The organism is Streptomyces sp. NPDC051555 (genome assembly GCF_044454405.1).
In the GTDB taxonomy this organism is placed as follows: domain Bacteria; phylum Actinomycetota; class Actinomycetes; order Streptomycetales; family Streptomycetaceae; genus Streptomyces.
In genome coordinates this window covers 112,938-228,280 of the sequence record NZ_JBITDP010000001.1, presented here as the reverse complement: position 1 = coordinate 228,280, position 115,343 = coordinate 112,938, and the positions used below count along the sequence as shown (strand labels likewise).

General features: G+C 73.5%; 85 protein-coding genes, 2 tRNA genes and 1 riboswitch (2 of these 88 cut by a window edge). Of the genes, 35 read left to right on the top strand and 52 right to left on the bottom strand.

Annotated elements, in window-relative coordinates:
- The 18 genes from ACIBEA_RS00940 to ACIBEA_RS00855 all read right to left on the bottom strand — a co-directional run.
- Positions 1-8,002: the 5' portion of an amino acid adenylation domain-containing protein gene (locus ACIBEA_RS00940; protein WP_399256501.1), read on the bottom strand. It extends 2,537 nt beyond the left edge of the window; the window shows 8,002 of its 10,539 coding nt (coding positions 1-8,002); its start codon is at positions 8,000-8,002; its stop codon lies beyond the left edge, outside the window.
- Between the two features lie 98 nt (positions 8,003-8,100).
- Positions 8,101-9,132, bottom strand: a complete 1,032-nt coding sequence (gene gntD / locus ACIBEA_RS00935) for a guanitoxin biosynthesis L-enduracididine beta-hydroxylase GntD (protein WP_399256499.1) — start codon at positions 9,130-9,132, stop codon at positions 8,101-8,103.
- Between the two features lie 64 nt (positions 9,133-9,196).
- Positions 9,197-10,306 (bottom strand): capreomycidine synthase, encoded by a 1,110-nt coding sequence (gene vioD, locus ACIBEA_RS00930; protein ID WP_399256497.1) that lies wholly within the window; start codon positions 10,304-10,306, stop codon positions 9,197-9,199.
- Positions 10,307-10,432: 126 nt separating this feature from the next.
- Positions 10,433-16,843 carry an amino acid adenylation domain-containing protein gene (locus ACIBEA_RS00925; RefSeq protein ID WP_399256495.1) on the bottom strand — a complete coding sequence of 2,137 codons (6,411 nt, stop codon included), beginning with the start codon at positions 16,841-16,843 and terminating at the stop codon, positions 10,433-10,435.
- An 89-nt stretch (positions 16,844-16,932) separates the two neighbouring features.
- Positions 16,933-21,546, bottom strand: coding sequence for an amino acid adenylation domain-containing protein (locus tag ACIBEA_RS00920; protein ID WP_399256493.1), 4,614 nt, complete (start codon positions 21,544-21,546; stop codon positions 16,933-16,935).
- Between the two features lie 35 nt (positions 21,547-21,581).
- A complete protein-coding gene (gene glyA, locus ACIBEA_RS00915) occupies positions 21,582-22,946 on the bottom strand; it encodes a serine hydroxymethyltransferase (RefSeq protein ID WP_399256491.1) in 1,365 nt (454 codons plus the stop codon).
- Positions 22,943-26,338, bottom strand: coding sequence for an amino acid adenylation domain-containing protein (locus ACIBEA_RS00910; protein ID WP_399256489.1), 3,396 nt, complete (start codon positions 26,336-26,338; stop codon positions 22,943-22,945). The genes glyA and ACIBEA_RS00910 overlap by 4 nt, the downstream gene beginning before the upstream one ends.
- The gene (locus ACIBEA_RS00905; protein ID WP_399256487.1) at positions 26,335-27,699 is read right to left on the bottom strand and encodes a cysteate synthase; all 1,365 of its coding nucleotides are present in this window, start codon (positions 27,697-27,699) and stop codon (positions 26,335-26,337) included. Before ACIBEA_RS00905 ends, ACIBEA_RS00910 begins: the two co-directional genes overlap by 4 nt.
- Complete coding sequence (locus ACIBEA_RS00900; RefSeq protein ID WP_399256486.1) at positions 27,696-33,128, bottom strand: amino acid adenylation domain-containing protein; 5,433 nt, start codon at positions 33,126-33,128, stop codon at positions 27,696-27,698. The genes ACIBEA_RS00905 and ACIBEA_RS00900 overlap by 4 nt, the downstream gene beginning before the upstream one ends.
- Positions 33,129-33,222: 94 nt before the next feature.
- Positions 33,223-33,459 carry an MbtH family protein gene (locus ACIBEA_RS00895; protein ID WP_399256485.1) on the bottom strand — a complete coding sequence of 79 codons (237 nt, stop codon included), beginning with the start codon at positions 33,457-33,459 and terminating at the stop codon, positions 33,223-33,225.
- A 241-nt stretch (positions 33,460-33,700) separates the two neighbouring features.
- Positions 33,701-34,990, bottom strand: coding sequence for a hypothetical protein (locus ACIBEA_RS00890; RefSeq protein ID WP_399256483.1), 1,290 nt, complete (start codon positions 34,988-34,990; stop codon positions 33,701-33,703).
- Positions 34,991-35,289: 299 nt separating this feature from the next.
- The gene (locus tag ACIBEA_RS00885) at positions 35,290-36,315 is read right to left on the bottom strand and encodes a TauD/TfdA family dioxygenase (protein WP_399257879.1); all 1,026 of its coding nucleotides are present in this window, start codon (positions 36,313-36,315) and stop codon (positions 35,290-35,292) included.
- 30 nt (positions 36,316-36,345) lie between these two features.
- Complete coding sequence (locus ACIBEA_RS00880; protein ID WP_399256481.1) at positions 36,346-36,615, bottom strand: phosphopantetheine-binding protein; 270 nt, start codon at positions 36,613-36,615, stop codon at positions 36,346-36,348.
- 5 nt (positions 36,616-36,620) lie between these two features.
- Complete coding sequence (locus ACIBEA_RS00875; protein ID WP_399256479.1) at positions 36,621-38,078, bottom strand: type III PLP-dependent enzyme; 1,458 nt, start codon at positions 38,076-38,078, stop codon at positions 36,621-36,623.
- The gene (locus ACIBEA_RS00870; protein WP_399256477.1) at positions 38,068-39,663 is read right to left on the bottom strand and encodes a class I adenylate-forming enzyme family protein; all 1,596 of its coding nucleotides are present in this window, start codon (positions 39,661-39,663) and stop codon (positions 38,068-38,070) included. Before ACIBEA_RS00870 ends, ACIBEA_RS00875 begins: the two co-directional genes overlap by 11 nt.
- Positions 39,660-40,718, bottom strand: coding sequence for a ketoacyl-ACP synthase III family protein (locus ACIBEA_RS00865; RefSeq protein ID WP_399256475.1), 1,059 nt, complete (start codon positions 40,716-40,718; stop codon positions 39,660-39,662). Before ACIBEA_RS00865 ends, ACIBEA_RS00870 begins: the two co-directional genes overlap by 4 nt.
- 383 nt (positions 40,719-41,101) lie before the next feature.
- Entirely contained in the window at positions 41,102-43,885 is a 2,784-nt protein-coding gene (locus tag ACIBEA_RS00860) for a penicillin acylase family protein (RefSeq protein ID WP_399256473.1), read from the bottom strand.
- A 203-nt stretch (positions 43,886-44,088) separates the two neighbouring features.
- Positions 44,089-45,078, bottom strand: a complete 990-nt coding sequence (locus ACIBEA_RS00855; RefSeq protein WP_399256471.1) for a BTAD domain-containing putative transcriptional regulator — start codon at positions 45,076-45,078, stop codon at positions 44,089-44,091.
- 355 nt (positions 45,079-45,433) lie between these two features.
- Between ACIBEA_RS00855 and ACIBEA_RS00850 the strand changes: the two genes are divergently transcribed.
- Entirely contained in the window at positions 45,434-45,613 is a 180-nt protein-coding gene (locus ACIBEA_RS00850; protein WP_354380976.1) for a hypothetical protein, read from the top strand.
- A 160-nt stretch (positions 45,614-45,773) separates the two neighbouring features.
- Here the strand turns inward: ACIBEA_RS00850 and ACIBEA_RS00845 are convergent, their stop codons facing one another.
- On the bottom strand, positions 45,774-48,782 hold the full coding sequence (locus ACIBEA_RS00845; protein ID WP_399256469.1) for an AfsR/SARP family transcriptional regulator: 3,009 nt from the start codon (positions 48,780-48,782) through the stop codon (positions 45,774-45,776).
- 322 nt (positions 48,783-49,104) lie between these two features.
- A tRNA-Pro gene (locus ACIBEA_RS00840) sits at positions 49,105-49,178 on the bottom strand.
- 39 nt (positions 49,179-49,217) lie between these two features.
- On the opposite strand from ACIBEA_RS00840, the gene ACIBEA_RS00835 reads away from it, so the two are divergent.
- Positions 49,218-49,784 carry a DUF309 domain-containing protein gene (locus ACIBEA_RS00835; protein ID WP_399256467.1) on the top strand — a complete coding sequence of 189 codons (567 nt, stop codon included), beginning with the start codon at positions 49,218-49,220 and terminating at the stop codon, positions 49,782-49,784.
- Here the strand turns inward: ACIBEA_RS00835 and ACIBEA_RS00830 are convergent.
- The 4 genes from ACIBEA_RS00830 to ACIBEA_RS00815 are packed head-to-tail and all read right to left on the bottom strand — an operon-like array spanning position 49,761 to position 53,114.
- Positions 49,761-50,156 carry a VOC family protein gene (locus ACIBEA_RS00830; protein ID WP_399256465.1) on the bottom strand — a complete coding sequence of 132 codons (396 nt, stop codon included), beginning with the start codon at positions 50,154-50,156 and terminating at the stop codon, positions 49,761-49,763. The two genes, ACIBEA_RS00835 and ACIBEA_RS00830, sit on opposite strands and share 24 nt — an antisense overlap.
- Positions 50,157-50,161: 5 nt before the next feature.
- Positions 50,162-50,794 (bottom strand): lactate utilization protein C, encoded by a 633-nt coding sequence (locus ACIBEA_RS00825; RefSeq protein WP_399256463.1) that lies wholly within the window; start codon positions 50,792-50,794, stop codon positions 50,162-50,164.
- Positions 50,791-52,323 carry a lactate utilization protein B gene (locus ACIBEA_RS00820; protein ID WP_399257877.1) on the bottom strand — a complete coding sequence of 511 codons (1,533 nt, stop codon included), beginning with the start codon at positions 52,321-52,323 and terminating at the stop codon, positions 50,791-50,793. The genes ACIBEA_RS00825 and ACIBEA_RS00820 overlap by 4 nt, the downstream gene beginning before the upstream one ends.
- Positions 52,324-52,358: 35 nt before the next feature.
- Complete coding sequence (locus ACIBEA_RS00815) at positions 52,359-53,114, bottom strand: (Fe-S)-binding protein (protein WP_399256461.1); 756 nt, start codon at positions 53,112-53,114, stop codon at positions 52,359-52,361.
- A gap of 32 nt (positions 53,115-53,146) precedes the next feature.
- On the opposite strand from ACIBEA_RS00815, the gene cobF reads away from it, so the two are divergent.
- Complete coding sequence (gene cobF, locus ACIBEA_RS00810) at positions 53,147-53,899, top strand: precorrin-6A synthase (deacetylating) (RefSeq protein WP_399256459.1); 753 nt, start codon at positions 53,147-53,149, stop codon at positions 53,897-53,899.
- 49 nt (positions 53,900-53,948) lie between these two features.
- On the opposite strand, the gene ACIBEA_RS00805 is transcribed toward cobF, so the two are convergent.
- The 4 genes from ACIBEA_RS00805 to ACIBEA_RS00790 form a co-directional block, all read right to left on the bottom strand.
- Positions 53,949-55,100 (bottom strand): aminotransferase class V-fold PLP-dependent enzyme, encoded by a 1,152-nt coding sequence (locus ACIBEA_RS00805; RefSeq protein WP_399256457.1) that lies wholly within the window; start codon positions 55,098-55,100, stop codon positions 53,949-53,951.
- Between the two features lie 93 nt (positions 55,101-55,193).
- Complete coding sequence (locus ACIBEA_RS00800) at positions 55,194-55,793, bottom strand: anaerobic ribonucleoside-triphosphate reductase activating protein (RefSeq protein ID WP_399256455.1); 600 nt, start codon at positions 55,791-55,793, stop codon at positions 55,194-55,196.
- Positions 55,790-57,637, bottom strand: coding sequence for a ribonucleoside triphosphate reductase (locus ACIBEA_RS00795; protein WP_399256453.1), 1,848 nt, complete (start codon positions 57,635-57,637; stop codon positions 55,790-55,792). Before ACIBEA_RS00795 ends, ACIBEA_RS00800 begins: the two co-directional genes overlap by 4 nt.
- Positions 57,638-57,665: 28 nt before the next feature.
- Positions 57,666-57,849, bottom strand: a riboswitch (cobalamin riboswitch).
- Between the two features lie 108 nt (positions 57,850-57,957).
- The gene (locus ACIBEA_RS00790; RefSeq protein WP_399256451.1) at positions 57,958-59,646 is read right to left on the bottom strand and encodes a glycoside hydrolase family 71 protein; all 1,689 of its coding nucleotides are present in this window, start codon (positions 59,644-59,646) and stop codon (positions 57,958-57,960) included.
- 438 nt (positions 59,647-60,084) lie between these two features.
- Between ACIBEA_RS00790 and ACIBEA_RS00785 the strand changes: the two genes are divergently transcribed.
- Positions 60,085-60,408, top strand: a complete 324-nt coding sequence (locus ACIBEA_RS00785; RefSeq protein ID WP_399256450.1) for a hypothetical protein — start codon at positions 60,085-60,087, stop codon at positions 60,406-60,408.
- 180 nt (positions 60,409-60,588) lie between these two features.
- On the top strand, positions 60,589-61,290 hold the full coding sequence (locus ACIBEA_RS00780; protein ID WP_399256448.1) for a DUF6585 family protein: 702 nt from the start codon (positions 60,589-60,591) through the stop codon (positions 61,288-61,290).
- Here ACIBEA_RS00780 and ACIBEA_RS00775 read toward each other — a convergent pair.
- From ACIBEA_RS00775 to ACIBEA_RS00765, 3 genes are all read right to left on the bottom strand, one after another.
- Positions 61,253-61,819, bottom strand: a complete 567-nt coding sequence (locus ACIBEA_RS00775; protein WP_399256446.1) for a GNAT family N-acetyltransferase — start codon at positions 61,817-61,819, stop codon at positions 61,253-61,255. The two genes, ACIBEA_RS00780 and ACIBEA_RS00775, sit on opposite strands and share 38 nt — an antisense overlap.
- 125 nt (positions 61,820-61,944) lie before the next feature.
- Entirely contained in the window at positions 61,945-64,164 is a 2,220-nt protein-coding gene (locus tag ACIBEA_RS00770) for an NADP-dependent isocitrate dehydrogenase (RefSeq protein ID WP_399256444.1), read from the bottom strand.
- Positions 64,165-64,391: 227 nt separating this feature from the next.
- Positions 64,392-64,742 (bottom strand): DUF805 domain-containing protein, encoded by a 351-nt coding sequence (locus ACIBEA_RS00765; RefSeq protein ID WP_399256442.1) that lies wholly within the window; start codon positions 64,740-64,742, stop codon positions 64,392-64,394.
- 169 nt (positions 64,743-64,911) lie between these two features.
- Here ACIBEA_RS00765 and ACIBEA_RS00760 point away from each other — a divergent pair, with 169 nt between their 5' ends.
- Positions 64,912-66,036, top strand: coding sequence for an NAD-dependent epimerase/dehydratase family protein (locus ACIBEA_RS00760; protein WP_399256440.1), 1,125 nt, complete (start codon positions 64,912-64,914; stop codon positions 66,034-66,036).
- Between the two features lie 73 nt (positions 66,037-66,109).
- Here ACIBEA_RS00760 and ACIBEA_RS00755 read toward each other — a convergent pair whose 3' ends face one another.
- Positions 66,110-67,240 (bottom strand): sensor histidine kinase, encoded by a 1,131-nt coding sequence (locus tag ACIBEA_RS00755; RefSeq protein ID WP_399256438.1) that lies wholly within the window; start codon positions 67,238-67,240, stop codon positions 66,110-66,112.
- Entirely contained in the window at positions 67,237-67,977 is a 741-nt protein-coding gene (locus ACIBEA_RS00750) for a response regulator transcription factor (protein ID WP_399256436.1), read from the bottom strand. The genes ACIBEA_RS00755 and ACIBEA_RS00750 overlap by 4 nt, the downstream gene beginning before the upstream one ends.
- A gap of 114 nt (positions 67,978-68,091) precedes the next feature.
- Here ACIBEA_RS00750 and ACIBEA_RS00745 point away from each other — a divergent pair, with 114 nt between their 5' ends.
- From ACIBEA_RS00745 to ACIBEA_RS00730, 4 genes are all read left to right on the top strand, one after another.
- Positions 68,092-68,838: a glycosyltransferase family 2 protein gene (locus ACIBEA_RS00745; protein ID WP_399256434.1), complete on the top strand. Its 747-nt coding sequence runs from the start codon at positions 68,092-68,094 to the stop codon at positions 68,836-68,838.
- On the top strand, positions 68,835-69,497 hold the full coding sequence (locus tag ACIBEA_RS00740) for a DUF2064 domain-containing protein (protein WP_399256432.1): 663 nt from the start codon (positions 68,835-68,837) through the stop codon (positions 69,495-69,497). Before ACIBEA_RS00745 ends, ACIBEA_RS00740 begins: the two co-directional genes overlap by 4 nt.
- Entirely contained in the window at positions 69,494-70,216 is a 723-nt protein-coding gene (locus tag ACIBEA_RS00735) for a class I SAM-dependent DNA methyltransferase (protein WP_399256430.1), read from the top strand. Before ACIBEA_RS00740 ends, ACIBEA_RS00735 begins: the two co-directional genes overlap by 4 nt.
- An 87-nt stretch (positions 70,217-70,303) precedes the next feature.
- Positions 70,304-71,956 carry a GMC oxidoreductase gene (locus tag ACIBEA_RS00730; protein WP_399257874.1) on the top strand — a complete coding sequence of 551 codons (1,653 nt, stop codon included), beginning with the start codon at positions 70,304-70,306 and terminating at the stop codon, positions 71,954-71,956.
- Between the two features lie 114 nt (positions 71,957-72,070).
- Here ACIBEA_RS00730 and ACIBEA_RS00725 read toward each other — a convergent pair whose 3' ends face one another.
- From ACIBEA_RS00725 to ACIBEA_RS00710, 4 genes are all read right to left on the bottom strand, one after another.
- A complete protein-coding gene (locus tag ACIBEA_RS00725; RefSeq protein WP_354380993.1) occupies positions 72,071-72,550 on the bottom strand; it encodes a carboxymuconolactone decarboxylase family protein in 480 nt (159 codons plus the stop codon).
- Between the two features lie 95 nt (positions 72,551-72,645).
- Positions 72,646-73,725 (bottom strand): dihydrodipicolinate reductase, encoded by a 1,080-nt coding sequence (locus ACIBEA_RS00720; protein WP_399256428.1) that lies wholly within the window; start codon positions 73,723-73,725, stop codon positions 72,646-72,648.
- Positions 73,726-73,790: 65 nt separating this feature from the next.
- The gene (locus ACIBEA_RS00715) at positions 73,791-74,300 is read right to left on the bottom strand and encodes a hypothetical protein (protein ID WP_399256426.1); all 510 of its coding nucleotides are present in this window, start codon (positions 74,298-74,300) and stop codon (positions 73,791-73,793) included.
- Positions 74,300-75,460, bottom strand: coding sequence for a molybdopterin-dependent oxidoreductase (locus ACIBEA_RS00710; protein WP_399256424.1), 1,161 nt, complete (start codon positions 75,458-75,460; stop codon positions 74,300-74,302). The genes ACIBEA_RS00715 and ACIBEA_RS00710 overlap by 1 nt, the downstream gene beginning before the upstream one ends.
- Positions 75,461-75,573: 113 nt before the next feature.
- Between ACIBEA_RS00710 and ACIBEA_RS00705 the strand changes: the two genes are divergently transcribed.
- A complete protein-coding gene (locus ACIBEA_RS00705; protein ID WP_399256422.1) occupies positions 75,574-77,085 on the top strand; it encodes a glycosyltransferase 87 family protein in 1,512 nt (503 codons plus the stop codon).
- Here ACIBEA_RS00705 and ACIBEA_RS00700 read toward each other — a convergent pair.
- Entirely contained in the window at positions 77,007-78,089 is a 1,083-nt protein-coding gene (locus ACIBEA_RS00700) for a magnesium and cobalt transport protein CorA (RefSeq protein WP_399257872.1), read from the bottom strand. The two genes, ACIBEA_RS00705 and ACIBEA_RS00700, sit on opposite strands and share 79 nt — an antisense overlap.
- Positions 78,090-78,287: 198 nt before the next feature.
- Between ACIBEA_RS00700 and ACIBEA_RS00695 the strand changes: the two genes are divergently transcribed.
- Both ACIBEA_RS00695 and ACIBEA_RS00690 read left to right on the top strand, forming a co-directional pair.
- Positions 78,288-78,767 carry a peroxiredoxin gene (locus ACIBEA_RS00695; RefSeq protein ID WP_399256420.1) on the top strand — a complete coding sequence of 160 codons (480 nt, stop codon included), beginning with the start codon at positions 78,288-78,290 and terminating at the stop codon, positions 78,765-78,767.
- 147 nt (positions 78,768-78,914) lie between these two features.
- Positions 78,915-80,759 (top strand): protein kinase, encoded by a 1,845-nt coding sequence (locus ACIBEA_RS00690; RefSeq protein ID WP_399256418.1) that lies wholly within the window; start codon positions 78,915-78,917, stop codon positions 80,757-80,759.
- A gap of 39 nt (positions 80,760-80,798) precedes the next feature.
- Here ACIBEA_RS00690 and ACIBEA_RS00685 read toward each other — a convergent pair whose 3' ends face one another.
- Complete coding sequence (locus tag ACIBEA_RS00685; RefSeq protein WP_399256416.1) at positions 80,799-82,322, bottom strand: MFS transporter; 1,524 nt, start codon at positions 82,320-82,322, stop codon at positions 80,799-80,801.
- A gap of 264 nt (positions 82,323-82,586) precedes the next feature.
- On the opposite strand from ACIBEA_RS00685, the gene ACIBEA_RS00680 reads away from it, so the two are divergent.
- Entirely contained in the window at positions 82,587-83,786 is a 1,200-nt protein-coding gene (locus ACIBEA_RS00680; protein ID WP_399256414.1) for a copper resistance D family protein, read from the top strand.
- Between the two features lie 177 nt (positions 83,787-83,963).
- On the top strand, positions 83,964-84,380 hold the full coding sequence (locus tag ACIBEA_RS00675; RefSeq protein WP_399256412.1) for a molybdopterin-binding protein: 417 nt from the start codon (positions 83,964-83,966) through the stop codon (positions 84,378-84,380).
- A 54-nt stretch (positions 84,381-84,434) separates the two neighbouring features.
- Here the strand turns inward: ACIBEA_RS00675 and ACIBEA_RS00670 are convergent, their stop codons facing one another.
- Complete coding sequence (locus tag ACIBEA_RS00670; RefSeq protein WP_399256410.1) at positions 84,435-87,047, bottom strand: discoidin domain-containing protein; 2,613 nt, start codon at positions 87,045-87,047, stop codon at positions 84,435-84,437.
- A 369-nt stretch (positions 87,048-87,416) separates the two neighbouring features.
- Between ACIBEA_RS00670 and ACIBEA_RS00665 the strand changes: the two genes are divergently transcribed.
- Positions 87,417-87,725 (top strand): hypothetical protein, encoded by a 309-nt coding sequence (locus ACIBEA_RS00665; RefSeq protein WP_399256408.1) that lies wholly within the window; start codon positions 87,417-87,419, stop codon positions 87,723-87,725.
- Here the strand turns inward: ACIBEA_RS00665 and ACIBEA_RS00660 are convergent.
- On the bottom strand, positions 87,722-88,402 hold the full coding sequence (locus ACIBEA_RS00660) for a TetR/AcrR family transcriptional regulator (protein WP_399256406.1): 681 nt from the start codon (positions 88,400-88,402) through the stop codon (positions 87,722-87,724). The genes ACIBEA_RS00665 and ACIBEA_RS00660 overlap by 4 nt on opposite strands.
- A gap of 95 nt (positions 88,403-88,497) precedes the next feature.
- Here ACIBEA_RS00660 and ACIBEA_RS00655 point away from each other — a divergent pair, with 95 nt between their 5' ends.
- The 6 genes from ACIBEA_RS00655 to ACIBEA_RS00630 all read left to right on the top strand — a co-directional run bounded on the left by ACIBEA_RS00655 (position 88,498) and on the right by ACIBEA_RS00630 (position 95,327).
- Positions 88,498-90,222 carry an amidase gene (locus ACIBEA_RS00655; RefSeq protein ID WP_399256404.1) on the top strand — a complete coding sequence of 575 codons (1,725 nt, stop codon included), beginning with the start codon at positions 88,498-88,500 and terminating at the stop codon, positions 90,220-90,222.
- A 281-nt stretch (positions 90,223-90,503) separates the two neighbouring features.
- On the top strand, positions 90,504-90,779 hold the full coding sequence (locus ACIBEA_RS00650) for a hypothetical protein (RefSeq protein WP_399256402.1): 276 nt from the start codon (positions 90,504-90,506) through the stop codon (positions 90,777-90,779).
- A 435-nt stretch (positions 90,780-91,214) separates the two neighbouring features.
- Complete coding sequence (locus tag ACIBEA_RS00645) at positions 91,215-92,453, top strand: hypothetical protein (RefSeq protein WP_399256400.1); 1,239 nt, start codon at positions 91,215-91,217, stop codon at positions 92,451-92,453.
- Between the two features lie 186 nt (positions 92,454-92,639).
- A complete protein-coding gene (locus ACIBEA_RS00640; RefSeq protein WP_399256398.1) occupies positions 92,640-93,431 on the top strand; it encodes a hypothetical protein in 792 nt (263 codons plus the stop codon).
- Positions 93,421-94,581, top strand: a complete 1,161-nt coding sequence (locus tag ACIBEA_RS00635) for a helix-turn-helix domain-containing protein (protein WP_399256397.1) — start codon at positions 93,421-93,423, stop codon at positions 94,579-94,581. Before ACIBEA_RS00640 ends, ACIBEA_RS00635 begins: the two co-directional genes overlap by 11 nt.
- A gap of 95 nt (positions 94,582-94,676) precedes the next feature.
- Positions 94,677-95,327: a hypothetical protein gene (locus tag ACIBEA_RS00630; RefSeq protein WP_399256395.1), complete on the top strand. Its 651-nt coding sequence runs from the start codon at positions 94,677-94,679 to the stop codon at positions 95,325-95,327.
- A gap of 21 nt (positions 95,328-95,348) precedes the next feature.
- Here the strand turns inward: ACIBEA_RS00630 and ACIBEA_RS00625 are convergent, their stop codons facing one another.
- Complete coding sequence (locus ACIBEA_RS00625; RefSeq protein ID WP_399256392.1) at positions 95,349-95,957, bottom strand: DUF5753 domain-containing protein; 609 nt, start codon at positions 95,955-95,957, stop codon at positions 95,349-95,351.
- Positions 95,958-96,173: 216 nt separating this feature from the next.
- Positions 96,174-96,365, bottom strand: a complete 192-nt coding sequence (locus tag ACIBEA_RS00620; protein WP_399256391.1) for a hypothetical protein — start codon at positions 96,363-96,365, stop codon at positions 96,174-96,176.
- 191 nt (positions 96,366-96,556) lie between these two features.
- Here ACIBEA_RS00620 and ACIBEA_RS00615 point away from each other — a divergent pair, with 191 nt between their 5' ends.
- Positions 96,557-98,824: a hypothetical protein gene (locus tag ACIBEA_RS00615; protein ID WP_399256389.1), complete on the top strand. Its 2,268-nt coding sequence runs from the start codon at positions 96,557-96,559 to the stop codon at positions 98,822-98,824.
- A gap of 106 nt (positions 98,825-98,930) precedes the next feature.
- Here the strand turns inward: ACIBEA_RS00615 and ACIBEA_RS00610 are convergent, their stop codons facing one another.
- A complete protein-coding gene (locus tag ACIBEA_RS00610; RefSeq protein ID WP_399256387.1) occupies positions 98,931-100,181 on the bottom strand; it encodes an MFS transporter in 1,251 nt (416 codons plus the stop codon).
- A gap of 5 nt (positions 100,182-100,186) precedes the next feature.
- Complete coding sequence (locus ACIBEA_RS00605; RefSeq protein ID WP_399256385.1) at positions 100,187-101,551, bottom strand: FAD-dependent oxidoreductase; 1,365 nt, start codon at positions 101,549-101,551, stop codon at positions 100,187-100,189.
- Positions 101,552-101,657: 106 nt separating this feature from the next.
- On the opposite strand from ACIBEA_RS00605, the gene ACIBEA_RS00600 reads away from it, so the two are divergent.
- The 4 genes from ACIBEA_RS00600 to ACIBEA_RS00585 all read left to right on the top strand — a co-directional run bounded on the left by ACIBEA_RS00600 (position 101,658) and on the right by ACIBEA_RS00585 (position 104,599).
- Positions 101,658-102,716: a flavin-containing monooxygenase gene (locus ACIBEA_RS00600; protein ID WP_399256383.1), complete on the top strand. Its 1,059-nt coding sequence runs from the start codon at positions 101,658-101,660 to the stop codon at positions 102,714-102,716.
- A 41-nt stretch (positions 102,717-102,757) separates the two neighbouring features.
- On the top strand, positions 102,758-103,126 hold the full coding sequence (locus ACIBEA_RS00595; protein ID WP_362009032.1) for a metalloregulator ArsR/SmtB family transcription factor: 369 nt from the start codon (positions 102,758-102,760) through the stop codon (positions 103,124-103,126).
- A complete protein-coding gene (locus ACIBEA_RS00590) occupies positions 103,123-103,623 on the top strand; it encodes a GNAT family N-acetyltransferase (RefSeq protein WP_399256381.1) in 501 nt (166 codons plus the stop codon). The genes ACIBEA_RS00595 and ACIBEA_RS00590 overlap by 4 nt, the downstream gene beginning before the upstream one ends.
- 358 nt (positions 103,624-103,981) lie before the next feature.
- A complete protein-coding gene (locus ACIBEA_RS00585; RefSeq protein WP_399256379.1) occupies positions 103,982-104,599 on the top strand; it encodes a TSUP family transporter in 618 nt (205 codons plus the stop codon).
- Between the two features lie 55 nt (positions 104,600-104,654).
- Here ACIBEA_RS00585 and ACIBEA_RS00580 read toward each other — a convergent pair whose 3' ends face one another.
- Genes ACIBEA_RS00580 through ACIBEA_RS00570 form a run of 3 tightly spaced genes read right to left on the bottom strand, consistent with a single transcriptional unit; the run spans position 104,655 to position 106,839 of the window.
- Positions 104,655-105,710, bottom strand: a complete 1,056-nt coding sequence (locus tag ACIBEA_RS00580; protein WP_399256377.1) for an ArsO family NAD(P)H-dependent flavin-containing monooxygenase — start codon at positions 105,708-105,710, stop codon at positions 104,655-104,657.
- Positions 105,707-106,489 carry an aquaporin gene (locus ACIBEA_RS00575; RefSeq protein WP_399256375.1) on the bottom strand — a complete coding sequence of 261 codons (783 nt, stop codon included), beginning with the start codon at positions 106,487-106,489 and terminating at the stop codon, positions 105,707-105,709. Before ACIBEA_RS00575 ends, ACIBEA_RS00580 begins: the two co-directional genes overlap by 4 nt.
- 35 nt (positions 106,490-106,524) lie before the next feature.
- Positions 106,525-106,839, bottom strand: a complete 315-nt coding sequence (locus ACIBEA_RS00570) for an ArsR/SmtB family transcription factor (protein WP_399256373.1) — start codon at positions 106,837-106,839, stop codon at positions 106,525-106,527.
- Between the two features lie 103 nt (positions 106,840-106,942).
- Here ACIBEA_RS00570 and ACIBEA_RS00565 point away from each other — a divergent pair, with 103 nt between their 5' ends.
- From ACIBEA_RS00565 to ACIBEA_RS00540, 6 genes are all read left to right on the top strand, one after another.
- Positions 106,943-107,362, top strand: a complete 420-nt coding sequence (locus tag ACIBEA_RS00565; RefSeq protein WP_399256371.1) for an arsenate reductase ArsC — start codon at positions 106,943-106,945, stop codon at positions 107,360-107,362.
- Between the two features lie 10 nt (positions 107,363-107,372).
- Positions 107,373-108,362 carry a thioredoxin-disulfide reductase gene (gene trxB / locus ACIBEA_RS00560; RefSeq protein WP_399256369.1) on the top strand — a complete coding sequence of 330 codons (990 nt, stop codon included), beginning with the start codon at positions 107,373-107,375 and terminating at the stop codon, positions 108,360-108,362.
- Between the two features lie 263 nt (positions 108,363-108,625).
- Positions 108,626-109,030, top strand: a complete 405-nt coding sequence (locus tag ACIBEA_RS00555) for a hypothetical protein (RefSeq protein WP_399256367.1) — start codon at positions 108,626-108,628, stop codon at positions 109,028-109,030.
- 118 nt (positions 109,031-109,148) lie between these two features.
- A complete protein-coding gene (locus ACIBEA_RS00550) occupies positions 109,149-110,330 on the top strand; it encodes a sulfite exporter TauE/SafE family protein (protein ID WP_399256365.1) in 1,182 nt (393 codons plus the stop codon).
- A gap of 37 nt (positions 110,331-110,367) precedes the next feature.
- Entirely contained in the window at positions 110,368-110,634 is a 267-nt protein-coding gene (locus ACIBEA_RS00545; protein WP_399256364.1) for a cation transporter, read from the top strand.
- Between the two features lie 211 nt (positions 110,635-110,845).
- Positions 110,846-112,282: a tyrosine-type recombinase/integrase gene (locus ACIBEA_RS00540; protein ID WP_399256362.1), complete on the top strand. Its 1,437-nt coding sequence runs from the start codon at positions 110,846-110,848 to the stop codon at positions 112,280-112,282.
- A 28-nt stretch (positions 112,283-112,310) separates the two neighbouring features.
- On the opposite strand, the gene ACIBEA_RS00535 is transcribed toward ACIBEA_RS00540, so the two are convergent.
- Positions 112,311-112,387 (bottom strand) — tRNA-Pro (locus tag ACIBEA_RS00535).
- Between the two features lie 157 nt (positions 112,388-112,544).
- On the opposite strand from ACIBEA_RS00535, the gene ACIBEA_RS00530 reads away from it, so the two are divergent.
- The gene (locus tag ACIBEA_RS00530) at positions 112,545-113,246 is read left to right on the top strand and encodes a transketolase (protein WP_399256360.1); all 702 of its coding nucleotides are present in this window, start codon (positions 112,545-112,547) and stop codon (positions 113,244-113,246) included.
- 7 nt (positions 113,247-113,253) lie between these two features.
- Positions 113,254-114,168 carry a transketolase family protein gene (locus ACIBEA_RS00525; RefSeq protein WP_399256358.1) on the top strand — a complete coding sequence of 305 codons (915 nt, stop codon included), beginning with the start codon at positions 113,254-113,256 and terminating at the stop codon, positions 114,166-114,168.
- Here the strand turns inward: ACIBEA_RS00525 and ACIBEA_RS00520 are convergent.
- The 3 genes from ACIBEA_RS00520 to ACIBEA_RS00510 form a co-directional block, all read right to left on the bottom strand.
- A complete protein-coding gene (locus tag ACIBEA_RS00520; protein ID WP_399256356.1) occupies positions 114,165-114,545 on the bottom strand; it encodes an MmcQ/YjbR family DNA-binding protein in 381 nt (126 codons plus the stop codon). The genes ACIBEA_RS00525 and ACIBEA_RS00520 overlap by 4 nt on opposite strands.
- Positions 114,546-114,691: 146 nt before the next feature.
- The gene (locus ACIBEA_RS00515; protein ID WP_399256354.1) at positions 114,692-115,243 is read right to left on the bottom strand and encodes a GAF domain-containing protein; all 552 of its coding nucleotides are present in this window, start codon (positions 115,241-115,243) and stop codon (positions 114,692-114,694) included.
- Positions 115,240-115,343 carry the final stretch of a GTP-binding protein gene (locus ACIBEA_RS00510; RefSeq protein ID WP_399256352.1) on the bottom strand. The gene runs 538 nt beyond the window's last position, so 104 of the gene's 642 nt are visible here — the last part of the coding sequence; its start codon lies beyond the right edge, outside the window — the gene reads right to left on this strand; it ends in the stop codon at positions 115,240-115,242. The genes ACIBEA_RS00515 and ACIBEA_RS00510 overlap by 4 nt, the downstream gene beginning before the upstream one ends.

Here is a 115,343-nt window from a genome sequence, read left to right as displayed (position 1 = left end):
AGCTGAGGGTGCCGCTCTCGCAGACGACGGCGGTGGCGTCGGGGGTGCGGGCGACCTGGGCGGCGAACAGCTCCGGCAGGGTGCGGCCGGGAAGGGCGCGCGCCGGGCCGTTCCAGTCGGTGAAGAGGGCCCGGCGCTCGTGCTCGGCGAGCAGGTCGATGTCGTGGAGGCGGGTGTCGGGGTGTTCGGCGGCGGCGCGCAGGATGCGCTGGAACTGCTCCGCCAGCCGGGCGATGGTGGTGGGCTCGAAGAGGTCGGTCGCGTACTCGATGGTCACCGTCAGACCGGCCGCGGCGCCCTCGGCGTCGTGGTGCTCGGTCACGGTGAACGACAGGTCGAACTTGGCCGCGCCCTCGGACGCGACGTCGCTCTCGCCCTGGTCGTCGGCGGTCCCGGTGGCGCTGTTGAAGGTGAGGACGGTCTGGAAAAGGGGGTGCCGGTGCGGGGCACGGCCCGGGTTCAGGGCCTCGACCAGCCGCTCGAAGGGCAGGTCCTGGTGCGAGAGCGCCGCGAGGTTCACCTCACGCGTGCGCCCCACCAACTCGGTGTGCGTCGGATTGCCGCTCGTGTCCGTGCGCAACACCAGCGTGTTCACGAAGAACCCGATCAGACCGTCCAGATCACGGTGTCCGCGTCCCGCCGTCGGCGTACCGATCGGCACGTCCACACCCGCGCCATTGCGCGTCAACAACACCGCCAGAGCCGCGTGCACCGCGTGGAACACGGTCGCCCGCTCGCCCCGCGCGTGCGCCGCCAGCCTCTCGTGCACCGCGCGATCCGTGAAACCGGTGTGCACCCGTGCCCGGAGCGAGGGACGCGCCGGCCGCGAACGATCCACCGGAAGCGCGATCTCCTCCGGCAGCCCCGCCAACTCACCGCTCCAGAAGGCCAACTGCTCGTTCAGTACCGTACCCGGCACCTGCGGATCCCCCAGGTGGCGGTGCTGCCACAGCGCGAAGTCCGCGTACTGCACCGGCAACGGCGACCACCCCGGCGCCTCACCCCGCACCCGGGCCCGATACGCGTCCGTCACGTCCCGGGTCAACGGACCCATCGACAACCCGTCACCCGCGATGTGGTGCAGCACCACCACCAACACGTGCTCCCGCGCACCCAGCACGAACAACGCCGCACGCATCGGGAGCTCGCTCGACAGGTCGAACGGCCGCGCCGAAAGCTCCGCGATCCGCCCCTGAGCACCCGCCTCGTCCGTCACCACCACGTCCAACGGCACCAGGCCCGCACCCGCCGGCAACACCACCTGGCACGGCTCGCCACCCGACTCCGGGAACACCGTCCGCAGGGTCTCGTGGCGCTCCACCACGTCGTCCAGCGCGGCCTGCAACGCCACCGCGTCCACCGCCTGCGCCAACCGCAGCACCACCGGGATGTTGTACGAGGCCCGCTCGGTCTCCTCCATCCGGTTGAGGAACCAGAGCCGGGCCTGTGCGTAGGAGAGCGGGACGGTTTCCGGGCGGGGCTCGACGCGTGCCAGCGGCGGCAGCGCGGTGGCGGCGTCGGCGTCACCGATCAGCTCGGCCAGCCGGGCCACCGTCGGCGCCTCGAACACGTCGCGGACACCCACCTCGGCCCCGAACTCGCCCCGCACCGCCGCCACCAACCGCATCGCCAGCAGGGAGTGGCCTCCGAGGTCGAAGAAGTTGTCGTCGATGCCGACGTGGTCGACGGCGAGGGTGGTGGCGAAGAGGCCGCAGAGGACTTCCTCTTGCGGGGTGCGCGGAGCCCTGGTGGTGGTGTTGGTGGTCGTGGTGGGGGCGGGCAGGGCGCGGCGGTCGAGCTTGCCGTTGGGAGTGAGCGGAAGCGTGTCCAGCAGGACCACGGCGGAGGGCACCAGGTAGGCCGGCAGGTGTGCGGCGGCGTACGCGCGCAGCTCGGCCGGATCCGGCACCGCACCCGAATCGGTGGCGGGGACGGCGGTGGGGACGAGGTAGGCGACCAGGCGCTGATCGCCCGGGTTGTCCTCGCGCAGCAGCACCGCCGCCTGCGCGATGTCGCCCCGGCCCGTGAAGTGGGCCTCGATCTCCGCCGGTTCGATCCGGAAACCGCGCAGCTTGATCTGGTCGTCGGTACGGCCCAGGAACTCCAGCCGCCCCTCGCCCCGCTCGTCGGCCTGCCAACGCCCCAGGTCACCCGTGCGGTACATGCGCGCACCCGGCTCGCCGAAGGGGTCCGGCAGGAACCGCTCCGCCGTCAACCCCGGACGCCCCAGATAGCCGCGGGCGAGTCCGGCGCCGGCGATGTACAGCTCGCCCGGCGCGCCGGGCGGTGCCTGCCGCAGGGTCGGGTCCAGCACCTGGACCCGCATGTTGTCCAGCGGTCGGCCGATCGGCACGGTGGCGCCGAGCGGGTCCCCGGCGGTGATGGAGTGCCGGGTGGCGAAGACGGTGGTCTCGGTCGGGCCGTAGCCGTCGACCACCCGCAGCCCCGGGTGGACGGCGAGCACGCGGCGCACGGCGGCGGCCGGGACCACGTCGCCTCCGGTCATCACCTCGCGCACGCCGGCCAGACTCTGCGGTGCGTCCTCGGCGAGCAGCCGGAAGAGGCCCGCGGTGAGCCAGAGCGCCGTGACCCGGTGCTCGGCGACCAGTCGCCCGATCCGCTCGGCGTCCAGTTCACCGGCGGGCGCGACCACGACCTGCCCGCCGCTCAGCAGCGGCACCCACATCTCGTAGGTGGAGGCGTCGAAGGCCTGCGGGGAGTGGAACAGCACCCGCTCGTGGTGGCCGTGCCGCTGCCACCAGCGGTCGGCGGCCAGCGCGGCGACGTCCGCGTGGGTGACGGCGACGCCCTTGGGGGTGCCGGTGGATCCGGAGGTGTACATGACGTAGGCGAGGCGCTCGGGCTGGACGGCGGGGACGGGACGGGCGGGGGCGTCCGGCAGCGGGGCACTGACGTCCACGACCCGCATCCCGGCCGCTGCCAGGGCGCGTACGAAGGGCAGCTCGCGGGTGGCCGCGTCCACGAGCAGCAGGTCGGCGCCGGTGTCCGCGAGCACGAAGGCCATCCGCTCGTCGGGCCAGCTCTCGGACAGCGGTACGTACGCGCTGCCCGCCCGCACCACGGCGAGCGTGCTGACCACGAGCTCCGCCGAGCGCTCCAGGAGCAGGGCGACCCGGCGCTCCGCTCCCGCCCCGAGGGCGGTCAGGTGGCGGGCCAGCCGGTCGGCGGCGGCGTCGAGCCGGGCGTAGCTGAGGGTGCCGCTCGCGCTGACGACGGCGGTGGCGTCGGGGGTCCGGGCGACCTGGGCGGCGAACAGCTCCGGCAGGGCGGCGGCGGACAGCGGGTGCACGTCTCCGGTGGCCAGGGCGGACAGTTCGGCGCGGCCCTCCTCGCCCAGCAGGTCGACGTCGTGGAGGCGGGTGTCGGGGTGCTCGGCGGCGGCGCGCAGGATGCGCTGGAACTGCTCCGCCAGCCGGGCGATGGTGGTCGGCTCGAAGAGGTCGGTCGCGTACTCGATGGCCACCGTCAGACCGGCCGCAGCGCCCTCGGCGTCGTGGTGCTCGGTCACGGTGAACGACAGGTCGAACTTCGCCGCGCTCTCGAACCCGGCCTGCTCGACGGAGTCCGCGACCGTGTCGTCCGTCGCGCTGTTGAAGGTGAGGACGGTTTGGAAGAGGGGGTGCCGGTGCGGGGCGCGCGCCGGGTTCAGGGCCTCGACCAGCCGCTCGAAGGGCAGGTCCTGGTGCGAGAGCGCCCCGAGGTTCACCTCGCGCGCCCGCCCCACCAGCTCGCCCAGTGACGGATTGCCGCTCGTGTCCGTGCGCAGCACCAGCGTGTTCACGAAGAACCCGATCAGACCGTCCACCTCGCGGTGTCCGCGCCCGGCCGTCGGCGTACCGATCGGCAGGTCCGTCCCCGCGCCGTTGCGCGTCAGCAACACCGCCAGAGCCGCGTGCACCGCGTGGAACACGGTCGCCCGCTCGCCCCGCGCACGCGCCGCCAGCCGCCCGTGCACCACACCGTCCACGAATCCGGAGTGCACCCGCGCCCGATGCGAGGGACGCACCGGCCGCGAACGGTCCACCGGAAGCGCGATCTCCTCCGGCAGCCCCGCCAACTCCGCCTCCCAGTACGCCAACTGCTCGTGCAGCACCGTGCCCGGGACATCCGGATCCCCCAGCTGGTGGTGCTGCCACAGCGCGAAGTCCGCGTACTGCACCGGCAACGGCGACCACCCCGGCACCTCGCCCCGCACCCGGGCCGCGTACGCGAAGGTCAGGTCCTGCGTCAGCGGACGCATCGACAGCCCGTCACCCGCGATGTGGTGCAGGACCACCGCCAACAGGTGCTCCTGCGGAGCCAGCACGAACAGCGCCGCACGCACGGGGAGTTCGGACGACAGGTCGAAGGGCCGCGCCGACAGCTGGGCGATCCGCTCCCGCGCGCCCGCCTCGTCCGTCGCCACCACTTCCAAGGGCACCAGAGCGGCGGCCGCCGGCAACACCACCTGGCACGGCTCACCACCCGACTCCGGGAACACCGTCCGCAAGGTCTCGTGCCGCTCCACCACATCGTCCAGGGCGGCCTGCAACGCCACCGCGTCCACCGCCTGCGCCAACCGCAACACCACCGGCATCGCGTAGGCGCTGGTGTCGCCCTCCATGGTGTTGAGGAAGCGGAGTCGACGCTGGGCGAAGGAGAGCGGCAGGACCTCCGGGCGCTCCGCCCGGACGAGGGGCGCCAGGGCGGTGGCGGGGCCGGTCCCGGCGATCAGCTCGGCCAGCAGGGCCACCGTCGGCGCCTCGAACACGTCACGGACACCCACCTCCGCGCCCAACTCGCTCCGCACCGAGGCCACCAGCCGCATCGCCAGCAGCGAGTGCCCGCCGATGTCGAAGAAGCTCTCGTCGATGCCCGGCTCGCGCTCGGTGCCCAGCACCTCGGCGAAGATCCGGCACAGGGCGGCCTCGCGCTCGTCGCGCGGGGGACGCCCGGCGGCGGCCTCCTGGTGTGCGGGGGCGGGCAGGGCGCGGCGGTCCAGCTTGTTGTGCGCGGTGAGCGGCAGTGCGTCGAGGACGACCAACGCGGACGGCACCATGTAGCCGGGCAGCGCCTTCGACAACTCGCTGCGCAGGGACGCCGGTTCGAGGTCGACGCCGGGCTGCGGGACGACGTATCCGACGAGCTGGCGGTCCCCCGGTCGGTCCTCGCGGACCACCGCGGCCGACGCGGCCACCGGCGCCAGGGCGGCCAGCGCCGCCTCCACCTCGCCCAGCTCGATCCGGAAGCCGCGGATCTTGACCTGGTCGTCCAGGCGGCCCAGGAACTCGATCTCGCCTTCCGGCAGTCGGCGGGTCAGGTCGCCGGTGCGGTACATCCGGGCGCCGGGGGCGCCGGCCGGATCGGGCACGAACCGCTCGGCGGTCAGGCCCGGGCGGCCCAGGTAGCCGCGGGTGACCTGGGCGCCGCCGATGAAGAGCTCGCCGGGCACGCCGACCGGGACCGGCTCGCCCCGCTCGTCCAGTACGTACGCCCGGACGTTGCCCAGCGGCCGGCCGATCGGCACGGTCGGGGTGCCGACGAGTTCGGCGGCGCGCGGGCGGTGGGTGGTCACGCCGACCGTGGTCTCGGTGGGCCCGTAGTGGTTGAGGACCGCGCACTCGGCCCGCTCCAGCAGGTCGCCGACGAAGGCGCTGGTCGAGCCCTCGCCGCCGAGGATCAGGCCGCGGCGGGGCAGGACCCGGTGGGCGCCGCCCGGACCCTCCAGGGCCGCGAGGTGGGAGGGGCTGATCTTGAGGTAGTCGATCGCGTGCTCGGCGAAGTAGGCGGCCAGCAGCCGGCCGTCCGAGGCAGTGTCGGCGTCCACCATGTGCAGCGTGCCGCCGCCCAGGAGCGCGGAGGCCAGGACCGTGACGCAGGAGTCGAAGGTGAAGGGCTGGACCATCGCGTATCCGGCGGGCTCCAGGCCCAGCGCGGACCCGACCGCGGTGTGGTAGTTGAGCACCTGGCGGTGCTCGACCACCACGCCCTTGGGCCGTCCGGTGGAGCCGGAGGTGAAGAGCACGTAGGCGGCCTGGCCGGGGTCGACGGCCACCGCGGGGGCGGTGTCGGGGGCCGCGTCGAGGGCCAGTTCCTCCACCGCGACCGCGCGCACGCCCTTCGGGAGCCGGTCGGCGAGGGCGCGCCGGGTGATCACCACGGGTGCGGCGGTGTCGGCGAGCATCATCGCCATCCGCTCCTGCGGCTGGGCCGGGTCGACCGGGACGTAGCAGCCGCCCGCCTTGAGCACGGCGAGCAGGGCGACGACCGTCCAGGCGCCGCGTTCGAGGCAGATGCCGACGGGGGTCTCTGCGCTGACGCCGAGGCCGCTCAGGTGGTGGGCGAGGCGGTTGGCCAGCCGGTCCAGTTCGCGGTAGGTGTGGGTGGCGTCGGCGCCGACCACCGCGACGGCGTGCGGGGTGCGGGCGGCCTGTTCGGCGAAGCGTCCGTGGAAGGTCCCGGCGGGCACGTCGAGGGCGGTGGCGTTCCAGGTGTCGAGCAGCAGCGTGCGCTCGTCCTCGGCCAGCAGCGGGAGGTGGGCGACCGGGCGGTGCGGGTCGGCGCAGACCTCGCGCAGCAGGGTGGCGTAGTGGGCCAGCAGCCGCCGGGCGGAGCGCTCCTCGTAGCGGTCGGCGCGGTGGACGAGGGTCAGCGTCAGGGTGTCGCCGGTCTCCGAGACGGTGAAGGTCAGGTCCCGCTTGGCGTCGGCGGGGCCGGTCCCGTCCAGCGGGCGCAGGACCAGTTCACCGGCGTGGGCGGTGTCCGGGGCGGCCTGCGGGGCGCCCTGGTCGAGTACGAGCATGGTGCGCGCCAGTCCGTCCGGCGAGCCGGCGCGCAGCTCGGCGGCCAGCTGCTCGAAGGGCACTTCCTGGTGCTGGAAGTCGCGTCGGGTGGCTTCGGTGGCCCGGTCCAGCACCGCGGCGAAGGTCGGCCGGCCGGAGAGGTCGCCGCGCAGCAGCAGGGTGTTGACGAAGCAGCCGATCAGACCTTCCAGTTCGCTGCGCCCGCGCCCGCCGACCGGAGTGGCGATCACCGGGTCGGCGCCGCCGCCGTACCGGTGCAGGAGGACCTGGAGGGCCGCCAGGGACACCGTGAAGAGGGTGGTGCGGTGCCGGGCGGCCAGGTCGCGCAGGCCGGTCGCGATCTCGGCGGGCAGCTCCAGGGTGTGCGTGCCGGCCGCGGCGGCGCCCTCGGGGCGGCCGGTGGTGGTGGCGCGCGGCGGGGTGTCCGTCAGGCCGGCGAGCCGCTGCCGCCAGTAGCCGAGGCTCTCCTGGTGGGCGGCTCCGTCGAGGCGGCCTCGCTGCCAGGTGGCGAAGTCGGCGTACTGCACGGGCAGCGGGGGCAGCGCCGCGGCGGCCGCGTCCGCCAGCCGGTAGGCCGCCCCGGCCTCGGCGAGGAGCACGTCCACCGACCAGGCGTCCGCTGCGATGTGGTGGATCGTCAGGAGGAGGACGTGCTCCTGCTCGCCGGTGCGCAGCAGTGCGGCCCGCAGCAGCGGTCCGGCCGCCAGGTCGAAGGGGGTGTTCGCCTCCTCGGTGAGCCGGGCGCGCACCCGCGCCGCCCGCTCGTCCGCCGCCAGGGCCCGCAGGTCCGTCACCGGGAGTACGAACCCGGCCTCCCGGTGCACGTGTTGGACGGGCAGGCCGTCGGCGCCGGGGGCGAAGGTGGTGCGCAGCACCTCGTGCCGGTCGATCACCGTGCGGAAGGCGCGGGCGAGGCGTTCGACGTCGAGGAGGCCGGTGCAGGTCAGCGCCATCGGCACGTTGTACGCGGCCGATCGCGGGGCGAGCTGCTGGGCCAGCCAGATCTGCTCCTGGGTGAGGGAGAGCGGCGCCGGCGCCCCTTCGGGGCGGCGCGGCACACCGGTGGGTGCGGCCGCGCGGCCGGCCGACCGCTCGCGCAGACGGGCCTCCAGCCGGGCCCGCAGCTCGGGCGACAGCTCGGCGATGCGGCGGGCGGTGTCGGCGGTGGTGGCGTCGGCGGCGATCTGGGTGGTGCTCACGGTTCTCTCCCCGGAGAAGGTCTGTTGGGCCCTGAGGCCCTAGGGCCGTGGGTGTGTGCGCGGTGCTGTCGGCGGCGGACGGGGCCGGCGGGTCCCGGTCAGAACAGGACGCGGGAGGCGGCGGTGGCCCGCGCGTCGCGGGACCTGCGCAGGTCGCGGGCGACGTTGACCCGCTTGAGCCAGCGGTCGGTGCCGTCGAAGCGGGCCGCGAAGGAGCTGCGTCCGTGCACCGCGCGGTAGTTGTCGACGAAGACGATCTCGCCGGTGGCGAGCGCCGCGCCGCCGAGGCGGCGGTCGATCTCGTCGGAGAGCCGCTGGAGGGCGCCGCGGGCCTGCGGGTCCAGCCGGTCCAGGTCCATGAAGTACGGGTCCAGGCACAGGTACGGGTCGGTCTCCGAGCCGAACAGCACGGGGACCGGCGCCGCGTCGTCGCGCATCTGCTTCAGGCGCTCGTAGGCCGCGTCCAGCAGCCGCGTGCCGCCCTCCAGGGGGCGACCGGGGCCGGCGTCGAGCATCTGCAGGTGCGAGTTGTCGGGCAGCATGTAGAAGCGCGGTTCGGCCAGCACCCGCCGGTCCTCGGCGGAGATCTCCAGGTCCTGGACCCCGACGAAGGTGGTCGGCACCCGGTCCGGGTTGCGCAGGCAGAGCAGGCCCACGTAGTCGCCCCGGTAGGGGTGGAAGGCGTCCTCGACGTGCCAGAAGATGGTCTGGTTGCTGCCGGTGCCGATCTGCTCGTCCTCGTGGCCCTTGACCGGCAGGACGTCGTGCACCAGGTAGCCGTCCTGCTGGGTGGCCCAGGCGACCGGCTCGCCGAGCAGCGCCCCGCACAGCAGCAGGAAGATCTCCTCGCGCAGCGCCGGGGAGACCCCGGTGCGGTGCTGCCAGTGCGCGGGGGTGGCGCCGATGCGGTCCTGGTCGACGCGGTAGCCGGAGACCACGCAGGCTCCGGCCGGCTCGTGCAGTCGGAAGTCGGTCAGGAAGCGGCGCAGTGCGAGCGGCAACCGGTGTGACTGGAGGGTCAGTTCGTCCTGGAGCGCCTGGTCCTCGACGCTGTCGTGCCGCTCGGCGAGTTCGTCGAGCAGGACGCTGATCGCGTCGGCGTCGACGGGGTCGAGTGTGAGGGCGTGCATGGGGTGGATCACCTCGGGAATCGGGTCTGCGGAGTGCGGGGCGCGGGGGCGGGGCGCGGGGTGCTCAGCGCGGGTCGGGCAGCAGCGCGGCGAGCCGGTCGAGCCCGGCCGTCAGCTCGTCGGCGGGTCCGCCGAAGCCGAGTCGGATGTGCCGCGGTGCGCCGAAACAGGCGCCGGGTACGACCAGCACGCCGTGCTCACGGTCGAGCCGGTCGGCGAAGGCGCTCACGTCGGCCACGGTGGTCAGCTCGGGGAAGGCGGTGACCCCGCCGGCCGGGAGGTCGGCGGACACCCGGTCGCGGTGCACCGCCAGCCAGTCGGCCAGCACGGCCCGGTTGGCGGTGGCCTGGGCGAGGCGGGGGCGCATCAGTGCGTCGGCGTGCCGGACGGCGTGCGTGGCCACGGCTTCGACGAGCGGCGACAGGGCCAGGCTGGTGTAGTCGCGACGGCGCACACAGCCCGCCAGGACCTCGGGCGCGGCCAGGGCCCAGCCGACCCGCAGGCCCGGGAGTCCGTACGCCTTGGAGAGGGTGCCGAAGGAGATCGCCCGGGGGTAGCGGGCGGTCGGGTCGGGCAGCGGCCGGCGGTCGTACACCAGGTGCTGGAAGGCGTTGTCCCAGGCGAGCCAGGTGTCGTGGCGGGCGCAGGTCTCGATGATCGCGGCCTGCTGGTCCTCGGTGACGGTGGCGCCGGTCGGGTTGTGCGGGAAGTTGACCACGACCATGGCGGTGTCCGGGGTGATCAGGGAGAGGAGTTCGTCCTCGTTGGTCACCACGCCGTCCTCGGTGCGCATCGCCCAGGGCACGAGCCGGCAGCCCAGCGAGGCGGCCACCTCGACCAGTGCGTGGTAGGCGGGGGTCTGCACCACGACCTCGTCGCCGGCCTTCAGCAGGGCGTGCATGACCAGGTAGATGGCCTCGCTGGAGCCCTGCGTGGCGATCACCGAGCCGGGGTCGGTGTCGTACCGCTCGGCGAGGGCCGCGCGCAGCGGCTCCCCGCCCAGCGAGTGGCTGTCGCGGAACATGATCCCGCCGAGGGAGGCGGCGGTGGTCCCGGCCAGGGCGAGCACCTGGTCGACGGTGTAGTTCTCGACGCCGCTGCTGCTGATGTCGTAGGTGGTGGTGAAGTACCGCTCGCGGAGCCAGTCCTCCAGCAGGGCCGGGGCGATGGGCATGGGTTCCTCCAGTGGCCGGAGCAGCCGGGGTTCCGGGGGCTCCGGGGTGGGTGGGGCGGGGCGGGGCCGCCCGGCGGGCGGGCGGCCCCGGACGGGGCGGGTGGGGCGGGTGCTGCTGCTGGGGGCTCAGGCGGTGGTGAGGTCCTCCTCGGCCTCCAGCTCGGCGAGCAGCCGCAGCAGCTCCTCCGGGTCGCTCTCCTCGGCCTGGAGCTGGACGACCCGCAGGGCCAGCTCGGCCACGGTGGGGGCCTCGTAGAAGACCCGCAGGGGCACCTCGACCCGGCAGGTCTCGCGCACCCGGGCGGCGAACCGGGCGGCCAGCAGCGAGTGCAGGCCCAGGTCGAAGAGGTCGTCGTGGACGCCGACGGCCGGCAGGCCGAGCAGTTCCCCGGCCAGCTCCGCGATCTCCGTCTCCATGGGGGTGCGCGGGGCCACCGCCGCGGCGCCGGTCAGCTCGTCCCGGCCGGGCCGGGGCAGCGCGCCGCGGTCGAGCTTGCCGTTGCCGTTCAGCGGCAGCTCGGGCAGCAGCACGATCGAGGCCGGCACCAGGTACTCGGGCAGCCGCTCGCGCAGGGCGGCGCGCAGTGCGAAGACGTCCGGTGCGGTGTCGGGGGCGGCCACCACGTAGCCGACCAGGCGCTTCTCGCCCGGCTCGTCCTCGCGGACCACCACCGCGGCGGCGCCGACCTCGGGCCGTTCGGCGAGCCGCGCCTCCACCTCGCCGGGCTCGATCCGGTGTCCGCGGATCTTCACCTGCTGGTCCGCGCGGCCGATGAACTCCACGGCTCCGTCGGCCCGGTGGCGCGCCAGGTCGCCGGTGCGGTAGAGCCGGGATCCGGGCTCGCCGTACGGGTCCGGGACGAAGCGTTCGGCGGTCAGGCCGGGGCGGCCCAGGTAGCCGCGGGCCAGGCCGGCGCCGCCCAGGTGGAGTTCGCCCGGTGAGCCGATCGGTACGGGCCCCGCGGTCGCGTCGAGCAGGTAGACGGTGGTGTTGGGCAGTGGGTGCCCGATCGGGAGTCCGTCGCCGTCCACCGCTTCGGCGCCGACGTGCAGGGTGGTCGAGGTGCAGGTGACCTCGGTCAGCCCGTACACGTGCACCAGTTCCACCCCGAGCCGCTGCCAGGCGGCGAGCCGGTCCCGGCGCACCCGCTCGCCGCCCATCGCGACGAACCGCAGGTCGGCGGGGAGCCCGGCGCCGGTGCGCTCCAGCTCGGCGGCCCAGTCGTGCCAGTAGGCGGTGGTCAGTTCCAGGCCGGTGATCCGGTGCTCGGCCAGGTAGCCGGTCAGGTCCACGCCGGCGGCCAGCAGCCGGGCACCGGGCAGCACCACGGTGGCACCGGCGGCCAGCGCCGGGAACAGCTCCTCCAGCAGCACGTCGAAGCCGGTGGAGGCCAGTTGCAGGAAGCGGTCGCCGGGGGCCAGGCGGAACTCCTCGGCCATGGCGAGGGTGAAGTTGACCAGGCCCTCGTGGGTGAACATCGAGCCCTTGGGGGAACCGGTGGTGCCTGAGGTGAAGAAGACGCAGGCCAGCGCGGAGGGTTCGGTCACGGCGCCGGTCGTCGGCGCGCTCCCGCCCGGCGCGGCCGGCGCCTCGATCGGTGCCACCGGGACGGTGTCCAGGAGAGCGCCGGACGCGCCGCCGTCGGTGAGCACGAGCTGGGCGCCGGACAGTTCCAGCAGCAGCCGCAGCCGCTCCTCGGGCAGCGCCGGGTCGAGCGTGGTGAACGCCGCGCCCGCCTTCAGCACTCCGAGCAGGGCGGTGACCAGCCGGGGCGTCGGGGCCGCGTGGACGGCGACGACGCTCTCCGCTCCGATGCCCAGGTCGCGCAGCCGGGCGGCGCACCGCTCGGCGTCGGCCTCCAGCTCGGCGTAGCTGGTCGTACGGCCCTCGTGCTCCAGTGCCGGGGCGCCGGGGGTCCGGGCGGCGGCGGCCGCCACCAGGTCGTGCAGGCCGCCGGTGGGCAGCGGGCGCGCGGTGGCGTTCCAAACGGTGAGCGCGGTGCGGCGCTCCTCGGCGTCCAGCAGCGGGAGTCGGGACAGGGCGGTGCCGGGGGCAGCAGCGGCGGCCTCCAGCAGCAGGCCGAAGCGGTGTGCCAGGCGGGCGATGCTCGGGGCGTCGAACAGGTCCGTCGCGTACTCCACCGTGAAGGCGGTGGCCCCGTCGCGCTCCGCGGCGGTGAACATCAGGTCCATCAGGCAGGAGCCGGTCTGCGCCTCCACGGGCTCGACGCGCAGGCCCTCGAACCCGGCCCGCGGCGGGCGGGCGCTCTGCAGGGTCAGCATGGTCTGGAACACCGGGTGCCGGGCGGGGTCGCGCTCGGCGCCGACGGTGTCCAGCACCTGCTCGAAGGGGACGTCCTGGCCGTCGAAGTCGGCGAGGACGCGGTCGCGGGTGCGCTCCAGCAGCTCGGCGAAGGCCGGGTCGCCGGACAGGTCGCCGCGCAGCGCGAGACTGTTGACGAAGCAGCCGACCAGGCCGTCCAGTTCGCGCTGGCCGCGGCCCGCGACGGGGGTGCCGACGACCACGTCGTCGGCGCCGGAGAGCCGCCCCAGCAGGGTCTGGTAGCCGGCGAGCAGCACCATGAACAGGGTGGCGCCGTGCCGGGCGCCGAGGGCGCGCAGCCGTTCGGTCAACTCGGCCGAGAGGTGGAACTCGTGGACCGCGCCGGCCAGGCTCGGGGTGGCCGGGCGGGGCCGGTCGGTGGGCAGTTCCAGGACCGGCAGGGGTCCGGCGAGCCGGCCGCGCCAGTGCTCCAGCTGCGCGTCCCAGCGGCCCTCGGCCGCCCGGTCGGCCTGCCAGCGGGCGTAGTCGGCGTACTGGACGGGCAGCGGCGCCGGCGCGTGGCCGTCGTAGAGCGCGGCCAGGTCCTCGACCAGGACGCCCATCGACCAGCCGTCGAGCGCGATGTGGTGGATCACCAGGACCAGCAGGTGCTCGGTCGGGCCGGTGCGCAGCAGCAGGGCGCGCAGCGGTGCCTCGGCCGCCAGGTCGAAGGGTCGGGTGACGAACGCGTCGACCAGGTCCGTCACCCGCTCGTCGGCGGCGATGTCGCGGACGGTCAGCGGGGCCTCGCCGAGCGGCAGGACCCGCTGGACCGGGGCGCCGTCGGTCTCCGCCACCACCGTGCGCAGCACCTCGTGCCGGGCCATCAGGGCGCGCAGGGCGGCGGCCAGGGCCACCGGGTCCAGCGGGCCGTCGATCCGTACCGCGGTGGGCACGTGGTAGGCCGGGTTGCCGGGGGCGAAGCGGTCGAAGAGCCACATCCGCTGCTGGGCGAAGGAGAGCGGCAGCGGGCGGGAGCGGTCCGCGGGGGTGACCGGCGGCAGCGGGGCCGGGGCGGGGTCGCCCTCGGCGGAGCGCAGCCGTCCGATCAGCGCGGCCTGCGCGGCCACCGTGGGGGCGGCGAAGACCTCGCGCAGCCGCACCTCGACGGCGAACTCGGCGCGCAGCCCGCTGACCAGCCGGTTGGCCAGCAGCGAGTGGCCGCCGAGGGCGAAGAAGTCGTCCAGCACGCCGACCTCGGGCAGCTCCAGCAGCCGCTGCCAGATCGCGGCGACGGCGGCCTCGTCGGGGGTGCGGGGGGCGAGGCGGTCCACGGTGTCGGGCGCCGCCGCCGGTTCGGGCAGCGCGGTCCGGTCCACCTTGCCGTTGGGCGAGAGCGGCAGGACCGCCAGCTCGGTCCACAGCGCGGGGACCAGGTGGGCCGGGAGCCGCTCGCGCAGCCAGGCGGCCAGCTCGGCCCCGCTCGCGGGGGCGGCGTCCGGGCGGGCCGCGGGCACCCAGTAGGCGGCCAGGCGGCGCTCGCCCGGGCCGCTGCCGCGGGCCACCACGACCGCGTCGGCCACGGCGGGGTGCCCGAGCAGCACTGCGGTCACCTCGCCCGGCTCGACCCGGAAGCCGCGGATCTTGACCTGGTTGTCGGAGCGGCCGAGCAGTTCCAGCTCTCCGTCGGCCCGGCGTCGGGCGAGGTCGCCGGTGCGGTAGAGGCGCTCGCCCGGCGCCCGGCCGTGCGGGTGCGGCACGAAGCGCTCGGCGGTCAGGCCGGGGCGGCCCAGGTAGCCACGGGCCAGGCCCTCGCCGGCCACGCACAGCTCGCCGGGGACGCCGACCGGGACGGGCCGCAGCAGGGTGTCCAGCACCAGCAGCCGCTGGTTGAGCAGCGGGCGGCCGTAGTGCACCGGCCCGGCCCCGGCGTCCTCGGGGACCAGGTACTCGTTGTTGCAGAAGGCGGCTTCGGCCACACCGGCCGAGTTGACCACCCGGCAGCCGGGGGCGGCGGCGCGCAGGCGCGGCGGCAGCGCGGGCGGCAGGACGTCGCCGCCGATCATTGCGGTGCGCAGGCTCTCCAGGGCCAGGCCGTGCTCCTCGGCGGCGGCCAGCATCGCCTCGGTGCCGGCGGGACCCATCGACCACACGGTCACCCGGTGCCGGGCGACCAGCTCGGCCCAGTGCCGCGGGTCGCGGTTCGCGCCCTGTGCGGGGAAGACGGCGGTGGCTCCGACGACGAGGGGGGCCAGGCAGTCGTGCACGGCCGGGTCGAAGCTCGGCGAGTGCAGCGCGATCATCCGGTCCCCGGGGCCGAAGCCGTGCGAACGGGCCAGTCCGGCGAAGGTGTTGGCGATGGCGCGGTGCGTGACGGCGACGCCCTTGGGGCGTCCGGTGGAGCCGGAGGTGTACACGAGGTAGGCGAGGTTGGTCTCGCCCGCCGTCGTCGACTCCCCCGCGGGTGCGCCGGGTTCGTTCGCGCTGCGGCCGAACTCGGCTGCGTCGTCGGCGATGTCGTCCAGGAGCAGCACCGGGGTGCCGGGCGGCAGCACGCCGGCGGTGGACCGGTGGGCCAGCACCACGGCCGGGGCCGCGTCGGCGAGCATGTAGGCCAGCCGGTCGGCCGGGTAGGAGGGGTCGAGCCCGAGGAAGGCGCCGCCCGCGCGCAGGGTGCCCAGCATGGCGGCGCTGAGTCCCGCCCCGCGCTCCAGGCAGAGCGCCACCGGCACGTCGGGGCCGACGCCGGCCGACCGCAGCCGGTGGGCGATCCGCGCGGCCCACGCGTCCAGGGCCCGGTAGGACAGGGCGCCGGCCGCGTCGATGACCGCGGCCGCGTCGGGGGTGCGGGCCGCCTGGCGGGCGAACAGCTGGTCCACGCGCAGTCCGGCGGGCAGCTCGCCGTCGGTGTCGTTCCAGGTGTGCAGTTCCCGCTCCAGCTCGGCCGCGGTGAGCATCGGGAGTTCGGACAGCCGGGTGCCGGGCGCACGGACGGCGGCGCCGAGCAGGGTGGTCCAGTGGCCGAGCAGTCGGGCCACCGACGGGGCGTCGAACAGGTCGAGGGCGAACTCCGCGAACCCGGTGAAGCAGCCGTCCTCTTCGGCGAGTTGGAGGTCGAGGTCCATGTGCGCGCTGTCCCGGGTCACGGGCACCGTCTCGACGGCCAGGCCGGTGAGCTCGGGGGTGGTGGCGGGGGCGTTCTGGAGCACGAAGCCGACCTGGGCCAGCGGGTTGCGCGACAGGTCGCGGCTGGGCGCCAGCTCCTCGACGAGCCGGTCGAAGGGCAGCTCCTGGTGGTCGAAGGCGTCCAGCGCGGTGCCGCGCACCCGCTCGACGAGCTCGGCGTAGGTGGGGTCCCCGGCCAGCGAGGTGCGCAGCAGGACCGTGTTGACCAGCGAGCCGACGAGCAGTTCGGCGCCCGGCGCCCGGGTGGCGGGCCCGGTCGCCACGACCACCTCGGCGGAGCCCGCGTGCCGGGCCAGTACGGCCTGGAAGGCGGCGAGCAGCACCATGAACGGGGTGGCGCCCGCGCTCTTGGCCAGGTCGCGCACGGCCCGGGAGGCGGCCGCGTCCAGCCGCACCGGCACGCTCGCACCGCGGAAGCTGCGCACCGGCGGCCGGGGCCGGTCGGTGGGGAGCTCCAACGCTTCGGGGGCCCCCGCGAGTTGACCGCGCCAGTAGCCGAGCAGCCGGTCGCCGAGGTCGCCGTCGAGCAGGGCCTGGCGGCCCGCGACGTGGTCGGCGTAGCGCACCGGCAGCTCGGGCAGCCGCGGCTCCCGCCGCTCGGCCCGGGCGGCGTAGGCCTCGGAGAGTTCGGACATCAGCAGGCCGAAGGACCAGCGGTCCACCACGATGTGGTGCAGGACCACGACGAGCAGGTGCTCCGTGGGCCCGAGGGAGATCAGTTCGGCCCGCATCAGCGGGCCCTTGGCCAGGTCGAAGGGTTGCTCGGCGAGCCGGCCGGCCAGCGCGCGGACCTCGTCCTCGCCCGCCCCGGTGGCCTCCGTCAGGCCCAGCTCGAAGGCGCGGCGCGGCAGGACCAGCTGGACGGGGGCGCCGTCGCGGGCGGGGAACACCGTGCGCAGGGCCTCGTGCCGGTCGACGAGGAGCTGGAAGGCCTGGCGCAGGTGCTCGGTGTCCAGCGGTCCGCGCAGCCGCAGGGCGGCGGCGGTGTTGTAGACGCCGCTGGGCCCTTCCAGGCGGTCGACCAGCCAGAACCGGCGCTGGGCGGCGGAGGTCGCGAGCACCTCGACGGTGCGGGGGGTGGTGGCCACGGGGTGCTCCTTCACGGGGGTGGGGTCGGGGGTGGGGTCGGGGGTCCGGGCGGACGTGGGGTCCGGGGCGTGGGTCCGGTCGGGGGCGCTCACAGCTCCCCGCCCATCAGCGCGGCCAGGTCCTCGGCGGAGAGGTCGTCGAAGCCGGCGTCGACGGTCGGTACGGCCTCGCGCACCGGTGCGACCGGCTCGGCGAGGACTTCGGCGACCGGGGCGCGGCGCACCGCCTCGGCGTACTCGCCCAGGACCGGCGCCTCGAACAGCGCCCGTACGGTCAGCTCGCGGCCCAGCGCCTCACGGACGGCGGCGGTCACCTGGACGGCGAGCAGCGAGTGGCCGCCGAGGTCGAAGAAGTCGTCGGCGAGACCGATCCGGGCCACGCCGAGGACGGCGCTCCAGATCTCGGCGAGGGCCCGTTCGGTGTCGTCGCGCGGGGCGAGCAGGGCGGAGGAGCCGGTGGACCAGTCCGGTGCGGGGAGCGCGGCCCGGTCGAGCTTGCCGTTGGCGGTCAGCGGGAGCGCGTCCAGGGTGACGAAGGCCTCCGGAACCATGTACTCCGGCAGGCGTTCGCGCAGGTGGGTGCGGAGCCGGGGCACCAGGCCGCGGGCGGCGCGGCCGCGGTGCGGGTCGTTGGCCCAGTGCGGCCACGGCAGGCCCGCGCTGTCCCCGGCGGGCGCCGCGGCGGACTCCGGGGCGGCCCCGGCCGGGCGGAAGGCGGCGTCGAAGCGGCCGAGCGGGTCGCCGCCCGCCCAGCTCAGGTCGACGGCGAGACCGAGCTCATCGGCCAGTTCACGCAGCTCCTGCGGGTCGAGGGCGGTGGCGGTGGCGGTGGCGGTGGCGGTGGGGTCCTCGACCTCGCCCGTGGCCGTGCCCGTGGCGGTGAGGCGGGCGGCGGTACGGGCGTCCGCGTGCACCCGGCCGTTGGGGATGCCGGTGACCACGAGCGGGGAGCCGTCCAGCAGGGTCCGGAGGTCGCCGCCGGTCCACGCCACCGTGCGGGCCGGGGCGGTGGGCTCGGGCGCGGTGTCCAGGTGCAGCACCACGTCGTAGCGGTAGCGGGTCATCTCGTTGGGGTCGCGGCCGGGCTTGAGCGTCACCTCGACGCGGCCGATCCGCGGGATCTCCCGGCGCAGCGCCTCGAAGAAGCGCGGGTCCAGCAGCAGTTCGTCCTCCTGCCGCACGGCGAGGCGCACCTGGCGGGCCAGCTCCGACTCGGCCGCCCCGGCGGGCAGGCCCGGCCGCAGGACCGAGACCTGGAAGGCGTCGAGGAGGGCCAGGTGGCGCACGTCGCCGACCACGATGCGCCCGCCCGGGGCGAGCACGGCGGCGGCCTTGGTGAGCACCTCGACCAGGTAGCCGGCGCTCGGCAGGTACTGCGCCACCGAGTTGACGATCACGGTGTCGAACTCCTCGGCCGCGAGGTCGTCCACCTCGTGCCCGGCCCGGCGCAGCAGCCGTACGTGCTCCCAGCCCGCGGGCAGGTGCCGGCGGACGTGGGCGACCGCGGTCTCGGAGAGGTCCAGGCCCGTGTACCGCTCGCACGCGCCCGCCAGCCGGAAGAGGAGCAGGCCGGTACCGCTGCCGATCTCCAGGACCCGGCGCGGGCCGGTGCGGCGGACCAGCTCGACGGTGTCCTCGACCCAGCGCCGCATCTCCTCGGCGGGGATCGGCTCGCCGGTGTAACTGCTGCTCCAACCCCGGATGTTGAAGGTGGGATCGGCGCCGCCGACCTGCTCGTACTGGTCGTAGGCGGTGTCGAAGACGGTGCGCCACTGGGCGACCTGGGCGGTGTCGGCCGCGCGGACCTCCTCGCGCTCCGGCCGCGCTCCGACCTCCTGGTCGGGGACCAGGTAGGCGACGAGTCCGGTGGCGCCGTCCGGGGCCCGGCTGGGCAGCACGGCGACGTGCCGTACGCCCGGGGCGGCGCCCAACTCGGCTTCGATTTCTCCGAGTTCGACCCGGTGGCCGCGGACCTTGACCTGCTGGTCGATGCGGCCCAGGTATTCCAGCGTGCCGTCGGGCAGCCGTCGGGCCAGGTCGCCGCTGCGGTACAGGCGCGCGCCGTCGCCGAGCGGGGAGGGGACGAAGCGTTCGGCGGTCAGGCCGGGGCGGCCGAGGTAGCCGCGGGCCAGGCCCGGACCACCGACGCACAGTTCGCCGGGGACCCCGGGCGGCACGGGCTCGCCGCGCCGGTCCAGCAGGTGCACCGCGAGGTCGGCGAGCGGGTGGCCGATCACGCTGGCGGGGGCGGCCAGGTCGGCCGCGCCGAGGGTGTGCGCGGTGACGTGCACGGTGGTCTCGGTGATGCCGTACATGTTCACCAGGCGCGGTCCGTCGGGGTGCCGGGCGGCCCAGTCGCGCAGCGTGCCCGGTTCCAGGGCCTCGCCACCGAACACCACGTGCCGCAGCGCGAGCGGGCCGGTGTCGCGGGCGCCGGCCGCGGCGTCCGCGTCCGCATCCGCGAACTGGCGGAACGCGGTGGGCGTCTGGCTGAGCACGGTGACGCCCTCGGCGCGCACCAGCGCGTGGCATGCGGCGGGGGTGCGGCGGGCCTCCTGCGGCACCACGGCGATCCGGCCGCCGTGCAGCAGTGCGCCCCAGATCTCCCAGACCGAGAAGTCGAAGGCGGCCGAGTGGTAGAGGGACCAGACGTCGTCCGGGCCGAAGGACACGTCCCCGGCGGCCGCGTCGAAGAGCCGCAGCACGTTGGCGTGGGTGAGCAGCGCGCCCTTGGGCCGGCCGGTGGTGCCGGAGGTGTAGATCACGTACGCGAGGTGGTCCGGACCCAGCGGGGCCGGCTCCAGCGGCTGCGCGGACAGCGGCTGGTCGACGTCCAGGGCGGGGATGCCGGCGGCGCCGTCGACGCCGTCTGCGAGTGCGGCGTGCTCCGGGTCGGCGACCAGGGCCGTGGCGCCGCAATCGCCGAGGGTGAAGGCCAGTCGGTCGGCCGGGTGGCGCGGGTCGAGCGGGACGTAGGCGCCGCCGCTCTTGAGGATGCCGAGGATCCCGGTGACCAGGCGCACCGAGGGTTCGACGCAGATCGCCACGCGGCTCTCCGGACCCACCCCCAGCTCGCGCAGCCGTCGGGCCAGCGCGTCCGAGCGGCGGTCCAGCTCGGCGTAGGTCAGCCGCTCCTCGCCGCAGCCGACCGCGATCGCGTCGGGCCGCAGCCGGGCCTGGGCGGCGAAGGCCGCAGGCAGGTTGGCGGGCTGCGGCGCGGCGGTCCGCCGGGCCGCCCCCGCGCCGAGTTCGGCGCGGCGCTCGGCGCCGGTCAGCAGCGGCAGCGCGTCCAGGCGGGTGTCCGGGGCGTCGACCGCGGCCGCCAGCAGGCACAGCCACTGGTCGATGAACCGGCGCACGGTGCGCTCGTCGTACAGCTCGGTGCTGTAGTCGGCCAGGCCGGTCAGACCCTGCGGGGTCTCGGTGACCTGGAGGTGCAGGTCGAACTTGGCGGTGCCGGTGTCCACCGCGGCCACGTCCATCCGCAGCCCGGGCAGCTCGATCCGGGTCTCCGGGGTGTTCTGGAGGACCAGCAGCAGGTTGGCGAAGGGGGTGCGGCCGCCCGCGTCGCGGTCCGGGCGGGTCTCCTCCACGATCCGCTCGAAGGGCACGTCCTGGTGGGCGTAGGCGGCGAGCGCCGACTCCCGCACCCGGGAGGTCAGTTCGCGGAAGGTCGGGTTTCCGGACAGGTCCGCGCGCAGCGGCAGCATGTTGACGAAGAAGCCGATCAGGCCCTCGGTCTGGAGGTGGTTGCGGTTGGCGATCGGCGAGCCGATGACCAGGTCCTCCTGCCCGCTCCAGCGGTGCGCCACGGCCGTGAAGCCGGCGAGCAGGACCATGTAGAGGGTGGCGTCGTGCTCGCGGGCGAGTGCGGTCAGTCGGGTGGCCAGGTCACCGTCCAGCCGCCAGGGGAAGCAGGCTCCCGCGAAGCCCTGGCGGGCGGTGCGCGGCCGGTCGGTGGGCAGGTCCACGGTGCTGGGCGCGCCCGCCAGCCGTTCGCGCCAGTGCGCCAGTTGGCCCTCCAGCGTCTCGCCGCAGACCCGCTCGTGCTGCCAGAGCGCGAAGTCGGCGTACTGCACGGGCAGTTCGGGGAGCTCGGCGGCGTCCGCCCGGTAGTGGTGGGCCAGCTCGCGCACCAGGACGTCGAGCGACCAGCCGTCCGCCACGATGTGGTGGACGGTGAGCACCAGTACGTGCTCCTCCTCGGCCAGCCGGACCAGCACGGCGCGCAGGAGCGGTCCGGTGGCGAGGTCGAAGGGTCGGCGGCTCTCCCGCTCGGTCAGCTCGGCGAGCGCGTCCCGCCGCGCGTCCCCGCTCAGGTCCGACAGGTCGGTGAGCGGCAGCGCGATCCCGGCCGGGGCGAGGACGACCTGCTCGGGGCGGCCGTCCTCGACGCGGAAGGTGGTGCGCAGCGCCTCGTGCCGGGCCACCACCCGGCCCAGGGCCCCCTCGAAGGCGGCGGCGTCCAGCCGTCCGGTCAGCCGGACGGTGCAGGCGATGCTGTAGAGCGGGCTCGGACCGGCGAACTGCTCGACGAACCAGAGGCGCTGCTGGGCGAAGGACAGCGGCAGCCGGACCCCTTCGGGGCGCCGGGCGATCAGGTCGGCGGCGCCGGCGCGGGCGATGCCCTGCTGCTGGAGCAGCTTGGCGAGCAGCCGGCGCTTGTCGGAGGAGAGCGCGGTGCGCTGGGGTGACTGGCTCATTGGGTGGTCCCGGGAGGGTCGGTGGCGGGAGGTGGTCAGGCCGGCAGGTGGTGCGGCATCGGGAACTCCCGGCAGAGCCGGGTGACTTCGCTCCGCACCTCGGCGCGCACGGCATCGTCGAGGGTGAACTCGCGCTCGCCGCGGGGCACCACGGCGGTGAGCACCCGGTCGATCAGCGCGGCACAGCGGCGCATCTCGACGGGGCCCATGGCGCGCAGCGCGAGGGTGTTGGTGCCGAAGCGGATGCCGCTGGTGACCCGGGGGCCGTGGGGGTCGTCCGGGATCCGGTTGCGGTTGACGACGATCCCGCACTCGGCCAGCGCGGATTCCGCGATCGCACCGGTCAGGCCGCGGGGGCCGAGATTGAGCAGCACCATGTGGTTGTCGGTGCCGCCGGTGACCAGGGTGTGGCCGAGTCCGGTGAAGGCGTCCGCGAGTTCGCGGGCGTCGGACACCACGCGCTCGGCGAGGGAGCGGAACTCCGGCTGGGCGGCGATGTCGAAGGCGCGGGCCTTGGCCGCGACCGCGCCCAGGTCCGGGGTGCCCTGGAGGAAGGGGAAGGTGCCGTGCGACATCGCCTGGGCCAGCGTGCGCCGGGTGCCGGGCACGGGCAGGTCGGCGTCGCGGCCGAGCAGGATCAGGCCGCCGCGGGGCCCGTACAGCTGCTTGTAGGTGCTGGTGGTGGTGGCGTGCGCGTGGTCCACCGGGCTGGGGTGCAGTCCGGCCGCGACCAGGCCGGCTATGTGTGAGATGTCGGCGAGCAGGAAGGCGCCCACCTCGTCGGCGATCTGCCGGAACCGGGGGAAGTCCACGGTGCGCGGGTAGGCGCTGGCGCCGCAGACGATCACCTTGGGGCGGTGCTCCCGGGCCAGTGCGGCGACCTGCTCGTAGTCGAGCATGCCGTCGGCGTCGGTGCCGTAGCCGACCGCGTGGAAGAAGCGGCCGGAGACCGAGGCCGGGGAGCCGTGGGTGAGGTGCCCGCCGGCGCTGAGCTCCATGCCGAGCAGGGTGTCGCCCGGCTTCATCAGGGTGCACAGGACGATCTGGTTGGCGGTGCTGCCCGAGTGCGGCTGTACGTTGGCGTACCGGGCGCCGAACAGCGAGCGGGCCCGGGCCACCGCCAACCGCTCGACCTCGTCGACCAGTTCGCATCCGGCGTGGTAGCGGGCGCCGGGGTAGCCCTCGGTGGTGACGTTGGAGATGCTCGCTCCGGCGCAGGCCAGGACCGAGGGGTCCGCGCTGCTGGAGGCGGCCACCATGGCCAGGGTGTCGTTCTGCCGGGCGTGTTCGCGCTCCAGCAGGTCGCTGAGCAGCGGGTCGGCGGCGGCCAGGCGCTGGGCGCCGTAGCCCGCGTAGTCGGCGAGGACCCCGGTGCCCGCGGTCGTGGTGGTGGTGCTCATGCCATGCTCTCCTCGTGTTCGGCGAGCAGCCCGAGGGCCTCCTCGTCGGTCATCTCCAGCAGTCCGGCCGCGATGTGGGCCACGGCCGCGACGTCCGTTCCGCCCTCGTGGCCCCGGGCGACGAGGCGCTGCGCCTGCTCGGCGAGGGTGGACGCCTCGAAGAGGTCGCGCAGGGGCAGTTCGACGCCGAAGGTCTCCAGCAGCGCCGAGGCGAGCCGGGTGGCGAGCAGGGAGTGGCCGCCGAGCGCGAAGAAGTCGTCCTCGGCGCCGACCCGGTCGGTCTCCAGCAACTCGGCCCAGAGCGCGGCGAGCACCAGTTCGACGTCGTCACGGGGGGCCACGTACGCGGCGCTCGCGCGCTCGGCCAGGCCGTCGGGCTCGGGCAGCGCCCCGCGGTCCACCTTGCCGTTGGGCGACAGGGGCAGCGCGTCCAGCGTGACGAAGGCCGTCGGGACCATGTGCTCGGGCAGCTCCGCGCCCAGCAGTGCGCGCAGTTCGGCGGCCGACGGGACCGCGGCGGCGTCCCCGGTGGGCACCAGGTAGCCGATCAGGCGCCGGTCGTCGCCGCTGCCGTGGGCGCTGACCACGGCCCGGTCGATGTCGGGGTGGCGGCGCAACACGGCCTCGATCTCGCCGAGTTCGATGCGCAGGCCGCGCAGTTTGACCTGGTGGTCGAGGCGCCCGATGAGCTCGATCACCCCGTCGGCGCGGGTGCGGGCGAGGTCGCCGGTGCGGTACAGCCGCGCTCCGCTCGGCACCGGGCCGGTGCCGGCGCCCGGGTGCGGGCGGTAGCGGTCCGCGGTCAGAGCGGGTCGGTGCAGGTAGCCGCGGGTCAATCCGGTGCCGGCCAGGCAGAGTTCGCCCGGCACGCCGATCGGGGCCGGTGCCAGACCGGGGGTCAGGACGACGGCCTGCTGGTTCACCATGGGGCGGCCGTAGGGGATGCTCGTCCACGCCGGGTCGGTTTCGATCACGGGGTAGGTGATCGAGTGGATGGACGCCTCGGTGGCGCCGCCGAGCGCGATGAAGGCCAGGTCCGGTGCGAGGCGGCGCAGCCGCGCGGGCAGCCCCACCGGGATCCAGTCGCCGCCGAAGAAGGCCGCCTTGAGCCGGGGCAGTCGGACCCCCCGCTCCTCCCCCGCCCGGACGAAGGCGTCGGCCAGGGCCGGCGCCGAGTTCCACACCGTCACCTTGTACCGGCGCACCAGGTCCACCCAGTGGTGCGGGTCGCGGGCCCGGTCCGGGTGCGGCATGACCACCGCGCCGCCCGCCGCCAGGATGCCGAGCGTCTCGTAGACGAACATGTCGAAGCTGGGGGACGACAGGCCGAGCACCCGGTCACCGGCCTCGATGCCGTAGGTGTCGTTGAGGTCGAGCAGGTTGTTGACCACGCCGCGGTGCGGGACGGCGATCCCCTTGGGGGTGCCGGTGGAGCCCGAGGTGTAGATGACGTAGGCGAGGTGGTCCGGGACCAGCGCGGCCGGCCGCCGCCGGGTGTCGGGCCACTGCTCGGCGTCCTCCACCTCCAGCACCTCGGCCCCGACGGCCGGCAGCAGGTCGGCCAGGGCCCGCTCGGTGAGGACCACCGGCGGGGCCGCGTCCCGGAGCATGAAGGCCAGGCGCTGCGCGGGGTAGGCCGGGTCCAGCGGCAGGTAGGCGCCGCCCGCCTTCAGCACGCCGAGCACGGCCGCCACCAGCGCCGGGCCCTTCGACAGGCAGAGCCCGACGGTGGTGTCCGGGCCCACGCCCAGCTCGGTCAGGCGTCCGGCGATCCGCTCGGCCAGCGCGTCGAGCCCGGCGTAGGTCAGCTCGCCGGCGGGGCCGACGACGGCCGGTGCCTGGGGGTCCGCGGCCGACCGCTGCTCGAAGAGCTCGTGCAGCAGGGCTCCGCCCTGCGGGTAGGCGTGGGCCGTGTCGTTCCACTCCACCAGGGCCTGGTGCCGCTCGGCCGGGGTGAGGACCGCCAGCGCCGTCAGCCGGGTACCGGGCTCGGCGACCGCGGCGGCCAGCAGGGTCTGCCAGTGGCCGATCAGGCGCTGGACCGTGGCCGCGTCGAACAGGTCGCTCGCGAACTCGACGGTACCGGTGAAGGCGCCGTCCACCTCGCGCAGTTGGAGGTTGAGGTCGGTCTGCGCGCCGCCGCGCGGCACTTCCCGCACGGTGACCGAGAGGCCGGGCAGCTCGGGTGCGGCCAGCGGCGCGTTCTGTACGAGCAGCAGTGACTGCACCAGCGGGTTGTGACTGAGCGCCGGGGCCGTCGGCCGCTCCGGGAGCATCCGCTCGAAGGGCAGCTCCTGGTGCTCGAAGGCGGCCAGCGCGGCCGCACGGACGCGGCCCAGCAGCTCCTCGAAGGTCGGGTCGCCGGCCAGCGAGGTGCGCAGCGGCAGGATGTTGATGAAGCAGCCGATCAGTGTCTCGGCCTCGGGCGGGCGCACGGCCGCGCCGGTGCCGACCACGATGTCCTCGCTGCCGCTGTGCAGGGCCAGTACCGCTTGGAAGGCGGCCAGCAGCGCCATGAACGGGGTGACCCCGGCCCGCCGGCACAGGGCCCGGACCCCGGCGGACAGCTCTGCCGGGAGCTCCACCGCGAGCGTGTCCCCGCGCAGCGACTGCACGGCCGGGCGCGGCCGGTCGCCGGGCAGTTCCAGCAGTTCGGGGGCGCCGGCGAGCGCCCGGTGCCAGTGGGCCTGGCCCGCCTCGTCGACGGCGGCCCGGGCCTCGGCCTCCCAGACGGCGAAGTCGCCGTACTGGATGGGCAGTTCGGGCAGATCGTCGGCGTGTCCGGCATAGCCCTGGGCCAGTTCGGCCAGCAGGATGCCGATCGACCACATGTCGGCCACGAGGTGGTGCACGGTGATCGCCAGCACGTGGCGCTCCGGCGCCAGCCGGTGCAGGGCCGCGCGCAGCAGCGGGCCGCGGGTCAGGTCGAAGGGGCGTGCGGCGTCGGCCGCCAGTACGCGCTCCAGCTCGGCGTCCGCGGTCTCCCGCCGCTCCAGGGCGAACGTCGCCCGCTCGTCGACCAGTTGGACCAGCTCGCCGTCCGCCTGCTCGAAGCAGGTGCGCAGCGACTCGTGCCGGTGGACCAGCCCGGTCAGCGCGCCCTCCAGGGCTGCGGTGTCGAGCGGGCCGTCCAGGTGCAGGGCGAACGGCAGGTGGTAGGCGCTGGTGCCGGGGATCAGCCGCTCCACCAGCCAGATCCGGCGCTGGGCCGAGGTGGCGGGAAAGGCGAACTGCTGCATGGTCTGCTCTGCTTTCTGCCGACCGGATGGGACGGGGACGACGTCAGGGGCGGTGTGGGGAGCGGTGTCGGGAGCGACATCGGGCGCGGGAAGGTGCGCGGGGGTGACGCCGGGGGCGACGCCGTGGGTGGCGCCGTGGGGCGGGGTCGTCATGCGCCGGTCACCAGGTAGGCGGCGGCCTCGGCGCCCAGCCCGGCCGGTATCCGCAGGTCGGGGTGGACCGGGACGGGCGGGTGGGTGCGCGCGCGGCGGGCCCGGCCGCCGCCCGTCACGTGCAGCAGTACGGTCTCCTCGGGCCGGATCCGGCCGGCGGCGACCGCCTGGCGCAGCCCGGCCGCGGCGACCGCCGCGGCGGGTTCGATGTCGATGCCCTCGGCCGCCGCGAACAGCCGCCCGGCGGCCACCGCTTCGGCGTTGTCCACCGCACGCAGCTCGCCGCCGCTCTCGGTGACGATCTCGCGCACCCCGCCCGCCACCGCGTACGGCGGCTTGCGCGTGGTCAGTTCCGGGGCGTGTACGGCGGCCACCGCCGCCCGCACCTCGGGGCCGCAGCCGATGACCGGCGCGTCCAGGCCCTCTTGCCACGCACGGACCATCGGCGCGAAGGGCGCGTTCTGGCAGAGCGTCAGCCGCGGCAGCCCGCCCGCCGCGGCGCCCGGGCGCTGGGCCGCCGGGAAGCCGGCCGCCAGCAGCCGCCGGGCCGCCTGGTGCGCGGCGATCGCGCCGGCCCCGCTGCCCACCGCCTGCACGTAGTGGTCCGGCAGGCGACCGATGGTCTCGGCCGCGGCGAGCAGCGCGGTCCCCAGGCCGTCGCGGCGGGCCACGTTGCGGGTGCCGCCCTCGGCCTGGAATCCGGGCCGGGCGCAGATCGCGTCGGCCAGGTCGATCGCGTCGGTGTAGTCGCCGGCGACGGTCACCAGGCGCACACAGTCGGCGCGTTCGCCCGCGGCGCCGAGCGCGGGCAGCGCCGCCTCCGGCACCACGAGCACGCAGTCCACGCGCTGGCGCGAACAGGCCCGCAGGAAGGCCGCGGCGGTGTTCCCGGCCGAGGCGACGACCAGGACCGGCGGGCGCTCGGGCAGCCGGGCCAGCACCGCCTGCGCCTCCAGCTCCTTGAAGCTGCCGGTCTCCAGCGCCGCGCCGCGCTCGGGCCAGTAGCCGCTGAAGGCGACCCACAGCTCGGGCAGTCCCAGCTCGCGGCCCAGGGCCTCGGCCCGGTAGGTGGCGCCGATGGCGCCCTCGGGCAGCTCCCGGCCGGCGGTCGGCAGCCAGCAGGCGTAGCGGAACGGGCCGGTGCCGGGCCCGGGGGTGAAGGGGCGGGCGTACTCGGTGGTGAGCAGGCCGGGCCGGTGCGCCTCGGCGCAGTCCAGCCGCAGGCCGTCGTCCTCGTGGCTCTCGCGGCAGACCGGACATCGCAGCAGGTACGAACGGTCCACCGGGGAGCCACCGGGGCCGGCGTGCGGCCGCTCGGCCCGCTCGGCCCGCTCGGCCGGGAGGTAGGGGACGGAGGTCATCGTGCTTCCCCCTCGGCGACCGCGCCGGTGAGCACCGGGCGCAGCGCGCCGTCGGACCCGCGGCTGACGGCGTAGCGGCCGCGGTCCACCCGGACCGGGGCCGGCCGCGCAGCCGGGACGGACCCGGGGCCGCGGTCCGCGGCCTCGACCAGGGTGGCCACGGCGGCAACCGTGGGCCGGTCGAAGAGCAGGTGCAGGGCCGGTGCGGCGCCGAACTCGGCCCGCAGGCGCTCGGCGAAGCGGGCCAGCAGCAGCGAGTGCGCACCGCGGTCGAAGAGGTCCTCGTGGCGTCCGATCCGCTCGGCTCCGAGCAGCTCGGCGAGCATGGCGGCGATCCGCTGCTCGGTCGGCCCGACCGGCTCCTCCACGACGCCCGACGGACGGGTGGTCTCCGGCTCGGGCAGGGCCCGCCGGTCCACCTTGGCGTTCGCGGTCAGCGGGAGTTCGTCCAGCGTCACCAGCAGCGAGGGGACCGCGTAGCCGGGCAGGGTGCGCCGCAGTTCCTCGCGCAGCGCGGCGGGGGTCGCGGGGGTGCCGTGCTGTTCCAGGTAGCCGACCAGCCGGGCCCGCGCGCCCTCGCCGTCCACGACGACCGCGGCGCGGCGCACCGCGGGCAGCCGCTCCAACGCGGTCTCGATCTCGCCGAGTTCGATGCGGTGCCCGTGCAGTTTGACCTGGGTGTCGGAGCGGCCGACGAAGAGCAGCTCACCACCGGGGCCGCGCCGCACGAGGTCTCCGGTGCGGTAGAGCCGGGCGCCCGGGACCGCGCCGAAGGCGTCGGGGACGAAGCGTTCCGCGGTCAGGCCGGGCCGGTCCAGGTAGCCGTGGGCCAGGCCGTCGCCGCCGATCAACAGCTCGCCGGTGACCCCGTCCGGGACCGGCTGGAGGAGCGGATCGACCAGGTAGAGCCGGGTGTTGGCGACCGGGGTGCCCAGGGGCAGTTCCCCGTCGGCCGTGGTCAGTTCGCCGCGCGCCGACCACACCGTGGTCTCGGTCGGCCCGTAGACCTGCCAGAGCCGTGCGCCGCGGGCCAGCAGTTCCGCGGCCTGCTCCACGGGCAGCCGCTCGCCGCCGCACAGCGCGGTCAGCCCGGGGGTGCCCGCCCAGCCGGCGTCCAGCAGCAGCTGCCAGGTGACCGGGGTGGCCTGGAGGTGGCTGATCCCACCGGTCTCCAGGCAGGCCCTCAGTCGGGAGCCGTCGCCCGCCGTGGCCGCGTCGGCCAGGTGCACGGTCGCGCCGTGGACCAACGGCAGGAAGTACTCCAGCGCGGCGATGTCGAAGGCCGGGGTGGTGACGGAGAGCCAGCCCGCGCCGGGGGCGAGCCCTAGGTCGCGCTGGAAGGAGGCCAGCAGGTTGGCCAGGGCCCGGTGCGGGACCACCACGCCCTTGGGGCGACCGGTCGAGCCGGAGGTGTGCAGGACGTACGCCGGCGATTGCGGCGCGATCGTGGTGTCGGCGTCGCGCTCCGCCTCGGCGATGGTGTCGAGCGCCAGCACGGTCCAGTCCCCGGCGGGCACCCGGTCGGCGGGCAGGTCGCTCAGCACCGCCGCGGCGGCGCCGTCGGCGAGCACCAGGGCCAGCCGGTCGGCCGGGTGGCCCGGGTCGAGCGGCAGGTAGGCGGCGCCGGACTTGAGCACGCCGAGCAGGGCGGCGAGCAGCCGCGGGGTGCGCGGCAGCAGGACGGCCACCGTGCGGCCGGGGCCGATGCCCAGAGCGCGCAGCCGGGCGGCGACGCCGTCGGCCAGCCGGTCCAGGGTCCGGTAGTCCAACTCCTCGCCGCCCTCGGGACCGGCGGCGCGGACCGCCACGGCGCGCGGGGTGCGCGCGGCCTGGGCCTCGAAGCGGCGCACCACCCCGTCGGCGGGGTCGTAGGCGAGGGCGGTGTCGTTGCCCGCGGCGAGGACGGCGGCCCGCTCGGCCGGGGCCAGCAGGGGCAGTTCGCCCGCCGGGCGGGCGGCGTCGGCCGCGATCTCCGCCAGCAGGGTGGTGAAGTGGGCGGCGAAGCGCCGGGCGGTCGCCGGCAGGTAGCGGTCGGTGTCGTAGCGGACCGCACCGGCCAGGCCGCCCGCCGCCTCGCCCAGAGTCAGTTGGAGGTCGAACTGGCTGCCGCCGACCGGCAGTGCCAGCGTCGAGCAGTCCAGGGCGCCGAGGGCGAAGGGCACGCCGTCCCGACCGGTGGCCATCGCCACCAGGGCCTCGGCGTGCTCGCCGGGTGCCTGCTGGAGGCTGAACAGGCTGCGCACCAGCGGGCGGCCGCCCTGGTCGCGGTCCGGGCGGATCAGCTCGACCAGTGCCGGGAACGGCACCTCGGCGCCGTCCAGCGCGAGCCGCGCGCTCTCCCGCACCCGGGCCAGCAGGGCCGTGAACGGCTCGGCGGCCTCGATCCGGACGCGCAACGGCACGGTGTTGACCAGGCTGCCGACCGTACGGGCGAAGGCGGCGTCGTCCCGCCCGTGGGTCGGGGTGCCGACGACCACGTCGTGCTCGCCGGTGCTGCGGGCGAGCAGGAGCTGGAAGGCCGCCAGCAGCACCGTGTACAGGGTGCTGCCCTCGCGCCGGGCCAGCGCCGTCAGCGCTTCGGTGGTGGCGGCGTCCACCTCCACCGGCAGCGCGGCGCCGCGCATCCGCTGGCGCCGGGGCGGCGTCAGGTCGGCGGGGAGGGAGGTGCCGGAGCGGACCCCGGCCAGGGCCGTGCGCCACCCGTCCAGGCGGCGCCGTCCGGCCGCGGTGTCGACCAGGGCGAGCTGGCGACGGGCGTACGCCGCGAACGGGGCGCCCGCTTCGCTTCCGGCGCCGGCGTCCGCATCAGGAGCGGCGGCGGTCGCAGCCGCGTCGCCGACGGCCAGCTCGTCCAGCAGCAGGGACAGCGACCACAGGTCGGCCACCAGGTGGTGGGCGGTCAGGACCAGGTGGTGACCCCCCTCGGCCCCGCTGAAGAGCCGGGCCCGCAGCAGCGGTCCGACCTCCAGGTCGAAGGGCTGCTCGGCGGCCTCGGTCAGGCGGGCGGCCAGCTCGGTCGCGCTCCAGCCGGAGGCGTCGACCTGCTCGAAGGCGGGCGGGAGGTCGGCGTGCACCCGCTGGACGGGTCCGGAGCCGGTGCGGGGGAAGGTGCTGCGCAGCACCGCGTGCCGCCGGGTCAGGCCCGCCAGGGCGGCCCCGAGGGCGGTCGGGTCGAGCGCGCCGTGCACGCGGAAGGCGGTGGAGACCAGGTAGGCGGGGCTCTCGGGGGCGACCTGGTGCAGCAGCCACAGGGCGGCCTGGTTCGGCGAGAGCGGGTGGTCCCCGGGCTCGGTGGGGGCGGTGGGCTCCTGCGCGCCGGCCGGTCCGGGCGCGGCGCCCGCTTCCTCGAAGCGCTCGGCGAGCAGGGCGGCCAGTCCGGCCAGGTCCAGTGCGAGCGCCTCGGTCAGGGTCAGGTCCACGCCCAAGGCGGTGTGCAGTTCGTGCCGCAGCCGGACCGCGCCGAGCGAGTCCAGGCCCAGTTCGGCGAGCCGGTGCTCGGGGGCGAGGTCCGCCGCGTCCAGTCCGAGCCGGGCCGCGAGCAGGGAGCGCAGGGCGGCCAGCAGCACCGCCGGGCGTTCGGTCGGCTCGGCGCCGCGCAGCGCGGCGGCGTCCAGGGCGGACGCCTGCTCCACGGAGGCGCCCTGCGGGCGGCCGCTGTGGGCCAGCGCGGTGAGGTCGCCCTCGCGGTAGGAGGCGGCGCACACGTGGCGCTGCACCTTGCCGCTGGAGGTGCGCGGCAGCGTCGCGGCGCGGATCAGCACCACCGCGGCCGGTCGTATCCCGTGCGCCTCGGCGACGGCCTCGCGCACCGCGCGGGCCAGCGCGCCCAGGTCACCGTCCTGGTGGTCCCGGGACACTTCCTGGACGATCACCAGCTCGGCGGTGCCGGCCAGTTCGACCTGGACGGCGGCGCCGCAGTTGGCGCGCAGCGCGGGGTGGACGGCGGACACGCTCTGCTCGATGTCCTGCGGGTAGTGGTTGCGGCCGCGGACGATGATCAGGTCCTTGAGGCGGCCGGTGACGTACAGCTCGCCCTCGTGGAGCAGGCCGAGGTCGCCGGTGCGCAGGAAGGCGGGGGCCTCGGCCCCGGCTCCTTCGGCGCTCTGGTCGTCGGCGAGGCGGGCGCCGAAGGTGGCCGCGGTGTGCTCGGGCCGGTTCCAGTAGCCCTGGGCCACGCTCGGGCCGGCGAGCCAGATCTCGCCGATCTCCCCGGCGGGCAGCACCCGTCGGGTGACCGGGTCGACGATCTCCAGCCGCTGCGAGTCGTCCGGGCGGCCGCTGCTGACCAGCTCGGTGGTCCCCTCGGTCCCCTGGGTCGCCTCGGTGACCGGCTCGGTGGCCGACTCGTCCGCCGCCGCGCCGGTACCGGCGAGCAGTGCGTTCGGGGCCGAGAAGCGTGCCGGGGCCGTGCCGTGCGGCTTGCAGGAGACGATCAGGGTGGCCTCGGCCAGCCCGTAGCAGGGGGTGAAGGCCTCGGCCCGGAAGCCCGCAGGGGCGTACGCCTCGGCGAACCGCCGGAAGGTCTCGGCGCGCACCGGCTCGGCGCCGTTGAACGCCACCTCCCAGCTGCTCAGGTCGAGTCCGGCCAGCACCTCGGGGGTGGCCAGGTCGGCGCACAGGTCGTAGGCGAAGTTGGGGCCGCCGCTGACCGTGGCCCGGCTGCGGCTGATCTCGCGCAGCCAGCGCAGCGGGTCCTGGGCGAAGGAGGTGGGGGACATCAGCGAGCAGGAGCCCTGGTAGTACAGCGGCTGGAGCATGCCGCCGATGAGTCCCATGTCGTGGAAGAGCGGCAGCCAGGACATGCCGCGGGTGGCGCCGGTGGTGCGGAAGGCGCGCTGGATCAGGGCCGAGTTGTGCAGCAGGTTCCCGTGTGTCAGCACCACGCCGCGCGGCGCCGAGGTGGAGCCGGAGGTGTACTGGAGGAAGGCCACGGTGTCGGGGCCGACCCGCGGGTGGTGCCACTCCCCCGCTTCCTCGTCCGGCACCCGGTCGGTCGCCAGCAGGCGCAGTACGTCCATCACCGCGCCGTCCGGGTCGTCGGGCAGCAGCCGGTCGCGGACGGCGGCGGTGGTCAGCGCCACCGTCGCCCCGCAGTCCGCGACGATGTCGACGAGCCGCTCCAGGGAGCGCGGTCGACGGTTGGGCGGGTAGACCGGCACCGCGACGGCCCGGGCGTACAGGCAGCCGATGAAGGAGACGACGTAGTCCAGACCCGGCGGCTGGAGCAGCAGCACCGGGCGGTCGGTCAGACCGAGGCGCTGCAACCGGGCGGCGACGGCGCGGGCCCGCCGGTCGAGCTGTCCGTAGCTGAGCCGCTCGACCGGTGCGTCCTCCTTTCCGGAGAACTCGAAGGCCGTGCGGTCCGGATCGGCCGCCGCGGTGGCGGAGATGGCCGAGATCCAGTCCTGATGCTCAAGTCGCGGGTCCACGCGTTGTTCCCTCACCGTTCGGTGTCCGATGCCCTGTTCCTGCTGCCGCCGTCGGCGGCCGTTCGCCCTCAGGCGCTCGTGATTCGGCCCGTGCTCAGCCCGCGGTCGCCGGCGCGGCGGCCTCGGCGGCCTGCCGCTCCATGGCCACGCGCAGGCTCAGCGGCCGCATGTCGGTCCACACCTCGTCGATGTGGGCCAGGCACAGGGCCTTCTCGCCCTGCGGGCCCTCGCCGCGCCACCCGGCCGGCAGTTCCCGGTCGGCCGGCCAGATCGAGTACTGCTCCTCGTCGTTGACGACGACCTGGTAGACGGTGCTGTCCTCGCTGCTCATCACTGCGCTCCGATTTCGCTGGGTGGGTGGGTACCGGTGGGCCCGTGCAGCCGCCCGGTGCGGTGCCGGCCGTACGGGCCGGCCGTTCTGTCTTCGATGCTGTCGCCCGGCCCTGATCGGGATCTGGGCCCGCGCTGGGCCCGCCCTGGCCGGGCGCGGACGTTCTTCCGGCGGCTCCCGGGCGCCGGTCCGGCGCCCGGCCGGCGGCGCGGTGACCGGTGCCCGGCGGCTCACTGACGGCTCACTGAACGCCGACTGAAGGCCGCTCGACCGGGCCGAGGGCGGGGAACAGCCGGGCCTCGGCCGCGTCGCGGAGGTAGGAGGCTCCGGCGGTGCCGCCGGTGCCGCGCACCTGGCCGATCACCTTCATCGTGATGCCCCAGTGGGTCCGCTTCATCGCCCCCCAGGAATCGTCCAACTCCCGCATGCTGGAGCTGAGTTCCCCCTCGGAGAGCGGGCCGCGCAGCAGGGCGCGGTGCAGCTCCGGCGAGGACTGCTCGACGGTCCGGTAGGCGATGGACTGCACCGCGCTGCGGCCGTCGGTGTTGGCGCGGATCACCGCGAAGGCGTCCTTGGGCATGGTGGTCAGCACCCGGAACACTCCGGAGGTCCCGGTCACCTGCCGCGTCGCGTCCGTCAGCAGCTCCCGGGCCAGGTCGGCCCGGCCGGTGGCCACCGCGTCGGTGGCGGCCGCTATGGACCGGGCGACGGCGGCGAAGACCGCCTCGAAGATCTGGATGATCCGGATGAACATCTGCTCGTCGTGGCAGCGGGTGGTCGGGGTCAGCGTCAGTTCCACCGCCCGCAGCACGTCGGCGGGCACCGCGTCCCGCGCCGCCGCGACCGCGTCGGCGCAGGCCCGGACCAGCTCGGCCGGATCGTCCGGCGCCGCCTGCGGCCCGGCGGCGTCCGCGCAGCCGGTCGGGAGACCGGCCGCGGCGGTGAGGGCGCGCAGGGCCGCCCGGGTACGGGCCCGCCCGGCCGGGGCTCCGACCAGCGTGGCGGCCTCGACGGCGACCACGTCGGCCAGCAGGGCGGTGATCACCTGCTCCGTGCGGGCGCCGGCCCCGGACATGGACGCGGACGCGGAGCCGGAGCCCGACGCGGCCAGCGAGGCGTAGACCGGAGTGCCGAGGTAGCTGTCGTAGTCGCCCTGCGCACCGTCCACCACCTGCGGCAGCCAGTCCGCGAGCAGCCGCGCGGCGGCCCCGTCCGGCGCCGCGGGTGCGACGGCGCGCAGGGCGCCCAACAACTCCGCGCCGACCTCGTTCTTGCCGACGGCCCGGTAGTGGCCGAGGACCGCGCGGTAGGGGAAGCGGGCGGCGTCCCGACCATCGGCCCGCCAGTGCGCGAGGGCGCGCAGCGCGCGGTGCGGATCCAGATCGGCCGGGTCGGGCCGGGCGGCGGCCAGGCTGGGGCCGCCGACACCGGGCGCCCGGGTCGGGTCCACGGCCGGTGCGGGGGCCGGGGCGGTGGCGGGAGCGGTGGAGACGGCCCCGGCGGCGGGGGCCGGGGAAAGGGCGGTGGTCACGGGTGGCTCCGATCGGTGGACGGCCGGGCCGGGAACGGCCCGGTGCGGCGGCGGCTGCGGGGCAGCGGCCTGCCGGTGGTTGCGGGGGGGGGGCACCGCGCACGGCATCGACGTACGGGCACCGGGGCATGCGCGCGTACGGGCGTACGGGTGCAGCGGCGTACGGGCGCACGGGCTCACAGGTGTCCCGGCGGACCGGCGGACCGGCGTAGGGAGGTGCGCCCTGCACGCGGGCGTGACGGCGCAGCCTGGCCGGGGCCCGGGAAGGGCCGCCCCGACCAGGCTGCGGAGGTGGTGGATCAGGCGGGGCGCGCGGCGTGTCCGGTCGGGTCGGCCAGCACGTAGCCGTCGCCCGCCCGGTGGGCGCGCGAGCGGCGCAGGTCGGCGAGGACGAAGGTGCGCTGGAGCCAGCGGTCGGTGCCGTCGAAGCGCGGACTGAAAGCGGTGCGCCCGTGCACGGTGATCCGGTTGTCGACGACGGCGAGGTCGCCGGGCTCCAGCCGGGCGGTCCGGGCGGTGCGTTCGAAGAGGAGTTGGAGCTCGGCCAGCGCGGCCGCCGCCCGCTCGGTGAGCGGTTCGGTGGCCGCCATGTCCACGCGCAGGTCCGGGTCCTCGTACGCCCCGGTGAGCACCGCGTGCGGCGCGGCGGGGCCGTCGCTGCCGCCGAAGGACGGCGGCGGCGCGGTGCGGAACTCCGGCCGGTGCAGCGCCGAGCGGGTCTGCGCGTCCAGCAGCGGCAGCACCTCGCGCACGCAGGAGGTCCGCAGCCCGGCCAGCCCCTCCGGGTCGGCGCGCAGGCACAGCAGCATGACGAAGTCCGGCCGGTGCGGGTGGAAGGCGTTCTCGTTGTGGAAGGTGAGCAGCACCGAGCCCGCGTTGCCCTGGAACTCCTCGCGTCCCGGCACCGGGACGACGTCCTGCACGAGCGCGCCGGTCTTCTCGGGTCGGAAGGCGGCCGGGTCGCCGAGCCCGCAGGCGACGAGCATCAGCACCGCCGCCGGTACGGTCGCGGTGCGCTGCACCGAGCCGTCGCTCAGCGGTGTGTCGCCGAGCTCGGACCCGGCGACCGGCAGCCCGCGCACGAGCAGGGCGCCGCCGGGTCCGGGCGCCCGGCGGAAGTCCCGCAGGGTCCGGCGCAGCCGGGTCGGCAGTTCCTCCCAGTGGTCACGGGCCGAGTCCACCCAGGCGGGGTCGTCGACCAGGGTGCCTTCCGGCCGGTCGCGGAGCAGTGCGGCGACCCGTGCGGTGGCGGCCGTCTCGGCCCCGGTGAGCACCAGGTCCGGTGCTGATATGTCGATGTCCAGTGATACCGGCACGGATGCCAGCCTTTCTCTCAGCGGTGGTGTGCGTGCCGGTCAGCGCGGTACGGCCGGGTCCAGCCGCCCGGAGACGACCTCCCACAGGCTGCCGACGGTCTCGAAGGCCTCCGGGCCCAACTCCTCGTCCGGGATGGACACCTGGTAGGCCTCCTCCAGCCGCACCAGCAGCTCGACGATGGCCATCGAGTCCAGCCCGGCGCCGCGCAGCCCGGCCTCGGCGGACAGCGGCCGCTCCTCGGCGAGCCGCGGCAGCAGCTCGGCCAGGACGTCCTCGTACCGGTCGTCCCAACGGGGTCGTGTGGTCATGCGGTTCAGCTCCTTGCGGTGCGACCGACGAGGTCGCGTCGGTCGTTCTGGTGGTCGTTCCGGTGGTGGTCGTTCCGGTGGTGGTCGTTCTGGTGGTCGGGCTGGTCATGGACGGGCAGCGGCCGGCGGGTCAGGGCCAGCCGGTCGGCGCTGACCACGCGGCCGTCCCGGACGGTGATCTCCGCCGGGGCCGGGCGTCCGAGGAAGCCGAGCAGGCTCGCGGTGGCGCCGTACGCACCGACGTTCGGCACGGCCAGCAGGGCGCCGGGCCGCGGCACCACGGCCTCCGTGGCCCGGCTGATCACGTCGGCGGGGGTGCACAGCGGCCCCACCAGGGCCACCCGGCGGGTCACGGGACCTTCCGCCGCCGGGTCGGCGTCCGGGTCGGCGTCCGGGTCGGCGTCCGGGTCGGCGTCCGGGTCGGCGTCGGTGAGGTGCAGCGGTTCGGCGCGCAGCGAGGGCAGTCGGCCCACCCCCGAGAGCCCGCCCAGGTGGTTGATCCCGCTGTCCAGCACGCCGTAGGTGGTGCCGCGGCTCTCCTTGACCTCGGTGACGGTGCAGACCAGTCGTCCGCTGTCGCCGACGAGGTAGCGGCCGGACTCGAAGGCCAGCTCCAACCGCCCCCGCCAACCCGGCAGGTGCTCGTCCAGCGCGGCCTCCAGCGGTTCGCGCAGAACGTCGTAGAGCGGTCGTTCGCCCGGCGCCGCGTACGGGCAGGCGAAGCCGCCGCCGAGGTCGAGCATCCGCAGCGGACGGCCCCAGTGGGCCTCCAGCGCGGCGGCGGTGCGTATCGAGGCGACGGCCTCGGCGAGCAGCCCCTGCGGATCGACGGCATTGGTCAGCGGGAAGAAGTGCAGCCCCCACAACTCGGTCCCCTCGACGACGAGTTCGGCGAGGTCGGGCAGACCGTCCGCGATGTCGTGGCCGAACTGCGAGGCGCCGCCGGTCATCCGCAGGCCGACGCCCGCTCCCGCGTCCGAGCCGTTGATCCGCAGCAGGCAGCGCGCCGTCACGCCCCGGGCGCGGGCGGCGGCGCCGACCCGGCGCAGGTCCGCGGGCGATTCGACCGAGAAGGTGCGCACTCCCGCGGCCAGGGCCTCGCCCAGCTCCGCGGCGGTCTTGCCCGGGCCGCCGTAGAGGCAGTCGGCCCCTTCGAATCCGGCGGCCAGGGCGGCGGCGAGTTCGCCGGTGGAGCAGATCTCCGGGCGGCAGCCGGCCAGCCGCAGGGTGCGGACCAGCTCGGGGTGCGGGTTCGCCTTGAGGGAGTAGTACAGGTGGGAGCGCTCGGGCAGGGCGGCGCGCAGGTCCGCCGCGGCCCGCTCGACCCGGGTCAGGTCGTACACGTACAGCGGGCTGCCGTAGCGCAGCGCCAGCTCGGCGGCCAGCAGGTCCTCGGCGCGGGGGGCGGTGGTGGAGGGCGGGGTCGTGGCGAGTGGGGTCGTGGCGGGTGGGTCAGTGCGCATCGCTCTCCAGCGCCTTTCGGTCGGTCTTGCCGTTGGGGGTGAGGGGCAGCCGGGCGACGACCCGGCAGTCGGCGGGCACCTTCGCCGCCTCCAGGCGTTCTTCGAGCCCCTCGATCACCCGGCGCGCGGTGAGCCCGTCCGCACCGGTGACGACCAGGCGCAGGTCGAGCCCGTCCCGGGGCGGCAGCGCGGCGGCGGCCCGTACGCCGGGCACGTCCAGCGCGGCCGCCTCGATCTCCGTGGTGCTCATGCGGACGCCGCGCCTCTTGAACTGGTCGTCGACGCGCCCGCTGATGTAGAGGTGGCCGTCCGCGTCCAGTCGGCCGTGGTCACCGGTGTGCAGTCGGGTCCGCCCGGTGTGCGGGTCCGGGCGGTAGCGGCCGGCGGTCGGTGCGGGCGCGTTCCAGTAGCCGGTCATCACGTGCGGGCCGCCGACGACGATCTCGCCGACCTCGCCCGGCGGCAGGGGTCGGCCTCGCCCGTCGAGCACCTCGACGGTGGTGCCGTCCAGGGGCAGGCCCACCGACCCGGGGCGTTCGCGGTCGACGTCCGGTTCGGCGATGGTGACCCGCTTGCACTCGGTGATGCCGTACATCGCCACCACGGCCGCACCCGGGAAGCCGGAGCGCAGCGCCTCGATGGTGGAACCGGCCAGTGCGGCGCCGGTGTTGGTGAACAGGCGGACGTGCTCCGGCGGCGCGCCGCGGGCCGCGAGGCGGCACAGCATCTCGGCGAGCGAGGGCACCACCGGCACCACGGTGGCCCGGTGCGTGCGCAGCAGCGTCAGGACGCGGACCGGCGCGGCGGCGTCCGCCAGCACCACCTCGGAGCCGCCGATCGCGGCCAGCAGGAGTTGGTAGAGCCCGTAGTCGAAGGAGAGCGGCAGCGCGGCGAGCACGACGTCCCGCGGTCCGTAGCCGAGCCGGCGGGCGATCGCGCGGGCGGCGAAGACCACTTGGCGGTGGGTGCAGACCACGCCCTTGGGGGCGGAGGTGCTGCCGGAGGTGTAGATCAGCTGGGCGATCGCGTCGACCGGCGGCCGGCCGTCGGGCGCGCGGGCCGTCCCGGCCCCGGCCCCGGCCCCGGGTCCCGCCTCCGCGGCGGGGCCCCGCAGGAGTTCGTCGGGCGTGGCCGTACGGGCGCCGCAGGCGGCGACCGCCGCACGGACCGGCTCCGTCTCGGCCGGGTCGAGCACGACCACCGCGGGAGCCGCGTCCGTCAGCACCCCGCTCAGCACGAATGCCTTCAACTCCGGGTTCAGCGGCACCGCGACGGCGCCGGCGCGCAGGACGCCGTAGTACAGCGCGACGAACTCCCGCCGGTTGCCGAGCCGCAGGACCACCCGGTCGCCGGGTACGACGCCGGACCCGTCGCGCAGCCGGGCGGCCACCGTGCGGCTGGCCGCGGCCAGTTCGGCGTAGGTCCAGGCGCCGGCGGCGTCGCGGACGGCGCTCGCGCCGGGACGGGCGGCCGCCGCGGCGTCGAGCAGGTCGACGACGAGCGTGCCGTCGTCGGGCGCGGGGGCGAGCGCGCCGTCGTCGGGCGCGGGCGCGTCGGCGCGCGTCCCGGGGGCGGTGGCGCTCATGCGGACCAGCCCGAGGGGTCGGTGATCTCGACGACCGCGCTGGTGCAGCTGTAGCCGGTGCCGCCACCGACCAGCAACACGCGGTCGCCCGCGCCGACTTCGCCGGTCTCCAGCAGTTCGTTCAGTCCCGCGAAGTGGTCGCCCGCGCCCAGGTGGCCGACCTCGCGGCAGAACTCCCAGTTGGAGTGCTTCTCCTCGATGCCCAGTTGGTGTTCCAACTGCCAGGTCAGCCGCTGGTGTCCGGTGGCGTTGAGCACCACCCGGTCGATCCGCTCGATCGGCGTGTCGGCATCGGCCAGCGCGGCCCGGATCGAGTCGGCCGCCACCTCGGCGGTGCGCAGCGTCGCCGCCCGCATGTTGCGGTGTGCGCGGAAGTACTCCTCGGCCCGCGTCCCCAGGTCGACCGGCCTGGGCTCGTCCTGCGGCCCGGACCGGAAGCCGGCGCCCCGGGCCAGGCCCTCCAGCGAGTTGTCCACCCGGGTCGCGGTGGCCAGCAGGCGGGCGGTCGCCGCTTCGGGCGAGGAGGTCAGCACCAGCGCGGTGCCGCCGTCGCCGTAGACCATGCCCCGTTCGGCCCGCCACCGGTCGAAGGCCGGGGGCGCGAAGCGGTCGGCCGTGGTCAGCAGCACGGCTTCGTCCTCGCCGGCCGGGCGCGAGCGCAGCTGGCGGGCGGCCAGCTCCAGCCCGGCCAGACCCGCGTTGCACTGCTGCAAGAGGTCGAAGGCGGGCACGGCCGACCCGACCGCGTGCTGCGCGACGTAGGCCGCGGACGGCCACAACTCCGCTCCCTGGAACCACAGGTAGCTGTGGAACACGGCGGCGACCCGCTCCGCGGCCGGGCCGGAACGGCGCAGCGCGGTGCGGGCCGCGCGGACGGCCATTTCCGGTGCCGACAGGTCGTCCGGCCCGTCGGCCACGGCCGAGCTGACCGAATGGATCTGGTTCACGGCGTGTTCCGCGGCGTCGTACGCGCCCGTCGCGACCGCCTCGGCGGCGTTCGTGCGGTCGGCCAGCCAGACACCCGTGCCTGCCAGGTACACCTGCTCCCAGCGCATGTCTCTCCGATCTCCGGCCCCGCGGCAGGGCGCCCGGGGCGACTGTCGGTCCCGATGTTTCCGCCCGCCGCCTGCCGCGCGGTTGCCCTGCACTGACGGCCCGGTCGGTGTCGCCCTGACCGCGCACCGGCCGCGCGCTGGCCGGGCACTGGCCGGGCACTGGCCCCGTGCTGGCCGAGGGCTGACCGCGCCCTGACCGCGCGCTGGTCGGGCACGGGCGAGGGAGTGACGGGGTACCGGCGGGGCGCCGGTCGCGCGCTGACGGGCCGCTGACGCACGACGGGCCGTCGACGGTGATACCGCCGACGGCCCGCGTGTGCCGGACCGGAGTCCGACGGAAGCCCTGCTGGATCGCTACTGAAGCCCTACTGAATCCCGGCGCCCTACGAGGGGGCGACCGCGGGGGTGAGGCGCAGGCGGTCGCGCGCCGCCGCGTCCACGGCTGCCGCTCCGTACGGCCAGGGCAGGCTGCCGCCCTTGACCCACGGGCCGATCTGGTCGATGTAGGAGTCCGCACCGGCGTGGCCCGACGCACCGGTCAGGTTGATCCAGCGGGAGCGCTCGAAGTCCGCGAGGTCCACCACCATGCGCATCGACGGCACCCAGATCACCTCGAAACCCTTCTGCGGGTCCCAGCCGTTGGCCAGCACCGAGTCGGTGCCGCCCCCCACGCCGACCGGGTCGGCGTTCAGCAGCCACTGGAGCGGCGCCGGACCGCCGGCGCCCAGGGTCGGGTTCTCCAGCGTCAGGGTGTGCAGGGCGCCCCACTTCCACTTCTTCGGATCGGCGCCGAGCCGCCCCCGCAGCTCCTTGGCGGCCTCCTCCATCGCCTTGCCCAGCATGGCGTCCCGGCCGTGCACGGAGGGGTCGGTGGCGCTGGTCCACCAGATGCTGTCGGGCCGGTCGAGCAGGCCGCGCACCACGTCGAACCAGCGGCCGCCGCCGTCCGGGTAGGCGTAGCCCTTGACCCCGGCCTTGGCGAGCCGGTCCGTGAAGGCGCTCTTCAGCAGCTCGCGCCAGACCGCGTTGAAGTAGGCGGCCGGCGCCGAGTCGGCGCCCTGGGAGAAGTCCCAGCCGCGCAGCAGGTCCTGGGCGGGCTTGGCGTCCGCGCCCACCTCGGCCTGGAGCAGCCGCGGCACCAGGGTGGCGGCGTTGCCGTTCCAGCTGTCCTGGGTGATCCGCTCCATGGCCGCGACGTCCAGCTTGCCGCCCTGCTCGATCAGCTGGGCGATCCGCTGGCTGCGGTAGCCGGTGCCCCAGCTGCTGCCGATCAGATGCGGGTAACCGGGGCCGACCACCGCGTTGTTGGCGGTGACGATGTAGCCCTCGGGCGGATTGAAGCTGGTGGGCAGCTGGTCGAAGGGCAGGTAGCCGGTCCAGTCGTAGGCCCCGGTCCAGCCCGGCACCGGGTGGCGGCTGTCGCCCGCCTTGCGGACGGGTATGCGGCCCGGGGTCTGGTAGCCGATGTTCCCGGACGTGTCCGCGTAGATCATGTTCTGCACGGGCGAGGCGAAGACCGCGGCGGCGGCGCGGAACTCGTCCCAGTTCTTGGCCCGGTCCAGGGCGAAGAGGGCGTCCATGGTGGGGGCCGGGTCCAGCGCCGTCCACTGCATCGCGACCGCGTAGTCCTCCTGCGGGCCGCGCGGCGGTACGTCGGGCTCCTTGCCGTCGTCGGCCACTTCGTCGGCGGACTTCAGCACGTCGGAGATCAGCGGGCCGTGCAGGGTCGAGCGGACGGTCAGGTCGACGGCGGGGGCGCCGGCCACCTTGATCTGCTCCTGGCGGACGACCAACGGCTTCTGCTCGCCCTGGTGTTCGTAGGTGGAGCCCTTGACCTTCTCCACGAAGAGGTCCGAGTCGGCCGCGCCCAGGTCGGTGAAGCCCCAGGAGATGTCGGCGTTGTGGCCGATCACCACGCCCGGCATCCCCGCGAAGGTGAAGCCGGTGACGTCGTAGGGGCACTCGGGGCCGACCCGGTTGCAGTGCAGGCCGACCTGGTACCAGATGCCCGGGAGGGAGGGGGTCAGGTGCGGGTCGTTCTCCAGCAGCGGCTTGCCGGTGGTGGTACGACTTCCCGACACCACCCAGGAGTTGGAGCCGATGCCGATGCCCTGCGGGCCGAGGACGGCGGCCAGCACCTTGCGCACCCCGGCACTGTCGGCCAGCGCGGTCGAGGCCCCGGCGGGAACGACGGGCGCCGCTCCGGCGGCGGGCGCGGACGGCGCGGCGGGCGCCGCGGGCGGGGTCGACGCGGCGGACGGGGTCGCGGTCACCGGTGCGTTCGCGGGAGCGGAAGCGTTCGCCGGGGCGGGCGCACGGTCCGGGACGATCGGCGACCAGCGCGTGAAGTCGTAGCCCGGGTGGAGGTCGTCGGCCGTGCCGGCGGGCAGCTTGGCCGCCAGCATCGCCTGCTGGAACTGGTCGATCATGCCGGTGTTGAGGTTCCAGGCCATGGTCTTCAGCCAGGACACCGAGTCGGCGGGGGTCCACGGCTCGGGCCGGTAGTCGCCGGAGACGAATCCGAGCACCGGGTACTCGACCGACAGCTCGGCGCCCTTGTGCTGGGCGAGGTAGGCGTTCACCCCGTCGGAGAAGGCCCTCAGGTACGCCTGCGTCTGCGGTGACAGCATGGCCACCTCTTGCTCGGCCACCCGGTACCAGCCGAAGGTGCGCGCCACCTTGTCGGTCTGCACCTGGCTCGGGCCGAACATCTCGGCGAGCCGGCCCGCGGTGACGTGCCGCTGGGTGTCCATCTGCCAGAAGCGGTCCTGGGCCTGCGCGTAGCCCTCGGCCATGAACAGGTCGTGCGCGGTGTCGGCGTAGATCTGGGGGATCCCCGAGGCGTCCCGCACGATCCGGGCCTCGCCCTTCAGGCCGGGGACGCTGGTGCTGCCGGCGAGCTGGGGCAGCGAGCGCTGGACCGTCCACTGCACGTACCCGGCCAGGCCGGCGACCGCCAGGACCAGCAGCGCGGTGAACGCCACCGCGGTGCGCAGGAGGATCCGCCGCAGCCGACGGCGGCGGGCGGGACGCGCGGGGGCCGGAGCGTCCTGGTCGGGGGTCCCGGGGTCGACCGGTATCGCGGCGGCCCCGGGGCCGGGGGCCGGACCGGAACCGTCCGGCGGGGCCGTGTCGGCGGTGTCGGCCGTTTCGGGCTGGACTGTCATGGGGTGGCGCTTCCTTGTCTCTGCGGATCTACGGATCTGCGGATCTACGGGTTTGCGGATCTACGGGTTTGCGGGTCCACGGCCATGGCGAACACCGCCGTGCGCGGGCCACGGGGCGCGGCGCACGGCGGTGGGGCGACGGACGGGGTCGGGAGGGAGAGGTAGGGAGAGGTAGGGAGGACGGAGTGGGCGGGCGGGTGGCCTCAGCGGGCCAGCCGGGCCGCGCTTTCGGCCCAGGGGCCGCGGGTGGCGGCGGGGGCGGGCCCGACCAGGGTCAGGTGGGGGCGGCCGGTCTCGGGCCCCGCACCGAACGGCGCGGCCACCGCGCCGGCGTGGCCCGGTTCCCCGGCCGCCGCGGCCGGGGCGAGACGGGCGAAGGGATCGGGGCGGCGCGCGAGGATCGCCTCCTCGATGCCGCGCAGCTCGGGTCCGGGCAACAGCCCGAGGTTCTCCATCAGGGTGTGCCGGGCCCGCTGGTAGGCGGCCAGCGCGTCGGCCTGACGGCTGCCCCGGTAGAGCGCGACCATGAGCAGGGCCCAGAGGCGTTCGCGGTACGGGTGTTCGGAAGTGAGGACCAACAGGTGGGGCACCAGACGTGCGTGGCCGCCGAGTTCGAGCGCCAGCTCGGTGTGCTCCTCGACGACCGCCAGGCGCAGCTCCACGAGCCGGGTGCGTTCGACGTCGAGCAGCGGGCCGCTCACGCCCGTGAGCGCGGGACCGGGCCAGGCGGCCAGGGCGGTGGCCAGCGTGCGCTCGGCCGCCTCCGGCCGGCCGACGGACCGCAGCTCCCGGGCCTCGGCCACGGCCTGCTCGAAGCGCCCCAGGTCGCACTGCTGGGGGCCGATGGAGAGCCGGTAGGAGGCGCCGACCCGGGTGAGGACTCCCCCGGCGGTGCGCGGCGCCCGGTCGGGCTCGACGAGCTTGCGCAGCTTGGACACGTACGCCTGTACGAGGTTGGCACCGTCCAGCACGGCGGTGTCGCCCCAGATCCCGTCGATCAGGTGGTCGCGGCCGACGGGCGAGCCCGCGCGGAGCAACAGGACGGCCAGCAGGGCCCGCTGACGGGGAGCACCGAGCGGGAGTTCGACGCCGTTCCGCCATCCCCTCACCTCGCCCAGCAGTTCGAAGCTGAGGTCGGCCGGGTGCGCGGCAGAGGTGGGGTGCGCGGTCGAAGGAGACAGAAGGGCAGTCATGGCAACCTCCGCTGGCCCGGGTCCATCGTGTGGCGGTTCGGGAGCAGCTGTGGGGAGTACGGTGCGGGGTCGGGTCGGCCGGGGCCGGGGTGCGGTGCGCGTCCGGACGGACCGGGTGGGTCCGGTACGAAGCACCGGCCCAGTGGCCGACCACCGCACGGTTGGAATGGTGCACCTGGCGCATATACGGAGGATCCTCGGGCGCGCAGACGACGGGCGCGACAGCGGTGATCGCGCATATATCCGTCGTAGAGCGGCCTGGATCAGTCTTGTTCCAGAGCAGCCGGAACCGACACGGTGTGACCGGCTCTCCCCACATACGCAGGCATCGATCCACGAAGCGGACGGCAATCCCATGAAGCGCTCCATCACCACCCTGGCCCTGCGCAAGACCGCGATCGTCCTCACCGTCGGCTGCGCCGCCGCGCTGTTCTCGGTGGCGGTCTCCCACGAGGACGCCCCCGCACCGGGCCACGCGGTGACCGTCGTCGCCGGCGGCCCGGTCACCCCGACCGAGTGGAACAGCCAGGGCTGATCCACGGCTCCCCGCCGCACGACCCGTCCAGCCCCCTCAGCCCGTCGAGCCGCTCGCGCTCACGGGCCGACGGCGTTCACGGACGACGGAGCTCAGGGGCGGACGGTGTTCACGGGCCGACGGGGCTCACGGGCCGACGGGGCTCACACACCGGCGATGCTCACGGAGCGGTCGCCAGCTCCAACGACCGGGCCAGCTCCTCGGCCTGGTCCACGTCCGGCAGCCCGAGGAGGGCGTAGACGTCACGGGCCTGCTGGGCCCGGGCCGACGCCCCCGCGGTGTCCCCGGTCTCGGCCAGGGCGCGGGCCAGGGCCAGCAGGCAGTGTCCGCGCTGCTGTTGGGAGCCCAGCTCCTCGCTCAGGGCCAGGGCCCGCCCGGCCTCCGCGAGGGCTTCGTCGTAGCGACCCAGGTCCCGCAGGCTGCCCGAGAGCATGAACCTCGCCTGGGTCTCCCGCCCCCGCAACCGGGCCGCCGCGCACACCTCCAGGCAGGCGGTGTAGCTGATGACGGCGTCGGCGTGCCGCCCCATCTCGTGCAGCGCCATGCCGTGCACGTACCAGGCGTACGAGGTCACGTGCGGGTCCCGCTCGGTGCGCAGCCGGTCCAGCGCGGCCTCGCACACCTCCACCGCATCGACGGGGCGGCCGCTGCGCACCCGGGCCTGGGCCGCGTTCAGTTCGGTGGTCAGCTCCCCCGAACGGTGTCCCAGCCTCCTGGCGAGCTCCACCGCCCGGTCGTAGAACATCGCCGCGTCCGTGAAGCGCCGCTGCCACTGCGCGATCAGCCCGCGGTCGTTGAGGATCTGCCGCAGGATGACCTCGTCCCCGGCCCGCGCACAGGCTTCGGTCGCCAGCCGGGTGTGCAGCTCGGCCTCGGCCAGCCGGGTGTACTGCAGGGCGGCGTTGCCGCACACGAAGCGCGCCCGCGCCTCGGCGTGGTCGTCGCCGCGCGCCGCCGCCGCGTCGGCCACCTTGCGGGCGGCGGTGGCCAGTTGCAGGTAGGGGATGTCCTGCCCGAAGGGGCTCATCGCGACCAGCAGGTCGGCCGCGGCGCGCAGGGTGCGGGAATCACCGCCCGTGGGGCCCTGCGCGGCCAGGGCGGCCGCGTTGGCGGCGCAGTCGAACTCCTGCGTGACCCAGGCGCGCGCGTCGGCGAGGGTGGCGAAGCGCGGCCCCGCCTCGGGCCGGCCGCCGAGGATCGCGCCGACCGGGTCGCCCGGCACCATCGTCTGGAAGGCGGCGCACGAACCGTCCAACAGGAAGTCGAGGAGCCGCCCCAGCGCCGCCGCCCCGTCGTCGCCGTCCGCCTCGTCCGGTCCCGGCTGCTCGGGCCCGACGAGCTGGAGCGCGAAGGAGCGCACCAGGTCGTGGTAGCGGTAGTGGCCGGGCCGCGGCGCCTCCAGCATCGCCGCGTCGACCAGCGCCTCCAGCAGTTCCTCGGCGTCGTACTCGTCCATGCCCAGGGTCGCGGCGGCGGCGGCCGTCCCGATGCCCTGCCGGGTGACCGGCGCGAGCAGCCGGAACGCCCGCGCCTGGGCGCGGGTCAGCTGGCGGTAGCCGAGCTCGAAGACGGCCGCGACGGCCAGGTCACCGGCGCGCAGCTCACCGATCCGCAGCCGTTCGTCGGCGAGGCGGCCGGTCATCGTCGCCACCCGCCAGCGGGGCCGGGCCGCGAGCCGCGCCGCCACGATGCGCACCGCGAGCGGGAGGTGCCCGCACAGGGCGACCAGCTCGACGGCGGCCTCCGGCTCCTCGTCGATGCGGCCGGCCCCGACGATCGCCCGCAGCAGGGCGATCGCCTCGCCGGTGTCGAAGACGTCGAGGTCGCTCTGCAGGGCGGTGGAGAGCCCGGCGAGCACGGCCCGGCTGGTGACGATGACCCCGCAGTCGGCGGAGCCGGGGAGCAGCGGCCGGATCTGCGCGGGGTCGCGGGCGTTGTCCAGTACGACCAGGATGCGGCGGCCGTCGAGGGTCGTGCGGAAGAGCAGCGCCCGGTCCTCGGTCGAGGCGGGCATCCCGTGGCCGGGGATCCCCAGCGCGGTCAGGAAGCTGCCCAGGACGGCTCCCGGGTCCGCGGGCTCCAGGCCGTTGCCGCGCAGGTCGGCGTAGAGCTGGCCGCCCCCGAATTCCGGTTTGGCCTGGTGGGCGACCTGGAGGGCGAGGGTGCTCTTGCCGATCCCGCCCATGCCGGTGACGGACACCACCGCGAGGGAGGGGCGCGCCGGGTCGGTCAGCGCCCGGTAGAGGCCCTGGACCTGCTCCTCGCGGCCGGTGAAGTCGGAGATGTCGGCGGGCAGCTGGGCGGGCCGGGTGGGTGCGGGCGCCTCCTTGGACGCCTCGGTTGGCGGTTCCGGTTCGGGTCCGCCGGCATCGGTCGGCTGGTCCCGGTCCCCGGCCGGCCGGCCCATCAGGAGCGGGTCGTTCGCGAGGATCCGCTCGTGCAGCGCGCTCAGTTCGGGACCGGGGTCGATGCCCAGTTCGTCGGCCAGGACCCGGCGGGCCCGGCCGAAGGCGGCGAGCGCGTCGGCCTGGCGCCCCATCGCGTACAGCGCGCGCATCAGGAACCCGTACGGCCGTTCCTGGAGCGGGTGTTCGTGCGTGAAGCCGATGAGGTCGGGGATGACGAGCCCGTGCCGACCCTGCCGGAGGTCGTGTGCGAAGCGCTCCTCGACCAGGGCGAGCCGCAGCGCGGTGAACCGCGAGCGCTGCTGCTCGGCGAACGGCCCCGGTACGCCCGCCAGGGGCTCGCCGCTCCACAGGGCGAGGGCCTCGGCGAGCAGCCTGCCGCACTCCTCTTCCTGCCCGGTCGCCCGGGCGCGCGCGGCCCCGGCCGCCAGCTCCTCGGCGTACAGCGCGTCCACCGAGCGGGGCGGCACCAGCAGCTGGTAGCCGTCGCGCAGCGATACGAGGACCTTGGGCGCGGAGCGGTCCTCCTCCACGATCTGGCGCAGCCGCCAGGCATGGGTGCGCAGGCTCGACAGCGCCGAATCGGGCGCTTCCTCGCCCCAGATCGAGGCGAGCAACTCGTGCGCGGGCGTGGCCCGGCCCGCGCGCAGCAGCAGCGCCGTCAGCAGGGCCTGTTGCTGTGGCGATCCGGTGGTCAGGGCGCACCCGTCCCGAACGACCCGCACGGCTCCGAGCACGGTGAACCGGATGCCGGCTTCCCCCATGAGTCCCGATTTCCTTCCCCACTGGTCACGTGAGATCGCGGTGGAGCGCCCCCCGGCAACTCCACCGATTCAACCTGGTCGTCACACCATAAAGTGAGACGAATCCATCGTCTCAGAGCCGTCCGGGCGAATGGGTGGCCAGTACACGGCATCCACCCCAGGAGACGGGAAACGGCCGTTCCGGGTTCCTCCCGAACGGCCGGGCTGCCGTCTGACCCGTTCTGACCGTCTTGGTCCCAACTGGTCTCCGACAACGACCAAGGGGCCGTTTCAGATTGCTCTGAAACGGCCCCTGATCTGCGACTACGAGGCGAACCTCTAGTCGGGACGACAGGATTTGAACCTGCGACCCCTTGACCCCCAGTCAAGTGCGCTACCAAGCTGCGCCACGTCCCGCTGCCCCTGTCACCTGGGGTTTCCCCCGGGTGGCGGTGCATGGGCAACATTACCCCACGTCGGGGGGTGTGCACGCACCGCCGACGGGGCGGGGTGGAGGATGGGGGCGTGGACACGGGAGCGAGGGACCGGGACGGTGAGGGGCGGGCGCGCAGCGCGCGGCCCCGTGACGGGCTGGGGCGACCCCTGCCGTACGGGGCGGCGGGAGTCGAGCGGCAGCCCGAAGGCGTCGTGCGGACCCCGGAGGCGACGGTGCGCGAGGCGCAGCGGCTGCTGGACGCGGGGATGCCGTTCCACGCGCACGAGGTGTTCGAGGACGCCTGGAAGTCGGGCCCGGCGGAAGCGGCCCCGCTGTGGCGGGGGCTCGCGCAGCTCGCGGTCGGACTGACCCACGCGGCGCGCGGCAACACGGTGGGCGGAGCTCGGCTGTTGCGACGCGGCGCGGCCTCCCTCGCCGGGGTGGAGGGCGCGCACGGCATCGACGTACCGGGGCTGGTCCGGTGGGCCGACGAGCTGGCCCACCGGGTGGCGGCCGGTCCGGCCGGCGGTCCTGCCGTCGACCCGGCGCGCGAGGCGCCGCGGCTAGGCGGCGGCGGGCTGGAGTAGGTCCCAGCGGTTTCCGTAGAGGTCTTCGAAGACGGCGACGGAGCCGTACGGCTCGTGGCGCGGGTCCTCCAGGAAGCGGACGCCCTCGGCGGTCATCCGGGCGTGGTCGCCCGCGAAGTCGTCGGTGTACAGGAAGAACCCGACGCGGCCGCCGGTCTGGTCGCCGACGCGCGAGCGCTGGGCCTCGTCCTTGGCACGGGCCAGCAGCAGCGCGCCCTCGGTGGCGCCCGGCGGGCGGACCACGACCCAGCGCGATCCGTCGGGGCGGGCGGTGTCCTCGACCAGCTCGAAGCCGAGGGCGCGGGTGTAGAAGTCGAGGGCTTCGTCGTAGTCGTGGACCACGAGTGCGGTGAGGGCGATGTAGGCGGGCATGGCCCCTATTGTGCGGTGAGCAGGACGACCTCCAGGGTGCGGGGGCCGTGCACGCCCTCCACCCGGTCCAACTCGATGTCGCTGGTGGCCGAGGGGCCGGAGATCCAGGTCAGCGGGCGGGTGGGGTCGAGCAGGGCGACCGCCTGCGGGACCGAGTCCACCACCTGGTCCGGGACCCGCACCACGCAGACGTGGTGGTCCGGGACCAGGGTGATCCGGCGCCGTCCCTGGCCGGGGCCGCCGTCGAGGACGATCGTGCCCGTCTCCGCGACGGCCAGGGCGCAGCCGGTCACCACGCTGTCCACGGCGTCCAGTTCGTACGGGGTGGACTCCGCCCGGTCCTGGACGCGGACCGGATCGGCCGCCGCGAGCCAGTGCGGGGGCAGCCCGGCCGGCACGAGGACCGACCGCGCGCCGCGCGCCGCGAGGAGGCGACCCAGCAGCGCGGCGATGCCGTCCTCGTCGGTCCGGTGCACGCGCGCCCGGTACTCGGTGAGGTGGGCGGCGAGGAGGTCCGCCGTCGCGGCCGGGGTGCGGTCGCCGTGGACCCGGAGGTAGTCGCGGGGGACGACCGGGTCGGGGGCGCCCTGGGCCAGCGCCCGGCCGATGCGTCCCAGGACGCGGTCCCTGCTGCTCATCCCCGGCCTCCCCGGTCCGCCCGCCGGCCCCGCTCCCGTTCCCGTTCCCACCAGTCGCGGAACGGCTCCGCCGGGAGCCGGGGCAGCGCGCGGCTGTCCGTCCAGGCCCGCCCGGCCCCCGGCAGTCGGCGCGGCCGCAGCCGGCGGGCCCGGGCCAGGAGCCGCTCCCCCGCCCGCAGCGCCTGCGGGTGGTCGAGCAGCAGCCGGGCGGCCCGCATCGCGGCCCGCTCGGCGGCGTGCCCCCGCGCGGGGCGGATCCGCACCCGGATGCCCTCGCGGGTCACCGGGCCGCCCTGGGCCACCCGTTCGCGCAGGTGGACCAGGACCTCGGGGATGTCGATGGCCACCGGGCACACCTCGTAGCAGGCCCCGCAGAGCGTGGAGGCGTAGGGCAGCGAGGCGTCGATCGCGCTCCCGGTGCCGCGGAGTTGGGGGCTGAGGATGGCGCCGATCGGGCCCGGGTAGACGCTGCCGTAGGCGTGGCCGCCCGCGCGCTCGTAGACCGGGCAGACGTTGAGGCAGGCGGAACAGCGGATGCAGCGCAGGGCCTGGCGGCCGACCTCGTCGGCGAGGGTGTCGGTGCGCCCGTTGTCGAGCAGGACGAGGTGGAAGGCGCGGGGGCCGTCGCCCTCTGCCCCCCGCAATGGGCCCAGCCCCGTCCACATCGTCGTGTACGGGTTCATTCGCTCGGCTGTCGAGGAGCGCGGCAGTGTCTGGAGGAAGACCTCCAGGTCGCGGAAGGTCGGCACGACCTTCTCGATGCCCACGACCGAGATCAGGGTCTCGGGCAGGGTCAGGCACATGCGGCCGTTGCCCTCGGACTCGAAGACGACCATCGTGCCCGTCTCGGCGACCATGAAGTTCGCGCCGGACACCGCGACCCGGGCGCGCAGGAACTTCTCCCGCAGGTGCAGTCGCGCCGCCTCCGCGAGGGCGCGCGGGTCGTCGTCGAGGCCGTCGGGCGCGGGACGGCCCCACCGGCCCATCTCCGCGGCGAAGACGTCCCGGATCTCGCCGCGGTTGCGGTGGATGGCCGGGACCAGGATGTGGGAGGGCCGGTCGTGGCCCAGCTGCACGATGAGTTCGGCGAGGTCGGTCTCGTACGCGGCGATCCCGGCCGCCTCCAGGGCTTCGTTGAGGCCGATCTCCTGCGTGGCCATGGACTTCACCTTGACCACCTCGCGCTCGCCGGTGGCGCGGACCAGGTCGGTGACGATCCGGTTGGCCTCCGCCGCGTCCGCCGCCCAGTGGACCGTGCCGCCCGCCGCCGTGACGGCGGCCTCCAACTGGAGCAGGTAGCGGTCGAGGTGGCGCAGGGTGTGGTCCTTGATGGCCTTCCCGGCCGCGCGCAGCCGCTCCCAGTCGGCGAGTTCCGCGACGGCCCGGGCGCGGCGGTCGCGGATGGTGTGGGTGGCGCGGCGGAGGTTGGCGCGCAGCGTGTCGTCCCGCACGGCCTCGCGGGCGGCGTCGGGGAAGGCGGGGAAGGCCGGGGCCGACGCGGTGGCCGGGGCCGACGGGAAGGCGGGCATGCCCAGGTCCGTGGGGGTGGTGCGGCCCGTACCGGTCATCGCGCGGGTTCCTCCTCGGTCGCGGCCAGGATCTCGGCGAGGTGCAGGGCGCGCAGCGGCGCGCCGGCGCGGCGCAGGGTCCCGTCGAGGTGGGCGAGGCAGGAGTTGTCGGCCCCGCACAGCACCTCGGCGCCGGTGGCCCGGGCGCTGCGGATCTTGTCGGTACCCATCGCCGCGGACACGTCGGGGTTCTTCAGGGCGAAGGTGCCGCCGAAGCCGCAGCACTCCTCGGCCCCGGGGAGTTCGAGGAGCTCCAGTCCCCGGACCGCGGCGAGCAGCCGGCGCGGCCGGTCACCGAGCCCGAGGGAGCGCAGGCCGTGGCAGGACGGGTGGTAGGTGACCTTGTGCGGGAAGTACGCCCCGACGTCGCTCACCCCGAGCACGTCCACGAGGAACTCGGTCAGCTCGTACACCCGCGGGGCCAGCTCCGCCGCCAGCTCCGCGAGCTCGGCGCCGCGGCCCTCGTCAGCCGCCCTGCGCCCGATCCGGGGGTAGTGCTCGCGGAGCATCGCGGCGCAGGACCCGGAGGGCGTGACGACGTGGTCGTACCCGGCGAAGGCCGCGGCGGTGCGCCGCAGCAGGGGCTCGGTCTCCCACCGGTAGCCGGTGTTGTAGGAGGGCTGGCCGCAGCAGCTCTGGCCCGCGGGGAAGTCCACCTCCACCCCGAGGCGCTCCAGCAGCCGCACGACGGCGATCCCCGTCGAGGGGTACAACGCGTCGTTGACGCAGGTGACGAACAGGGCGACCCGCATGACCGCACCCTAGCGGGGTGCACAATGGCGCGGTGAAGAAGTTCTCAGTGATCGGCATAGGCGCGGGCGACCCGGACCACCTCACCCTCCAGGCGGTGAAGGCGATCGGCGCCGCGCACGCGTTCCTCATCCTGGAGAAGGGCGAGGAGAAGGCGGACCTGACCGGGCTGCGGCGCGCGATGCTCGACGCCCACGCCCGCCCCGACCACCGGCTCGTGGAGGGCCGCGACCCGGACCGGGACCGCACTCCGGCCCACTACGCCCCGACGGTGGACGGCTGGCGCAGTGCGCGGGCCGAGCTGTTCGAGCGGTTCATCGCGCAGGACCTCGCCGAGGGCGAGACGGGCGCGTTCCTGGTGTGGGGCGACCCCTCCTTGTACGACTCCACGCTGGCGATCCTCGACGAGGTGCTGGAGCGGGGCCGGGTGGAGTTCGAGCACGAGGTGGTCCCCGGCATCAGCAGCGTCTCCGCGCTGCTGGCCCGGCACCGCACCAACCTCAACCGGGTCGGCCGTCCCGTCCAGATCACCACCGGGCGCCGGCTGGCCGAGGGCTGGCCCGCGGACGTGGACGACGTGGTGGTGATGCTGGACGCCCGGCACGCCTTCACGCACCACCTCGACCAGGACCTCTTCATCTACTGGGGCGCCTACGTCGGCACCGAGGACGAGATCCTGGTCTCGGGGAAGCTGGCCGAGGTGGCCGGGCGGATCGAGGAGCTGCGCACCGAGGCCCGGGCCCGCAAGGGCTGGATCATGGACACGTACCTGCTGCGCCGGAACTGACCCTCGGGCGCGGGTGTGGGCCGGGCATCCGCCCGCACCCGCGCCCGGCTCAGCCCAGGAGCGCGGGGAGCTCGGCCGCGAGGCGCTCGTACTCCTCGGGCCGGTTGTAGATCTGCCCGGAGATGCGGATGCCGCCCCCGCCCTGCCAGGGCCAGATGAGGACCCGGATGCGCAGCCGCGCCGCGATCTCCTCGCGCAGGGCCCGGGCTTCCTCCGGGGTCCGCGCGGTGCCCGGCGGCAGCCGCAGCGCGCGGATGGCGAGCCCCTCGGTGTGCGGCAGCGGGACCACCCCGGGCAGCTCGGCGAGCAGGGCGGTCCCGTAGTCGACCAGGGCGCTGTTGTGCGCCCGCACCTTGGTGGCGTCGAGTCCGGCCAGCAGGTCCAGGCCGTCCGGGGAGGCGAGCCAGCCGGTGTAGTCGACGGTGGCCCGGCCCTCCAGGGCGCGCGGGTAGCCCAGGTGGTCCTCCCAGGACGGGACCAGGGGCCGGATCCGCTCCCGGTGCGCCGGGTCCGCGATCGAGAGGATCGCGCTGCCCGAGGGCGCGTAGCCCCACTTGTGCAGGTTGCCGAACCAGAAGTCGGCCCGTCCGGCGAGCGGCTCGGCGAGCATGCCGAGGGCGTGCGCACCGTCGACGATGGTGGTGATCCCGCGCTCGGCGAGGTTGGCGAGCAGCTGCGGGGAGGCGATGAGCCGGGCGGTGGGCGAGCTGATGTGGTCGAGGACGGCGACCTTGGTGCGCGGGGTGAGGCCGGCCAGGACGGCTTCGCGGACGGCGTCCTCGTCGGGCAGCCGCGGGTCGAGGGCGACGCGGCTCAGCGGGGCGCGGCGGGCGGCGGCCTCGACGACGGTGCCGTAGCCGTGGTCGGTGACCAGGATCTCCTCGCCTTCGGCGAGCCGCAGGGTGTCCAGGGCCAGGTTGGCGCCCTCGGTGGCGTTGGAGATGAAGGACATGCCCTCCGGGTCGGCGGCCGGGTCGAGGTGGGCGGCGATCCTGGCGCGGGCGGCGGCGATCCGGTCGCCCACGCCGACGAAGAAGGTGTCGGGGTCGGCGTGCATCTCCTCGCGCAGGGCCTGGTGGGCGTCCTGGACGGGTATCGGCACGGCGCCGAAGGAACCGTGGTTGAGGTGGGCGATGTCCGGGTCCAGGCGGAAGAGTCCGGCCCCACCGGGGAAGGCCGACGGGGTGATGGGCTCGGTCACGGGTGCCTCCGGGATGTGCGGCGCGGCGGGCGGCAGCGGTGGTGCTGCCCCAACGGATCATGCGGGGGCGACCGCATGATCCGGTAGGGCCAATTACGCCACGGCGGACGGCCGCAGCACCTGACGGACCGAGCTCCCGGCGCCGAGTCCCGCCAACCAGCCGTCGAGATCCGCCAGGGCCCGCGCGTCCAGGTGCGCCGGATCGACGGTGGTGCGCAGTTGGTGCGGGACGCCGGAGGCGAGCAGGAGGCGCAGGCTCGCCTCGGCCGAGGCCGCCGCGTGACCGGTTCCGGTCACCCGCTCGTAGCGGCCGGGCGGGGCCTTCACATCGAAGCCGACCCAGTCCAACAGGCCCTCGTCGAGCAGCCGGGCGAAGCGGCGCGGGAAGGCCCCGCCGGTGTGCAGGCCCACCTGGTGGCCCAGCGCGCGGGCCTCCCGGATCGCCTCGGCAAGGTCGCGCTGGAGCAGGGGTTCGCCACCGGAGAAGACCACGCCGTCGAGCAGACCGGTGCGCCGCGCGAGGTGGCGCAGCACCTCCTCCCAGCTCACGGCGGCGGGTGCGAGCGGGGAGAGCAGGTCGGGGTTGTGGCAGTACCCGCACCGCCAGGGGCAGCCCTGGCAGAAGACGGTGCTGGTCAGCTTGCCCGGCCAGTCGCAGGTGGACAGTCGCGACCAGCCACCGATCCGGATCACGCCCCGGCTCCCGCTCCCGCGCCTGCGCCCGCGTCCGCATCCGCATCCGCATCCGCATCGGGCGCTCCCTCGACGTGCCGGAAGTGGACGCGCTCGGCGTGCTCGCCCTTCTTGCCGATGTTGAAGGAGGACACCGGCCGGTGGTAGCCCATGACCCGCGTCCACACCTCGCAATCGGCTCCGCACCGCGGGCAGTTCGGCTGCTCGCCCGCGAGGTATCCGTGGTCGGGGCAGATCGAGAAGGTCGGGGTGACCGTGAGGTAGGGCAGCCGGAACCGCTCCAGGGAGCGGCGCACCAGGGACCGGCAGGCCTCGGCGGTGGGGATCCGCTCCGACAGGTAGAGGTGCAGGACCGTGCCGCCGGTGTACTTGGCCTGGAGTTCGTCCTGCCGCTCCAGCGCCTCGAAGGGGTCGTCGGTCCAACCAACCGGCAGTTGCGAGGAGTTGGTGTAGTAGGGGTTGGCGTCCGTGCCCGCCTGGAGGATGTCGGGGTAGCGCCGCCGGTCCTCCTTGGCGAAGCGGTACGTCGTCCCTTCGGCCGGGGTGGCCTCCAGGTTGTAGAGGTTCCCGGTGCGCTCCTGGAACTCCACCATGCGGGCGCGGACGCGGTCCAACAGGCGGACGGCCAGCGCGTGCCCGGCCTCGGTGGTGATGTCGTCCGCGTCCCCGGAGAAGTTGCGGATCATCTCGTTGATCCCGTTGACCCCGATGGTCGAGAAGTGGTTGCGCAGGGTGCCCAAGTAGCGCTTGGTGTAAGGGAACAGCCCGCCGTCGATCAGGTCCTGGACGGTGATCCGCTTCAGCTCCAGGCTGTCCTTGGCCAGCTCGCACAGCCGGTCCACGGCCGCCATCAGGGCGTCCTCGTCGCCCGCGTGGACGTGGCCGAGGCGGGCGCAGTTGAGCGTGACCACGCCGAGGGAGCCGGTCTGTTCGGCGCTGCCGAAGAGACCGTTGCCGCGCTTGAGCAGTTCGGTGAGGTCGAGCTGGAGGCGGCAGCACATGGAGCGGATCATGTTCGGGGACAGCTCGGAGTTGATGAAGTTCTGGAAGTACGGGAGCCCGTACTTCGCGGTCATCGCGAAGAGCCGCTCGGCGTTCTCGCTCTCCCAGGGGAAGTCCCGGGTGATGTTGTAGGTCGGGATCGGGAAGGTGAAGACCCGGCCGGTGGCGTCCCCCTCCGTCATGACCTCGATGTAGGCCCGGTTGATCAGGTCCATCTCGATCTGGAGCTCGCCGTAGGTGAAGTCCACCTCGGCGCCGCCGATCACGGGGACCTGCTCCCGCAGGTCCTCGGGGCAGGTCCAGTCGAAGGTGAGGTTGGTGAAGGGGGTCTGGGTGCCCCAGCGCGAGGGCACGTTCAGGTTGTGCACCAGCTCCTGGACGCACTGCCTGACCTGGGCGTACGTCATCGCGTCGAGGCGGACGTAGGGGGCGAGGCAGGTGTCGAAGGAGGAGAAGGCCTGGGCGCCCGCCCACTCGTTCTGGAGGGTGCCGAGGAAGTTGACGATCTGGCCGACGGCCGAGGACAGGTGCCGGGGCGGGCCGGAGTCGATCTGGCCGGGGACCCCGTTGAACCCCTCGGTCAGCAGGGTGCGCAGGGACCAGCCCGCGCAGTAGCCGGAGAGCATGTCCAGGTCGTGGATGTGGAAGTCGCCCTCGCGGTGGGCGCCGGCGATCTCGGCCGGGTAGACGCGCTCCAGCCAGTAGTTCGCCGTCACCTTGCCCGCCGCGTTCAGGATCAGCCCGCCGAGCGAGTAGCCCTGGTTGGCGTTGGCGTTGACCCGCCAGTCCCGGCGTTCCAGGTATTCGGTCACGGTCTCTACGGCGTCGATGGCAGCAGTCACGGCAGCCCTCCCACGAGGCTCGGCACGGAAGTGTGGTTCGTTCGCCGGCAGGTGTCGGACTCGCGCGGCGCCCCGTCCCCGTCGGGGGAAGGGCGTGCGCTCACCGTTGCGGGGCAGTCCCGGATTCGCATCGGGTTCCCTGTTGCCTCGGTCGGGGCGGACATGAGCGAGCATGAGCGTGGCCCCGCCGAACCGGCAGGGCCAACACTACATATGGATACGACCGCCCAGTGCGACCACTACATATTGGGTGACCTTCGCCCTGGGAGAGGGTCCCAAAGTCCCTCCCGCCCGCCGGCCGCTCTCCCGCGCCGGCGCCGCTACGACGCGCGACCGCTGGTGGCCCCGTAGTACTGGAGGTCCTGGACCGCGACCTCGCGGTCCACCGGGTACGGCAGCTCGACCGCGGTCGAGGTGGCCCCGTCGCGGACCGCGCGGGCGGAGCTGGTGCCGGAGCGCAGCTCCAGCAGGTGCGACCGGACCCCGGCGGGGGCCTCGTAGGCGTCCGCGTCCCCGCCGGTCGCGGTACGGACGGTGGCCGGCGCGGTCAGGAAGCTGAGCACCTCCACCGCGTCCCGGGGCGCGGCGCTGCCCTTGCGCAAGGACATCACCAGGGACTGGGTCCCGGTCGGGTCGGCCGCGGCGAACTGGGTGCGCGAGGTCAGGTAGAGCGTGTCCCGGACGATCTCCGGCCAGGCGCCCGTCTTGAACCGGGTCAGGTAGTAGGAGGAGATGTCCAGGTAGGTGTGGCCGTTGTGCAGGGAGGGGGCGAACTGGCTGCCCTCCGAGTAGTCGTTCCAGGTGGTCAGCTGCACCCAGTCGGCGCCGTCGTCGATGGCGTGCGTCCAGGTGGAGCGCAGGGTGGCGGTGTTCCCCGCCTCGTCGTAGATCCCCTGGTTGGGGCGGGCGTCCTGGACGGAGACCGGTTGCATCCAGATCTTGCCCGCCTCGTGCGCGCGCCGGACGTCGCCGGCCGCGCCGTCCTGGCCGACGTAACTGCGGCTGCCCCACTCGGAGAACCCGTAGCTGATGGGCGCGAACCGCGCGCCGTGCGCGCCGAAGTCGAGGAAGAGCGGGACGAACGCGGTGCGGATGCCGTGCTTCGACTTCAGCAGGTCCAGTACCCGGGTCCACCAGGCGACGTCCTTCTCCTCCGCCTTGAACGGGGAGACGACCAGCCGTCCGTCGCCGAGCCGGTGCGCGGCGGGCGCCTTGCCGAGCGCGGCGAGCGCGGCCGCGAGCACGGCCGGGTCGTCCGTCGTGAGGGAGGTCATGTCCGGCATCAGCATGACCTTGAAGTCGGGATCGACCGAACGGGCGGCCTCCATCAGGAGGTTGGCGCGGTCCCAGTTGGGGCCGGAGAGGGAGAGCAGGTCGAGGGTGAAGCCGTCGATCCCGGCTGCGCGGGCCGTGCGCACCTCCTGACGGAGGTTGGCCAGCTCCCAGTTGCCCTGTTGGGGCGTTACGGGCAGCGGTCGGTCGCGCAGCAGCCCGCCGTAGCGCTCGTGCTTGCCGCTCTCCCCCGCCGGGGCGAGGTAGTTGCGGGTGTAGTAGTCGCCGTCCGCGCTCGCGTTGTCGAGGGAGAGCGGGTAGGGGGTGAAGTAGTGGGCGAAGACCAGCCTCTTGCCGGCGCGCAGCGCGGTGGCGTCGGGCAGGTCGAAGGGCAGGGCGCCGGCGGGCCGCCCGCCGCCGCCCGCCGCGCCCCCGGCGTCGCCGGCGCCCGCGCTCCCCGACGCGGCGGGGTCCGGGCTCGCGTCGGGGGCGCCGCTCCCGGGGGCGCCGGGGGAGCGGCCGTGGTCGCCGGGTCCGGTGGACCAGGGCGCGCCGATGTCGGGCGCCGAGCGGTCCGGGCGGGGTCCGGCGGAGAAGGGGTCCCAGGCGATGCCCGTCGCGGCGAACACCCCGACGAGGAGGAAGCCCGAGACGAGCGCGGCCAGCAGCATCCGGCCGCCGCGCAGGCCCGGGCGACGGCGGTGCGATAAGGGCCGGCCCTGTCGCTGCGCACTCATCCTGGTCCCCTTCCGGAACGTGCCCGTGTCCGGGGCTGCACAGCAGTAGAGCCGATTCCCGACATCCGGACAACCGTTCCCCCTCCGGTCGGACCGGTCGCGTACGTCAGGGGAACCACGCCGACTACGCAGAGCGTCTCGACGGCCGGGGGACGGTCAACACCCTGTACGGAATGCGAAATTCCCCTGGCCTTACGGCACAACTGGCGCATAATCGACCGCACGCGGCTCGAATCAACCCTGGCGCCGCGCTGGGCCACGCATGCAATGGGGGGCATCGTGCCGATGGGGGATCCGAACGGGAGACAGGAACGGCAACCGGGGTGCACGGGGACGCTGCCGGCGACCTCCGCCGAGTTGTCCCGGCTGCTCACCGCCGTCCGGCGGGGGCGGGTGCTGACGGTGACGGGAGGGTTCGGCGCCCCACGGAGCCTGCTGGTGCGGGAGATGGCACGGCGCCTGACCTCGAACTTCTGCGACGGGGTGGCCGTCGTCACCCTCGAATACGCCTGCGGGGTCCGCGAATTGGTGGGTGTGCTGGGCACCGTACCGGGGATCCCCTACCTGCCGCGCGGGTCGGCCAACGCCGCCTCGTGGCTCGCGGAGCGGGACATGCTGCTCGTCCTGGACGGCTCCGACCGACTCACTCCCGAGGCCCTGAACTGGCTCCGGGCCCTCCTCGCCCGCGCTCCGGGGCTGCGGATCCTGGCCGCCGGGCGCTACCCGCTCGCCCTGGAGCAGGAGCGGGTCCACCGCCTCTGATCCGATTCCCTCCCCGGGGTGAGCCGGATGGCTCCACACTGGTCCCCCGATCGCCGATCGGCGTACATCGAGGGGGATGTGATGAGTGATCAGGACGTACCGGCAGCCTTAGGCCGGCACGAGAGGACCTTCGCGGCGGGTTCGGGCAGCGGACCCTCCAGGGCGCGCCGGCGCAGGTCCGTGAACCTCAGCGTGGGCACGGTGGTGTTCTTCTTCGCGATGGTCAGTCTGGGCATGCTCGCGGCGGGCAAACCGCTCGTCGTCTCGCTCCTGCCCCTGGTCCTCGGTGGGGCGGCGTTCCTGTGGATCTGGCGCCACAGCATGTGGACCATCGACATCGAACCGTACGACGAGGTCGAGTTGTACGAGAACGGGCTGCTCGGGCGGGCGGGCCGCAAGCAGCGGGCCCTGCTCTGGAGCGAGGTCTCCTCGTACGAGGTCGGTCTCTACCAACCGCCGCTGAAGGTCACCGCGGACGGTGTGGAGCCCACCCGGTCGCACGGCACGAAGGTGCACTTCTCCCGGGACGGCGACGGCGACTTCGAGGTGATGCTCAGCGGCATCGCGGAGGGCGACGCGCTCATGGCCGAGGTGTCCCCCCGGATCATGGCGCACCTGCTGCCCGCCGCCCTGGAGACGGTCCGCTCCGGCCGGGCGATGGAGTTCGGGCCGCTCTCGGTCGATGCCACCGGCATCCACCGGGGCGCCCGCACGGTCACCTGGGACGACTTCGACGCCTTCGTGGAGAACCCGGGGTCGAGGGTGGCCGTGCGGGACGTCAACGGGAAGGAGTCGCTCCACAGCAAGGCGAGCGAACTGCCGAACCAGGCGGTCCTGCACGCACTCATCCAGCGTTTGCAGGCGGAGCGCTCGGCAGGTTGAACCCGGGCCATTCCTCGGCGAGCAGGCCGAGGATCACCTCGTCGATGAAGGCGCCGTTCGCCCAGCCGGACCGGCGCAGGGTGCCTTCGAGGGTGAAGCCCGCCGCTTCGGCGGCGCCGATCATCGCGGCGTTGTCGGCGAGGGTCTCCAGCTGGAGGCGGTTGAATCCGCGCACGGTGAATCCGTAGTGGCACAGGAGCAGGACCGTCTCCAGCCCCAACCCGCGCCCGCGGCTGCCGGGGCGCAGCGACAGACCGAGGTGCGCGAAGCGGTTGTGCGTGTCGATGCCCCAGAGCAGCGCCTCGCCCGCGAGCTCCCCGGTGGCCAGCTCCACCACCGAGAAGCAGGCGGACTTCTCCGAGGGCCCCGCGGGTTCGTACGGTGAGTGCCCGCCGGCGACGGGCAGGGGGCTCCAGGGCCGGGAGTCGGCCCGGGAGTGCATGGGCACGTCGTCGTACAGCTCGGCGTGCAGGACGGCCACGTCATCGGGGTGTCGGGCGCGCAGCCCGACCAGGTGTCCATTGATCACCCGGTATTACTAGCCGCCACGGGTCGGGGCACACAACCGGATTACGTCCGCACGCACGACCGCCCCGGCCGGAGGGTTCCGGGCCGGGGCGGAGCGTCGCATGCCCGGGCGGGCGCGCGGTGGGATCAGCCCAGGAGCGCGAGCGCCTGGTTCAGCGTCTCGGACGGACGCATGACGGCCGTGGCCTTGGCGACGTCGGGCTGGAAGTAGCCGCCGATGTCGGCCGGGGAGCCCTGGACCGCGATCAGCTCGGCGACGATGGTCGCCTCCTGCTCACCGAGGGTCTTCGCGAGGGCCTCGAAGGAGGCCGCCAGCTCGGTGTCCTCGGTCTGGCGGGCCAGCTCCTGCGCCCAGTACAGGGCGAGGTAGAAGTGGCTGCCGCGGTTGTCGATGCCGCCGAGGCGACGGCTCGGCGACTTGTCCTCGTCCAGGAACGTGCCGGTGGCGCGGTCCAGGGTGTCGGCCAGCACCTGGGCGCGGGCGTTGCCGGTGGTCTGCGCGAGGTGCTCGAAGGAGACGGCCAGCGCGAGGAACTCGCCGAGGCTGTCCCAGCGGAGGTAGTTCTCCTTGACGAGCTGCTGCACGTGCTTGGGGGCGGAACCGCCGGCGCCGGTCTCGAAGAGGCCGCCGCCGTTCATCAGCGGGACGACCGACAGCATCTTGGCGCTGGTGCCCAGCTCCAGGATGGGGAAGAGGTCCGTCAGGTAGTCGCGCAGCACGTTGCCGGTCACCGAGATGGTGTCCTCGCCGCGGCGGATGCGCTCCAGCGAGTAGGCGGTGGCCTTCTCCGGCGACAGGATCTCGATGGTCAGGCCATCGGTGTCGTGGTCGGCGAGGTAGGTCTTCACCTTCGTGATCAGCTGGGCGTCGTGCGCGCGGGTCTCGTCCAGCCAGAAGACGGCCGGGGAGCCGGTGGCGCGGGCGCGGGTGACGGCGAGCTTGACCCAGTCCTGGATCGGCAGGTCCTTGGTCTGGCAGGCGCGGAAGATGTCACCGGCGGCGACCTCCTGCTCCAGGACCGTGGTGCCCGCGGCGTCGACGAGGCGGACGGTGCCCGCGGCGGCGATCTCGAAGGTCTTGTCGTGGCTGCCGTACTCCTCGGCCTTCTGGGCCATGAGGCCGACGTTCGGCACCGAGCCCATCGTGGACGGGTCGTACGCGCCGTGCGCGCGGCAGTCGTCGATGACGACCTGGTAGACACCGGCGTAGCTGCTGTCCGGGAGGACCGCGAGGGTGTCGGCCTCGGCGCCGTCCGGGCCCCACATGTGGCCGGAGGTGCGGATCATCGCCGGCATGGAGGCGTCGACGATGACGTCGCTCGGGACGTGCAGGTTGGTGATGCCCTTGTCCGAGTCGACCATCGCGAGGGCCGGGCCCTCGGCGATCTCGGCGTCGAAGGAAGCCTTGATCGCGTCGCCGTCGGGCAGCGCGCCCAGACCGTTCAGGATGGTGCCGAGGCCGTCGTTCGGGGACAGGCCGGCGGCGGCGAGGGTCTCGCCGTAGCGCGCGAAGGTCTTCGGGAAGAAGGCGCGGACCACGTGGCCGAAGACGATCGGGTCGGAGACCTTCATCATCGTGGCCTTGAGGTGCACGGAGAACAGCACGCCCTCGGCCTTGGCACGCTCGATCTGGTCGTTGAGGAAGGTGCGCAGCGCGTCGACGTGCAGCACGGAGGCGTCGACGACCTCGCCGGCGAGCACCGGTACGGACGCGCGCAGCACGGTGGTCGCACCGTCCTGGGCGACGAACTCGATGCGCAGCGTGCCGGGCTCGGCGATCACGGCGGACTTCTCGGTGGAGCGGAAGTCGTTGGCACCCATGGTGGCGACGTTGGTCTTGGACTCGGAGGTCCAGGCGCCCATGCGGTGCGGGTGGGCCTTGGCGTACTTCTTGACCGAGGCGGGGGCGCGGCGGTCGGAGTTGCCCTCGCGCAGGACCGGGTTGACGGCGCTGCCCTTGATCTTGTCGTAGCGGGCGCGGGTCTCGCGCTCCTCGTCGGTCTTCGGGTCGTCCGGGTAGTCCGGCAGCGCGTAGCCCTGGCCCTGCAGCTCGGCGACCGCGGCCTTGAGCTGCGGGATCGAAGCCGAGATGTTGGGCAGCTTGATGATGTTCGCGCCGGGCGTCTTGGCCAGCTCGCCCAGCTCGGCGAGGGCGTCCTCGATGCGCTGGTCGGCGTCGAGACGCTCGGGGAAGCTCGCGATGATCCGGCCGGCCAGCGAGATGTCCCGCGTCTCCACGCGCACGCCGGCGGTCGAGGCGTACGCCTGGATCACGGGCAGGAACGAATGGGTGGCCAGGGCCGGGGCCTCGTCAGTGTGCGTGTAGATGATGGTCGAGTCAGTCACCGGATGCTCCGCTCCACAGTCTGCGTCTCTCGTCTGCAACATTGCTCGACATCAAGATATCTCGTGATCGGCCCGGCTCCGACAGCCCCCTGCCCCGGCTTCCGCGAGACGCGCGTCACCCCGGCCGCCGCGGGCCCGCCGGGAACGGCGAGAGCGCCGCGCCCGACGGGTACGTCGGACGCGGCGCTCTCGGTGTGCGGACGGTACGGGTGGGGCCGGGGCGGACTTCAGCCCGCGAGCTTCGGGTTCGGCCCGTACTGGTTGGGCTGCGCGTGGCCCTCGGTGGCCATGAGCACGATCAGCCAGATGCCGCCGACGAAGGGGATCAGGCCGATGAACATCCACCAGCCGGACTTGCCGGTGTCGTGCAGGCGACGGACGGCGAGGCCCAGGCCCGGGAGCAGGACGGCCAGCGCGTACAGGACGTAGAGCAGCGGGAAGGTACCGATCACGTTGTCGACGATCGCCACGACGAGCACCGCGGCGAGGTTGCACAGGACGAACATCCAGTACTCCTGGCGGCGCGAGCGGCCGTCGAAGTCGATGTACCGCTTGAGCACATCCGTGTACCAGTGCATGTATCCCCCCAGAGGACGGATCGCTACGGCCCGCCCTGGTGGAGCAGGCCGGAAGGAACTTATGCCCCCCTTATGTCGTGTTCAAGCCAGCTCCGCCCGCGGGTGACGGAAGTCTTACGTCGGGCGCGCGCGGCCCCGATCGCACCCGCGACTGCGTAGCGTCCGAGCCATGCGAGTACTCGTCACAGGCGGAGCCGGATTCATCGGCTCGCACATCGTCGGGGCGCTGCGGCGCCGTGGACACGATCCGGTCGTGCTGGACGCCCTGTTGCCCGCCGCGCACCCCGGTCCGCCGGAGCTGCCCGACGCGGAGTTCGTACGGGCCGACGTCCGGGACGCCCCGGCCGTCCGGGAGGCCCTGCGCGGGGTGGACGCGGTCTGTCACCAGGCGGCGATGGTGGGGCTCGGCAAGGACTTCGCGGACGCGCCCGCGTACGTCGGCTGCAACGACCTGGGGACGGCGGTGCTGCTGGCGGAGATGGCCGCGGCGGGCGTGCGCGCTCTGGTGCTGGCCGGTTCGATGGTCGTCTACGGCGAGGGGCGCTACGACTGCCCCGCGCACGGCACGGTCCGCCCCGCCCCGCGCGCCGCGGTGGACCTGCGGGCGGGCCGCTTCGAACCGCACTGCCCGTCCTGCGGTGCGCAGTTGACGCCGGGCCTGGTCGACGAGGACGCCCCGGCGGACCCGCGCAACGTGTACGCGACGACCAAGCTCGCCCAGGAGCACCTGGCGGCGTCCTGGGCCCGCTGCACGGACGGCCGTTCGGTGGCGCTGCGCTACCACAACGTGTACGGACCGGGCATGCCCCGCGACACCCCGTACGCGGGGGTGGCCTCCTTCTTCCGTTCGTCGCTGGCCCGCGGCGAGGCGCCCCGGGTCTACGAGGACGGGGCCCAGCGGCGGGACTTCGTCCACGTGCGGGATGTCGCGCAGGCGAATGTGGCGGCTCTGGAAGCGGTCGGCACCCGGCCCGCGGGCACGGCGGTCGCGTACAACACCGGCAGCGGGGACCCGCACACGGTGGGCGAGATGGCCGCGGCCCTCGCCACCGCACACGGCGGCCCGGCCCCGGTCGTCACGGGCGAATTCCGACTCGGCGACGTCCGCCACATCACCGCGGACTCCGCCCGCCTGCGCCACGACCTGGCCTGGCACCCCGACATCACCTTCACCACAGGCATGACCGAATTCGCCCACGCCCCCCAACGCCTTTCCTCAGCGGGGCCCAACTCAAGCCCCGCCGGGCCCCCTCCCAGCCCCGCCGGGCCCCATCCCAGCCCCGCCGGCGTTTGAGGCGCGGGGGTCCGGGGGCGGAGCCCCCGAAGGCCCCGGGGGGCCACCCCCGCCGACCCCACCACGGCCGGCGCTAGCGCGCCGGCAACGTCACCTCGAACCGACACCCCCCCGGCACATTGCGGACCTCGGTCCGCCCCGCATGCGCCTCCACGATCCCCCGCACGATCGCCAGCCCCAACCCGGCCCCCGCCGGCGGCACCGGCCCCGCCCCCGCCGGCGGCGTCCGCGCCGCCGTCCCCCGCCACCCCGTGTCGAAGACCCGCGAGAGGTCCTCCGCCGGAATCCCCCCGCACCCGTCGGTGACCGAGAGCACCACCCCGTCGCCCCGCCGCTCCGCGGCCACCGCGACCGTCCCGTCGGCCGGGGTGTGCCGGATCGCGTTGATCAGCAGGTTCGCCAGCACCCGGGTCATCTCCTTGCCGTCCACCTCGACCGGCACGCGCTCCACGGCGTCCCCCACCAGCCGCACCCCGTGCTCCCGCGCCAGCGGGTCCACCCCCGACAGCGCGTCCCCCACCAGGTCGTAGGCCGACATCCGGCTGGGGGTCAGGCTGAGCGCCCCGGCATGGATCCGGGACAGCTCGAAGAGGTCGCCGACCATGGAGTTCAGCCGCTCCACCTCGGTGCGGATCTGCCGGTGGTAGCGCCCCGGGTCGACGGCCATGCCGTCCTCCAGCGCCTCCGACATGGCCCGCAACCCGGCCAGCGGGGTCCGCAGGTCGTGCGAGATCCAGGCGACCAGCTCCCGCCGGGAGGTCTCCAGAGCCCGTTCCCGCTCCCGCGAGGCGGCCAGTTTGGCGCTCGTCGCCGCCAGCTCGCGCGAGAGTCCGGCCAACTCCGCGGTCGCCTGGCCGGGCGGCGCCGCGAAACTGCCGCCGTCGCCGAAGTTCCGTGCGGCGAGCGAGAGTTCGCGACTGCGGGCGACCACCCAACGGCCCAGTATGAGCGCGGTGGCCAGCGAGACCACCGCGGCCATCGCGGCGACGAGGGTGACCACGCCCAGGTCGTGCCGGGACAGGAACATCGCCTGCGCGACCGCGAGCGTACCGGCGAGCATCGCGATGACGGTGACGGCGCCCACCACGGCCAGGGACACCGTCACCGAGCGGTGGCGGACCAGCCGCAGGACGGCCGCGCCGAGGACCCCGGCACAGGCCGCCCCGCCGAGGGCGAAGAGCGCGATGAGCAGGAAGTCCTTCACAGCGTGTCCTGCGGTCCGGCGTCGAAGCGGTACCCGACGCCCCAGACGGTCTGGATGAGCCGCGGGCTGCCCGGATCGTCCTCGATCTTCGCGCGCAGCCGCCGTACGTGCACGGTCACGGTGGACAGGTCCCCGAAGTCCCAGCCCCACACCTCCCGCATCAGGTCCTCGCGGCCGATCGCCCGCCCGGGGTGGCGCAGGAAGTGCGCCAGCAGGTCGAACTCGCGCAGGGTCAGCGCCAGCTCGGCGCCGTGCTTCGTGGCCCGGTGGGTCGCCGGATCGAGTGCGAGCCCGGCACCGGCGAGCTCGGGCGGGGCGGCGGCCGGGGAGGTCGCCGGGGCCGCTTCCCGCTCGGCCGCGCGGCTGCGCCGCAGGACCGAGGTGACCCGCAGGACGAGTTCGCGGGGGCTGAAAGGCTTGGTCACGTAGTCGTCCGCGCCGACCTCCAGCCCGGCGATCCGTTCGTCCTCGTCGCCGCGCGCGGTCAGCATGATCACCGGTACGGGGCCTGCGGCGCGCAGCCGGCGGCACACCTCCAGCCCGTCGATCCCGGGCAGCATCAGGTCCAGGACGACCAGGTCGGGCCGGTTGCGTTCGGCGCGGGCCAGGGCGGCGGGGCCGTCCGCGGCCTGCTCGACGGCGTATCCGGCGCGGTGCAGGTAGCCGGTGACGACCTCGGCGACGGTCGGGTCGTCGTCCACGACGAGGATCCGCGCGGGCGGGGGTTCCATGCTCATGCGCCCAGCCTCCCACCAGCGGTGCGGCGGCGGGACCGCCGGAGCGCCCGGCCGGGGTGACGTCCGCGTTTCGTAAGGAGTCGATGGCCCTTTCCCGGCCCTGTCGTTCCTACGGTGAAACGCGTGACAGCAGACTCAGCAATCCACGATCCCGTGCGCCCGGATCTCCCGTCCGTCGACGTCGTCCTGCCCTGCCTGAACGAGGCCGAGGCGCTGCCCTGGGTCCTCGCCCGCATCCCGGCCGGGTGGCGCGCCCTCGTCGTGGACAACGGTTCCACCGACGGTTCCGCCGCGATCGCCCGCGCGCTGGGCGCCACGGTGGTGACCGAGTCCCGGCGCGGTTTCGGCGCCGCCTGCCACGCCGGGCTGCTGGCCGCGGAAGCGGACGTCGTCTGCTTCTGCGACTGCGACGCCTCCCTCGATCCGGGGCTGTTGGCCGGGTTCGTCGCCACCGTCGCGGCCGGCGGCGCGGACCTGGTGCTCGGGCGGCGCCGCCCGGGCCGCGGCGCCTGGCCGCTGCACGCGCGGGCCGGGAACCTGGCGCTGGCCCGGCTGCTGCGCCGCCGGACCGGGCTGGACCTGCGCGACCTGGGGCCCATGCGGGCCGCACGGCGGGCGGACCTGCTCGGCCTGGAGCTGAGCGACCGGCGCAGCGGCTACCCGCTGCAGATGGTGGTCCGGGCGGCCGACGCGGGCTGGCGGGTCCGGGAGGTGGACGTGCCGTACCTGACGCGCACGGGGAAATCGAAGGTGACCGGGACCTGGCGGGGCACCTGGCAGGCGGTGCACGACATGAGCCGCGTCCTGGCGCAGCCGCCGCAGGCCGCCGCTTCGGCCGCCCCGGCCGGGGGTGCACGGTGACGGCATCCACGGCGACCACACTGCTCGTGATCGCCAAGGAGCCGCTGCCGGGGCGGGTGAAGACCCGGCTCACCCCACCGTTCAGCCCCACCGGGGCCGCCTCCCTCGCCGAGGCCGCGCTCGCCGACACCCTGGACGTCGTGGCCAGGACCCCGGCCGCGCGGCGGGTGCTGGTGCTGGACGGGCGACCGGGGCCCTGGTTGCCGTCCGGTTTCGAGGTGGTCGCGCAGTGCGCCGGGACGCTGGACGAGCGGCTGGCGGCCGCCTTCGCGGGATGCGCCGGTCCCGCGCTGCTGATCGGCATGGACACGCCCCAGGTCACGCCGGAGCTGCTGGCCCGCGCGAGCGGTCCGCGGGCCTGGGCGACGTACGACGCGTGGTTCGGACCCGCGGTCGACGGCGGCTTCTGGGCCCTCGGGCTGGCCGTACCGGATCCGCGACTGCTGCGCGGCGTCCCGATGTCCGTTCCCGAGACGGGCGCCGCGCAGTACGAGCGGCTGCGCGCGGCCGGGCTGCGGGTGGGACGGCTGCCCCGGCTGCGCGACGTGGACGACGCCGAGGACGCCCGGCTGGTGGCGGCCGCGGCGCCGCGGGGCCGGTTCGCGGCCGTGCACGCGGGGCTGACCGCGACCGCGCCGGCCCCGGCGGTCCGCCCGTGAGCGCCCTCGACACCGCGCGGGCAGCCGCTGCCCCGGCGGCCACCTGGACCGCGGACCCCTATACCCGCGCCCTGCGCAGCGGCCGCGGCCCGCTCTTCCTGCGGCGCGGGGACGGCTGGCTGCTGCCGCTGGACGTGGAGCGCTGGTGCGAGGGCCCCGATCCGGCGGACCGGACGGTGCTGGACCGCTGTCGCGGCTCGGCCCTGGACATCGGCTGCGGGCCGGGCCGGCTCGTCGCGGCGCTCGCCGCACGGGGCCACCGGGCGCTGGGCATCGACGTGAGCCCGGAGGCGGTGGCACGGACGAACCGCTCGGGCGGGGCGGCGCTGCACCGCTCGGTCTTCGATCCGCTGCCCGGGGAGGGCCGTTGGGACACGGCGCTGCTCATCGACGGGAACATCGGCATCGGCGGCGATCCGGTGGCGCTGCTGGGGCGCCTCGCGCGGGTGACCGCCCCGGGTGGCGCGCTGATCGTCGAGTGCGCGGCGGGCGCCGGGCCCGCGTCGGACGCGCTCGACGAGCGGTACGTGGTGCGGGTCGACGACGGCCGGGGCGCGGTCGGCGCGCCGTTCCCGTGGGCCCGGGTCGGCGCCGCGGCGCTGGACGCGCACGCCCGGGCGGCGGGCTGGGCCGCGGCGGAGCGGTGGACGGCCTACGGCCGGATCTTCGTGCGGCTCCGGCCGGGGCTCCAGGGGTTCCATCGACCGCAAGTTACTTAGACGTATCTAGTGACTCTTCACGCAAGCGACAGTAGAACTTGTTCTCACTCCGCCGAGAGTGAGGAAGATCACATGAGCGATTCCGCCATGCCCGACAAAGGATCCAAGGGCTTTTCGCGCCGTGGATTCATCGCAGGAACAGGTTCTATTCTAGGAGCGATGGCCGTAGCCGGTCGAGCCAACGCGGCGCAGGTGCGCGGCGCCGCGTCGAACGCCTCCGCCGCGACGGTCTCCGCCGCGCCGATCACCGACGGGGCCCACGTCCCCGTCCTGGTGATCGGCACCGGCTACGGCGGCTCCGTCGCCGCGCTGCGGCTCGCCCAAGCGGGCGTCGACGTACAGATGATCGAGATGGGCATGGCCTGGGACACCCCCGGGCCGGACGGCAAGATCTTCTGCAACACGCTCAACCCCGACCAGCGTTCGTACTGGCTGCGCACCAGGACCAAGGCGCCGCTGAACTACTTCCTCGGGTTCCCCATCGACAAGGACATCCCCAAGTACACCGGCATCCTGGACGCCGAGGACTTCGCGGGGATCACGGTCTACCAGGGTCGCGGCGTCGGCGGCGGTTCGCTGGTCAACGGCGGCATGGCGGTCACGCCCAAGCGCGAGAACTTCGGCGCCGTGCTCCCGTCCGTGGACGCCGACGAGATGTACACCACCTACTACCCGCGGGCCAACGCCGGTCTCGGCGTGGGCCTGGTCGACCCGGCCTGGTTCGACACCGTGGACTGCTACCAGTTCGCCCGGGTCGGCCGCAAGCACGCCCAGCGCTCCAACTTCCCCTTCGTCTTCGTGCCCGACGTGTACGACTGGGACTACATGAAGAAGGAGGCGGCCGGGACCGCCACCAAGTCCGCGCTGGACGGGGAGATCCTCTACGGCAACAACAACGGCAAGAAGTCCCTCCAGAAGACCTACATCGCGGCCGCGAAGGCCACCGGCAAGGTCTCCATCACCCCGCTCCACCGGGTCACCACCGTCTCCCCCTCGGCCGGTGGCGGCTACACGGTCGTCATGCAGCAGCTCAACACCACCGGCGACACCGTCGCCACCAAGAGCGTGACCGCGGACAAGGTCTTCTTCGCCGCGGGCAGCGTCGGCACCAGCAAGCTGCTCGTCAAGCTCAAGGCCACCGGCCTGCTGCCGAACCTCAACGACGAGATAGGCAAGGGCTGGGGCGACAACGGCAACGTCATGTGCGGCCGCGCCAACCACCTGTGGGACCCGACCGGGAAGCTCCAGGCCACCATCCCCTGCGGCGGCATCGACAACTGGGCCGCGGGCGGGGCGTTCGCCGAGGTGGCGCCGCTGCCGACGGGCATCGAGACGTACGCCTCCTTCTACCTGTCCATCACCAAGAACCCCAACCGCGCGCGGTTCACGTACAACGCGGGCACCGGGAACGTGGACCTGGACTGGCAGACGGCCTGGAAGCAGCCGGCCATCGACATGGCCAAGAGCATCTTCGACAAGATCAATTCGAAGGAGGGGACGATCTACCGGACCGACCTCTTCGGCACCTACAAGATCTGGGGCGACCACCTCACGTACCACCCGCTCGGCGGGGCCGTCCTGAACAAGGCCACCGACAACTACGGGCGGCTGCACGGGCACCCGGGCCTGTACGTCATCGACGGAGCGCTGATCCCCGGCAACACCAGCGTCAACCCGTTCGTGACGATCACCGCGCTCGCCGAGCGCAACATCGAGAAGATCATCGCCACCGACCTGTGACCTGGGCGGACGCGAAACGGGTGCGGGGCCGACCGGACGCCACCGGTCGGCCCCGCACCTCTCGCGCGTCACGGTCGGTTCGGCTTCCGCGTCACGGCCGGTCCGGCTTCCGCGTCACTGACCGGGCAGCATGCAGACGCTGTCGAGCCCGAGCACGTGGTTGAGCCGGCCGAAGGCCAACCACGAACCGATGCTCATGCTCAGCTCCACGATCTCGACCTGGGTGTACCGCGCCTTCATCCGGACCCAGAACTCCTCGTCGAGGCCGTGGTGGTCGAGGGTGTAGCGCTCCGCGTACTCGGCGGCCAGCCGGGTCCGCTCGTCGAAGGCGTCCGTCGTGCGCCACTCGGCGACCGCGTCGGGGAACGCGTCCTCGACCTTCTCGCCGTCCCGGTCGGTCCGCCAGTCGAGGCAGAAGACGCACCCGTTGATCTGCGCCACGCGCAGCCGGGCCGCCTCGAACTCCCGCAGTCCCAGGGTCGTGTGGGCGTAGACCGAGAGCGAGAAGTTCGCGGCGGCCATCCCGATGCCGGGGACCATGTCGCCCCAGACGTACTCGATCGGGTGCTGGCCCGCGGGGATGTCGATGTGCAGGCCGGTCATGGACTCGGCGGCGGTCTCGGCGCCGGTGGAGTCGTCGGCACTGGTCGCGTCGGTGGCGTTGGTCGCGTCGGTGGCGTCCGTGGCGGTCATGGGTGCTTCCTTCCGAGTTTGCCGACTGCCGGGCGCAGCGGCACGTCGAGCGCGTCGTAGAGGCCGGGGTCGGCGGCCGCGAGCCAGTCGATGGCCCCCACCAGCCGTCCCACGGCGGTGGCGTTGCCGCCCGCCGAGCGGTTGTCGCCCTCGTCGGTGCACTCGATCGTGACCTCGATGCGGGGGCGGCCCTCGATGACCACGCGGTGGGCTCCGGAGCCGTCGGGGGGCGTGGGCCAGTCCGGGGCGCAGGACGCGTGGATCCGGGTGACGTGCTCGATGACGATGCGGGCCTCGCCCTCGACGATCCCCTGCACCTCGAAGCGGATGGCGCCCTGGGTGCCCGCCTCGAACTCCCCCATCGAGGCGGTCCGTACGGTCTCGTCGAGCGCACGGCGCTCGGAGGTCTCGCGGATCTCGTCGAGTTCGACGCCGAGGGCGCGGGCCATCATGCGGATCTGCCCGCCCCACACCATGGTGGGGATCGACGGCATGAGCATCATCGGCTCGTAGTCCATGGGGTGGCCCATGCCGATGAGGTGGCGGACCGAGTCCGGCTGGTCGTAGGTGGAGTAGTCGAATATCTCCTGGCAGCGGATCGCGTCGACGGTGGAGCCGAGTCCGCTGATCAGCAGGGGCAGTACGTCGTTGCCCCAGCCGGGGTCGACGCCCGAGGCGAAGAGCGAGCCGCCGCCCTCGGCGATCGCGGCGAGCACCGGATCGCGGAACTCGGGCGGGGCGCTGCGGTGGTCGTACAACGGGTAGAGGGCGGGGCTGACGACGACCGCGCCCGAGCGGACCGCCCGGACGAGGTCGTCGAGCGCCTCGTCGGGGCGGACGTCGCCGGAGGCCGCGTACACGACGGCCCGGTGCCCGGCGGCCAGGACCGACGCGGTGTCGTCGGTGGCCGGGACGCCCAATGCGTAGGTGAGGCCGGCGAGTTCGCCCGCGTCGCGGCCGACCTTGTCGGGGTTGTGGACGAGTACTGCGGCGAGCTTGAGGGCCGGGTGGGCCTCGACGGCACGGATGGCCGCGCGGCCGACGTTGCCGGTACCCCAGACAACCGTGGAAATCATGCGCGGAGGGTAGCGAGCGGGCCTGCAGGTTCCTAGTGCCACGACCCCGAAAACTAGAACCGGATTCAGTCTTGGGGTGTCGTGTCCTCCCGCGATGGCGTCGCGTCCTTGCGCCGCCCTGTCGATTCCGTGCGCGGGGGCGTCGGGTCGCTCCCCCGCGAGCGGCCCGCGACGACCAGGCCCACCAGGGCGGCCGAAGCGAGGACCAGCACCGCGCCGAGCACGATCAGCAGGTTGCGCCCGTACGGCAGCGGCAGCGCCGACGGGTTGGGCGGCGCGCCGGGGCGCAGCAGCAGCGGCAGGGTGACGAGGACGAGCGCTCCCCCGGTCAGCAGGGCGCCGCGTACGAGCCCCCGCGCACCGACGGACCATCGCGCGGCCCGGGCCCCGGCGGCCAGGAGCAGCCCGACCGCGAGGACCAGCGGGGCGATGACCGCGTCGTGCAGGACGAGCCCGCCGCCGAGCCAGACCAGCACGTCCCAGGGATCGGGCAGCGCGAAGAGCTGCCGGACCCCGACGGCGACGAGCAGCAGCCCGACCCCACCGAGCAGGTACCGCGGCGCGCTTCGGGGCATCACAGGACCTCCAACCGGGCGACCCACTTGGTCTGGAGCACACCGGGCCGGTTCGGCGCGATGATCCGGGCCGGGAAGCCGTGATCGGTCGAGAGCGGCTCGCCGCCCAGGGTCAGGGCCAGCAGGGTCAGCGGGTCCCGGGCGTAGGTCCGTCCCATCTCCATGACCCGGTACGCCCCGCCCGTCTCCAGCGAGGTGACCCGTACGGCGGCGCCGGGCGGGGCCCCGGCCCGGTCCAACAGGTCCCGGATCCGCACGCCGCCCCAGAGCGCCTCCACGCTCCAGCCCTCGACGCAGGCGATCGGCAGCCGGGCCTCGGCCTGGGGCAGGGCCAGGAGTTGGGCGCGCGTCAGGCTGTAGGGGAGGGGCCCGAGGACCTCCAGCCGCCAGTCGCGCAGCGCCGCCTCCCCCACTCCGGCGGCGGCCGCCGTGCGGTTGACCGGCAGCCCCTGCGGCCCGTGCCCGGGGTGCCGGGGGGCGAGCAGGTCCAGGCGCGCGAGCGGGGTGACGGACTGCCCCACCGTGGTCAGGGTGACCGCGCCGACCGCCGCGCCGAGCCCGAGCATCAGCGCGCGCCGGTCGGGGCCGTCCTGCGCGGGCAGTGCGAGGGTCCCGGGCGAGCGGCGGCTCCAATGGGCCTTGATCTGCGGCGCCTTGACGGCGATGTGCAGAAGGATCGAGCCGGCCGCCACCCAGGCGACGGCGAAGTGCACCGGCACGAAGGAGAACGGCCAGGGGTACCACTCGGCGATGTTGAGCAGCCCGCTGAAGACCTCGAAGACGGCGGCGGCGACGAGCAGCGCCACCGAGAGCCGCTCCAGCGCGTGCCGCACCGAACGCACCGGCGGCCAGACGAACAACCGCGGGTAGACCGCCCACAGTTTGACGAGCAGCAGCACGATCGCCGCGATCCCCGTGCCCACGTGCAGCCCCTGGCTGACCCGGTACCCCCACACCGGACGGCTCGGCAGCGCGTCCGCCGCCCAGGGCGGCGGGTGCTGGAGGTAGTGGCTGATCAGCCCGGTCACGAAGCACACGGCGAAGGCCGCGCCCAACCACCGCCCGACGGCGGTGGCGGTGCGGGCGTCGTGCAGTCGGCCGGAGAAGGAGGGCGGTCGCGGACGGGCCGGAAGGAGTCGGCGCCGGGTCGGTGCGGTCATGCCTCCCATCACAGCGGCCGGGACCGCCGCACGGGGCTTTCGACACCTTACGAAACGCGGACGCCCGGCCCGCCGAGCCCCGCCCCGGCCTCCCCCGCTGTCAGGCTGGCCGCATGCTCAGCCCCCGCGCCTCCACCGTCCGCGAGCCACTGCCACCCGCCCGGCGAGCGGCCCGGCCCCACTCCTTGCGCACCGCCTTGCGCACCGCCCTGCGCACCGCCCTCCCCGCCGCGCTCCTGGTCGCGCTCGTGGCGACGCTGGTGGGCACCGTCCGCAAGGACGGCTTCTTCACCGACCAGGCCGCCCTGACCTGGTGGTACGCCGCCGCGTGGGCGCTCTTCGCGGTGGCCGTGGCGGCGCTGCGCGCGGCGCCCGTCCGGTACGTGGTCCCGCTGTTGCTGGCCGGCGCGGTCGCCGTGGCCGCCACCGGGCTGGTCGCGCCGCCGCGCACCAGCACCGACTCCTTCCGGTACGCCTGGGACGGCCGGGTGCAGGCCACCGGCACCTCACCCTACGACCACGCCCCGGCCGATCCCGCGCTCCTGCGGCTGCGCGACGACTGGCTGTTCCCGCACGGGGCCGCCGCGTGCGCCGGGCCGGACCGGGCGGCGGTCTCCGAGGGGGTGTGCACGCGCATCAACAGGCCCCGGGTGCACACCATCTACCCGCCGGTGGCGGAGGGCTACTTCCTGCTCGTGCACGCCCTGTCCCCGTCGGGCGTGCGCCACAAGGCCCTCCAGGTGGGCGGGGCCCTGCTGTCCGTCGCCGTGACGGCCTTCCTGCTGCTGATCCTGCGCCGCCGGGGCGCGGACCCGCGCCGCGCCGCCTACTGGGCCTGGTGCCCGGCGGTCCCCGTCGAGGCGGTGAACAACGCGCACGTCGACGTCCTCGCGGTGCTCCTGTCGGTGGCGGCCCTGGGCCTGGTCACCCGCCGCCGGGCGCTGGGCGGGGCCCTGTTCGGCCTGGCCGTGGCGGCGAAGATGCTGCCCGCCGTCCTGCTGCCGGGCGCGCTGTCCGGCGTACGCCGCCCGCGCGACGCGGCGGCCCTGCTCCTCCCCGCCGCCGCGGTGGTGGCGCTGACGTACCTGCCGTACGTCCTGACCTCCCGCTCCTCCGTCTTCGGCTACCTGGGCGGCTACGCCCGGGAGGAAGGCTACGACGATCCCGCCGCCAAGGGCCGCTACGCCCTGCTGCGGCTGGTCCTCCCGGACTCCTGGTCACTGCCCGCGGTGGCCGTCGTGCTGCTCGCGGTCGCCGTCCACGTCTGGCGCCGGGGCGACCCGGCCCGCCCCTGGCACGGCTCGCTGCTCCTGACGGGCACGGCGTTCCTCCTGCTCACCCCTGGCTACTCCTGGTACGCGCTGCTGCTGATCGCCCTCGTGGCCCTGGACGGCCGCTGGGAATGGCTGCCGACCGCGCTGGCGGGCGCGGCGTCCTACGTCGCCTCCTCCCCCGCGGCCCTGGGCCCCGACACCCCGACCGTCGCCTACGCCCTGGCCGCGGCCACGGCCCTGGTGGTCACGGCGGTGCGGTGGCGGGTCGGGGGTCAGAGCCAGCCGTTGCGGCGGAAGCCCCGGTGGATGGCGAAGCAGGACACGGCCATGAGCAGCAGGACCGCCGGGTAGCCGTACGTCCAGTGCAGCTCCGGCATGTGGTCGAAGTTCATGCCGTAGATCCCGCAGACCATGGTGGGCACGGCGACGATCGCCGCCCACGCCGTGATCTTGCGCATGTCCTCGTTCTGGGCGACGGTCACCTGGGCCAGGTGGGCCTGGAGGATCGAGTCGAGCAGGGCCTCGTAGGAGGCGATCTGGTCGGTGGTCCGGGCCAGGTTGTCGGCGGCGTCACGGAAGTACGGGCGGACCTCGGCCGGGACGGCGGGCATCGGCTCGGTGCCGAGGCGGTGCAGCGGCCGGTCCAACGGGGCCACCGCGCGGCGCAGTTCCAGCAGTTCGCGCTTGAGCTGGTAGATCCGGCCGGCGTCGCCGCGCCCGCTGTGGTCGCTGAACACCGTGCTCTCGACGGAGTCGATGTCGCTCTGGACCGAATCGGTGACGCAGAGGTAGTCCTCGACCACGTGGTCCACCATGGCGTGCAGCACGGTCGCCGGGCCCAGCGCCAGCTGGTCGGGGTCGCGTTCCAGGGCCTCGCGCAACGGGCCGAGGGAGCCGTGGCCGCCGTGCCGCACGGTGATCACGAAGTCGGCGCCGACGAAGGCCATCAGCTCGCCCGTGTCGACCACCTCGCTGGTCTCGGTCAGCCGCTCGTGCTCGACGTAGCGGACCGTCTTGAGGACGGCGAAGAGCGTGTCGTCGTACCGCTGCACCTTGGGCCGCTGGTGGGCGTGGACGGCGTCCTCGACGGCGAGCGGGTGCAGGTCGAAGAGCGCGGCGAGGCCGACGAGTTCCTGCTGGTCCGGCTCGTGCAGGCCGATCCACACGAACCCGTCGCCGTTCTTTCGGACCCGGCGCAGCGCCTCCTCGGCGTCGGCGCAGTCCTCCTGGCGCACGCCGGCCCGGTAGACCACGCAGTTCACCACCGCGGTCCCGAGCGGGGACCTGGCCGGGTGGCTGAGGTCCACGGCGCGCCGGTAGCCACGGCGCACGGCCTTGCGCAGGCTGCTGAACATCGACACGGTAGGTACTCCTCTTCGGCGGATCGCCAGACAGTGTCGCATCAGCGGTCCCGCCCGCCGACCAGCCCTCTTCCGCGCCCGGGGGCGGTGACCCCGGGGCTCCTGCCGGCGTCCGCGCGGGGCCGCGTACCGTTGCGCCCGCGTACGACGTGGCCGTACGAGACGTGGCAGGACGAGCCGGAGGAGACGGTTGTGGCGGCAGGACCGGAAGTGGGATCGGCGGTGGGCGACTTCACGCTGCCCGGCGGCGAGCTGGTGGGCGGTTCCTTCGAGCGGCGCGACTTCACGCTGAGCGAGCGGCGCGGCGGGCCGGTGGTCCTGGCGTTCTACCCGGGCGACAACACCGCCGTGTGCACGAAGCAGCTGTGCTCCTACTCCAGCGGCTTCGAGGAGTTCGCCGAACTCGGCGCCACGGTATGGGGGATCAGCCCGCAAGACGTCGACAGCCACGAGGGGTTCGCGCGGCGGCACGGGCTGCGGATGCCGCTGCTCGCGGACACGGGGCGCGAGGTCGCGCGGGCCTTCGGGGTGAGCGCTCCGGGGATCGGGCTGCGCCGGTCGGTCTTCCTGATCGCTCCGGACGGCACCCTGCACTGGAAGCACGTGGCGCTGTTGGGGGCGACGTTCCAGAGCGCCTCGACGCTCGCCCGGCAGCTGGCCGCGTTCGCGTAGCCGGGGCGGGCCGGGTCGCAGGGCCGGGCCGCAGGGCCGGGTCGCCGGACCGGGGGAAGCTCTCCCGTCCCGGCGAAACGGCCCCCGCCCGGGCGGTAGCGTGCCCCGTGCGCGTGATGGTGACCGACCGTGGGGGATGGATCCGCTGTGCCTGCCGTACCCGCCGTGCCCGCTCCGGCCACCGCCGTGATGGGCCCGCTGCTGCCCGGCGATCCGCCGGCGATCGCCTCGTACCGCCTCGTGGGACGGCTCGGCACGGGCGGCATGGGCGTCGTCTACGCGGCCGTGGACGGCGGCGGCCGCAGGGTCGCCCTCAAGACGGTGCATCCCCAACTCGCCGCCGATCCGCAGTTCCGGGCCCGGTTCCACCGCGAGGTGGGGGTGCTGCGGCGGGTCACCGGCCCGTGCCTGGTCCCCCTCGTCGACGCGGATCCGGACGCCGCCGCGCCGTGGCTGGTCACGACGTACGTACCGGGGCCCACCCTGCACCAGTACGTCGCCGCGCACGGGCCGCTCACGGGGGCCCGGCTGCACCTCCTGGCGGCCGGTACGGCGGCCGCACTGGCCGCCGTGCACGCGGCCGGCGTGGTGCACCGGGACCTGAAGCCGGCCAACGTGATCCTGTCCCCGGACGGCCCCCGCGTGCTCGACTTCGGCATCGCCCACGTCACGGACGGCACCGCGGTGACCCGTACCGGCGTCATGACCGGAACTCCCGGCTGGATCAGCCCCGAGCAGTACCGCGACGGGTCCGCGGACAGCCGCGGCGATGTCTTCGCCTGGGGCGCGCTCATCGCCGCCGCGGCCACCGGCAGGCCCGTCTTCGGTACCGGGGCCCCGGACGCGGTGGCCTACCGCGTGCTGCGCGAGGAACCCGACCTGGCGGGCGTGCCCGACGAACTGCACGGCGTCCTGGTCGCCTGCCTGGCCAAGGAACCCGGCGAGCGGCCGAGGTCCCGGGCCCTGGCGGTCGTCACCGCGCGGCTGGTGGACGGCGCGGCCACCGAGGTGCTGCCGGTGGGCCGCCCGGCGGCCGCCGCACCCGTCCCGGTGGAGGACGCACCGGCCGAGGGCGCCCCGGTCGACGACGCGCTGATCGCGGCCCGTTGGGACGTTCCCTCGATCGAGGACCCCTCCTGGGGCGCGGTCCCGCCGACCGGCACCGGAGCCGCGCCCGCCCCCGCCGGGCGCGGGGTGTGGGTGCGCCGGGGACTGTTCGTCGCGGCCGCCGCCGCCCTCGGCGGCGTCGTCGGGTTGGGCCTGAGCCTGCTCCCGTCCGGACAGGACGGGCGCGACGGGCGGGACGGGCGGGACGCCGCGGCCGCGGCCTCCTCCTCGCGCTCCCCCGAGGACCGGAGCGCTGCGACGTCGGGCGCCCCCGCGACGCCGCCCCGGAGCCCGGCCGGCCCGCTGTCCGCGAGCAGTTCTCCCCCGTCGACCACGGGCGGGCCCGGCGCCGCCGGTGACCCCGGTACCGGCCGTACGGCCGTCCACACCATCGCCCCCTGGTCCGTGGCCGGCGGGGAACCGGCCGAGGGGGTCACGATCACCGCGGAGACCATCGGGTCCTGTTGGACGGTCTCCAGCAAGACCCCGCGCTCCGACGCGTGGCGCTGCATGTCCGCGAGCACCATCCTGGACCCCTGCTTCGCCCCGGGCGACGGGGCGGCCGACGTCCTCCTGTGCCTGGACGGCAACGCCCGTCGCATGCAGCGGCTGATCCTGACGCAGCCGCTCCCGGCGGACGGCTTCCGCCCGCCGGGCAGCCCGGCCCCGACCACCCTGCTCATCGAGCTGGCCAACGGCAAGACCTGCGGCTTCGCCTCCGGCGCCACCTCCGACCTCGCCGGCAAGCGCCTCGACTACTTCTGCGAGGACGGCGGAACCGTCTACGGCGACCCGGACCGCTCCCGCCCGCTCTGGACGGCCGATTACCGCAAGGACCAGAGCCCGACGACGGAGAGCGTCCCGATCAGGGCGGCGTACCAGTAGCCGCGCCGACTCCGTCGCCTTGCCCAGCCAGTGCCGTGACTAGTGGTTCTCGGTCGGTCGCAGGTCCCGCGGGATCAGCTTCCAGGTGGTGACCGCCGCGATCACCGCGAGGCCCCCGGCCAGGAGGAACGCCGGGGTGATGGCCAGGGTGTAGGCGTGTGAGGCGGCGTCGAGCAGGGCCTGCCCCGCGCTGCCGCCGAGCCGCTCGGCGGCGTGCGCGGCCTCGCCCACGGAGGCCCGTACGGCGCTGAGCGTCGAGCCGTCCAGGTCCAGCGCGGGAAGGTTCCCGCGGTAGAGCGCGGCGGCCGTGGAGCCGAGGATGGCCACGCCCATGGCCGAGCCGAGTTCGTAGCAGGTCTCCTCGATGGCGGCCGCGCTGGAGACCTCGTCGGCGGGCGCCGTCGACATCAGGGTCACCGAGGCGACCGTGGTGGCGAGGCCCGCGCCGAGGCCCATGACGGTCAGGGCCGCGGCGAAGGCGGGGTAACCGAGGTCCGAGAACTGCTGGAAGCCCCACGGCAGGGCCATGCCCGCGGCCAGCACCACCAGTCCGGTGCCGAGGACGTGCCGGATGGCGAAGCGCTGCATGAGGGCGGGGGCCAGCATCGAGGCGCAGATCAGGGCGAGCGGCGCGGGCAGCAGGCGCAGGCCCGCTTCCAGAGGTGTGTAGCCCTGGCCGTACTGGAACCACTGGGTGACGAGGAACAGGATCGCGCCCATGCCCACCATCGGCAGGAAGATCGCGGTGGCGGCCACGCTGAAGGCCGGCTTGGCGAACAGCCGGACCTGGAGCAGCGGGTTGTCCACGCGCAGCTGGCGGCGCACGAAGACGGTCAGCGATACGGCGGCGAGGGCGAGCAGCGCCCAGGGCAACGGCTCCGCGACACCGCTCTTGCCCAGCTGCTTGATGCCGCCCGCGAGGGCGAGCATGCCGACGATCGACTGCGCGACGCCCCACCAGTCCCATCGTCCGGCGGCCCGGGGCGAGCGCGATTCGGGCAGGTAGCGCAGTCCGGCCGCGACGATGACCACGGCGACGGGAAGGTTCAGGAGGAAGGCGGAGTGCCAACCGAAGTCCTGCACGAGCAGGCCGCCGACGACCGGCCCGAAGGCCATGCCGCCGCCGAAGACCGCCGCCCAGACGGCGAGGGCGAAGGCGCGCTCCTTGGCGTCGGTGAAGACGCTGCGCAGGATCGACAGGGTGGACGGCATGATCGCCGCGCCACCGACGCCGAGCAGCGCGCGGGCGGCGATGACGTGCCAGGCCTCGGTGGAGAAGACGGCGATGAGCGAGGCGACGGCGAAGATGGCGAAACCCACCATCAGGAGCCGCTTGCGCCCCCACCGGTCGCCGAGGGCGCCCGCGGTGACCAGGAGTCCGGACAGGGCCAGCGCGTAGACGTCGATGATCCACAGCTGCTGGACGGCGCCCGGCTGGAGGTCGCCGACGAGCGAGGGGAAGGCCACGTTGAGGATCGTGGTGTCCATCGAGATGAGCAGGAGGCTGCCGGAGAGGATCGCGAGCACGATCCAGCGGCGCGGGTCCTGCGTGCGGGTGCGCATGGGGATTCCGTTCACGGTGGTGCGGGGTGGTGGTGCGGGGCCGTACGGAGGAGCACCTCGACGGGTCGGCCGGCACGGCTCCTGCACCGCCCCCACCCACACCGATCGAGCCTCTCTCGTCCCAAACGATACAAAGACGTCTCATTTGAAGCAAGCGAGACCCGAAAAACACCCCAGAGCCTCCCCCTCCGCCAGACAGGTAAAGCTTCAACCATGTCCCATTCGCCCCAGGACCCTCTTGTGAAGTTAGGTTAGCCTTCCTTTATGCAGCTCCTACATCTGGCCGCCTCGGCCGGCTACACCACGCCTCCGCTGTGGCGCGTCCTCACCAAGGCCGGGTACTTCATCGGCCTGACGGGAGCGATCGGCGCCACCGTCACCTACGCCACGTCCGTACGCCCCGCGCTCCGCGCGCCCTCGACCCGGGGCGGCGATGCGGAGGTCATGGGACGAAGAACCGCGGGATACCTCGCCTGGGCCGGGGTCGTCCTGCTCGTCGCGGGCTACTTCCAGCTCGCCGCACGCCTCGCCCGGGCCGGCAAGGGCATGCCCTTCGGCGACGCCCTCTCGCCGGCGCGGATCGGTGACTTCCTCGGCGCACCGGCGGCCAAGGGCGCGTGGGTCGCCCAGGGCGCGATCTACACCGTGCAGAACGTCCTCCTGGTCCTGACCTCCGCGACCTTGATGGCACTGTTCCTCCCCCGGGCCCGCCGGCACCTGAACGCGCTGGCACTGACCGCCCTGCCCCTGAGCCTCGCGGTGACGCTCGTGGGGGCCGTGCCGGCCACCGCGCCCAAGGACTCGGACAAGGTGCTGGACCTCGTCCTCGGCCAGGTCCACATCGTCAGCGGCGTGGTCTGGATCGGCGGCCTGGCCTTCCTCGCGACCCTCGCCGCCGCCCGCGGCCGACTCGGTGAGGGCGCGGGCCTGATGTGGGCGGACGTCTGGCGCCGTTTCTCGCTGGTCGCCCTCGTCTGCGTCGGCGCCGTCCTCACCTCCGGCCTGTGGATGGGCTGGAAGCACGTCGGCGCCATCAGTCAGCTGTGGACGACGACCTACGGACTCTTCCTCCTGGTCAAGATCCTGCTGGTGCTCGGCATGGTCGCGGCCGGCGGCCTCAACCAGTTCTGGCTGATGCCCCGCATCGCCAAGGCCCGCGCGACGGACGACACGTCCTCGCTCGTGCACCTGACCCTGCGCCACTTCCCGAAGGTCGTCTGGGGCGAGGTCGCCCTCGGGGTCGCCGTCCTGGCCGTGGTCCCGTTCCTCAGCGGCTCCGCCCGCTCCGAGGCGGGCAGCCCGCCCGCCGTCTCGACCGGCAGCATCTTCACGGTGGGCGCGCTGCTCGTCCTCACCCTGGTGGCGTCCCTCTACATCACGGTGCGGACCTCCGACGCCCTGGCCCGCCGCACCCCCTCCGCGCCCGCGCCTGCCCCCTCTTCCTCCACACCTGCCTCCGCCTGACCCCGCAGACAAAGGCCAGCCTCAGCTGACCCCCCGCGCCGCCGGCACGCACGTCCACATTCCCCTCGGCGCGAGAGGGGCTCCACGCGGAAGGCGGCTCCCCTGGCTAGCGTGATCCCTGTGGCGGCCCAAGGAGTCGCTTCCCCCATCGACCAGTCAGAGCGAGGCGTTACGTCCATGAGCCTGAGCATCCGCAATCAGATCCCCGGCACCATCACCTCCGTCACGGCCGGCGAGGCCATGTCGACGGTGAAGGTCCGCCTGGCCGGCGGCCAGGACATCACCGCCGCGATCACCACCGACGCCGTCAAGGACCTCGGCCTCGCCGAGGGCGCCGCCGTCACGGCGCTCGTGAAGTCCACCGAGGTCTCCCTCGCCACCGGCCCCGTCGAGGGCATCTCCATCCGCAACCAGATCCCGGGCACCGTCACCGACATCGCGACCGGTGGCGCCATGGGCTCCGTCAAGGTCTCCGTCGAGGGCGGCGCGCTGACCGCCGCGATCACCAAGGACGCCGTCGAGGCCCTCGGCCTGAGCGCCGGCACCTCCGTCGTCGCCCTGATCAAGTCGACCGAGATCTCCCTCTCCGTCTGATCGAACGGCGACGGCGCCCCGCGGCCCTCGCTGCGGGGCGCCGCGCCCGTACCGTCAGGTGACGGTGACGAACCGGGCGGTGCTCGGCACCCCCTGGGAGTCCAGGGCGAAGAGCATGTAGGTGCCGGGCAGGACCACTCCCTTGTCCGCCGGGACGGAGACCGTGTAGGTGCCGCTGCCCGCGGCGCTGGACACCAGCGGGACCCGCCGCTGGTCGTTGTCCGTGGAGTGGGTCGCGGCCGCGGCCCGCATCAGGACGAAGGAGGCCACCGACCCCTCGGTGGTGACGGTGAGCCGGGCGCCGGCGGCGGCCCGGGGCGGCACGCCGCCGGTGATGACGGGACGCGGCTTGGCCGAACCGTCGGCGTTCAGCAGGTACGGCGGGGTGAACACGGCCCCGTCGGCGTGGTTGGTGGCGCAGTCGCCGCACAGGCCCCCGCCGCCGGAGAAGATCCGTCCGTCGGGCAGCAGGTTCGCCACGCTGTGGTAATTGCGCGGGATCGCCATGGTGGCGAGCTGGGTGAAGCTCCCGGTCGCCGGGTCCCACAGCTCGGGGGTCAGCACGGACGTGGCGTCGCTGAACGGCACCGGGTACGACTGGCCGCCGAAGACGGCGACCTTGCCGTCGGGCAGGACGACACTGTTGCCGAAGGCGCGGGCGTACCCCATGTCGCCCGTGCGCGCGGCCCGGACCTGGTCGCCGTCGATGCCGACCGTGTACGCGCGCCGGGTGGCGGGCGTCTTCTCGTACGCGGGCGAGCCGCCGAGGGTGAGCAGCTTGCCGATGTCGTACGCGACGGCGTTGCCGGTCATGGCGTCCTGGCTGTCGGCCCGGGTGCCGGCGGAGGTGATGCTCCCGTTCCCGCCGGTCGTGATCCAGTTCATCTGCTTGCTCGGTCCCAGCTGGAGTACTTTGCCGTCCGAGGTGGCGTGCAGCCACATGTGGTTGTCCGCGCGGTAGGCGCCGGCCGGGTCGGCCGTCATCGCCGGGACGGCGGGGACGCCGGGGAGCCTGCGCCAGGTGCGGGTGTCCGGGGACCAGACCTCGCCGGCCTTGTCCCCCGCGGCTCCGCTCCAGGATCCGCCGAGGACGAAGGCCTCGCCGGTGGAGAGCAGGGTCATGGCCTGGTAGCCGCGGGCGATGTTCATGCTGGCGGTCGCGGACCAGGCGTCGGTGGCCGGGTCGTAGATGCTCGCCTTCTCCGCGTTGCTGCCGCCGGTGACCAGGACCCGGCCGTCGGCGAGCATCACGATGCCCGGGCAGAACATGTCGTGGCCGGTGTTGTCGATGCGGCGCTGGGTGACCTTGCCCGTCTTCAGGTCCAGGATCGCGGTCTGGGTGTAGCCGTTGCTGCCGCCGAAACGGTCGACCGCGTACGCCGACCAGGCCAGGAGCTTGTCACCGGGCAGGACGGCGGTGGCCACCGGCACCAGGGGGAAGCCGGTGATCCGGCCCCAGGAGCCGTGCGCGGCCGGGTCGGCCGGGCCGCTCAGGCGTATCTCGGCGGCGGAGGTCCAGGGACCGCGCTTGCCGGCCTCGCCGGTCACGCGCAGACGTATGTAGCGGGCGTTCTCGGTGCGGGTGAAGGTCGCGGTCTTGACGGTGTCGTCGTCGCGCCAGGTGCCTACGGAGACCGGTGCGCCGAAGGTGGCGCCGTCGGTGCTGGTGCTGATGGTGTACGCGCCCGCACGCCCGTTGGGGCCGTCGTTGCGGGGCTGGTAGACCAGGGCGGAGACGGCCGTCGTGCGGTGCATGTCGATGGTGAGGGTGTGCGGCAGCGGGGTCGGCGTCCCGGAGTACTTGCTGTGCCAGAGGGTGGCGGCGTCACCGTCGAGGACGTTGGCCGCGCGGTTGTTCGTCGCGCTGGTCTCCTCGTCGCTCGCCGCGGCCGTCCAGCCGGTCCGGGGCAGGTCGACGGTGGCGGCCGGGGTTCCGGGGTCGCCCAGCAGGTTGAGCTCCGCGGCGGAGGTCCACGGGCCGCGGTTGCCGGCTTCGGTGGCGGCGGTGAGCCGGACGAACCGGGCGCCCTGCGGGGCGAATCCGAGGGTCTTGGCGCTCGCGTCGTCCGCAAGGGTGCCGGTGGCGACCGGAGAGCCCCAGTTCTGGCCGTCCGCGCTCACGCTGATGCTGTACTCACCGACGCGCCCGTTGGGTCCGTTCGTACGGGGCTGGTAGAGGAGCGCCGAGACCACCACCGTGCGGTGCATGTCGATGGTGAGGGTGTGCGGCAGCGGGGTCGGCGTCCCGGACCACTTGCTGTGCCAGAGGGTGGCCGCGTTGCCGTCGAGGACGTTGGCCGCGCGACCGTTCTCCCCGCTGGTCTCCTCGTCGCTCGCCGTGGCCGTCCATCCGGTCCGGTCGAGGAGCGGAGCCGTGGGTTCCATGGCGTTCGCCGGGGCCACGCCGTGGTGCGGCGACTGTTTCGCCGTCTGCTGGTCGAAGGGAACGGGCGCCGGCCGCGGCGCCGGGTCCCGGCCGGCGCGCCCGGTGCTCGCCACACCGAGCAGGGGGGTGATGCCGACGAGCAGCGAGCCGAGGGCGAAGGCGATGAGCAGATGGGAGCGGCGCAGAGCTCGGGAAGGGGTCAGGGCGCGGGTGCGGGCACCGGTACGGGTGCGGATGCCGGTGCGGGTGCGGGCGCTGGTGCCGGTGCGTCTGGGATGCAATCGGAACTCCTGGGCGAAAAGTGAACCGCTGCGGGCCCCTAGAAGATAGGTCAGCGCACGCCAACTCGCCGCCTCAAAAGGGGAGTTGCCGCGAACCGGCGCCGCCGCAGGCGGAGCCGCCCGCTCCACCGGGCCCGACGGCGCCACGACGCACCACCTTCGAGTGGTGTCGCCCACACCCGGCATGCACAGCTTCCAAGGCGCAACTGGCAGGCGGCACTTCGATCCGCAGGACGAAACGACGCTCTACCTTGAAGCTCCAAGGAGAGCCGATTCCAAGCGAGTTGCCACCGGCGAAACCCACGGGGCACTGTCGTAGGCAGGTGGCACCATCTGGGCCGGTGGTCCCATCAGCTACAGGGGGTAGGCATGGAGAGCACGACTGCGTACGCATGGCCTCGCGGGGCGGAGGCGGCGGACAGCGCGGCACTGGAGCGCTGGCTGGCCGACCACGGCTGGGAGGTCGACCCGATGGTGTTCATGGCCGGCGGCCTGGGCCCGGCGGTCCAGGTCCGGCCGGTCGGATCCGGCTCCGACGGCGAGCCGGGACTGCTCATCCTGCCGGGCGAGACGGTGGAATTCGCCGGGACCAGGATGCGGATCGCCCACCACGCCCCGCCCGACACCCGGCCCCGAGCAGGAGCCGGGGCCGCAGCCGCAGCCGGGGCCTGCGTCTAGCGATCAGCAGCTCCGCGCGCGTCGTCACGCCCGCCGGTCGGACGCAGTTCCCGTTCGAGTGCGGACAGGGCGAAGGCGTGCGCGGAGGTGTCCTGCCAGCGGGACCGCCCGAACATCACGTCCTCGGAGAGGCCGCTCAGCATGGCCACGGCCCGGATGGTGAAGTCGGGAAGGTCGACTTCGGCGAAGTGCCCCAGGTCCCGGCCCTCGCGGACGATGGCTTCCAACCGCTCGTCCCAGCCGTCCAGCAGCGCGGTGAGGGTGCGCCGGCCCGCGTCGTCGTGGCGCTGGGCCAGCACCTGCGTCCACAGCGCGTAGCGTTCGTCGCCCTGGTGGCGGGGCAGGTAGGAGCGGACGAACAGGGCCAGCTTCTCGGCGGGGGACGCGGCCTGGTCGCTGTCCCGCTCGAAGCGGTCCCAGAGGTCGGCTTGGCTCCACGCCAGCACTTCGAGCAGCAACCGGTCCTTCTTGCCGAAGTGGTAGAGGATGTGCCCGGTGCTCATGCCGGCCCGCGCCGCGATGTCCGACATCCGCAGGCCCGCGGTGCCCTTCTCCGCGATGACGCTGATGGCGGCCCGCATCGCCCGCCCCCGTGCCTCGTCCCCGCTGGGCTGACGCTTCCGGTCCACCGGGGGCCGGGCCGGCCGGCCCTCCGACGTCGACGTCGACATCGACATGCGCACACCTCCGTTCCGTGGGGTTAGATTCTCATTCTAGATTATTGCTCTAGACTGAAAATCTAGTTAGTGCCGCCACCCCGGGAGACAGTCGTATGACGCGCCGATTCGATGTTGTGGAGACCTGTATCGCCGACCTGCGCGCGGCGCTGGAGAAGGGTGGGACCACCGCGGTCGGCCTGCTCGACGCCTACCTCGCGCGGATCGACGCGTACGACCGCCCCGGTACGACCACGGCCCTCAACGCGATGGTCGTGATGAACCCGGACGCCCGCGCCGAGGCCGAGGCCTCCGACGCCCGCCGCACCCGCGGCGAGACCCTCGGCCCGCTGGACGGCATCCCGTACACCGCGAAGGACAGCTACCTCGCCAAGGGCCTGACCGCCGCGTCCGGCTCCCCCGCCTTCGAGCACCTCGTCGCCCAGCGCGACGCCTTCGCCATCGAACGGCTGCGCGCCGGCGGCGCCGTCCTCATCGGCCTGACCAACATGCCGCCGATGGCCAACGGCGGCATGCAGCGCGGCGTGTACGGCCGCGCGGAGAGCCCGTACAGCGCCGACTGGCTCACCAGCGCCTACGGCTCCGGTTCCTCCAACGGCTCCGGCACCGCGACGGCTGCCTCGTTCGGCGCGTTCGGCCTCGGCGAGGAGACCTGGTCCTCCGGCCGCGCCCCCGCCTCGAACAACGCGCTGTGCGCCTACACCCCGAGCCGCGGCGTGATCTCGACCCGCGGCAACTGGCCGCTCGTACCGACCATGGACGTGGTCGTCCCGCACACCCGCACCATGGCCGACCTGCTCGAACTGCTCGACGTCATCGTCGCCGACGACCCGAACGCGCGCGGGGACCTGTGGCGCGCACAGCCGTGGGTGGCACTGCCCGCACCATCACAGGTGCGCCCCGCCTCCTACCCGGCCCTCGCCCCCGCCGGGACCGCGTCCGACGCACTGGCCGGCAAGCGCGTCGGCGTGCCCCGCATGTACATCAACGCCGACCCCGGGGCCGGAACGAACCCGGACGGCGGCATCGGCGGCCAGACCGGGCAGCGCATCGACACCCGCCCCTCGGTCATCGCGCTGTGGGAAGCGGCCCGCCGCGACCTGGAGGCCGCCGGCGCCGAGGTGGTCGAGGTCGACTTCCCCGTCGTGTCGAACTACGAGTCCGACCGCCCCGGTGCGCCCTCCCTGTTCACCCGCGGACTGGTCGGCCGCGACTACCTCACCTTCGAGATCGAGGACCTGTCCGCCTGGGCCTGGGACGACTTCCTGCGCGCCAACGGCGACCCGGCGCTCTCCACCCTGGCCGAGGTCGACGGCGCCCGCATCTGGCCCAAGCAGGAGGGCGAACTGCCCGACCGCTACGACGGCTTCGACGACACCGTCGGCGACTACCCGCGCTTCGTGCGCGAGCGCCCGTACGCCTCCCTCACCGACATGCCGCTCCTCGAACAGGGGCTGCGCGGGCTGGAGGAGACGCGCCGGGTCGACCTGGAACTGTGGATGGACGGCCTGGGCCTGGACGCGGTGGTCTTCCCCGCCGTCGCGGACGTGGGCCCCGCGGACATGGACGTCGACGCGGCGTCCGCCGACCTCGGCTGGCGCAACGGCGTCTGGGTCGCGAACGGCAACCTGGTCCCCCGCCACCTCGGCATCCCGACCGTGACCGTGCCCATGGGCACCATGACGGACACCGGCATGCCCGTCGGCCTGACCTTCGCCGGCCGCGCCTACGACGACAACGCCCTGCTGACCCTCGCCGCGGCCTTCGAAAGCACCGCCACCCGACGCACGCCCCCGCCCCGCACCCCCCGCCTGCCGTAGTGGTGACCTGCCCGGACCTGGCGATCGATCCCCGCCCGCCCCGGGCCGACGGACCGACCGCCAGGTCCGTCCGTCGGCCCGCGGCGCCACCACCATGAGGGGTCGTTGCGCCCGGGGGCATGCGTCTGCAAGCGGGTGAACCGACCGGGTTCCAGGTCACCTCAGACCTTGCGACGGGGAGGCTGAGGATGCCGGAAGGCGTCCGGATCCGTGGGTGCGACTCCCTCTCGATCCGGGTTCGACCCCCGGGGCACAGTCACGCTCGCCTCATGGAGGTACCCGTGTTCTCAACGTTCCCGCAGTTCGCCGGACGAGGCACTCACAAGGTGGCGGTACTCGGCGCCGGAGTGCTGCTGGCGCTGTCCTCCCCAGCGGCCGCGTCCGCGGCCACCGCCCCGAGTGCCCCGGCGGCACACTCGACCGTCCTGCCCGGCGCCGACCTCGCCACGGAGACCACGTCGGCACCGCGAGACCTGGGCGACGAGGCCTTGGCCCTTTTGCGACAGCTGCTCTGCACCCTCGGCCTGGCCACGTGCGAACCGGACAACGGTCGCTGATCGGCCCGCACCGTAACAGCGGGCGAGCGCGCACCCCCACGGATCGGAGCCGTCCGATCGCCGCCGTAACCGCCCCGGTCCCCACACCCGTCCCGAAAACGATCGAGGGGCCGTTTCAGATTTCTCTGAAACGGCCCCTCATCTGCGACTACGAGGCGAACCTCTCGTCGGGACGACAGGATTTGAACCTGCGACCCCTTGACCCCCAGATGTGCAGGTGACCCGGATTATCAGGACATAGCGCACTTCTATGGGGCGCGAGCGGTGCGCAGGGAGGCGTTACGTGCACTACCGCTTCCATCGCATGGTCCCCAACTGGTCCCCAGAGTCACCGTGCTGGCGGACAGCCACCTCCGCCGACGAGTCTGCTCCACTGTCGAGTGGAGGGGCTGGCTTGCCCGGCGGATTGTCAGTGCCTGCGCATAGCCTGCCCGCATGGCCTCGACTCACGGTGAGCTTCGTCACGTCCCGCTCGGTTCCACGTTCACGCCTGAGGTCCCCCTCGGGCCGACCCGGGACATCCTCATCACCTGCCACGCCTCGGCATCGGGCAAGGGCAAGCTCCACGGGAGCCCAGAGTGCGGGACCTTGCGGTCAGCCGCCTCCGTCAAGGAGCTCGACATTCCGTTCGGCGAAGCCGTGGAGCGGCTCTGTACGAGCTGCCGGTGGCCGCTGCCCACAAACAGCCCCATCCTGCCGCTCGGAGCAGCCGTCATCGAGGTGGACTCCCTCCGCGTATGGCTCGACCGGAAGCCCTTGGACGAGGAGGACTTCGAGGCCGAGCGTGACGCCGCCGACGCCCTCGCCACCGGCGAGTACCCGCCCCGTGCCACCGACCCCAGCGACGAGGAGGAAGACGACGATGACCGCTACGAGCAGCGGGAGCGGTACGACCGAGCCCGTAACGTCCGGTACCGGCGTCACGAGCACTGGCGCCGACTGCACTCCTACCTGACACGGAGCATTGAGGCCGTAGCCGAGTACCCCTTCCTCGCCCCGTGGGCCGATGGCCTGCAGAGCCGCCTGTCCGCCGTCCTAGACCAGGAGCGTCGCGCTTTCGCCGCCCTCGTGCGACCGGACCGTCTGCTGGAGGCGGCAGCAGTACGCGTCCTGCCCGCCCCACAGTTCACGCCCAATCCCGCCTTCGCCGGGCTGGGAACGGAGGCCGAGAAGGCCTTCCGGCGGGCCTGGCATGAATGGAGTCACCGAGCCATCTGGTCCTGGCGCCGCCTGGAAGACCACGACTTCGCTGTCTACACCGTCGTCAGCGACGCCTTCGAACGACGCCGTAAGGGCAAGCCCGAAGCCCACGCCGCCTTCGACCAGCTCACCGCCGACTGGATCCGCCAGGCACGCGAGGAAACCAGCAGCTCCGCCAGCGCACCGTGGCAGCTGGTGGCAGTCAAGGCGCCCGCCCTCCCCCGGACCCACTACAGCGAGCCGGAACGGGACACCCTCACCGAGTGGGAGGCCTCGGTCATCGCCACCTACCAGGTGGCCTTCAACCGAAACGCCGGCACCGCAGCACTCCTGGTCCCCCACCTCATCGCCGAACAACTACTCACCTGCGCGTCCGCCGACATGCCAGTCCAGCCCCTGACACCCGACGGCAACGCGCTGCCCGTCGAGACGCTGCTTGAGCAGTGGGACCACGGGAGGCTCACCCGCTCTTAACACCCTCATCGCCAACTCCGCTCGCGAGAGAACGAAGTGACTGGACCCGGTCCTTGCGACCGGAGCAGTGCGGCATGCTCTGGCGGCCCCCGAAGGCACTTGTGCAAAATAGTTGGCGCAAACGAAGGTGGCGAACGTGTTCCTGTGCTTCATTCAGAAGTAGCTCATCGGGAAGGACCGGTGAAAGTGAACCACGCACATCCCCTGTGGGCTGTCGACCTGTTCGGTGACAGCCAGACCGGCCTCGTACGGGACCGGCTCGGTCAGGCACTTGTCGACATGCAGGAGAACGCCCGCGCCGCTCAGCACGAGGGCGACGTCGAGAGCAACCACCCCTACGGCTGGACTCGCTGGCCCGGCTCGTACCGGCAGGTGGCCCGTCAGTTCGAGGGCATTGAGGGCGCGACAGTCTTCAAGCCGAACGGCTTCCCCTTCAACCTGGTCCACTTCAAGCGCGGACTCCTCTACCCGTTCCGGTTCGCGACGGAGGACGTCAGTGTCCGCCAGGCGAAGCTGCCGTCCGTGGGCCCGTTCATCCGTGAGCTCTTCACCTTCGCCCCCGAGCCCAGTCAGGGCTCGCTCTTCGAAGACGAGGAGCTCAGCCACGGCCGCGTCGAGGTACGACCCAAACTCGCAGCCCTTCCCGAGGGCACCCGTCTGGTGCTGATCCCCTACGCCTGCAACCCTCACGGCCTGCTCAAGCCGTACTGGGGCGTGGCCTCCCTCGTCGACGAACAAGGAAGCCTCGAGTGGGTCGTGCAACCCGAGCCCCTGCCCCTGCCGGCGACGCCCACCCGGCGTAGGCTCAGCGCTGTTCCGCAGCAGGCCACGGCGCCGGAGCACGTCAGCTTCGACTCGGGCGACCAACCCGTTCCGATCCTGTTCGCGCGACCCGACGTTGACGAGAAGCGGGACGTGCCGCCCCTGGCCGAGCCGGCCCCGATCGAACCACTGGCCCACGAGGACGATGAAAACTGACCAGCCCCTGCTCCCCGGCACTACCGAGCACGGTGTGACCCCACGTGCCGTCCACGACGCCTTCGACCCTGTCCGGCTGACCCAGGCCAGACGCCTGGCGGGAATGACGAAGAAGGACGTGGCAGAGCACCTCGGCGTGACACCCGCGGCAGTGGGCCAATACGAAACGGGGGTGGCCAAACCCCGCCCGGATCTCCTCCCGCGGCTCGCCGACACGCTCGACGTGCCGCTGCCCTTCTTCATCGCGGGCCGACCGAGCAACCGGCTCGACTCCTCCATGGCACACTTCCGAGCCCTGCGCAGCACACCAAAAGCCCAGCGCGAACGCGCCCTCGCCTTCGCCGAACAGGTGTGGGAGCTCACCTATGCCCTAGAGAAACGAGTACAGCTCCCGCCCGTCGACCTCCCGGGCTTCGCCGGCGGCGAGGTCCATCCTGGAGTCGACCTTCCTCTCGATCCGGCCGCGGCCGCACGCGAGTTGCGCAAGCGGTGGAACCTCGGAGACGGACCGGTCACCCATCTGGTCAGACGCATGGAAGCCCACGGGATCGTCGTCGTCTTGCCGGCCGCCGACGAGGCAGCCCGCACGGTCGACGCCTTCTCCTCCCGTTCCGCGCGTCCGGTCGCGATCCTCACCCCCAACCGCACCAACGACGTGTACCGCCACCGCTTTACCGCAGCGCACGAGCTCGGCCACCTCGTCCTGCATGGCGACGCCACGGGCGACAGCCGACAGGAGCGCGAGGCTGACGCATTCGCCGCGGAGTTCCTGACTCCGGCAGGAAGCATCGCGCCAGTGCTCCCGCGGCGCCTCGACCTCGCGCAGCTCACGGAGATCCGGCGGGTCTGGGGGGTCAGCGTCGATTCGCTCATCTACCGCTGCCGCGAACTGGGCATGATCTCCGACGCCACTGCCAGCCGTGGTTACCAGCGCCTGCGTGCACTCGACGGTCAACCCGGCTTCGCCGCCGAGCCGGTTGACGCCTTCCCCGGCGAACAGCCCGCCCTACTGACTCAGGCCTACGAACTCGCCGAACGGGAGAAGGGGCTGACCATCCCCCGGCTGGCCGACGAGCTGGGCTGGCATCCCGCACGTGTGCGCCGCTTGCTTGGCTCACCCGACCCCAGGCCGATACTCCGCATCGTCTGACACCCGTAGCGGGAGGATCAGCCGCCCCGGCGGGCAGGCGACCACTCCCCCCTTGCGCCCGAGAAATCCGCCGTGCCGCGTGAACGGAGACACAAGTGTCCATCCGAGCCATCGAAACCAGCTACGCCGGGCATCGCTTCCGCTCACGGCTGGAAGCCCGATGGGCCGTCTTCTTCGACACCATGGGGATCCAGTGGGAGTATGAACCCCAGGGCTATGCCGTAGGCCCAGACGGTCAGCGCCGGCCGTACCTCCCCGACTTCTGGCTACCTGGGGAGAAGCTCTGGGTCGAGGTCAAAGGGGCCGAGGATCAGCTCGACGTCGAACTCCTCGTGTATGCCTCGATACCTCACTTCGGCCTGCCGAGCCCGTCCGTCCCCCGTTGCGAGAACGGATACGAGGCGAGGCTCCTCATACTGGGGCCGATCAGCCGTACGGGGCGGCTGATCGACCAGACCACCGGCGAGCACGCCGGCTACTCGCAACCCGCGCACACCCTTCTCACCTTCCGGAAAGGCGACGTCTTCAGCGGATCGGCCAGCTTCTTCTCATCCGGCCTCGACCTGTGGCCCCAAGGAGGGAGCGTCGCAAACGATGGACCTCGCATCCACTGGGAAACCCGCGGCTCCGAATGGGGCAACTGGGTCAACGGCGGCGGTCTCATCAGCGAGAACTGCGATGAGAAGGTGCACGCCGCCTACCGCACTGCTCGCTCCGCGCGCTTCGAGCACGGCGAGACACTCTGACTTGGCCCGTCAGCCCTGCCGTCAGCTGACCGTCAGCGCGGACGTGATCAGGTCCCGGGCTGCCTGGCCGTAGACAGCGGAGGCTTGCAGGAGCCCGAATGCCTTGCGGAACAGGGCAACCCGGTCGTGGTCCGTGATGGTCTCGGCCCCGCGGTATCCCTCAACCTCGACCCTGCTGCTGTCGAAGATCGAGAAGCCGCCTCCCGGATGGACCAGGAGCCGCGCGCGGACCGGGATGATCCCCAGCGACAGTCCCGGCATATCCGTCGCGTCCAACAGCCGGCGGAGCTGGCCACGCATCACCTCAGGACCGAGATTGGTGTGCAGCGCCTGTTCGCCCAGCAGGACGTGGAAGGTACGACCGTCCTGGCCGATGTACTGTGCGCGGGCCGTACGGGCGGCTACCCCTGCCTCGATATCGTCGGGAGTCCCGTAAAAGTCCACCACGAGCCGCAGCACGGCAGCAGCATAAGCCGAGGTCTGCAGGAGGCCCGAGACCATGTCCGGGCTGTACCCCAGGTACTCACGGGTGGCCCTGACAAGATCCAAGAAGGTCTGCTGCACCGGCCCCGTGCCCGTACGAAGCAAGTCGTCCCAGCCTGGGGCAGCATCCGGCGAAGAAGTCGTCACGGCTGCGATCGTGACAGCGGAACGGTGTGCAGGTAGGCGCCGTGGCCTGAACTCCACGCAGGTGTGGCTCATCTTCATGTCTCCGGCTGGAGGGCCGATCCAGCCGGAGCCTGGCAGGATCGGTCCTCCAATGATCGGGGTCGGGCATTCCCGGCAGGTAGGCCTGCGGCCCCGCGAGGGGGATGCGCCTCTTCCTGTACCCCTCGCCACTTCACCTCACCGCCCGATGCGGCGGAGACCGCGGCGAGCCTTCAGCAGCATGTCGAGGGTGCAGTGTGCCGCTTTGCGGCGCTCGGGGTGGCGGGACCAGATGGTCGGTAGGACAACGCCGGCATACAAAAACACGAAGACGACGAAGCCCATGACCCCCGGGATGATCAGCGCGGCGGGAAGGCAGTCAATAGGCATGCTGCGGCTCCAGGGTGATCTCGTGGATGGAGTCGGCCTCTCAGTGCGGCCTGGGCACAACGCTCTCTGTGCAAGACGGTGTCCAGCTGCCATTCAGCGATGGATTGCACTCGAACTTCGCATCAACCCTGTTCAGTGAACGTAGACTTCGCAGGTGTCCAGCCCGTGTTGTCCGGGCTTCGGGGAGAGGGGTGGACAGCGCAGTGGGTGCACGTAGCGACGATGCCTTCTTCGCTGCCCTGCAGCGGCTCGGCGCAATCCACGGTGAGCACCTGGCACGGCGTGTCAGCCTCCGAGCTCTTTCCCGGGCGGCTGGCGGTCCCGTAGCCACGACGATCGGGGCATGGTTAGACGGGCGCCGGTTCCCGCAGCAAATCGACACCCTTGTCAAGGTCGTCGAGCAATTACATGCCGCTGCTCTGGCTGAGGGATTCGAGCCAGCCCCCTGCGAAACTCATCTGTTCGATTCCCTGTGGTGGCGTGATCAGCACGCGGCAGTAGCCCGGCAGCGCGCCGACTCTGTGCGGACCGGCGCACAACAGGCGCAAGCAGAAGCCGTACTTAACAATCACCGGTCAGCCGCGGCAGTGGGACGCCCCATCTCCCAGCTGGACCCGTTCGACCTGGAAGTCCACCGCAGTGTCGACGCCACCCCCGGTCACCAGTTCCCCGAGGGCTGGACCGTGCATCACGACATGGGTATGACCACCTCGAGGCCGACGGATCCAGCCACGCTGTCAGCCCTCACGCCGTACGTCGTGCGGGCCCACGACCGGCTTCTGCGTGACGTCGTTCGTCGAGCGGAAGCCGGGCAGAGCGGCATGGCGATGCTGGTCGGTGGCTCATCGTGCGGCAAGACCCGGGCGTGCTGGCAAGCAGTACAGTCGTTGGCCGACGGCTGGAGGCTGTGGCACCCGTTCGATCCCACTCGGCCGGAGGCTGCACTGGCCGACATCCAGAATGTCGGCCCCCGTACGGTGGTCTGGCTGAACGAGGCGCAGCACTATCTGCTCCCCTCAACTGGTTCCCTGGGTGAGCGGGTGGTGGCAGGCCTTCGGGCACTGCTCCAGGATCAAACCCGTCGCCCGGTCTTGGTACTGGGCACCGTCTGGCTGGAGTACTGGGCCACGCTCACCGTGCTGCCGAAGGCTGGCGCCCCTGACGTGCACGAGCAGGCCAGGAAGCTGCTGGCGGGTACCAACATCTCCGTGCCCTCCTCCTTCTCAGCTGCGGATCTGGCTGCCATCCGTCGTGGTGAGGTGCGCGACCCCAGGTTGCTCTACGCGGCCCAGCGTGCTGCAGACGGCCAGGTCACGCAGTACCTGGCAGGAGCTCCAGCATTGCTGGAGCGGTATCGCAACGCCCCTCCCGGTGCACGTGCCGTGCTGGACGCAGCCATGGACGCCCGCCGGCTCGGTAATGGCCTCGCCATTCCCCGTCTCCTCCTTGCAGCCGCCGCGCCGGGCTACCTAACGGATCAAGAGTGGGACCAAAGCAGCGATGACTGGTTCGAAGAAGCGCTGGCGTACACGGCCCAGCCTTGCCATGGAGCTCGCGGCGCGCTGACCCGAATCAAACCCCGCCCCGGGCAGGAAGCGTTCGAAACTCCGCAGTATCGGCTGGCCGATTACTTGGAACAGCACGGTCGTGACCGCCGAGTCAACAAGGCCGTGCCCAGTGATCTGTGGGAGGCCGCGTTCGTGCACGCCCACGATGAGGACCTGTTCGCCTTTGGCCGCTCGGCACGCGCGCAGCGGCATAAGTCCGTGGACCACCTCCGGTTCGTCTTGAAGGCCGCCGAGGCAGGAGACTACGCGGCGGCGTGGGAAGCCGCGGAAGAGCTGAGCAAGTCGGGTGGCCATACTCAAGCACTGGCCTTGTACCAGCGGGCCGCTGGCGGCGCGGCCTTCGCCGTCGCCCGCCGAAAGGCTGCTGCACTGCTCCAGAAGCTCGGTCGCACGGACGAGGCGGTGGACGAGTACAGGAAGGCAGCCGCCCTCGGCCATCTCTCTTCGGTTCATGTCGCCGTTGATCTCATGCTCGGCCAGGACCAGGTCGCTGGAGCCGCGGCCTGGATTAAGCAACTTGCCGAACAGACAGACCTGGACGTACTCGATACCGCCATCGCACTGCTGAAGCGAGCCGAGCACGAGACCGACATCATTCGATGGCTCTGCGACCTGGCCGACAAGGGTCGTCCTGGTGCTCTGGGGCGTGCAGTGGAGCTCATGCAGCAGGCTGGCCGGTCTGAGGAAGCCGCGGATTGGCTCACTCATCTGGCGAACAACGGCTTCCTGGGCGCCGAACTGCTCGCGGCAGAGGTCCTGGAGGAGGACGGACGCATCGACGAAGCAACCGAGTGGTACCAGCGAGCAGCCAAGTCCGGGTACCCGAGTGCCCGCAGCGCCTTGGCTCGCCTCGCCTTTGCCCAAGGCCCACCTGACGCCATGGGGTGGTAGCGCCGAGACTTCGGTACCACCCCAAGGCCTATTCGGCATGCACTCGTGAGGTCGCTATCAGGCGGGTACCTCCAAAGGGCGTCCACATGGCCAAGTGCTGCGTCGACTATTCGTACGGGCGACCTCGCTCCCAGGGCGTTCCTGCGACCTGTTGTGTGCGGGCACCGAGGGCTGTGGCGGCGGCAGCGATCGACAATCCGGCAAGCAGCACGAACAGGGCGGGGTAGCCGCCGAGGGGCCCGGCCAGGACTGCGCCGGCGAAGGGGGCGAGGGCCGCTGCGGCGTGGGCCGGCGCTCCGAGGAGTCCGGAGAGGCGGCCGTAGTGGGTGGTTCCCCAGCGGTCGGTGACGGCGGTTGCCTGGAGGAGGGTGAGGTTGCCTCGGATGACCCCGGCGGATATGGACACGGCGACGAGTACGGCGTACGGGCCGGCCACGGTCGCGAGGGCTGCGGTGGTGAGGGCGCCCAGTGCGATCAGGCTGACCGTGCGGGCGGTAACGCCCAGGTGGCGGGCGAGGGTCGCGTACAGGGTGCGGCCCAGGGTCTGCCCCGCGCCGCCGAGGCCGAGGGCCCACGCCGCCTGGGTGGTGGTGTAGCCGCGTTCGAGGAGAAGGGGGACCAGGCCGATGACGACGGCGTACATCGCGAACGCGGACAGGGTGAAGGTGACAGCCAGCATCCGGAACGGCCGACTGCGCACGACGCGTTCGTGGCCGCCGGTGGTGTTCGGCGGGCTCGGAGGGGCTGCGGGCCAGCGGGCCTTGAGGGCGAGAGCGTGGGCCGGAACCGTTATGGCAGCGAGGATGCCGGCGAGTACGGCGTAGGTGGCGCGCCAGGACATGTGGTTGGCGAGGGCCGCGGTCAGGGGTGCGAAGACGGTGGAGGCGAGCCCGCCGGCGAGGGTGACGATGGTGAGGGCGCGGACGTGGTCGGGGGCCCACCAGCGGGTGAGGGCGGCGAAGGCGGGCTGGTAGAAGGTGGCGGCCATCGACACCCCTGCGAGCAGCCATCCGGCGGTGAAGACGGCGATGTTGGGGGCGGCGGCCACGACGAGGAGACTGAGGGGGCCGAGGACGGACCCGGCCGTCATGACGGCGTGGGGGCCGCGCCGGTCCAGGACGCGGCCGACGTAGATTCCGACGACGGCCGAGACGATGAGGGCTGCGGAGAAGGCGGCGGTGGTCGTTCCCGCGGGCCAGCCGGTGTCGGCGGTGATGGCGGGGTTGAGGACGGGGAAGGCGTAGTAGAGGACGCCCCAGCTGGTGATCTGCGTGGCGCACAGGGCGGGCAGGACGGCGCGTGGCCGCGACCGGACCCCCGTCCCGGTCGCGGCCACGTTGGCCTTGGTGTTGGTCATGCGGGTCAGCAGCCGCCGGAAGCGACGGGCGCGCCGATGGTGAGGGTGGCGGGAGCCGCGCAGCAGCCGCCGCCGGCCGGTTCGGTGGTCTCGGGCTGGTCGAAGAGGCCGGCGCCGCCGCAGACGCCGGTCTCGGGCAGGGTCAGCTCGACGCGCTCGGCGGCTTCCTGGTCGCCGGCGAGGTGGGCGGCGATGGAGCGGACCTGCTCGTAGCCGGTCATGGCGAGGAAGGTCGGGGCGCGGCCGTAGGACTTCATGCCGACGAGGTAGACGTCCTTCTCCGGGTGGGAGAGCTCGTTCACGCCGTGGGGGTAGACGGTGCCGCAGGAGTGCTGGTTGGGGTCGATCAGCGGCGCCAGCTCGACTGGGGCCTGCAGGCGCTCGTCGAGGCCGAGGCGCAGTTCGTCGAGGAAGGTGAGGTCGGGGCGGAAGCCGGTCAGGACGATGACCTCGTCCACGGGGTCTAGGCGGCGGCCGTCTTCGCCGACCAGGACAAGGCGCCCGTCGGCGTCGCGCTCGACGGCGTCGGTGCGGAAGCCTGTGACCGCGTCCGCGTATCCGGCGTCGACGGCGGCCTTGGCGGCAAGGCCGAGGGCGCCGCGGGCGGGGAGCTGGTCGGCTTCGCCGCCGCCGAAGGTCGAGCCGGAGATGCCCCGCCGCAGGACCCAGAGCGCCTTAGTGCCGGTGCCGTCGTCGGGCTTGGCGAGGTCGGCGAGGTAGGCGAGTGCGGTGAAGGCGGAGGCGCCGGAGCCGATGACGGCGGTGCGCTTGCCCGCGTAACGGGCGCGGACGGCCGAGTCCTTGAGGTCGGGGACGCGGTAGGTGATCCGGTCGGCTGCCGCCTTCTCGCCCAGAGCGGCCAGGCCGCTGGCGCCTGCCGGGCTGGGGGTGGACCAGGTGCCGGAGGCGTCGATCACGGCGCGGGCGAAGACGCGCTCCTCGCGGCCGTCGGCGTGCTCGACGTGGACAACGAAGGGCTGGGCGTCGCGGTCGGCGTCTACGATGCGGTCGCGTCCGGTGCGGGAGACACCGGTGACGCGGGCGCTGAAGCGGACGCGGTCGCCCAGGACGTCGGCGAGCGGCTGGAGATAGCTTTCTGTCCAGTCCCCTCCGGTCGGGTAGGCCGTCGGATCCGGCTTGACCCAGCCGGTGGGAGCCAGGAGCTTCTCCGCGGCCGGGTCGATGACCTCGCCCCACCGCGAGAACAGGCGTACGTGGGCCCAGTCGCGGGTGGCGGTACCGGCGCGGGGGCCGGCTTCGAGGACGAGGAAGTCCAGGCCGCGGTCTTCGAGATGGGCGGCGGCGGCCAGGCCGGCGGGACCGGCCCCGATCACGACGACGGGCAGGTCGGTGGTGGCAGGCGCGGTCATGGTCGGCTCCTCATTGCTTCGATGTCTGTCGATGGCTTGCGTGATCAGCATGGCACCTGTTTCGATGTGCGTCAACATAGACATTCATCGAATCCACAGGGGTGCAGTGGAGCACGTGGAAGCCGTCGTCATCGGGGGCGGACAGTCCGGCCTTGCCGCCGCGCACGCGCTGGTCAGGCAGGGTGTGGCGCCGGTGGTGCTGGAGGCATCGGACCGGGCGGCGGGATCGTGGCCGCGGTATTACGACAGCCTGACCCTCTTCCCCCCGGCTCGGTTCAGCTCGCTGCCGGGCCTGGCGTTCGGCGGAGATCCGGAGCGGTACCCGCACCGGGACGAGGTGGTCGACTATCTCGACCGCTACGCCGCACGCTTGGACGCCGACATCCGCATCCGCAGCCGGGCCGTTCGCGTCGAGTCCGATTCCGGAGGCTTCCGCGTCGACCTGGAGGACGGAGCGAGCATCAGCGCAGGCGTGGTGGTCGCCGCGTCCGGGAGCTTCGGCCGCCCGTACCGACCCGCGCTACCCGGGCTGGAGGCTTTCACCAGGCAGGTGCTGCACGTCGCCGACTACCGCGACCCCGCCGAGTTCACTGGGCAGCGGGTCGTCGTGATCGGCGCAGGCAACTCCGCAGTCCAGGTCGCCGCCGAACTCTCCCGGCTGAGTCGTACGACGCTGGCGACGCGGGCGCCGGTGAAGTTCGCCCGCCAGCGGCTACTGGGGCGCGACCTGCATTTCTGGCTCACCCGCACCAGCCTCGACACCGCCCCGCTCAGCAGGCTGCTGCGCACCCCGCCCGCGCAGCCGGTGCTGGACGACGGCCGCTACCGGGCCGCGCTCACTGCCGGCCTTCCGGACCGCCGCCCGCTGTTCACCGGTCTGGACGGCGGCAAGGTCACATGGGCGGACGGGAGCACGGAAGCCGTGGACTCGATCATCCTCGCCACCGGCTACCGCCCCCACCTCCCCTACCTCACCCACGTGGGCGAGGCCCTCGACACCTCCGGCCGACCCCGACACCGCGACGGCGCCGCTCTCGCACATCCGGGGCTGGCGTTTGTGGGTCTGGAGTGGCAGCGCAGCCTGTCCTCGAACTCCCTGCGCGGATGCGGGCGGGACGCCGAACGCGCGGCCCGCCGTCTGGCCGGCCGCCTCGCCCGATCCTGAGGCCCTTCCCCCATTGGTTCGACGTATGTCAACATAGACGTATGTCGAATGCGAAGGTGTTGCCGCTGCTGGAGCCCGAGGCCGTCGCAGCCTGCTGCCCGCCGCTGAACGAGCGCCCGATGTCTGCGGACGAGGCCGAGGTCGCGGCGAAGATGTTCAAGGCCCTCGGCGATCCGGTGCGCCTGCGCCTGTTCTCCGCCGTCGCCTCCCACGAGGGTGGCGAGGCGTGCGTGTGCGACATCTCGGATGTCGGCGTCTCCCAGCCGACGGTCTCCCACCACCTGAAAAAGCTGAAGGAGGCCGGACTGCTGTCCTCCGAGCGGCGTGGCACATGGGTGTACTACCGGGTCGAGCCCTCCGTGCTCGCCGCGATGGGCGCGTTGCTGGCCGGCGCCGCGAAGGCGGCATGACCATGGTGGTTCGGATCGTGCCGATGCTGCCCGAGCACGCCGAGCAGGTCCTGGCGATCTACCAGGCCGGGATCGACGAGGGCGACGCCACCTTCGAGACCGCCGCCCCCGACTGGGCGTCGTTCGACGCCGCGAAACTGGCCGAGCACCGCTACGTCGCCCTGGACACGGACGAGGCGGTGCTGGGCTGGGTGGCGGCGAGCGCGGTCTCGGACCGCTGCGCGTACATGGGGGTGGTCGAGCACTCCGTCTACGTCCACCCCGATGCCCGCGGCCGGGGCGTGGCCCATGCCCTGCTGGACACGCTGGTCTCCGCTACCGAGAAGGCGGGCATCTGGACGATCCAGTCCGGGATCTTCCCCGAGAACACCGCCAGCCTCGCCCTCCACGCCCGCGCCGGCTTCCGGATCATCGGAACCCGCGAACGCATCGGACGCCATCACGGCGTCTGGCGGGACGTGGTCTTGCTGGAGCGCCGCAGCACCGTCCTGGCATAGCGCGGGTTCACGCCGGCGCAAGCTGATCGGGCAAGAGCCGTCCACGCAGGGCAGTCCTGGGTTCGGCGGTCCCCACCAACCGCCGGAAGACGCATGGTGGGATTCCTCGAAGCTAAGGACAGGCCGTAGCAGGTGGGCCGTCAACCGGCGAGGATGCCGTGATGCGCACCGAAACGGACCTCGACCGTCTCCGCCCGACGCACACCTCACCCGTGGTGTTCGCCGCGGGAGCGGCGATCGGGGTGTTGGGCGGGATGATCGGGCTGGGCGGCGCGGAGTTCCGTCTGCCCCTGCTGATCGGCCTGTTCGGGTTCGCGGCGCTCTCGGCGGTCATCCTGAACAAGGCGAGAGCCTGGTCGTGGTCCTGGCCGCGCTGCCCGCCCGGCTGGCCGCGGTCCCGGCCGCCGAAGTGGCCGCCCGCTGGCCCGTCGCGGCCAACCTCCTGGCCGGCAGCCTGCTCGGCGCGTGGGCCGGAGCCTCCTGGGCCGTCCGGATGCGCTCCGCGACCCTTTACAAAGTCCTGGCCGCCCTCATGGTGCTCATGGCAGCCGCCCTGGTCCTCACGCACACCACCACACTCGGTACGCTCGACCTGCCGCTGGCGGCACAGATCCCCGCGGGGATCGCGGCCGGCTTGGGCATCGGCGTCGTCGCGGCCATCATGGGCGTCGCCGGCGGCGAGCTGCTGATCCCGACGATCGTGCTGCTCTTCGGGCAGCACATCAAAACGGCCGGCAGCCTCTCCCTGCTGGTGTCCCTGCCGACCATGCTCGTCGCTTTCGCCCGCTACAGCCGTGACGGCAGCTTCGCCGTCCTGGGCTCCAACCTCCGGTTCACCGCGACCATGGCCGCGGGCTCGATCGCGGGCGCAGTCTTGGGCGGGCTGCTGCTCGGTGTGTTCCCGAACGTGGTGCTGATCCCCGCGCTGGCCCTAATCCTTCTCGTGTCCGCGTACAAGCTGGCCCGCCACGACTGATCACACAGGACGCCTCAGTGCTTCGTGCCGGGCGGGGTCGGGGTGGGGGTGGGCGTCAGGTGAGCAGGTCGCGGATCTGCCGCGCGGCGTCGCGGGCCGGGCGGCTGACGCCGATGAGGGTGGCCGAGGCAGGGCCGGTCCAGTCTCCGTAGCCGAGCAGGTGCAAGCGCGGCTCGTCGAGAGACCGGGTGCCGCCGGTGGCGATGTGGCCGCGAGTGCCGCGCAGGCGCAGGCCGGCGAACGGGGCCAGGGCCGGGCGGAAGCCCGTGCACCAGATGACGGCGTCCGCCTCGGCGGCGGCGCCGTCAGCCCACTCCACCCCCGTGGTGGTGAGCCGGCTGAACATCGGCCTGGCCGTCAGGAGGCCGGCGTCGCGAGCCGCGCGGACCGGGGGTACGGCGACGATATCTCCGAGCGAGGCGACGCCCCCGGTGTCGGTGCGGCCTTCGTCGAGCGCGCGGCCGCGGGCGGTGGCGTGATCGAACAGGGCGCGACCGTCGATGTCGTCGGCGAGGTAGCGCGGCGTGCGCCGGGTCACCCAGGTGAGGTCGGCCGTACCGGCGAGGTCGGCGGCGATCTGCGCGCCTGAGTTCCCGCCGCCCACCACGATCACGCGCTGTCCTGCGAACTCGGCGGGGTGGCGGTACTGGACCGTGTGCAGTTGGCGTCCAGTGAACTCGCGGCGCCCCGGGACGGCCGGCAGGAACGGGCGGGTCCAGGTCCCGGTGGCGCTGATGACGGCGCGGGCCTGCCAGTCGCCGCAGTCGGTCTCGACGCGCAGGAACGGGCCGTCGCGGTGGATGGCGTCCACCCACACGCCGCGTTCGACCGGGAGCTCGTACCGCTTTTCGTAGTCGGCGAGGTAGGCCACCACGTGGCCGGCGTCGGGGTAGAGGCGTCCCTGCTGCACGGGCATCAGCCGGCCGGGCAGCGAGGAGTACGTGGCCGGGGAGAACAGGCGCAGCGAGTCCCAGGTGTGCTGCCAGGCCCCGCCGGGTGCCGTCTGGGCGTCGAGGACGAGGTGCTCGATGCCCAGACGGCGCAGGTGGTAGCCGGCGGCGAGCCCGGACTGGCCGCCGCCGATCACCACCACATCCGTATGTCGGCTCATGCCGCAGGCGTCCCGGTGTCGGTCTTGTCGCGGAGGAAGATGACCGCGACCAGCGCCAGGCCGACGACCGCTCCCAGCAGCTGCATGCCGATGAAGCCCGGCACCGAGGACGGGGCGATGCCCGCGAAGGTGTCGGTGAAGGCGCGCCCGATGGTCACGGCCGGGTTGGCGAAGGAGGTGGAGGAGGTGAACCAGTACGCGGCGCCGATGTACGAGGCCACCGCGAGGGGCGCGAACCGGAGCCGGTCGGTCTTGGCCATGCCGAAGATCAGCAGGATCAGCCCTGCGGTGGCGACGACCTCGCCGAGCAGCAGGTTCCCGGCGGAGCGGTCGTGCGTGGACCACTTCACCAGCGGCTCGCCGAACATGGCGTCGGCCAGGATCGCTCCGGCGATGGCGCCGGCGATCTGCGAGGGCACGTACACGGCCAGCTCGCGGGCGTTCACGCCGTCGCCGCCGCGGCGGGCAGTCCACCACTCGGCCAGCGTGACGGCCGGGTTGAAGTGCGCGCCGGAGACCGGTCCGAGCAGGGCGATGAGGACACCGAGGCCGAAGACGGTGGCGGTGGAGTTGGCCAGCAGCTGCAGCGCGACGTCGTCGGTCAGCTCGGTGGCCTGGATCCCGGAGCCGACCACGATCGCGACCAGCGCGGCGGTGCCGACCAGCTCGGCGGCGGCGCGGGCGATCAAAGGGGCGCGGGGCGGTGTAGCGCCGGGGGCGGGCTGCGGCGACGCGTCGGCGGCTATGGCGTCGCTCGCGGCGGGCTCGGTGGCGGTCAAGGGGGGTTCTCCTCGGGCAGGTGAGGCAGAGCGGGCTATGGGCAGGACCGCTTGAGGTTCGCTTCGGCGGTGGCACGCGCGGTCGCCGCGAGGTTGGCGAACTGACCGGCGAGGGCTTCGATGACTTCCGGGCGCAGGCGGTAGTAGATGTACCTGCCGCACGGCTCCGTCTCCACGACCCCGGCCTCCCGCAGCACCTTCAAGTGGTTGGAGAGGTTCGTCTGCTTGGCACCCGTCTCCTCCACGAGGTGGGTGGTGCAGAGCGTCTCCCTGGCGAGGAGGGTCACGATCTGGAGCCTGAGCGGGTCGGCCAGTACCCGGATCAGATCAGTGTCGACTGACGTCATCATGGACTGATACTGTCACATCACCAAGGGCTGACACCAGTCCGGGCTGAACCATGCCGCAGATCTGTAGCATGCCGCAGTCGTGCCTGCCATGAAGGAAAAGCCGATGTCCTCGAACCCGCTCGCGTCCGTTCTCTTCGTCTGCATCCACAACGCCGGCCGCTCCCAGATGGCCGCGGGCTTCCTGCGCCACCTCGCCGGCGACCGCGTCGAGGTCCGCTCCGCCGGCTCCATGCCCGGCGAAAAGATCAACCCCTCCGCCGTCGCCGCCATGGCCGAGCTGGGCATCGACATCTCCGACCAGACCCCGAAGGTGCTGACCCCCGAGGCCGCCCAGGCCTCCGACTACATCATCACCATGGGCTGCGGGGACGCCTGCCCGTACTTCCCCGGCAAGACCTACCTCGACTGGCAGCTCGAAGACCCGGCCGGCCAGGGCGTCGAGGCCGTCCGCCCCATCCGCGACGAGATCAAGGGCCTCATCGAGGGCCTGATCGCCGAGATCGACGCCAAGCAGAAGGCGTGAGGCGCACGACGTGACCGAGACGACCCCGACCGACGACGTACGCAACGTCATCGTCATAGGCTCCGGCCCCGCCGGCTACACCGCCGCCCTCTACACCGCCCGCGCCCAGCTGAAGCCGCTGCTGTTCGGCAGCTCGATCTTCGTCGGCGGCTCCCTGACCACCACGACCGAGGTCGAGAACTTCCCCGGCTTCCCCGACGGTGTCGACGGCCCGGACCTGATGGCGAACATGCGCGCCCAGGCCGAGCGGTTCGGCGCCGAGATGATCGACGACGACGTCTCCGTCGACCTCACCGGCGACATCAAGCTCCTGACCGACTCCGAGGGCACCGTTCACCGCGCGAGGACCGTGATCATCGCGACGGGATCCGGCTACCGCAAGCTCGGCCTTCCCAAGGAGGGCGAGCTCTCCGGCCGCGGCGTCTCCTGGTGCGCCACCTGCGACGGGTTCTTCTTCCGCGACCGGGACATCGTCGTGGTCGGCGGCGGCGACACCGCCATGGAGGAGGCCACCTTCCTCACCCGCTTCGCACGCTCGGTCACCGTCGTGCACCGCCGCTCCACCCTGCGCGCCTCGAAGGTCATGCAGAACCGGGCTTTCACCGACGACAAGATCTCCTTCGCCTTCGACAGCGAGATCGCCGAGATCAAGGAAACGGGCGGCATGCTCTCCGGCGTCGTCCTGCGCGACACCTTCACCGGCAAGCTCCGCGACCTCAACGTCACCGGCCTGTTCATCGCGATCGGACACGACCCGCGCACCGAACTGTTCACCGGACAGGTCGACCTCGACGACGAGGGCTACATCCAGGTCGCCTCCCCGTCGACCCGTACCAACATCCCCGGCGTGTTCGCCGCCGGCGACGTCGTCGACCACACCTACCGGCAGGCCATAACCGCAGCCGGCACCGGCTGCGCCGCGGCCCTCGACGCCGAGCACTACCTCGCCGCCTTGAACGACGACAGCGCAGAAGCGGACATGGCGCACGTCAACGCCTGACTGGCAGCCTCAGGGAGCCGGGCGTACAGGCGGTCGTCCCCGCCTGCACAGCGGTCCGGCTGGTCAACGCGGCGACCGAGCGCGTGCCGCCCAGTTGGACCGCATGGACCAGCAGTGGTCGACGACCACGCGTCGGTTGGTCTCAGGGGCGAAGGCCTCGTGGGCGAGCATCATCCAGGCCTGTTGATGGACCTCGGCGATGTTGGTGCGCAGAGGGGACCGGGTGCAGGAGAGGGGGTGTGCTGTGGCCTAGCATGGCGCGCATGATGCGCCGCCTGCCGCTGTCGCTCCGGATGTGGTCCGGGGCGCTTTTGGTGTGCGCGCTCTTGCTGTGCCTGGCCGGGCTGGCCCGGCCGGCGATGGCGATGTCCGGCCCCATGGGGGCCGCGGCCATGAGTGCCGCCCCATCCGGGCACCGCGCCGCTGCCGAAGCCGGGCAGCAGATGGCCGCCGACAGCGCGGGGCATGGCACCCACTGCCCCATGACCCAATCTCAGTGCGCGGCACCCAAGGCCACCATCGCGCCGGACGCCCCGGCGGCTCCGCTCCTCGCGGACGTGCCCCTGGCCGTGACCTGTCCGGTCCTGGCGACAGTCGTCCTGCCGAACGCGCCGCCTTCGGCGCTCCACCCCCCTGATCTTCACCGGTTGTGCGTGTCGCGGACGTGATGGTTCGCCCGCCCGCGGGGCCCCCGCCCCGTGGGACGAGGTGAACCAAGTCCGCTTCCGGCATGCCCGCACCCGGCTCGGTGCGCGTGCCGTCCTGCCGATCAGGAGTTGTTGACGCATGTCGTCGTCCGTCACTCTGCTCGTCACCGGTGCCTCCACCGGTCTACTCGCCGGTGGTGCCTCCTGCGCCGCCGTCCAGGGGGGCCTGCTCGCCGGGGCGGTGACCCGCCGCCGCACCCACGCCGCTGCCGCCCCGCGACCGGGCGGCATCGCCTCCCAGGCGAAAGGCCGGCCCAAGGGCGCCACGGCCAGTGCGACCCTCCCTAAGGCCGCCGCGCCCGCCCCCGCGCCCAAGCCCCTGGCGCCGGTCGGAGCCTTCCTCGCGGGGAAGCTGCTCTCGCACACGGTTCTCGGGGCTCTGCTGGGCATCTTCGGCAACGCTCTGCAGCCCAGCCCCCGCGTGCAGGCCGTGCTGCTGCTGGCCGCCGGGGCGCTCATGGTGCTGTTCGCGCTCGACCTGTTCGGCGTCAAGGCCGTGGGACGGCTCGTGCCACGGCCCCCGGCATCCTTCAGGCGGTTGATGCGGCGCAGCGCCAGGACCGGCTCGGTGGCCACCCCGGCACTGATCGGCTTCGCGACCGTCCTGGTGCCCTGCGGGGTCACCCTGTCCATGGAGCTGCTCGCCATCACCTCCGGCTCGCCGGTGGCCGGAGCGGCCGTGATGGCCGGCTTCGTGATCGGCACCGCGCCCCTGTTCGCCCTGCTCGGATACCTCTTCCGGCGCAGCGCGCAGGCGCTGTCCGGGCGGCTCGCCGTCCTCACTGGTGTCGTGGTGCTGGCCGTAGCCGTGTGGACGATGGGCTCCGCGCTCCAGGCCGGCGGCTGGGTCTCCTTCACCGCCCCGGCCCAGCAGGCGTCGGCGAGCGGGCCGTTCATCGTCGAGAAGGTCGAGGGCGGAGAGGAGGACGGCGACCCGGCCGCCCCGGGCGGCGGCACCGCGGGCGCCGACGCCCCTCCCGTACGCATCGACGCCGCTGGAAAGCAGATCGTCACCCTCACGGTGACGGACTTCTACGAGCCGACCGGCTTCACCGCGAAGGCGGGGGTGCCCACCACGCTGGTCCTGCACGGCAAGGACTCCGGCGGCTGCGCCCGCGCGTTCACCATCCCCGAACTCGGGGTCCAGGAGATCGTCAAGCGCAACGGCGACACCGAGATCGACCTCGGCACCCGCAAGCCCGGCACCCTCCGTTTCTCCTGCGCCATGGGCATGCAGACCGGCGCCGTCGCATTCCAGTAGCAGACCCCCGAATCCACCGAAGAGGGAGACTTTTGACATGAAGCTGTTCAGCCGCAAGGACAAGAAGGGCACCGCCGAGGTCGACGGCCCGCGGGTGGAGCTGATCGTCGAGGGCATGCACTGCTCCAGCTGCGGCCTGCTCATCGACGACGAGCTCGAGGAGATCCCCGGCGTCCGCTCCGCCGCTACGGACGTACGGGCTGGCCGGAGCGTCGTACACCTGGAGGGCGTCGCCGCGGTGGACCCCGCCGCGCTGGTCGCGGCGGTCGAGGCCGCGGGCGAGTACACGGCCCGCGTGGCCTGACCCGCGGCAAGGCCGACGGCCCGGCCGGGCATCCCCCGGCCGGGCCGTCACGTGGGGTGAGAGCGGGTCGTCCGAGGTCAGATGTCGAGCATGAGCCAAGCTAGGGCCCGCTGATGGGTCGAAGCCAGTGCCCTTGGGGCCCTGACAAGGGAAAGTGGCTGGTCACACGGCCTTGGACAGCATGGTGGTCGCCTGTGGTCGCAGGCTGGAAGTGTCCACTTCCCTCCGCCTCCCGGAGGCGATCCCCCTGCGTACCAGCGTCGGCCGCGGCCGCATCTACCGCCGCTGCGGCTGCCGGGACACCCAGCATCGCCAGCTCGGCGCCCACTGCCCCCACCTGGCCAGCGACAGCGAGCACGGCACCTGGTGCTTCGCTGTCGACGTCCCCACCCCGGACCGGCGTCGTACCACGGTGCGCCGGAGCGGATTCACCCGCCAGGACAAAGCCGAGCAGGCCCTAAGTCGCTTCCTCGAGGGTGAGGCTGGCGGATACAACGCCGACCCGAGCCAGACCGTCGCCGCCTACCTCAACTCATGGCTGGAAGCGAAGGCCCTCGTGCTAAAGCCGACCACCATGGCCCGATACCGCGACTACGTCCGCAACGACCTCGTCCCGGCCTTCGGCACCCTCAAGCTGGACCAGCTCGCCCACCGGCACATCTCGGCCTATGTCACGTGCCAGCTCGCCGCTGGCCGCGGCCGGACCACCCTGTACCGCTGCCTGGCCACACTCTCCAGCGCCCTCGGCGACGCTGTCCGCCAACACCGCCTGCCCCACAACCCTGCTTCTCCCCCGGTCCTGCGCCGCCCGGCGGCGCCGGAGCGACGCATCTGGACAGCGGAGGAGGCAGTCCGCTTCCTCGCGTACTGCCACCAGGCCGACGCGGAGATGGCCGACCTGTTCGAGTTCCTCATCGGCACCGGCATGCGCAAGGGCGAAGCTCTCGGCCTGCACTGGAACGACGTCCACCTCGCGGAAGGCGTCCTGTACGTGCGCTGCACCCTCTCCGCTATCGACAACAACCACCTCGTCCTTACCGCGCCGAAGACCCGCTCCAGCCGCGCCTGGGTCGCCATCTCGCCCCGCGTCGCCACCGCACTCCGGCACCGGGCGCGCACAACAACCCGTACGAGCGGTGATCCTGACGACCCGTTCACCGGGCTGGTCTTCTGCCGACCCGATGGCAGGCCGCTCGGGCCCCACCTGGTCCTGAACCGGCTGCATCAGCTGTCCGAGGAAGCCGGCGTCCCGCGGATCACCGTGCACGACCTGCGGCACCTGGCGGCCACCATCACGATCACCGCGGGCGTGCCCCTGACCGTGGTGTCCAAGACGCTGCGGCACTCCACTCTGTCGACCACCGCCAACATCTACAGCCACCTCACCCGCCAGGCCGCCCGCGAAGCCGTCGACACCATTGACCGCGCCCTCACCAGAGCTGAGAAGGCCGGGCTCGGGACGAGCCGCCCGGCGTGGCTGCGACCACCACGCGACCACATCCAACGGCTCGGTGAAGTCGTCCGCCGGCTCCGCTCCCCCGCGCCGCCAGCCTTCAGCGCCGCGGCCTCCCGGCCGCAGACCGGACGTGCGACCACACTGCGACCACCATGGCCCCGGACGCACGAAAGGCCGTCCTCTCATGGATGAGAGAACGGCCTCCGACCTGCGTAAACGCTGGTCGGGACGACAGGATTTGAACCTGCGACCCCTTGACCCCCAGTCAAGTGCGCTACCAAGCTGCGCCACGTCCCGCTACGCGCTGACCTGCGACTTTCGCCGCAACCGCTCGTGCACGAGAACGATACCGCACTTCGGGTGGTGGTCGCGCGCACCTTTCGGCGACGGGTCCCGGCCTCGCCGGACAGGGTGGGGTTGACCTCAAGCGCGGTTGAGGTTGCACGATCCGTGTATGACACAAACGACCGCGGACACGGGGTTCCGCTTCCAGGATCTGGACCGGCTCATGGGGCTCATGACCGGGGACGAGAAGCACGGGCCGGCCGCCACCTCCACGCTGGATGTGCTGTGGGTGCTCTACGACCGGGTGCTCCGCGTGGACCCGGCACGCGCCGCGCACCGGGACCGGGACCGGTTCCTGCTGTCCAAGGGGCACGGGCCGATGGCCTACTACGCCGTACTGGCCGCCAAGGGGTTCTTCCCCGTCGAGTGGCTCCCCGACTTCGGCGGGTACGCGTCCCCGCTCGGGCACCACCCGGACCGCACCCTCGTCCCCGGCGTGGAGATCGGCAGCGGCTCCCTCGGCCACGGGCTGCCGCTCGCCGTGGGCAGCGCGCTCGGGCTGCGGGCCCAGGGACTGGCCGATCCCGCGGTGTGGGTGCTGATCGGTGACGCCGAGCTGGACGAGGGCAGCAACCACGAGGCCATCGCCTACGCCGGCTCGGCCGGCCTGGAGCGGCTGCACACCGTGGTGATCGACAACGACTCCGCCACCCACGGCTGGCCGGGCGGCATCGCGTCCCGGTTCGAGGCGGCCGGGTGGTCGGCCGTCACGGTGGACGGGCGGGACCACGAGGCCCTGCACGCCGCTTTCACCGCACCGCATCCCGGGCAGCCGCACGCCGTGGTCGCCCGCGTCGAGACGAAGGGCTGAGGAATCCATGGACATCGTGGCGGGCAACTCCATGCGGGAGCGTTTCGTCTCCTTCACCACGCGGCAGCTCGACGAGGACCCGCGGCTGGCCGTGGTGCTCGCGGAGATCACCATGGACGGGTTCCGCCCCGCCCGCTCGCGGCACCCGGACCGGGTGATCAACGTCGGGATCCGCGAGCAGCTGCTCGTGGGCGTCGGCGGCGGGCTGGCGCTGACGGGCCTGCGACCGGTGCTGCACACCTTCGCGAGCTTCCTCGTCGAGCGGCCGTTCGAGCAGATCAAGCTCGACTTCGGGCACCAGGGGACGGGCGGGGTCCTGGTCAGCGCGAGCGCTTCGTACGACTGGCCCGCCGGCGGGTTCACGCACATGGCGCCCGGTGACGTGGCCCTGCTCGACACCCTGGACGGCTGGACCGTCCACGTCCCCGGCCATCCGGACGAGGCCGAGGAACTGCTGCGCCACGCGTACGCCGCCGGGGACGACAAGGTGTACGTCCGGCTCTCCCAACAGTCCAACGCCGCCCCGCGCCCGGTCGACGGCAGCCGCTTCCTGACCGTGCGGGAGGGGAGTGCGGGCGTGGTGGTGGCCGTGGGGCCGCTCCTGGACAACGTCCTGGCGGCCACCGAGGGGATGGACGTGACGGTGCTCTACGCGACGACCGTACGGCCCTTCGACGAGGCGGCCCTGCGCGCGGCCGTCGGCTCCGGCCCGGCCGACGTGGTCCTGGTCGAGCCCTACCTCGCCGGTACGTCCGCGGGCCCGGCCGCCGAGGCCCTGATCGAGGTCCCGCACCGGATCCTGGGCCTGGGCGTCGGCAGGGAGGAGCTGCGGAGGTTCGGCACGATCGACGAACACACCGCCGCCCACGGCCTGGATCCGCACGGGCTCCGCGAGCGGATCGCCGCCTTCCTGAAGCACTAGGCCGGGGTGCCCGGCGCGGCGCCGCCCAACTCCGGGTGGGCCTGGACCAGGCGCTTGGGGGCCGCCTGGAGCCAGGAGTCGACCAGGATGGCGCGCAGCTCGGCGGCCCCGTCCAGGGCTGCCAGACGGACCCGCAGCCAGGCGTAGTTGTCGTCGTGACCCGCCCGCATGAAGAACTTGGCGGGCTCGGCGGCGATCAGCTCGGCGCGCTCCTCCTTGGGGCACTTCACCCCGATGGAGGCGTCGTCCTCCGCGAGCGCGGCGAACATCCTGCCGCCCACCCGGAAGGTCGGCATGCCCCACGCCGGCTTCTCGGTGCTGTCGGGGAGCGTCAGCACGATCGTGCGGACGTCCTGCGCGGTCAGGGTCGTGGCCATCCCCAAGGCTCCTCTCCGGCCGAGGCCGATGCTGGGTCGGATGCGGTATCGGTGCGGTACCGGGACCCGTGCCGGGACCCTTGCGTCCGACGGTAGACCCCGGCACCGACAACCGCCCCGCACCCGCACTCGCGTTCCGCCCGCCCTCAGCCCGCCCGCAGTCCGTCCTCCCGCGCGTGGAAGACCGAGACCAGCTCCGCCGCCAACGCCTTGACCGTGGCCAGGCCCTCCGTCCCCCACCGGCGCGGCACCACGTCCACCGCGCACACCGTCCCGAGCACGACCCCGCGCCGGTCGGTCAGCGGCGCGCCCAGGTAGGAGCGCACCCCGCTCTCGTCGACCACCGCGTTCCCGGCGAAGCGCGCGAAGTCCCGGACGTCCTCCAGGACGAGCGCCCGCCGCCGCACCACCACGTGCGGGCAGTACCCCTGGTCGCGGGCGAGCACCCGGGCCGGGTACGCGCTCGCCGGGGCGTCGCCGCCGTGGTGCAGCCCGGCGAAGAACTGCCTCTCCTCGCTGATGAAGTTGACCCCCGCGTACGGCGCTCCCAGCGTCGTCGCGATCCGTCGCGCGAAGGCGTCCAGCTCCGTGTCCACCCGCTCCCCCAGGCCCAGTTCGCGCAGCCGCAGGACGCGCGCGGGAGCCTCCCGGTCCACCGGGGTGAGCAGTAGGTGTCCGGTCGATTCGTAGTAGGTCATGGCGGTTCCCCCGACTCAGAAGACGTGGCCCTGGACAGCAGATGGTGGACGAGGACGGCCAGCGCCCCCGTGCCGGAACCGGTGAGCCGTGCGTCGCACC

Bases quoted from the DNA above. Each gene is read 5' to 3' on its own strand.
- ACIBEA_RS00765 (WP_399256442.1), bottom strand. From the start codon at position 64,742: ATGCACTGGTACACGGATGTGCTCAAGCGGTACATCGACTTCGACGGC.
- ACIBEA_RS00530 (WP_399256360.1), top strand. From the start codon at position 112,545: ATGACACAAACGACCGCGGACACGGGGTTCCGCTTCCAGGATCTGGAC.
- ACIBEA_RS00580 (WP_399256377.1), bottom strand. From the start codon at position 105,710: ATGAGCCGACATACGGATGTGGTGGTGATCGGCGGCGGCCAGTCCGGG.
- ACIBEA_RS00730 (WP_399257874.1), top strand. From the start codon at position 70,304: ATGCCCGACAAAGGATCCAAGGGCTTTTCGCGCCGTGGATTCATCGCA.
- ACIBEA_RS00685 (WP_399256416.1), bottom strand. From the start codon at position 82,322: ATGCGCACCCGCACGCAGGACCCGCGCCGCTGGATCGTGCTCGCGATC.
- vioD (WP_399256497.1), bottom strand. From the start codon at position 10,306: ATGCCCATCGCCCCGGCCCTGCTGGAGGACTGGCTCCGCGAGCGGTAC.
- ACIBEA_RS00815 (WP_399256461.1), bottom strand. From the start codon at position 53,114: ATGCGGGTCGCCCTGTTCGTCACCTGCGTCAACGACGCGTTGTACCCC.
- ACIBEA_RS00895 (WP_399256485.1), bottom strand. From the start codon at position 33,459: ATGAGCAGCGAGGACAGCACCGTCTACCAGGTCGTCGTCAACGACGAG.
- ACIBEA_RS00705 (WP_399256422.1), top strand. From the start codon at position 75,574: ATGCTCAGCCCCCGCGCCTCCACCGTCCGCGAGCCACTGCCACCCGCC.
- ACIBEA_RS00515 (WP_399256354.1), bottom strand. From the start codon at position 115,243: ATGACCTACTACGAATCGACCGGACACCTACTGCTCACCCCGGTGGAC.
- ACIBEA_RS00645 (WP_399256400.1), top strand. From the start codon at position 91,215: ATGGCCTCGACTCACGGTGAGCTTCGTCACGTCCCGCTCGGTTCCACG.
- ACIBEA_RS00605 (WP_399256385.1), bottom strand. From the start codon at position 101,551: ATGACCGCGCCTGCCACCACCGACCTGCCCGTCGTCGTGATCGGGGCC.
- ACIBEA_RS00665 (WP_399256408.1), top strand. From the start codon at position 87,417: ATGGAGAGCACGACTGCGTACGCATGGCCTCGCGGGGCGGAGGCGGCG.
- ACIBEA_RS00855 (WP_399256471.1), bottom strand. From the start codon at position 45,078: ATGACTGCCCTTCTGTCTCCTTCGACCGCGCACCCCACCTCTGCCGCG.
- ACIBEA_RS00635 (WP_399256397.1), top strand. From the start codon at position 93,421: ATGAAAACTGACCAGCCCCTGCTCCCCGGCACTACCGAGCACGGTGTG.
- ACIBEA_RS00610 (WP_399256387.1), bottom strand. From the start codon at position 100,181: ATGACCAACACCAAGGCCAACGTGGCCGCGACCGGGACGGGGGTCCGG.
- ACIBEA_RS00865 (WP_399256475.1), bottom strand. From the start codon at position 40,718: ATGCGCTGGGAGCAGGTGTACCTGGCAGGCACGGGTGTCTGGCTGGCC.
- ACIBEA_RS00850 (WP_354380976.1), top strand. From the start codon at position 45,434: ATGAAGCGCTCCATCACCACCCTGGCCCTGCGCAAGACCGCGATCGTC.
- ACIBEA_RS00545 (WP_399256364.1), top strand. From the start codon at position 110,368: ATGAAGCTGTTCAGCCGCAAGGACAAGAAGGGCACCGCCGAGGTCGAC.
- ACIBEA_RS00750 (WP_399256436.1), bottom strand. From the start codon at position 67,977: ATGAGCATGGAACCCCCGCCCGCGCGGATCCTCGTCGTGGACGACGAC.
- ACIBEA_RS00860 (WP_399256473.1), bottom strand. From the start codon at position 43,885: ATGACAGTCCAGCCCGAAACGGCCGACACCGCCGACACGGCCCCGCCG.
- ACIBEA_RS00655 (WP_399256404.1), top strand. From the start codon at position 88,498: ATGACGCGCCGATTCGATGTTGTGGAGACCTGTATCGCCGACCTGCGC.
- ACIBEA_RS00590 (WP_399256381.1), top strand. From the start codon at position 103,123: ATGACCATGGTGGTTCGGATCGTGCCGATGCTGCCCGAGCACGCCGAG.
- ACIBEA_RS00555 (WP_399256367.1), top strand. From the start codon at position 108,626: ATGATGCGCCGCCTGCCGCTGTCGCTCCGGATGTGGTCCGGGGCGCTT.
- ACIBEA_RS00675 (WP_399256412.1), top strand. From the start codon at position 83,964: ATGAGCCTGAGCATCCGCAATCAGATCCCCGGCACCATCACCTCCGTC.
- ACIBEA_RS00570 (WP_399256373.1), bottom strand. From the start codon at position 106,839: ATGATGACGTCAGTCGACACTGATCTGATCCGGGTACTGGCCGACCCG.
- ACIBEA_RS00565 (WP_399256371.1), top strand. From the start codon at position 106,943: ATGTCCTCGAACCCGCTCGCGTCCGTTCTCTTCGTCTGCATCCACAAC.
- ACIBEA_RS00825 (WP_399256463.1), bottom strand. From the start codon at position 50,794: ATGAGCAGCAGGGACCGCGTCCTGGGACGCATCGGCCGGGCGCTGGCC.
- ACIBEA_RS00910 (WP_399256489.1), bottom strand. From the start codon at position 26,338: ATGACGACCCCGCCCCACGGCGCCACCCACGGCGTCGCCCCCGGCGTC.
- ACIBEA_RS00870 (WP_399256477.1), bottom strand. From the start codon at position 39,663: ATGAGCGCCACCGCCCCCGGGACGCGCGCCGACGCGCCCGCGCCCGAC.
- ACIBEA_RS00660 (WP_399256406.1), bottom strand. From the start codon at position 88,402: ATGTCGATGTCGACGTCGACGTCGGAGGGCCGGCCGGCCCGGCCCCCG.
- ACIBEA_RS00700 (WP_399257872.1), bottom strand. From the start codon at position 78,089: ATGTTCAGCAGCCTGCGCAAGGCCGTGCGCCGTGGCTACCGGCGCGCC.
- ACIBEA_RS00880 (WP_399256481.1), bottom strand. From the start codon at position 36,615: ATGACCACACGACCCCGTTGGGACGACCGGTACGAGGACGTCCTGGCC.
- ACIBEA_RS00520 (WP_399256356.1), bottom strand. From the start codon at position 114,545: ATGGCCACGACCCTGACCGCGCAGGACGTCCGCACGATCGTGCTGACG.
- ACIBEA_RS00920 (WP_399256493.1), bottom strand. From the start codon at position 21,546: ATGAGCCAGTCACCCCAGCGCACCGCGCTCTCCTCCGACAAGCGCCGG.
- ACIBEA_RS00790 (WP_399256451.1), bottom strand. From the start codon at position 59,646: ATGAGTGCGCAGCGACAGGGCCGGCCCTTATCGCACCGCCGTCGCCCG.
- ACIBEA_RS00820 (WP_399257877.1), bottom strand. From the start codon at position 52,323: ATGCCCGCCTTCCCGTCGGCCCCGGCCACCGCGTCGGCCCCGGCCTTC.
- ACIBEA_RS00710 (WP_399256424.1), bottom strand. From the start codon at position 75,460: ATGACCGCACCGACCCGGCGCCGACTCCTTCCGGCCCGTCCGCGACCG.
- ACIBEA_RS00550 (WP_399256365.1), top strand. From the start codon at position 109,149: ATGTCGTCGTCCGTCACTCTGCTCGTCACCGGTGCCTCCACCGGTCTA.
- gntD (WP_399256499.1), bottom strand. From the start codon at position 9,132: ATGCACGCCCTCACACTCGACCCCGTCGACGCCGACGCGATCAGCGTC.
- ACIBEA_RS00905 (WP_399256487.1), bottom strand. From the start codon at position 27,699: ATGACCTCCGTCCCCTACCTCCCGGCCGAGCGGGCCGAGCGGGCCGAG.
- ACIBEA_RS00720 (WP_399256428.1), bottom strand. From the start codon at position 73,725: ATGATTTCCACGGTTGTCTGGGGTACCGGCAACGTCGGCCGCGCGGCC.
- glyA (WP_399256491.1), bottom strand. From the start codon at position 22,946: ATGAGCACCACCACCACGACCGCGGGCACCGGGGTCCTCGCCGACTAC.
- ACIBEA_RS00760 (WP_399256440.1), top strand. From the start codon at position 64,912: ATGCGAGTACTCGTCACAGGCGGAGCCGGATTCATCGGCTCGCACATC.
- ACIBEA_RS00845 (WP_399256469.1), bottom strand. From the start codon at position 48,782: ATGGGGGAAGCCGGCATCCGGTTCACCGTGCTCGGAGCCGTGCGGGTC.
- ACIBEA_RS00595 (WP_362009032.1), top strand. From the start codon at position 102,758: ATGTCGAATGCGAAGGTGTTGCCGCTGCTGGAGCCCGAGGCCGTCGCA.
- ACIBEA_RS00830 (WP_399256465.1), bottom strand. From the start codon at position 50,156: ATGCCCGCCTACATCGCCCTCACCGCACTCGTGGTCCACGACTACGAC.
- ACIBEA_RS00680 (WP_399256414.1), top strand. From the start codon at position 82,587: ATGCAGCTCCTACATCTGGCCGCCTCGGCCGGCTACACCACGCCTCCG.
- ACIBEA_RS00620 (WP_399256391.1), bottom strand. From the start codon at position 96,365: ATGCCTATTGACTGCCTTCCCGCCGCGCTGATCATCCCGGGGGTCATG.
- ACIBEA_RS00875 (WP_399256479.1), bottom strand. From the start codon at position 38,078: ATGCGCACTGACCCACCCGCCACGACCCCACTCGCCACGACCCCGCCC.
- ACIBEA_RS00835 (WP_399256467.1), top strand. From the start codon at position 49,218: ATGGGCAACATTACCCCACGTCGGGGGGTGTGCACGCACCGCCGACGG.
- ACIBEA_RS00715 (WP_399256426.1), bottom strand. From the start codon at position 74,300: ATGCCCCGAAGCGCGCCGCGGTACCTGCTCGGTGGGGTCGGGCTGCTG.
- ACIBEA_RS00525 (WP_399256358.1), top strand. From the start codon at position 113,254: ATGGACATCGTGGCGGGCAACTCCATGCGGGAGCGTTTCGTCTCCTTC.